85 protein-coding genes (1 of these 85 cut by a window edge) are annotated in these 99,529 nt (G+C 72.5%); 53 read left to right on the plus strand and 32 right to left on the minus strand.

Translation table 11 applies throughout. The features are described from left to right. On the minus strand, positions 1 to 1,263 hold the 5' portion of the coding sequence (locus tag ACIG87_RS04025) for a class I adenylate-forming enzyme family protein (RefSeq protein WP_396847957.1). It extends 162 nt beyond the left edge of the window; 1,263 of the gene's 1,425 nt are visible here — the first part of the coding sequence; its start codon is at positions 1,261 to 1,263; the stop codon falls past the left edge of the window. Further along, positions 1,253 to 2,797: an NAD(P)-binding domain-containing protein gene (locus ACIG87_RS04030; RefSeq protein WP_396847959.1), complete on the minus strand. Its 1,545-nt coding sequence runs from the start codon at positions 2,795 to 2,797 to the stop codon at positions 1,253 to 1,255. The genes ACIG87_RS04025 and ACIG87_RS04030 overlap by 11 nt, the downstream gene beginning before the upstream one ends. A gap of 63 nt (positions 2,798 to 2,860) precedes the next feature. Here ACIG87_RS04030 and hutH point away from each other — a divergent pair, with 63 nt between their 5' ends. From hutH to ACIG87_RS04085, 11 genes are all read left to right on the plus strand, one after another. Next, complete coding sequence (gene hutH, locus ACIG87_RS04035; protein WP_396847960.1) at positions 2,861 to 4,378, plus strand: histidine ammonia-lyase; 1,518 nt, start codon at positions 2,861 to 2,863, stop codon at positions 4,376 to 4,378. Further along, complete coding sequence (locus ACIG87_RS04040) at positions 4,368 to 5,930, plus strand: NAD(P)-binding domain-containing protein (RefSeq protein WP_396847962.1); 1,563 nt, start codon at positions 4,368 to 4,370, stop codon at positions 5,928 to 5,930. Before hutH ends, ACIG87_RS04040 begins: the two co-directional genes overlap by 11 nt. A 1-nt stretch (position 5,931) precedes the next feature. Further along, positions 5,932 to 6,993: an alpha-hydroxy acid oxidase gene (locus ACIG87_RS04045; protein WP_396847963.1), complete on the plus strand. Its 1,062-nt coding sequence runs from the start codon at positions 5,932 to 5,934 to the stop codon at positions 6,991 to 6,993. After that, positions 6,990 to 8,240 (plus strand): cytochrome P450, encoded by a 1,251-nt coding sequence (locus ACIG87_RS04050; protein WP_396847965.1) that lies wholly within the window; start codon positions 6,990 to 6,992, stop codon positions 8,238 to 8,240. Before ACIG87_RS04045 ends, ACIG87_RS04050 begins: the two co-directional genes overlap by 4 nt. Continuing rightward, on the plus strand, positions 8,237 to 9,505 hold the full coding sequence (locus tag ACIG87_RS04055) for a cation:proton antiporter (RefSeq protein WP_396847967.1): 1,269 nt from the start codon (positions 8,237 to 8,239) through the stop codon (positions 9,503 to 9,505). Before ACIG87_RS04050 ends, ACIG87_RS04055 begins: the two co-directional genes overlap by 4 nt. Positions 9,506 to 9,577: 72 nt before the next feature. Beyond that, positions 9,578 to 10,225 carry a response regulator transcription factor gene (locus ACIG87_RS04060; RefSeq protein WP_396847969.1) on the plus strand — a complete coding sequence of 216 codons (648 nt, stop codon included), beginning with the start codon at positions 9,578 to 9,580 and terminating at the stop codon, positions 10,223 to 10,225. Then, positions 10,225 to 11,505, plus strand: a complete 1,281-nt coding sequence (locus ACIG87_RS04065; protein ID WP_396847971.1) for a sensor histidine kinase — start codon at positions 10,225 to 10,227, stop codon at positions 11,503 to 11,505. Before ACIG87_RS04060 ends, ACIG87_RS04065 begins: the two co-directional genes overlap by 1 nt. Before the next feature lie 221 nt (positions 11,506 to 11,726). Then, a complete protein-coding gene (locus tag ACIG87_RS04070) occupies positions 11,727 to 12,134 on the plus strand; it encodes a YciI family protein (RefSeq protein ID WP_396847973.1) in 408 nt (135 codons plus the stop codon). A 4-nt stretch (positions 12,135 to 12,138) separates the two neighbouring features. Next, a complete protein-coding gene (locus tag ACIG87_RS04075; protein WP_396847975.1) occupies positions 12,139 to 13,284 on the plus strand; it encodes an RNA polymerase sigma factor in 1,146 nt (381 codons plus the stop codon). Positions 13,285 to 13,379: 95 nt separating this feature from the next. Next, positions 13,380 to 14,600, plus strand: a complete 1,221-nt coding sequence (locus ACIG87_RS04080) for an MFS transporter (RefSeq protein ID WP_396847977.1) — start codon at positions 13,380 to 13,382, stop codon at positions 14,598 to 14,600. A 358-nt stretch (positions 14,601 to 14,958) separates the two neighbouring features. Beyond that, entirely contained in the window at positions 14,959 to 16,029 is a 1,071-nt protein-coding gene (locus ACIG87_RS04085) for a TauD/TfdA family dioxygenase (RefSeq protein ID WP_396847979.1), read from the plus strand. A gap of 244 nt (positions 16,030 to 16,273) precedes the next feature. Here the strand turns inward: ACIG87_RS04085 and ACIG87_RS04090 are convergent, their stop codons facing one another. Together ACIG87_RS04090 and ACIG87_RS04095 are read right to left on the minus strand one after the other, a co-directional pair. After that, positions 16,274 to 18,535 (minus strand): cytochrome P450, encoded by a 2,262-nt coding sequence (locus ACIG87_RS04090; RefSeq protein WP_396847981.1) that lies wholly within the window; start codon positions 18,533 to 18,535, stop codon positions 16,274 to 16,276. A gap of 203 nt (positions 18,536 to 18,738) precedes the next feature. Beyond that, positions 18,739 to 19,821, minus strand: a complete 1,083-nt coding sequence (locus ACIG87_RS04095; RefSeq protein ID WP_396847983.1) for an NAD(P)-dependent alcohol dehydrogenase — start codon at positions 19,819 to 19,821, stop codon at positions 18,739 to 18,741. Between the two features lie 72 nt (positions 19,822 to 19,893). Here ACIG87_RS04095 and ACIG87_RS04100 point away from each other — a divergent pair, with 72 nt between their 5' ends. From ACIG87_RS04100 to ACIG87_RS04150, 11 genes are all read left to right on the plus strand, one after another. Beyond that, positions 19,894 to 21,363 (plus strand): aldehyde dehydrogenase family protein, encoded by a 1,470-nt coding sequence (locus ACIG87_RS04100; protein ID WP_396847984.1) that lies wholly within the window; start codon positions 19,894 to 19,896, stop codon positions 21,361 to 21,363. Further along, positions 21,360 to 22,601 (plus strand): PucR family transcriptional regulator, encoded by a 1,242-nt coding sequence (locus ACIG87_RS04105; protein WP_396847986.1) that lies wholly within the window; start codon positions 21,360 to 21,362, stop codon positions 22,599 to 22,601. The genes ACIG87_RS04100 and ACIG87_RS04105 overlap by 4 nt, the downstream gene beginning before the upstream one ends. 182 nt (positions 22,602 to 22,783) lie before the next feature. Beyond that, the gene (locus ACIG87_RS04110) at positions 22,784 to 23,800 is read left to right on the plus strand and encodes an alcohol dehydrogenase catalytic domain-containing protein (RefSeq protein ID WP_396847987.1); all 1,017 of its coding nucleotides are present in this window, start codon (positions 22,784 to 22,786) and stop codon (positions 23,798 to 23,800) included. Then, positions 23,797 to 25,257 carry an amidohydrolase family protein gene (locus tag ACIG87_RS04115; RefSeq protein ID WP_396847988.1) on the plus strand — a complete coding sequence of 487 codons (1,461 nt, stop codon included), beginning with the start codon at positions 23,797 to 23,799 and terminating at the stop codon, positions 25,255 to 25,257. The genes ACIG87_RS04110 and ACIG87_RS04115 overlap by 4 nt, the downstream gene beginning before the upstream one ends. Before the next feature lie 17 nt (positions 25,258 to 25,274). Continuing rightward, positions 25,275 to 26,345, plus strand: a complete 1,071-nt coding sequence (locus ACIG87_RS04120) for a BMP family ABC transporter substrate-binding protein (RefSeq protein WP_396847990.1) — start codon at positions 25,275 to 25,277, stop codon at positions 26,343 to 26,345. A 36-nt stretch (positions 26,346 to 26,381) separates the two neighbouring features. Then, the gene (locus tag ACIG87_RS04125; RefSeq protein ID WP_396847992.1) at positions 26,382 to 27,980 is read left to right on the plus strand and encodes an ABC transporter ATP-binding protein; all 1,599 of its coding nucleotides are present in this window, start codon (positions 26,382 to 26,384) and stop codon (positions 27,978 to 27,980) included. Beyond that, complete coding sequence (locus ACIG87_RS04130; RefSeq protein WP_396847994.1) at positions 27,980 to 29,272, plus strand: ABC transporter permease; 1,293 nt, start codon at positions 27,980 to 27,982, stop codon at positions 29,270 to 29,272. The genes ACIG87_RS04125 and ACIG87_RS04130 overlap by 1 nt, the downstream gene beginning before the upstream one ends. Next, positions 29,269 to 30,183, plus strand: coding sequence for an ABC transporter permease (locus ACIG87_RS04135; RefSeq protein WP_396847996.1), 915 nt, complete (start codon positions 29,269 to 29,271; stop codon positions 30,181 to 30,183). The genes ACIG87_RS04130 and ACIG87_RS04135 overlap by 4 nt, the downstream gene beginning before the upstream one ends. Before the next feature lie 274 nt (positions 30,184 to 30,457). Continuing rightward, positions 30,458 to 31,357: an alpha/beta fold hydrolase gene (locus ACIG87_RS04140; RefSeq protein ID WP_396847998.1), complete on the plus strand. Its 900-nt coding sequence runs from the start codon at positions 30,458 to 30,460 to the stop codon at positions 31,355 to 31,357. A 4-nt stretch (positions 31,358 to 31,361) separates the two neighbouring features. Then, positions 31,362 to 32,621, plus strand: a complete 1,260-nt coding sequence (locus ACIG87_RS04145) for a sensor histidine kinase (RefSeq protein ID WP_396848000.1) — start codon at positions 31,362 to 31,364, stop codon at positions 32,619 to 32,621. An 11-nt stretch (positions 32,622 to 32,632) separates the two neighbouring features. After that, positions 32,633 to 33,223 carry a response regulator gene (locus ACIG87_RS04150; RefSeq protein ID WP_396848001.1) on the plus strand — a complete coding sequence of 197 codons (591 nt, stop codon included), beginning with the start codon at positions 32,633 to 32,635 and terminating at the stop codon, positions 33,221 to 33,223. 61 nt (positions 33,224 to 33,284) lie between these two features. Here ACIG87_RS04150 and ACIG87_RS04155 read toward each other — a convergent pair whose 3' ends face one another. After that, positions 33,285 to 34,088: an ABC transporter ATP-binding protein gene (locus ACIG87_RS04155; RefSeq protein ID WP_396848003.1), complete on the minus strand. Its 804-nt coding sequence runs from the start codon at positions 34,086 to 34,088 to the stop codon at positions 33,285 to 33,287. Beyond that, a complete protein-coding gene (locus tag ACIG87_RS04160) occupies positions 34,085 to 35,320 on the minus strand; it encodes an MFS transporter (protein ID WP_396848004.1) in 1,236 nt (411 codons plus the stop codon). The genes ACIG87_RS04155 and ACIG87_RS04160 overlap by 4 nt, the downstream gene beginning before the upstream one ends. Before the next feature lie 232 nt (positions 35,321 to 35,552). On the opposite strand from ACIG87_RS04160, the gene ACIG87_RS04165 reads away from it, so the two are divergent. Further along, entirely contained in the window at positions 35,553 to 36,221 is a 669-nt protein-coding gene (locus ACIG87_RS04165; RefSeq protein WP_396848006.1) for a FadR/GntR family transcriptional regulator, read from the plus strand. A 187-nt stretch (positions 36,222 to 36,408) separates the two neighbouring features. Here the strand turns inward: ACIG87_RS04165 and ACIG87_RS04170 are convergent, their stop codons facing one another. After that, a complete protein-coding gene (locus tag ACIG87_RS04170) occupies positions 36,409 to 37,437 on the minus strand; it encodes an aldo/keto reductase (protein ID WP_396848008.1) in 1,029 nt (342 codons plus the stop codon). A 186-nt stretch (positions 37,438 to 37,623) separates the two neighbouring features. On the opposite strand from ACIG87_RS04170, the gene ACIG87_RS04175 reads away from it, so the two are divergent. The 3 genes from ACIG87_RS04175 to ACIG87_RS04185 all read left to right on the plus strand — a co-directional run bounded on the left by ACIG87_RS04175 (position 37,624) and on the right by ACIG87_RS04185 (position 39,379). Beyond that, positions 37,624 to 38,073: a VOC family protein gene (locus ACIG87_RS04175; RefSeq protein ID WP_396848010.1), complete on the plus strand. Its 450-nt coding sequence runs from the start codon at positions 37,624 to 37,626 to the stop codon at positions 38,071 to 38,073. Continuing rightward, positions 38,061 to 38,513, plus strand: coding sequence for a nuclear transport factor 2 family protein (locus ACIG87_RS04180; protein ID WP_396848012.1), 453 nt, complete (start codon positions 38,061 to 38,063; stop codon positions 38,511 to 38,513). The genes ACIG87_RS04175 and ACIG87_RS04180 overlap by 13 nt, the downstream gene beginning before the upstream one ends. An 89-nt stretch (positions 38,514 to 38,602) precedes the next feature. Then, a complete protein-coding gene (locus ACIG87_RS04185; RefSeq protein WP_396848014.1) occupies positions 38,603 to 39,379 on the plus strand; it encodes an IclR family transcriptional regulator in 777 nt (258 codons plus the stop codon). 97 nt (positions 39,380 to 39,476) lie between these two features. On the opposite strand, the gene ACIG87_RS04190 is transcribed toward ACIG87_RS04185, so the two are convergent. Then, complete coding sequence (locus ACIG87_RS04190; RefSeq protein ID WP_396848016.1) at positions 39,477 to 40,286, minus strand: IclR family transcriptional regulator; 810 nt, start codon at positions 40,284 to 40,286, stop codon at positions 39,477 to 39,479. Between the two features lie 49 nt (positions 40,287 to 40,335). After that, positions 40,336 to 41,670: a hypothetical protein gene (locus ACIG87_RS04195; protein ID WP_396848018.1), complete on the minus strand. Its 1,335-nt coding sequence runs from the start codon at positions 41,668 to 41,670 to the stop codon at positions 40,336 to 40,338. Between the two features lie 211 nt (positions 41,671 to 41,881). Between ACIG87_RS04195 and fdxA the strand changes: the two genes are divergently transcribed. Genes fdxA through ACIG87_RS04230 form a run of 7 tightly spaced genes read left to right on the plus strand, consistent with a single transcriptional unit; the run spans position 41,882 to position 47,416 of the window. Continuing rightward, entirely contained in the window at positions 41,882 to 42,193 is a 312-nt protein-coding gene (gene fdxA / locus ACIG87_RS04200) for a ferredoxin (protein ID WP_396848020.1), read from the plus strand. Continuing rightward, complete coding sequence (locus ACIG87_RS04205; RefSeq protein WP_396848021.1) at positions 42,193 to 43,173, plus strand: NAD(P)/FAD-dependent oxidoreductase; 981 nt, start codon at positions 42,193 to 42,195, stop codon at positions 43,171 to 43,173. The genes fdxA and ACIG87_RS04205 overlap by 1 nt, the downstream gene beginning before the upstream one ends. Next, the gene (locus tag ACIG87_RS04210) at positions 43,170 to 44,102 is read left to right on the plus strand and encodes a fumarylacetoacetate hydrolase family protein (RefSeq protein WP_396848023.1); all 933 of its coding nucleotides are present in this window, start codon (positions 43,170 to 43,172) and stop codon (positions 44,100 to 44,102) included. Before ACIG87_RS04205 ends, ACIG87_RS04210 begins: the two co-directional genes overlap by 4 nt. Next, positions 44,099 to 45,268, plus strand: a complete 1,170-nt coding sequence (locus ACIG87_RS04215) for a hypothetical protein (RefSeq protein WP_396848025.1) — start codon at positions 44,099 to 44,101, stop codon at positions 45,266 to 45,268. Before ACIG87_RS04210 ends, ACIG87_RS04215 begins: the two co-directional genes overlap by 4 nt. A 7-nt stretch (positions 45,269 to 45,275) precedes the next feature. Further along, entirely contained in the window at positions 45,276 to 46,076 is an 801-nt protein-coding gene (locus ACIG87_RS04220) for an HpcH/HpaI aldolase/citrate lyase family protein (protein ID WP_396848027.1), read from the plus strand. 25 nt (positions 46,077 to 46,101) lie between these two features. Then, positions 46,102 to 46,476, plus strand: coding sequence for an AraC family ligand binding domain-containing protein (locus ACIG87_RS04225; protein WP_396848029.1), 375 nt, complete (start codon positions 46,102 to 46,104; stop codon positions 46,474 to 46,476). 7 nt (positions 46,477 to 46,483) lie between these two features. Beyond that, a complete protein-coding gene (locus tag ACIG87_RS04230) occupies positions 46,484 to 47,416 on the plus strand; it encodes a ribokinase (RefSeq protein ID WP_396848030.1) in 933 nt (310 codons plus the stop codon). 269 nt (positions 47,417 to 47,685) lie between these two features. Here the strand turns inward: ACIG87_RS04230 and ACIG87_RS04235 are convergent, their stop codons facing one another. Continuing rightward, on the minus strand, positions 47,686 to 48,795 hold the full coding sequence (locus ACIG87_RS04235; RefSeq protein ID WP_396848031.1) for an acetamidase/formamidase family protein: 1,110 nt from the start codon (positions 48,793 to 48,795) through the stop codon (positions 47,686 to 47,688). A 310-nt stretch (positions 48,796 to 49,105) separates the two neighbouring features. Between ACIG87_RS04235 and ACIG87_RS04240 the strand changes: the two genes are divergently transcribed. Genes ACIG87_RS04240 through ACIG87_RS04255 form a run of 4 tightly spaced genes read left to right on the plus strand, consistent with a single transcriptional unit; the run spans position 49,106 to position 52,248 of the window. Then, positions 49,106 to 50,485, plus strand: a complete 1,380-nt coding sequence (locus tag ACIG87_RS04240; protein ID WP_396848033.1) for an SRPBCC family protein — start codon at positions 49,106 to 49,108, stop codon at positions 50,483 to 50,485. Between the two features lie 44 nt (positions 50,486 to 50,529). Next, the gene (locus tag ACIG87_RS04245; protein ID WP_396848035.1) at positions 50,530 to 51,018 is read left to right on the plus strand and encodes an aromatic-ring-hydroxylating dioxygenase subunit beta; all 489 of its coding nucleotides are present in this window, start codon (positions 50,530 to 50,532) and stop codon (positions 51,016 to 51,018) included. Between the two features lie 10 nt (positions 51,019 to 51,028). Then, the gene (locus ACIG87_RS04250) at positions 51,029 to 51,358 is read left to right on the plus strand and encodes a Dabb family protein (RefSeq protein ID WP_396848036.1); all 330 of its coding nucleotides are present in this window, start codon (positions 51,029 to 51,031) and stop codon (positions 51,356 to 51,358) included. Further along, positions 51,355 to 52,248, plus strand: a complete 894-nt coding sequence (locus ACIG87_RS04255; RefSeq protein WP_396848038.1) for a VOC family protein — start codon at positions 51,355 to 51,357, stop codon at positions 52,246 to 52,248. Before ACIG87_RS04250 ends, ACIG87_RS04255 begins: the two co-directional genes overlap by 4 nt. 76 nt (positions 52,249 to 52,324) lie before the next feature. Here the strand turns inward: ACIG87_RS04255 and ACIG87_RS04260 are convergent, their stop codons facing one another. Continuing rightward, on the minus strand, positions 52,325 to 53,104 hold the full coding sequence (locus ACIG87_RS04260; RefSeq protein WP_396848040.1) for a helix-turn-helix domain-containing protein: 780 nt from the start codon (positions 53,102 to 53,104) through the stop codon (positions 52,325 to 52,327). Positions 53,105 to 53,445: 341 nt separating this feature from the next. Here ACIG87_RS04260 and ACIG87_RS04265 point away from each other — a divergent pair, with 341 nt between their 5' ends. Both ACIG87_RS04265 and ACIG87_RS04270 read left to right on the plus strand, forming a co-directional pair. Beyond that, complete coding sequence (locus ACIG87_RS04265) at positions 53,446 to 54,261, plus strand: alpha/beta fold hydrolase (protein WP_396848042.1); 816 nt, start codon at positions 53,446 to 53,448, stop codon at positions 54,259 to 54,261. Positions 54,262 to 54,396: 135 nt separating this feature from the next. After that, positions 54,397 to 55,068, plus strand: a complete 672-nt coding sequence (locus ACIG87_RS04270) for a DUF6891 domain-containing protein (RefSeq protein ID WP_396848044.1) — start codon at positions 54,397 to 54,399, stop codon at positions 55,066 to 55,068. 37 nt (positions 55,069 to 55,105) lie between these two features. Here the strand turns inward: ACIG87_RS04270 and ACIG87_RS04275 are convergent, their stop codons facing one another. The 5 genes from ACIG87_RS04275 to ACIG87_RS04295 all read right to left on the minus strand — a co-directional run bounded on the left by ACIG87_RS04275 (position 55,106) and on the right by ACIG87_RS04295 (position 59,623). Continuing rightward, positions 55,106 to 55,408, minus strand: coding sequence for an SRPBCC domain-containing protein (locus ACIG87_RS04275; RefSeq protein WP_396848046.1), 303 nt, complete (start codon positions 55,406 to 55,408; stop codon positions 55,106 to 55,108). After that, complete coding sequence (locus ACIG87_RS04280; RefSeq protein WP_396848048.1) at positions 55,405 to 55,752, minus strand: ArsR/SmtB family transcription factor; 348 nt, start codon at positions 55,750 to 55,752, stop codon at positions 55,405 to 55,407. The genes ACIG87_RS04275 and ACIG87_RS04280 overlap by 4 nt, the downstream gene beginning before the upstream one ends. Before the next feature lie 99 nt (positions 55,753 to 55,851). Next, positions 55,852 to 56,802, minus strand: a complete 951-nt coding sequence (locus ACIG87_RS04285) for a hypothetical protein (protein ID WP_396848050.1) — start codon at positions 56,800 to 56,802, stop codon at positions 55,852 to 55,854. Further along, positions 56,799 to 58,055, minus strand: a complete 1,257-nt coding sequence (locus tag ACIG87_RS04290) for a WxL protein peptidoglycan domain-containing protein (RefSeq protein WP_396848051.1) — start codon at positions 58,053 to 58,055, stop codon at positions 56,799 to 56,801. Before ACIG87_RS04290 ends, ACIG87_RS04285 begins: the two co-directional genes overlap by 4 nt. 68 nt (positions 58,056 to 58,123) lie before the next feature. Beyond that, a complete protein-coding gene (locus ACIG87_RS04295; protein ID WP_396848053.1) occupies positions 58,124 to 59,623 on the minus strand; it encodes an HtaA domain-containing protein in 1,500 nt (499 codons plus the stop codon). 194 nt (positions 59,624 to 59,817) lie between these two features. Between ACIG87_RS04295 and ACIG87_RS04300 the strand changes: the two genes are divergently transcribed. The 7 genes from ACIG87_RS04300 (at position 59,818) to ACIG87_RS04330 (ending at position 65,390) form a co-directional block, all read left to right on the plus strand. Beyond that, positions 59,818 to 60,645: a hypothetical protein gene (locus ACIG87_RS04300; RefSeq protein ID WP_396848055.1), complete on the plus strand. Its 828-nt coding sequence runs from the start codon at positions 59,818 to 59,820 to the stop codon at positions 60,643 to 60,645. Further along, complete coding sequence (locus ACIG87_RS04305) at positions 60,642 to 61,658, plus strand: hemin ABC transporter substrate-binding protein (protein WP_396848057.1); 1,017 nt, start codon at positions 60,642 to 60,644, stop codon at positions 61,656 to 61,658. Before ACIG87_RS04300 ends, ACIG87_RS04305 begins: the two co-directional genes overlap by 4 nt. Then, positions 61,655 to 62,746 (plus strand): FecCD family ABC transporter permease, encoded by a 1,092-nt coding sequence (locus ACIG87_RS04310; RefSeq protein ID WP_396848059.1) that lies wholly within the window; start codon positions 61,655 to 61,657, stop codon positions 62,744 to 62,746. The genes ACIG87_RS04305 and ACIG87_RS04310 overlap by 4 nt, the downstream gene beginning before the upstream one ends. A 43-nt stretch (positions 62,747 to 62,789) precedes the next feature. Further along, complete coding sequence (locus ACIG87_RS04315; protein ID WP_396848061.1) at positions 62,790 to 63,683, plus strand: heme ABC transporter ATP-binding protein; 894 nt, start codon at positions 62,790 to 62,792, stop codon at positions 63,681 to 63,683. Beyond that, the gene (locus ACIG87_RS04320; protein ID WP_396848063.1) at positions 63,684 to 64,361 is read left to right on the plus strand and encodes a heme oxygenase (biliverdin-producing); all 678 of its coding nucleotides are present in this window, start codon (positions 63,684 to 63,686) and stop codon (positions 64,359 to 64,361) included. Continuing rightward, positions 64,358 to 64,666: a DUF2470 domain-containing protein gene (locus tag ACIG87_RS04325; protein WP_396848064.1), complete on the plus strand. Its 309-nt coding sequence runs from the start codon at positions 64,358 to 64,360 to the stop codon at positions 64,664 to 64,666. Before ACIG87_RS04320 ends, ACIG87_RS04325 begins: the two co-directional genes overlap by 4 nt. 313 nt (positions 64,667 to 64,979) lie before the next feature. After that, a complete protein-coding gene (locus ACIG87_RS04330) occupies positions 64,980 to 65,390 on the plus strand; it encodes a hypothetical protein (RefSeq protein ID WP_396848066.1) in 411 nt (136 codons plus the stop codon). A gap of 312 nt (positions 65,391 to 65,702) precedes the next feature. Here the strand turns inward: ACIG87_RS04330 and ACIG87_RS04335 are convergent, their stop codons facing one another. Further along, positions 65,703 to 66,074, minus strand: a complete 372-nt coding sequence (locus ACIG87_RS04335; RefSeq protein WP_396848184.1) for an ArsR/SmtB family transcription factor — start codon at positions 66,072 to 66,074, stop codon at positions 65,703 to 65,705. Between the two features lie 213 nt (positions 66,075 to 66,287). Next, positions 66,288 to 67,577 carry a cellulose binding domain-containing protein gene (locus tag ACIG87_RS04340; RefSeq protein ID WP_396848067.1) on the minus strand — a complete coding sequence of 430 codons (1,290 nt, stop codon included), beginning with the start codon at positions 67,575 to 67,577 and terminating at the stop codon, positions 66,288 to 66,290. Positions 67,578 to 68,030: 453 nt separating this feature from the next. On the opposite strand from ACIG87_RS04340, the gene ACIG87_RS04345 reads away from it, so the two are divergent. Further along, the gene (locus ACIG87_RS04345; RefSeq protein ID WP_396848069.1) at positions 68,031 to 68,942 is read left to right on the plus strand and encodes an SGNH/GDSL hydrolase family protein; all 912 of its coding nucleotides are present in this window, start codon (positions 68,031 to 68,033) and stop codon (positions 68,940 to 68,942) included. Positions 68,943 to 69,071: 129 nt separating this feature from the next. Here the strand turns inward: ACIG87_RS04345 and ACIG87_RS04350 are convergent, their stop codons facing one another. Then, the gene (locus tag ACIG87_RS04350; RefSeq protein ID WP_396848071.1) at positions 69,072 to 70,736 is read right to left on the minus strand and encodes a cellulose binding domain-containing protein; all 1,665 of its coding nucleotides are present in this window, start codon (positions 70,734 to 70,736) and stop codon (positions 69,072 to 69,074) included. A gap of 94 nt (positions 70,737 to 70,830) precedes the next feature. Further along, a complete protein-coding gene (locus ACIG87_RS04355) occupies positions 70,831 to 73,677 on the minus strand; it encodes a glycosyl hydrolase family 95 catalytic domain-containing protein (protein WP_396848073.1) in 2,847 nt (948 codons plus the stop codon). Between the two features lie 624 nt (positions 73,678 to 74,301). Here ACIG87_RS04355 and ACIG87_RS04360 point away from each other — a divergent pair. From ACIG87_RS04360 to ACIG87_RS04385, 6 genes are all read left to right on the plus strand, one after another. After that, a complete protein-coding gene (locus ACIG87_RS04360; protein ID WP_396848075.1) occupies positions 74,302 to 75,864 on the plus strand; it encodes a glycoside hydrolase family 43 protein in 1,563 nt (520 codons plus the stop codon). A 45-nt stretch (positions 75,865 to 75,909) separates the two neighbouring features. Continuing rightward, complete coding sequence (locus ACIG87_RS04365) at positions 75,910 to 76,950, plus strand: LacI family DNA-binding transcriptional regulator (protein WP_396848077.1); 1,041 nt, start codon at positions 75,910 to 75,912, stop codon at positions 76,948 to 76,950. Between the two features lie 94 nt (positions 76,951 to 77,044). After that, positions 77,045 to 77,473 (plus strand): Fur family transcriptional regulator, encoded by a 429-nt coding sequence (locus tag ACIG87_RS04370; RefSeq protein ID WP_396848078.1) that lies wholly within the window; start codon positions 77,045 to 77,047, stop codon positions 77,471 to 77,473. A 23-nt stretch (positions 77,474 to 77,496) separates the two neighbouring features. Next, entirely contained in the window at positions 77,497 to 79,773 is a 2,277-nt protein-coding gene (katG, locus tag ACIG87_RS04375; protein WP_396848080.1) for a catalase/peroxidase HPI, read from the plus strand. Positions 79,774 to 79,901: 128 nt separating this feature from the next. After that, the gene (locus ACIG87_RS04380; RefSeq protein WP_396848082.1) at positions 79,902 to 80,522 is read left to right on the plus strand and encodes a TetR family transcriptional regulator; all 621 of its coding nucleotides are present in this window, start codon (positions 79,902 to 79,904) and stop codon (positions 80,520 to 80,522) included. Between the two features lie 118 nt (positions 80,523 to 80,640). Next, positions 80,641 to 82,212 carry an FAD-dependent monooxygenase gene (locus ACIG87_RS04385; protein ID WP_396848084.1) on the plus strand — a complete coding sequence of 524 codons (1,572 nt, stop codon included), beginning with the start codon at positions 80,641 to 80,643 and terminating at the stop codon, positions 82,210 to 82,212. Between the two features lie 70 nt (positions 82,213 to 82,282). Here ACIG87_RS04385 and cysN read toward each other — a convergent pair whose 3' ends face one another. The 12 genes from cysN to ACIG87_RS04445 all read right to left on the minus strand — a co-directional run. Further along, positions 82,283 to 83,587, minus strand: coding sequence for a sulfate adenylyltransferase subunit CysN (gene cysN / locus ACIG87_RS04390; RefSeq protein WP_396848085.1), 1,305 nt, complete (start codon positions 83,585 to 83,587; stop codon positions 82,283 to 82,285). Further along, positions 83,587 to 84,501: a sulfate adenylyltransferase subunit CysD gene (gene cysD / locus ACIG87_RS04395; protein ID WP_396848087.1), complete on the minus strand. Its 915-nt coding sequence runs from the start codon at positions 84,499 to 84,501 to the stop codon at positions 83,587 to 83,589. Before cysD ends, cysN begins: the two co-directional genes overlap by 1 nt. After that, positions 84,498 to 85,364, minus strand: a complete 867-nt coding sequence (locus tag ACIG87_RS04400; protein ID WP_396848089.1) for a 3'(2'),5'-bisphosphate nucleotidase CysQ — start codon at positions 85,362 to 85,364, stop codon at positions 84,498 to 84,500. The genes cysD and ACIG87_RS04400 overlap by 4 nt, the downstream gene beginning before the upstream one ends. A gap of 61 nt (positions 85,365 to 85,425) precedes the next feature. After that, positions 85,426 to 86,253 (minus strand): ABC transporter permease, encoded by an 828-nt coding sequence (locus ACIG87_RS04405; protein ID WP_396848091.1) that lies wholly within the window; start codon positions 86,251 to 86,253, stop codon positions 85,426 to 85,428. Then, a complete protein-coding gene (locus ACIG87_RS04410; protein ID WP_396848092.1) occupies positions 86,250 to 87,422 on the minus strand; it encodes an ABC transporter ATP-binding protein in 1,173 nt (390 codons plus the stop codon). The genes ACIG87_RS04405 and ACIG87_RS04410 overlap by 4 nt, the downstream gene beginning before the upstream one ends. A 69-nt stretch (positions 87,423 to 87,491) precedes the next feature. Then, a complete protein-coding gene (locus tag ACIG87_RS04415) occupies positions 87,492 to 88,322 on the minus strand; it encodes an alpha/beta hydrolase family esterase (protein ID WP_396848094.1) in 831 nt (276 codons plus the stop codon). A gap of 442 nt (positions 88,323 to 88,764) precedes the next feature. Beyond that, positions 88,765 to 90,585, minus strand: a complete 1,821-nt coding sequence (locus tag ACIG87_RS04420) for a hypothetical protein (RefSeq protein WP_396848185.1) — start codon at positions 90,583 to 90,585, stop codon at positions 88,765 to 88,767. Positions 90,586 to 90,671: 86 nt separating this feature from the next. Further along, positions 90,672 to 91,634 carry a sulfotransferase domain-containing protein gene (locus ACIG87_RS04425; RefSeq protein WP_396848095.1) on the minus strand — a complete coding sequence of 321 codons (963 nt, stop codon included), beginning with the start codon at positions 91,632 to 91,634 and terminating at the stop codon, positions 90,672 to 90,674. 26 nt (positions 91,635 to 91,660) lie between these two features. Next, complete coding sequence (locus tag ACIG87_RS04430; protein ID WP_396848187.1) at positions 91,661 to 92,482, minus strand: alpha/beta fold hydrolase; 822 nt, start codon at positions 92,480 to 92,482, stop codon at positions 91,661 to 91,663. A 2-nt stretch (positions 92,483 to 92,484) separates the two neighbouring features. Beyond that, complete coding sequence (locus ACIG87_RS04435; RefSeq protein WP_396848096.1) at positions 92,485 to 92,793, minus strand: acyl carrier protein; 309 nt, start codon at positions 92,791 to 92,793, stop codon at positions 92,485 to 92,487. Between the two features lie 59 nt (positions 92,794 to 92,852). Then, positions 92,853 to 97,847, minus strand: coding sequence for a beta-ketoacyl synthase N-terminal-like domain-containing protein (locus ACIG87_RS04440; RefSeq protein WP_396848098.1), 4,995 nt, complete (start codon positions 97,845 to 97,847; stop codon positions 92,853 to 92,855). Between the two features lie 52 nt (positions 97,848 to 97,899). Then, a partial coding sequence (locus ACIG87_RS04445) for an SDR family NAD(P)-dependent oxidoreductase (RefSeq protein WP_396848100.1) occupies positions 97,900 to 99,529 on the minus strand: 1,630 nt, incomplete at its 5' end.

Here is a 99,529-nt window from a genome sequence, read left to right on the forward strand (position 1 = left end):
CGCGTGCACCGCCTCCCCGGTGACGTCGTCGGGCCGGCTGACGACGTACGCCTCGGCGACGGAGGGGTCGGTGGCGAGCACCCGTTCGATCGGGCCGGCGTACACCAGGTTGGCGTTGACGATGATGACGTCCCGGGCCCGGCCGAGCAGGTGCAGGTAGCCGTCGTCGTCCCGCCGGGCCAGGTCGCGGGTGCGGACCCAGCCGTCGACGAACACGTCGGCGGTCTCGGCCGGGTCCGCCCAGTAGGCGGTGGCCTGCGCCGGGGTCCGGACGAAGAGCTCACCCTCGGTCGCGGGGCGGCCGTCGGCGTCCCGGATCGACAGGTCGATCACGGCGGGTGGCCGGCCGACCGAGGCGAGGGTGGCCGGGGACGCCAGCAGCTCGGCCGGCGTCACCATCGCGATCATGCCGGTCTCGGTCTGGCCGTAGCCGTGGAAGACCACCGGGCCGAGCACGTCGAGCGCCTCGGCGAGCCGGCCCACCGTGAGCGGCGAGCCGGACACCACGAGGGCCCGCAGGCTGCTCAGGTCGGCCGGGTCGGTGCGCTGGTCGCGGACGAGTTGGTGCAGCTTGCCGACGGTGATCACACTCGCGGTCGCCCGGTGCCGGGCGATCATGCCGGGAAATCCCGGGGGACGGGCGGCGACCAGGGTGCCGCCCGCGGCCAGGGTGAGGATGCCGTACTCCAGCATCACCTGGCTGCTCAGGGAACCGAAGACCAGATAGCGCTGCAGGCGGGACGCGAGGTCGGCGATCGCGGGCGGCCACCGGTCCGGGTACGGCGCCCACGCCGCGCTCATCGCCGCGTACGTCTGGGCGCAGCCCTTGGGTCGGCCGGTGCTGCCGCTGGTCCAGGTGAGCCGGGCGATGTCGCCCGGCCGGCCGGCGGCGACCAGCGGGGCGTCGTCGTCGGGGGTGTCCACCAGGTCGGCGAGGTGGGCGTCGTCGACGAGCAGCGCGTCGTCGCCGCCCAGGAGTTGGGCCAGCTGCGCCGGGGGCAGGTCGGCGCGGATCCCGGAGACCCGGGCGCCGACGGCGAACGCCGCGATGATCGCGGCGAACGCCTCCGGGGTGACGCCGAGCCGCAATGCCAGCCCGGTGCCCGGTCCGACACCGGCGGCGCGCAGCCCGGCGGCGACGCGACGCACCAGCGCCGACATCCCGCCCGCGGTGACCACCCGGTCGCCGTCCTCGAAGACCGGCCGGTCACCGCCGGTGGCGAGCAGGCGCAGGACGGGCTGCGGCCAGACCTCAGCCGGCATCGGACAGGACGCCCTTGACGAAGACCGCGAGGGGCTGGTGGTGCACGTCGGGGAGATCCCAGTGGTTCTCCAGGTTCTCCGCGAGGTGGTGCACGGCGACGACCCGGCCGCCCCGGTGGGCCCGTACGACCGGGTGCAGGTAGCTGGCGTCGTGGGCGTGTTCGGCGTCGTTCTCGGCGATCCGGGGGATGGTGACGTCGAAGGGATCGACCTGGTCGTGGTCCGGTCCGTACTCCAGGGTGGTCACGAAGGCGAACGGCTCGGGCCCCAGGCCGCCGTCGTGCAGGTAGGCGACCGGCACCTCCTCGTGGTAGAGCGCGGTGCCGCCGGAGACGGTCACGACATCGCCGAGGACGCCGAACTGCTGCCACAGCGCCGAGGTCCGGTTGATCCGGGCGATGATCGCGTCGGTGATCGCCTCCGGGGTGCTGTCGAGCGCCCTGGCCGGCCACGGTTCGTCGTGGTGCCGGGCGTTGAGCATCCGGTGCAGGGCGCGTGCGCCGTACCGGAAGCCGTGGATGAACCCGTTGGTGGAGCGCTTGAAGTCGCGCTGCTGGGTGAGGGTGCCGGCGAAGTACAGGCCGGGCACGTTCACCGACTCGAAGGCGGAGGTCTGCTCGGGGAAGCGGTCGTCGATGACCAGCCGGGGTCGGGCCGACGGGTCGAAGATGCTCGCGTCGAACCGGAAGCCGGTGCAGAGGACGACCCGGTCGTAGTCGAGCTGCCGGATCGACTCGCTGGTCCGGGCGTACCGGAAGTCGACCCGGTAGCCGCCGTCGTCGCGCCGTGCGATCCGTTCGACGGTGCCGTCGAGCACCGCGTTCTGCGACTTGAGCTGGTAGGTGTCCAGGAAGTTGTTGTTCACCGCGCGCAGGTGCCCGACGTAGTGCGTCTGCCAGGCCAGCCTGATCGAGTGCGGGCCGGCGACGTGGATGACCGCGGCGGTCGCGACGAGGGCGTCGGCGGTCTCGAAGGCCGAGTTGCCCTTGCCGACGATGAGGACACGTTGGTTGGTGAAGTCGCCCGGGTCCACGCTGACGGTGTCGTAGCGTTCGGCGAGCGCAGCGCCCTCGATCGGCGGGACGTACAGCTGGGAGACGCCGGTGGCGACGATGACCCGGCGGGCGGTCAGGGTGTCGTCCCCGGTCTCGACGGTGAACAGCTCGCCGTCGCGCGCGATCCGGGTGACCCGGGTGTCGTACCTGACCCGTAGGCCCTCGGCGAAGGCGGCGAGGTAGCGCACCAGGTCGTCAGCGTCCGGGAAGTAGCGTCGGCTGAAGTTCCGGAACAACAGGGCCGGATCGTCGGTGAGCAGCGAGTTCCAGTCGGCGCGCAGGTTGAACTCCGGATCGTCGGAACCGGTCCAGACCTTGTTGATGGAGATCAGCTGCCGGTGCCGGGGATAGCGGGTGAAGAACGTGCCCGGTGCCGATCCGGCCTCCAGCACCAGATGGTCGCGACCGTCGCGCTGCAGCAGAGCGGCGAGCTGGAGCCCCGCCGGTCCGGCGCCGATGACCAGGTAGTCGAGCGTCATGCGGCGCACCGTATCGGCCCGATCTCAACGCGTTCTGAGAACTCGTCTCTAGGGTCCGGTCGCATGACGACAGAGGTAGATCTCGCGGCCCCGCTGCGGATCGCCGACCTGAGCGCCGCCCGCGACCCGGTCCGGGTCGTGGTCGGACCGGAGGTCCGCGATCGGGTCACCAACACCCGCACCTTCCTGTCCGAGGTGCTCGGCGAGGACCGCGCGGTGTACGGCAGCACCACCGGGTTCGGCGCCCTCGTCGGGTACGCGGGCCGGGCCGACCTGCGCGACCAGGCCGACAACACGCTCGCCCACCTCGGCGCGGGCCACGGCCCGGACCTCGCCCCCGAGGTCGTCCGCGCGACCGTGCTGATCCGGGCCTGGTCCCTGGCCCGGGGCGCTTCGGGGGTGTCCCCACACGTCATCGACGCGCTGGCGGCGATGCTCGCGACCACCTTCGTCCCCGCGGTGCCGAGGCTGGGCTCGGTCGGCGCGAGCGGTGACCTGATTCCGCTGGCCGCGGTGGCCCAGGCGCTGCGCGGCCGCGGGCACGCCTACCTGGACGGGGTACGCCTGCCGGCGGCCGAGGCACTGGAGAAGGCGGGTCTCGCACCGTTGCCGTTGGACGGTCGGGATGCCCTCGCCCTGGTCAACGGCACGTCGCTGACCACCGCGGCGACGGCGCTCGCATTGTCGGCCGTCCGCGCCGCGCACCGGGCGGTCCAGGTGCTCACCTGCCTGCTCGCCGACCTGCTCGGCTGTGATCCGCAGTTCCTCGATGCCCGGCTGCTGCGGGCGTACGGCCATCCGGGTGCGATCGACGTGGGCGCGGGGATGCGACGGGTCAGCGCCGGACTGGTCCCGTCCGGGAAACGCCCGTTGCAGGAGCCGTACAGCATCCGGTGCACGCCACAACTGCTCGGCGCGGCCGAGGACGCGCTGCGTCACGTCGATGCCGTCGTCGCCGCCGACCTCGGCAGCGTCAGCGACAACCCGCTGTTCTTTCCCGACGAGGATCTCGTCGTGCACGGCGGCAACTTCTTCGGTCAGCCGGCCGCGTTCGCCGCCGACCTGCTGACGATGGTCGTGGCGCAGGTCGGCAACCTCGCCGAACGTCAACTCGACCTGCTCGTCGACCCGTACCGCAACGGCGGCCTGCCGCCGATGCTGGCCGCCGGCCCGGGGCAGCAGCACGGGCTCCAGGGCGTGCAGTTGGCCTCGACGGCGCTGATCGCCGAGATCCGCCGGGACGCCGTGCCGGCGAGCCTGCAGAGCCTGCCGACCAACCTGCACAACCAGGACGTCATCCCGCTCGGCACCCAGGCCGCCCTGCGGGCCTGGGACCAGGCGCGACTGCTGCGCCTGATCGTCGGGTCGCTCGCGCTGGGGTTGCGTCAGGCCGCGTACGTGGGCGCGCGGACGCCGACCGCACCCCGCTGCGGCGAGGCGCTGGCGGCGCTGGTCGCGGCGATACCTCCGGTCGACCCGGACCGGCCGTTGGACGGCGACGTCCGCCGGGCCGCCGACGTGGTGGACGGACTCGAACTCCTGCTGACTTCTCTCGCTGAGGATGGCCGTCGTGACGCTTGACTATCTGATCATCGGGGCCGGGCCCGCCGGCCTGCAACTGGCCGCGCTGTTGGAGGCCGACGGCAGGCGCGACTACCTGGTGTTGGAGGGCGCGGACATCCCGGGCGCGTTCTTCGCCAGCTACCCCCGGCACCGGCAGTTGATCTCCATCAACAAGCCGCACACCGGCTCGGACGACCCGGAGCTGAACCTGCGGCTGGACTGGAACTCGTTGCTCAGCGACGACCCGGCGCTGCGGTTCACCACGTACACCGAACGGTACTTCCCGGATGCGGAGGTGATGGTCCGCTACCTGGCCGACTTCGCCACCCGGACCGGGGTGAAGGTGCGGTACGACGCCAGGGTGACCTCGGTGTCCAAGGTGGATGGCGTCTTCGAGGTGCGCGCCGGTGAGACCTTCCGGGCCCGGCGGCTGATCGTCGCCACCGGTGTGTCCCGGCCCTACCTTCCGGAGATCCCGGGCCTGGAGCTGGCCGAACAGTACGCGGACATGTCCGTCGATCCGCGCGACTACCTCGACCAGCGGGTGCTGATCATCGGCAAGGGCAACTCCGCGTTCGAGACCGCGGACAACCTGATGGAGACCACCACCCTGATCCACCTCGCCGGGCCGAGCTCGATCCGGATGGCCTGGCGCACCCACTACGTCGGGCACCTGCGCGCGGTGAACAACAACTTCCTGGACACCTACCAGTTGAAGTCGGCCAACGCCATCCTGGACGGCACCGTCCGACGCATCACGCGCGACGCCGACGGCTACACGGTGACCTTCGCGTTCTCCCGGGCCGACGAGGTCACCAAGGAGCTCCGGTACGACCGGGTGCTCGCCTGCACCGGGTTCGCCTTCGACTCGTCGATCTTCGACGACTCCTGCCGGCCGGCGCTCGCGATCAGGGACCGCTTCCCGGCCCAGACACCCGGGTGGGAGTCGGTGAACGTGCCCGACCTGTTCTTCGCCGGCACCATCACCCAGGAACGGGACTTCAAACGCTCGACCAGCGGCTTCATCCACGGCTTCCGGTACGGCGTACGGGCCCTGCACAGGATCCTCGAATGCCGGTACGGGGAGACGCCGTGGCCGGCGGAGAAGCTGGACGCGAACCCGGCGGCCATCGCCGACGCCATCGTCGCCCGGGTCAACCGCACCTCCGCCCTCTGGCAGCAGTTCGGTGTGCTCGGTGACGTGATCACCGTCGACGGGCCCGACGCGCGCTACCACGACGAGGTGCCGGTCGAGTACTTCACGCAGACCGGCCTGCGGACCGCCGACCACGACTACGGGCACGCCTTCGTCGTCACGTTGGAGTACGGCCCCGAGCACGACCAGGTGGATCCGTTCGACATCACGGTCAGCCGGGTGGCGCAGGACGTCGTCGGCCAGGCCCACGATGCCGCCTACCTGCATCCGGTCGTCCGTCACCACCGGGCGGGGCAGGTCGTCGCCACCCACCATCTGGCGGAGAACCTGGAGAACCGGTGGGACCGCACGGAGGTCCACGTGGCGCCGCTGGCCGCGTTCCTCGACCGCTGCCTGCGTCGTGTCGAGGACTGACGTGCCGGCCTCCGTCGAGACGGGGCTCAACCTGGCCGACGTGGCCGCCGCTGCCCGGCGTCGCCTGGACCCGGTGCACTGGGACTTCTTCGCGGGCGGGGCCGGCGACGAACGTACCCTGCGGGCCAACGAGGCGGCCTTCGCCCGGCGCTGGCTGCGGCCCCGGGTGCTGCGCGGGACCGGTGAGCGGGACCTGCGGCTCTCGCTGTTCGGCACGCCGGTCTCGATGCCGGTGCTGATCGCGCCGACCGCGTTCCACCGGCTGGCCCACCCCGACGGTGAGGTGGCCACCGCCCGCGCCGCCGCCGACGCCGGCACGATCATGGTGGTCAGCATGGCGGCCACCCGACCGGTCGAGGAGATCGCCGCGGCCGGCGGGCCGCTCTGGTTCCAGCTCTACCCGCATGCGGACGTCGGGTTCACCACGACCGTGGTACGGCGGGCCGTGGCCGCCGGCTGTCGGGCCCTGGTCGTCACGGTCGACTCGCCCGTGTTCGGTCGGCGCGAGCGTGACCTGCGGCACGGTTTCGTCGACCTGCCGCCTGGCATGGTCTGCGAGAACATGCGCGACGCCAACGGCCGGGTCCGGGACATCGAGATGAACGCCGGGCTGGGCTGGGAGCTGATCTCCGTGCTGCGCGGGCTCACCTCGTTGCCGATCCTGCTCAAGGGGGTGCTGCACCCGGCCGACGCCAGGCTGGCCGTCGAGCACGGGGTGGACGGCGTGCTGGTCTCCAACCACGGGGGGCGGCAGCTCGACGGGGTGCTCGCCACCCTGGACGCGCTGCCCGCCATCGTGGCCGCCGTCGGCGGGCGGCTGCCGGTGCTGGTCGACGGTGGCCTGCGCCGGGGGACGGACGTGCTGGTGGCGTTGGCCCTCGGCGCGACCGCCGTGCTGGTCGGCCGCCCGGTGCTCTGGGGGCTGGCGGTGGGCGGCGCGGCCGGGGTGCGGCACGTGCTCGACCTGCTGCGCGCCGACCTCGACCGGGCGCTGGCGCTGGTCGGTGCCGCGCGGCCGGCAGAACTCAGCACCGACCTGGTCACGACGGCGGCACCGGGGTGAGCGGGCCGGTCGTGGTGATCGCCCTGGTCGTGCTCGGCGTGGGCTGGACCCTCCCGCGGTGGCTGCCCCCGGCGGTGGTGCGGCTGCGGCAGTGGGTCTTCGCCCGGGTCAACGGCGGGGAGGGCATCCCGGTGCCGGGCCCCCTCGTCGGCGTCGAGCACTTCGAGCGGGTGTACGCGGATCCGGCGGCCGACGGGCGCAGTCGGGGCGCCGGCCTGTCCGACCTGTTCTGGTACTGGCTGTCGCCGGGCCCGCACATGCACCAGGAGCACCTGGAGCCCGGTGAGCGCTACCGGACGGTGGCCGGGGTGACCCGGCGGGTGCTCGCGGTGCGCCACCAGCGTTCGGACGCGCTGGCGACCTCGGCCACCCGGCGGGTGCTCGACGAGGCGTGTCCGCCGGGCGCGCGGGCGATGATCGTCGCCAACGCCGCCGACGTGGCCGCCGCGCTGAAGTGCACCGGCCTGCGGCACCTGCGGCGGCGCGACCCGCTGACCGGGTACCTGCGTGGGCGGATCGAGGCGGGGACCTGCCCGGTGACGTTGCCGCCGCCGTTCACCGCCCAGGAGACGGCCTGGTACCTGCACGGCGCGTTCTTCACCACCGCGGTCGTGCAGATGTCCGAGGCGATGGCGCATGTGCTGCTGGCGCTGGCCACCCATCCCGAACTGCAGCGGGGCCTCGACGACGACGACGCGCTGGACCGGGTGATCGACGAGACGCTGCGGCTGCATCCGCTCTTCGGCATCGCCCATCGGATCACGTCCGCGCCGATCGTGCTGCCCACCGGGGTGGCGCTGCCCACCGGGTCGGTGCTGCTCTTCAACTACCTGGCATTCCAGCGCAGCGGGCCGGCCGCCGACGACCGGTTCGACCCGGACCGGTGGCTGACGCTCCCGCGGCGGGACGCCCGCTTCATCCCGTTCGGCGTCACCGCGAACCGGGCCTGTCCGGCCCGCGGGGTCGCGCCGGTGATGATGCGCGCCGCGACCCGTGAGGTCCTGCGCCGGTACGCCCTGGCGTCCTCGGCCGCACACAGCCGGTCGCTGCCCAGCCGTGGCCCGGCGTACCTGACCCCGCCCGGAGTGACCGGCCCGGGGTGGGCGCGGCTGGCCGCGATGCGGTGCGGGGATCGCTGGGCCGACGTGGGCCGCAGCGTCCGGCAACTCGTGTTCGGTACCTGGATGGTCGTCGATGCCCGGCGACAACGGTTGTGTACCCACTACTACGAGGAGGTTGTCCGGTGACCCCGACACAGCTGGCGCCACGGTTCTTCATCGCGGTCGCGGTGATCCTGCTCTTCTGCAAAGGGGTGGCCTGGCTGCTCGGCAAGGTGGGCCAGCCTGCCGTGGTCAGCGAGATGCTGGCCGGCGTGCTGCTCGGTCCGTCGCTGCTCGGGCTCCTCCTGCCGGACGTGAAGGACGCCCTGTTCCCGACCTCCCTGCTCCCGGTCCTCTACGTGGTGGGCCAGGTCGGCCTGGTGCTGTTCATGTTCCAGGCCGGGTACGCGTTCGGCGCCCACCGGGTCACCGGTCTCGCCGGCACCGCGGGGGTGGTCTCGCTGGCCGGGGTCGCGGCGCCGCTGATGCTGGGTGTGCTCCTGGTGCTGGTGACCGCGGGCGCCGTGCCGATCAGGGCCGCCGGGACGTCGCTCGGGGTGTCGGCCGCGTTCGTCGGCGTCGCGCTCGCCATCACCGCCTTCCCGATGCTGGCCCGGATCATCACCGAACGCGGCCATGCCGGAACCCGGCACGGCACGCTGGCGTTGGCCAGCGGTGCGATCGACGACATGGTCGCCTGGATCATGCTCGCCGTCGTGCTGGCCTTCGCCTCGGGCCGGGCCGGGCCGGCGGTCGTCACCGCCGGTGGCGCGATCCTCTTCGCGCTGGTGCTCTGGTTCGTCGGGCGTCGGGTGACCACCGCGCTGATGACCAGCGGTGGTCTCAACGACGGTGCCCGGGTGCTCGGCACGGTGGCCCTGCTCTTCCTGGTCGCCTGGTACACCGACGAGATCGGGCTGTACGCGGTCTTCGGCGCGTTCGCCATCGGCGTGGTCATGCCCCGGACCGGGAACACCGACAAGGTGGTGGAAACCCTCACCCCGATCGCCGCGACGGTCTTCCTGCCGTTGTTCTTCACGTACTCGGGGCTCCGTACGGAATTCGGGCTGCTCGGCAGCCCACCGGTGCTGCTCTTCGCGGTGGCCTGCGTGACGGCGGCGATCGTCGGCAAGTTCGGCGCCTGCTGGGCGGCGGCCAGGTTCCGGGGCGAGTCGCAGGGCGTCTCGCTGCGGGTGGGCGCGCTGATGAACGCCCGCGGTCTCATGCAGCTCATCGCGCTCAACGTCGGGCTGGAGGCGGGCATCGTGAACCCGTCGCTGTTCACCGTGCTGGTGCTGGTGGCGCTGGTCACCACGATGATGACGACGCCGTTGTTGAGCTGGATCGAGCGGCGGGAGGCGAGGACGTCTGCCACTGCTGCCCGCCCGGCGGCCCTCACGCCGATGAAATGACAAAGACAAGTATCACTATTTAGCCGCACTCTGTGCGAGTGTTGACGCATGCGCGGGGGAGGACCTAACCGGTTGCTGTTGGTCGAGGACGACGACGAACTGGCGGGCCTACTCACCGAGGCACTGAGCTGCGAGGGCTTCGTCGTCGACCGGGCCGCCGACGGCCAGCGTGGTCTGCACCTCGGGCTGACCCGTAGCTACGACGTGATGGTCATCGATCGCATACTGCCGGCCCTGGACGGACTCGACCTGGTCATCCGGCTACGCTCGCGGGAGATCCCGGCCCGAGCGCTGCTGCTCACCGCGCTCGGCACGGTCGGTGACCGGGTAGCCGGGCTGGACGCGGGCGCCGACGACTATCTGATCAAACCCTTCGACCTGGACGAACTGAGCGCCCGGGTGCGGGCGCTGTGCCGGCGTGGCAACGAGGCCACAGCCGTCCTGCGCATCGGCTCCGGGCTGCTCGACCTGACGTCACGCGACGCCGTGCTGGCCGACGGCGCGCGGGTGGCGCTGTCCGCCCGCGAGATCGAGCTGCTGCGGGCGCTGGCGGCTCGGCCGAACACCGTGCACTCGCGGGCCGAGCTGCGCCGCAAGGTCTTCGACGAGGCCGCGGCGGCCTCGATCGTGGACACCTACGTCTACTACCTCCGGCGCAAGCTGGGCCGTGCGGTGGTGCGCACCGTGCACGGGGTGGGCTACCGGCTCGGGGCGCTGTGATGGAGCTGGCGGAGCGGGCCATCGTCCGTCGGACTCGGCTGCGGATCGGCCTGCTGGTCGGGTTGTCCATCGGCACCCTGCTGCTGTCGACCGGCGGCATCTCGTACGCCGTCCTGGTCGGCAGGCAGGAGGAACAGATCCACCGCGAGTTGGCGTGGGGCATCAACCACAGCGTCATCGCCGGCCCGCCCGCCTGTAGTTGGATCTTCCGGTACGACGGCAGCACGGTGGACACCGGCAGCACCCCGCCGCCGCCCGGCTTCCCGTTGGCCGACGCGCTGGCGGCCGTGGCGGCCACCCGGAGCACCGAGGTCACCACCGTCGCCCGGAACGGGACGACGTACCACGTGCGCACCGAGGCCCGTGGTGACGGGGTGGTCGTCCAGGCGGTGTTCGACGCGCGTATCCAGCTGTCCGACCGCCGGCATCTGCTGCTCGCGTTCAGCCTCACGGCGGCGGTCGGGCTGGTCATCGCCGTGCTGACCGGCGCGTTGGTCGGCCGGCGGGCCGTCGCGCCGCTCACCGAGGCGCTGACCCGTCAGCGCCGGTTCATCGTGGACGCCAGCCACGAGCTGCGTACGCCGATCGCCCAGGTGCACATCCGCGCCCAGCTGATGGCCCGCCGGGCGCGTGCCGGCGGGAGCGCCGCGAACGTGGACGACCTGGAGCGGCTGATCGGCACCACCCGGCGACTCGGCGAGATCGTGGACGACCTGCTGCTCTCGGCCCAGCTCGCTGCCGCTCCCGCCGACCGTCGGCCGTACCCGCCGGTCGACCTCACCTCGCTCATCGGGGCGACGGTCGCCGCCGAGGCGGAACGCGCCGCCGAACGCCAGGTCACCCTCGCGGTGGACCTGCCCAGCGATCCACTGCCGGTGCCGGGGGTCGAGTCGGCGCTGCGCCGGGTCGTCGGCGAACTGCTCGCGAACGCACTCGCCCACACGCCTGCCGAGGGGCGGATCGACGTGTCGCTTCGGGCCGGCGGCGACTACGCCGAGCTCGTGGTCGCGGACACCGGGGACGGGTTCGACCAGGTGGACGCGCGGCGCATCTTCGACCGGTTCCACCGTGGCGCGGGCTCCGGGGACCACCGCTTCGGATTGGGACTGGCCCTGTTGCAGGAGGTCGTCACGAGCCACCGGGGCACGATCGAGGCCGAGGGCCGCCCGCACCGGGGAGCGGTCTTCACGGTGCGTCTTCCCGTGACCCGACCGTCCCGGATGACGGAGCGGGCCTCGGGGATTCGACGCCTGCGGGCGCGGCAGCTGGTGGGACGGTGAGGCGCGAGGGAGCCGTCGAGGTGGCCCGCGACACGCCGGACGTGCCGACCTCGTCGGCACCGGGCTCGAGGTCGGCGTCAGGGCCAGCGTCGGGGTCGGGGTCGGCGTCGGGGTCGGCGTCGAGAAAGTTCGGCCGGCGATGTCGAGAACGTGGGACTGGCATCGTCCCCGGGGTGAAGGCGGCCAGAATGGGGGCCGCACCGGCACCGAGGAGAAACCCCATGGCGAAGTACCTGCTGCTCAAGCACTACCGGGGCGCACCGACCCCGGTGAACGACGTACCCATGGACCGGTGGACGCCGGAGGAGATCTCGGCGCACATGCGGTACATGCACGACTTCGCGGCCCGGCTCGAAGGCACCGGGGAGTTCGTCGACGCCCAGGCGCTCGCCCCCGAGGGGACCTTCGTCCGGTACGACGGCGAGGGTCGTCCACCGGTCACCGATGGTCCCTTCGCCGAGACCAAGGATCTCGTCGCCGGCTGGATGGTGATCGACGTGGACAGCCACGCGCGTGCCGTCGAGTTGGCCGGGGAGCTGTCGGCTGCCCCGGGGGCGGGCGGGAGGCCGATCCACGAGTGGCTCGAGCTGCGCCCGTTCCTGACCTCGCCGCCCACCGTCACGGAGTGACCTGATGGACGGGGACCTGTTGCGCAGCCTCACGCCGGGGGTGCTCGGGGTCCTCGTCCGCCGCGGAGCGGACTTCGCGGCGGCCGAGGACGCCGTGCAGGACGCGCTGGTCCAGGCCCTGCGTGGCTGGCCGGCCGACCCACCCCGGGATCCGTCGGGCTGGCTGGTCACCGTGGCCTGGCACCGGTTCCTCGACGCGAGTCGGGCGGACACCGCCCGCCGCCGACGGGAGGACCGCGTCGTCGAGGAACCGGCGCCCGGCGTCGTGCCCGCGGTGGACGACACGCTCCAGCTCTACTTCCTGTGCGCCCACCCGTCGCTGACCCCGTCGTCGGCGGTCGCGCTCACCCTGCGCGCCGTCGGTGGGTTGACCACCCGTCAGATCGCCCAGGCGTACCTGGTGCCCGAGACGACCATGGCGCAGCGCATCAGCCGGGCCAAGCGCGCCGTCTCGGGCGTGCGGTTCGACCAGCCCGGCGATCTCGCCACCGTGCTGCGGGTGCTGTACCTGGTCTTCAACGAGGGCTACTGCGGCGACGTCGACCTCGCCGCCGAGGCCATCCGGCTCACCCGGCAGCTCGCGGCGGCGATCGACCACCCCGAGGTGGCCGGGTTGCTCGCCCTGATGTTGCTCCACCACGCCCGGCGCGCTGCCCGGACCGCGCCCGACGGCAGCCTGGTGCCGCTCGCGGCGCAGGACCGGGGCCGGTGGGACACCTCCCTGATCGCCGAGGGCGTACGGATCCTGCAGGCGGCCCTCGCCCGCGACCGGCTGGGCGAGTTCCAGGCCCAGGCCGCCATCGCGGCACTGCACGCCGACGCGCCCACCGCCGGGGAGACCGACTGGGTGCAGATCGTCGACTGGTACGACGAACTCGCCCGGCTGACCGACAGTCCGGTCGTCCGGCTCAACCGCGCGGTGGCCGTCGGCGAGGCCGACGGACCACGCGCCGGCCTGGCGGCCCTCGCGGCGCTGGACACCGCGCTGCCCCGCCACACCGCGGTGGCGGCGTACCTGCACGAGCGCGCCGGTGACCCGGTGACGGCGGCCCGGCTGTACGCCGAGGCGGCCCGGCGGGCCGCCAACCTCGCCGAACGCGATCATCTGATCCGCCAGGCCGCCCGACTCCACAGCCGCCGGTGCCCCTGATGCCCGGCTTCCGCATCCCGAGGACGCGCGGCAGTAGGCGCGGACAGCTGCGGAAAAGCGTCGATGCTGACCGGGAGAGAACGGCGGAGCCGGGCGTGGCCGCCCTGCCCCGGGCGATCGGGGCCCTGATCGCGCTCGCCATCTCGGCCTTCTGCTACGTCGCCATGGAGACGTTGCCGGTCGGCATCCTTCCCCTTGTCGCCACCGACCTGGACGTGTCCGTGTCGCACGCCGGGCTGCTTGTCACCGGCTACGCGATCACCGTCGCGATCGTCTCGCTACCGCTGACCTACGTCACCCAACGGGTGCCACGTCGCCGGCTGCTGGCCGTCCTGTTGGGCGTGCTGGTCGTCGCCACGGTGGTCTCGGCCGCCGCGCGCGACTACCAGGTGTTGCTCGGGACGCGCGTGGTGGTCGCGCTGACCCAGGCGTTGTTCTGGGCCGTGGTGGCGCCCACCGCCGCCGGCATGTTCCCGGTCCGGGTACGCGGAAGGGTCACCTCCGTCGTGTTCGCCGGGGCCTCGCTCGGGCCGATGCTCGGCGTGCCCGCCGGAGTCTGGCTCGGACAGCAACTGGGTTGGCGTGCGGCGTTCCTGGCCCTGGCCGGCCTGGCGCTGGCCGCGTTCGTGGCGATCGTGGCCCTGATGCCCCCGGTGCCGGTGGGTGCGTCCCCCGCGTCCACCGGCACCGCCCCGGACGCCCGCCGGTACGCGATCGTCGTGGTCGCCACCGCGCTGTCGGTGGGTGGCCTGTTCACGGCGTTCACCTACACCGCTGTGTTCCTGACCGACGTCTCCGGGTTCGCCCCCGGTGCCATCGGTCTGTTGCTGCTGATCCGGGGCCTGGCGGATGTCGTCGGCATCACCGCCGGCGGGATCGCGAGCGACCGCAACCAGCGGGCGGCGATGGTGGCACCGGTGCGGTTGCTGGTGACCGCCCTGCTCGGGATGTTCCTGCTGGCCGAGTCGAGGGTGGCGACCGGGGTGCTGCTGGCCGTCTCCGGGTTCGCCATGGGCGCGCTCACGCCCGCGCTGCAGAACCGGGTACTCGAGGTGGCCCCGGGAAGTTCCGACCTGGCGGCGGCCGGCAACTCCGCCGCCTTCAACGTCGGCATCGCCGCAGGATCCCTGCTCGGTGCGGTGATCCTGCCTCCGTTCGGGGTGCGCAGCACGGCGTCGGTGGGCGGTCTGTTGGCGGCGGGGGCGCTCGTCGTCCTGCTGGCCGAACCGTTGTTCGCCGCCGGCAGGTCGACGCGTGGCGTCGGGGCGTCGGGGACGGCCCATGCCGGCGGGACCGAGCGGTTGGTGGGCAGGTGACCGCGCAGCCTGCGGTTCGGATTGCGAGATGGCGTCTCTATTGACGTCTGCGGGTGGGGGTGGCTAACCTGGAGCGATCATCGCCAGCCGCAGGAGAACGCCATGATCCGAGTTCCGCAAGGCTCTGGATTGTTGGTGCGCGGTTACGAGGAGCCGTTGCGGGTCCACCCGCCACGGGAGGGCATGCGCCCCGGGACCGCCGCCGGGGATCCGCAGACCCCGTTCTGATGGATCGGCCCGCCGTGCCCCGATCGGGACACGGCGATCGCCTTCGTCGTTGATCAGCCCGGTGAGCGGCATCGCCCGCGCCGGGTCGCCGACCCGTTCCCAGCAGAACCGAACCTCGGAGCGCATCATCATGACCACCGCAATTGATCTCGCACCCATCTCCGGCCCCGCCGCCTGGCGCGGTGACGAGCTGCACAGCTCGACCGAATGGGTGTACCAGCTCAGCGACGCCGAACTCGCCGAGCTGGAGACCGTCGGACGCCGGTTCCTCGCCGACGACCCCGACCTGCGTACCGTGACCGCCGCCGACTACCCCCTGCCGGCCTGCGCCGGGCTGAACGAGGAGTGCGCCCGCCAGCTCGACTCCGGACGCGGGTTCATCCTGGTCCGCGGCCTGCGCACGGAGGAGTACGGCGACACCCTCGCCGGTGCGATCTTCTACCTGATGGGGCTGCACCTCGGCGTGCCGATGGGGCAGAACCAGATGGGTGACGTGCTCGACCACGTCATCGCCACCTCCAACAAGACCCTCGACGACCCGTCGGCCCTGCCCTCGCGGGTACGGGACCGGCTGCCGTTCCACTCCGACAGCTCCGACGTCGTGGCGCTGATGTGCCTGCGGGCGGCCAAGGCCGGCGGGGCGAGCAGCCTGGTCAGCGGCACCACCATCTACAACGAGATCCTGCGTCGCCGGCCGGATCTGGCCCCGCTGCTGTTCGAGCCGTGGCACTGGGACTGGTACAAGCAGGATCACGAGGCCCCGGCGAAGACCTACACCTCGCCGATCTGCAGCTACGTCGACGGCGTGTTCAGCACCTACGCCGGCAGCTCGATGATCTTTTCTGCGCAGGACTACCCGGAGGTGCCCCGGCTCACCGACGCGCAGATCGAACTGCTGCACCTGTACGACGAGGTCTCCCAGGAGGCCGGCCTGGCCCTCGACATGGACTTCCAGCCCGGCGACGTGCAGTGGCTGCTGAACTACGCGGCCCTGCACTCGCGTACCGGCTACGTCGACTTCCCGGAGCCGGAGCGCCGTCGTCACCTGCTGCGCCTCTGGCTCAAGCGGGACGTCGGTCGGCCGCTGGTCGACGGCTTCGGCAAGCACGTGGTGACCGACCGTGGCGCGGAGGTCCTCGCGCCGGGCGGCCGGTTCCGCATCGCCGAGGCGGTCGAGCCGAACTTCGAGTGGGGCAACTGACACCACCGACTGAGTACTGACGGCCCGTAGCGCCCCACCGCCGTGGCGCTACGGGCCGTCGGCTGTCCGGTGGCGTTACCGAAGGCCGTCGGGGGCGCGGGCGGGCGGCTACGGGCGTCGGCTGCCCGGATGGCTAACAGCCGGTCAGCGGTGTGAACGATGTCGAGCCGCCGGTCCGACCCCGCGGAACGGGAGGTCGGACCGGCGGCTCGGTCGGGTGGTGGCCCGCCGCCGCCGGCGTGGCCTACAGGTCCAGCACCAGCCGGTCGGAGCTGCACCGGCCCACGCAGATCATCATGCTGCGGCCGGCCGCGCGCTCCTCGTCGGTCAGCAGCGAGTCGCGGTGCTCCGGCGTCCCGGCCAGCACCCGGGTCTCGCACGCACCGCAGTAGCCCTTCTCGCAGTCGTACGTCAGGCCGGGCACCACCTCGCGCAGCACGTCGATCATGCGGCGCTCCCTCGGCACCCGCAGGGTCGCCCCGGTACGCGCCAGGTGGACCTCGAACTCGGTGTTCGCCGCCGGGTCGAACGCGACCTCCAGGTCGTCACCGGCGGTGAAGCGCTCGACGTGCAACTGTCCCGACCGGCCCGCCTCGGCGCAGGCCCGTTCCAGCGCGTCGATCATGCCGGTCGGCCCGCAGCCGTAGACGGCGGTGTCCGTCCCGGTGGAGTCGAGCAGCGCCCGCAGGTCGGGCAGTCCGGCCTCGTCCTGGGGCAGCAGGGTGGCCCGCTCCCCGGCCAGGGCGAGCACCTCGTCGGCGAAGGCCATCGAGGCACGGGTACGCCCGCCGTACACCAGCCGGAACGGTACGCCCCGGCGGTCGGCCTCGCGGGCCATGGCCAGGATCGGGGTGATCCCGATGCCGCCGGCGAGGAACAGGTAGCCGGGGGCGTCGACGAGCGGGAAGTGGTTGCGGGGGCCGCGCACGGTCAGGGTGACGCCGGCGCGGGCGAGCGCGTGCAGCTCCACCGAGCCGCCCCGGCCGGCGGGCTCGCGCAGCGCCGCGATCCGGTAGTGCCGGGTGTCGTCCGGGTCGCCGCACAGGGAGTACTGCCGGACCCGTCCGGACGGCAGTCGCACCTCCAGGTGCGCGCCCGGCGTCCAGGGCGGCAGTGGCGCGCCGGCCGGGTCGGCGAGGTGCACCTCCAGCACCTCGGTGGCGGCGGTGGCGGCGACCGCCATGACCAGGTCCCGGTCGCCGGTCAGGCTGGCGGCGGGCCGGGCCCCCGCCGCGTCGGCGTCGCGACGGGGGCCCGGAGTGAAGACGGCCGGGATGGCGTCCCAGCCGCTCTGGTTGCCCCGGGTGGGGTAGGCGACGAGGCCCTCCTCCACCACCCGGAAGTCGGGCAGTCGGGTGAGTACCTGGGTGATCATCTCGCGGAACATCAGCCGGGCCAGGTGGGCGCCGGCACAGCGGTGGCTGCCGATGCCGAAGCTGAGGTGCCGGGCGGCGTCGCGGTCCAACCGGAGCTGCTCGGGATCGGGGAAGACCACCGGGTCGTGGTTCGCCGCGACCCAGGGGATCAGGACCCGTTCGCCGGCCGACACCGGGCAGCCGCCGACCTCGACGTCGGCGCGGACGGTACGGGCCATCGACTGCGACGGGGCGAAGACCCGCAGGAACTCGTCGGTGGCGGTGTGCAGCAGGTCGGGGGAGTCGATCAGGCGCTGCCGGTCCTCCGGGTGGCGGCTCAGGTGCACCAGCGTGGAACCGGTCAGCGAGGTGGTGGTGTCCACCCCGCCGGCGATCAGCAGCCCGATGACGGAGACCAGCTCGTCGGCGTCGAACAGCTCGCCGTCGGGGCGGCGCTGGGCGGCCAGGTAGCTCACGGCGTCGCCGGTCGGCTCGGCGCGGCGTTCGACGATCAGCTCCCGGATCCGCCGGTCGAGGTACGCCAGGCCAGCGGCCCCGCGTACGGCGCGCTCGCTGCCGGGCAGCGCGGCGAAGATGTCGTGGATCGGGCCGGCCAGCTTGGCCCAGTCGGATTCGGGGAAGCCCAGCCAGTCGAGGGTGACGGCGGCCGGCAGCGGGTTGGTCAGGTCGCGGACGAAGTCCACCGACCCCTCGGCGATGAAGGCGTCCACGACGCGGGTGGTGTGTCGGGCGACCATCGGGGCCAGTTCGGCCACCGCGTCCTGGGTGAGCAGCGGGTTGATCAGGTCGCGGTAGCCGGTGGCGGCCGGTGGGTCCAGCTCGATCGGGTACTGCTCCAGGCCGGGGCCGCGGGGGATGACGATGGCGGTGCCGTCGCCGCCGGCGGTGGCCCGTGCGGAGGAGAAGGTGTCGTCGTCGCGGGCGATCCGGACCACGTCGGAATACCGGGTGGTGTAGACGAACCCACCGTGCGCGTCGGTGCGACCGACCGGGCAGGTCTGCCGGAACTCCCGGTAGTAGCCCACCGGGTCGGCGTTGCACTCGGCCGAGTGGTGGTCGAAGGGCGCGACGGGCCGGGGTCCGGTCGCGGTCTGCGATGCGGCCGGGGCGGTGCGCTGCTGTTCGGTCATGGGGACGTGCTCCACAGGTGCGGGACGCTGCGCGGTGTTGCCCAGCCGCGCCACTGGGTTCTGACGCCAAGCGTAATGTCGCTCACATTGCGAGACAATGTTTCGCGATGAGATGCAGTTTTGTCGATGTCGGCCGTCTGACCCGGGTCGGCAGGGTCAGTCCGGTCAGAAGGTCTGTCCCCGGGTCGGAAGGTCGGTCCGGGTCAGAAGGTGAGGACGGCCTTGCCGACCTCGCCGGACCGGATCGCCGCCACCGCCTCGTTGATCTGTGCGAACGGGAACCGGGTGATCAGGCGGTCCACCGGGAAGTTGCCGGCGGCGTACAGGTCCAGCAGCTTCGGCAGGAAGACCTGCGGCAGGCTGCTGCCGCCGATGATGCCGGTGACGCTGCGACCGTTGAGGATGCTGCGCCACTCGAAACTCATCTGCTCGCTCGGGCCGATCCCGACCACACCGCACCGGCCGAGCGGGCCGAGCGACTCGACCGCGAGCCGCAGCACGTCCTCCCGGCCGGTGGTGTCGATCGCGACGTCGAAGCCGTGCGGGGCGATGGCGGTCAGCAGTTCGCGCGGGTCGCCGTCGGTGGAGTGCACCCCGTGGGTCGCGCCGAGCAGCCGGGCGGTGTCGAGCTTGGCGGCGTTGACGTCGACCGCCGCGACGACGGCGCAGCCGGCCGCCCGCGCGGCCAGGATCGCCGCGACGCCGACCGCGCCGGCGCCGAAGACGACAAGCGCGGAGCCGACCTCCGGGCGCAGCACGTTGAGCACCGCGCCGGCCCCGGTGCCGAAGCCGCAACCGAACGGGCCGACCACGCCCAGGTCGATCTCCTTGCTGATCGGCACCACCGCGCGGGCCGGGGCGACCACGTGACTGGCGAACGACGACTGGCCCAGGAAGTGCCCGTTGACCGGTTGCCCGGCGCGGGACAGCGCCGAGCTGCCGTCCGGTCGCCGGCCGGTGAAGTTGACCGCGTCGAACTGGCGGCAGTAGGCGGGGTTTCCGCCCCGGCAGAGCGGGCAGTCGCCGCAGGAGGTGAAGCTCATCGCGACGTGGTCGCCGGGGGCGATGCCGCTGACCCGCGCGCCGACCTGCTCGACCACCCCGCTGCCCTCGTGGCCGAGGACCGCCGGGGTCGGGAAGAAGTTGGCGAACTCCAGGTCGGTGGCGCAGATTCCGACGCTGTGTACCCGGACCAGCACCTCGTCCGGCCCCGGCTCGGCAAGGTCGATCTGCTGGAGGGTGAACGGCGCTCCCGCGCTCTCCAGCACCGCCGCTGTGATCCGCACGTGCCCTCCCATTGACTCACAAAGCGAGATTGCATCTTGACATGCGAAACGTGAAGGGTCAAGGATCCCCACATGGCTGACCTGGACATTCCCTCCGCCCGCCAGCTGATCGACGGCGAGTGGACCGCCGCCGCCGACGGCGGTGAGCTACCGGTGCTCGATCCCGCCACCCGGCAGACCATCCAGTCGGTGGCCCGCGCCCGCGCCCTCGACGTCGACCACGCCGTCGCCGCGGCCCGCCGCGCGGCTCCCGGCTGGGCGGCGACCTCACCCAGCGAGCGCGGTGCGATCCTGCGCCGCTGGGCCGACCTGATCGGCGCGCACGTCGAACAGCTCGCCGAGCACGAGGCTCGTGACGTGGGCAAACCCCGCTCCGGCGGGCGACTCAACATGTACATCGCGCAGGGCATCGTCGACTACTTCGCCGGTGCCGCGGACAAGCTCACCGGGGTCACCCTGCCCACCCGTACGCCGGACTACTTCGGCTACACCCGTCCCGAGCCGTACGGGGTCTGCGCGGTGATCATCCCGTGGAACGTGCCCGCCGTGCTCACCGCGGCCAACGTCGCCCCGGCGCTGGCCGCCGGCAACACGGTGGTGCTGAAGCCGTCCGAGATCGCGCCGCTGTCGCCGTTCGCGTTGGCCGAGCTGGCCCGTCGGGCCGGCCTGCCGCCGGGCGTGCTCAACGTGGTCACCGGGCTCGGCCCGGAGGCCGGCGTGGCGCTCACCGGGCACCCCGGCATCGACCACATCAGCTTCGTCGGCTCGACGGTGACCGGCCGGGCCGTCATGCGCGCCGCCGCGCAACACCTGGTCCCGGTCAAGCTGGAGCTGGGCGGCAAGTCCCCGAACGTGGTCTTCGCCGACGCCGACCTGGACGTGGCGGTCCCGGCGATCATCGCCTCGATCACCGAGAACGCGGGGCAGAACTGCTACGCCGGTTCCCGGCTGCTGGTCGAGGAGTCGATCCGGGCGCAGGTGGTCGAGCGGGTCGCCGCCGGCATGGCGGCGGTCCGGACCGGCCCCTGGGACCAGGACCTGGACATGGGGCCGCTGGTCAGTCAGGCCCAGTACGAGCGGGTCCGGGGCTTCCTGGCCGAGGCCCCCGCCGCCGGCGCCCGGCTGGTCACCGGTGGTGAGCCGGCCACCGCCCGGTTCGACGACGGCTGGTACGTCGCCCCCACGGTCTTCGACGGAGTCGACTCCACCATGCGGCTCGCCCGCGAGGAGGTCTTCGGCCCGGTGCTGGCGGTGCAGGGCTTCCGGGGCGTCGACGAGGCGGTGGCCCTGATGAACGGCACCGACTTCGGGCTGCTGGCCTGCATCTGGACCAGTGACGTGTCCCGGGCGCTGCGGGTGGCCGGGCAGGCCCGCGCCGGGCAGGTGGCGGTGAACCAGTTCCACGACGCCGGGGTGATCGGCTTTCCGTTCAACATGCAGAAGGAGAGCGGTTTCAGTCGGGGTGGCGGTTACGCGGCGCTGCGCGAGTACACCCAGGAGAAGGCCGTCGCGGTCCGGCTGCTCGACCGACCGTCGGCGTGAGCCGACCGGGTGAGCTGGCGGCGGCGCGACCACGGCTGACCGTCGCCGCCGCGCCGTCGCCGGCCGCGTTCGCCCAGTGGCTCGCCGAACTCGCGTTCGGCGGCGCCGGCTGGCCGGAGCTGCTGGCCGCCGTGGCCGAGCGCACCGGGGCGGCCTGTCGGCTGGTCGCCGAGACGGGTGAGCTGCTCGCCGCCAGCGACGGCACGGGCGGCCGTCGGCACGACGCCGCGCCGGACGAGGTGCGCCGCGCCCTGGCCGCCTGCCGGGCCGGCGGCGCGGGGCCACCGGGGGCCGCGCCGGCCCCGGTCCGCTGTGCCGACGGGTGGACCGGTCGGGCGGTGGCGGTCGGCGCGGGGCCCCGGCGGCTCGGCGCGCTCCTGCTGGCCGAGCCGGTCTCGGCCGGGCAGGTGGAGCTGGCGGTGGCCGCGACCACCGCGCTGCTGATCGAGGCGGTACGGCACGAGTCGCCGCCGCCCGCCGTGCGGGACGCCGCGACGGTGCTGCGGGCCCTGCGGGACGGCCTCGGTGACCCCGCCGAGGTGGCCCCTGATGCCGTCCCCCAGGCCGGGGAGGTCGACCTGCTCCGGGCGGGGGCGGCCCACGGCTGGCGGCTGGACCAGCCGCACGCCGTCGCCGGGATCGCGTACACCGGGGCGCAGCATCGGCGCTGGGTGTCCGCGCTGAGCTGGCTGGACCGGCCGGTGCTGGCGGAGGGGCGGCTGGCCTGGACCCTGCTGCACGGTGACGTGGAGCGCGAGGTGACCCGGCTACGGGTCCGGTTGGACCAGATCGTGGGGGTCGGGCAGGTGCGGGTGGTCGCCGGGCCGCTGGTGAGCGGGCCGGCCCGGACGGCGGCCTCGTTCCGTGACGCGGACCGGCTGCTGCGGCTGTTGCTCCAGACGTCGGACGAGCGGCGCGAGCTACCGTTCGGGCAGGCCGGGTTGGCGCAGGTCCTGCTGGCCGTGCCGGACGAGCGGCTGCGCTGGTTCGTCCAGCGGCACCTGGGGCCGATCGTCCACCGCGACGATCTGCTGCGCACCCTGGACTGCTGGTTGGCGACCGGGGGCAGCAGGCAGGCCGTCAGCGAGCGGCTGCACCTGCACCGCAACTCGGTGGGCTACCGGGTGGGGTTGATCAAGCGGTTGTTGGGGGTCGACCCGCTCGACCCGCAGACGGTGGCGGTGCTGCGTACGGCGCTCGCCGCCCGGGAGTTGCTGGCCGCGTCCGAAGCCGGTTGATCCCCTGGTCGGCGTCCTGTGAGGGCGCTGACCGCCCAGCTTCGTTAACCGTTCCGCCTCTTTTGCGGCAAGCCGTTGACACGCCGCCGCCCCGCAGGCAGAGTACGTCGCTAAGCAACGAGAATCACAATGCAAGACGCCATATTGACTGGTAGACCATGGGGGAGGTTGCGGTGCGAGCGATGGTCCAGACCGATTTCGGGGGATCCGAGGTGCTGCGCCTGCGTCACCTGCCCGACCCCGAGCCGGGTGCGGCCGAGGTGGTCATCCGGGTGCACACCGCCGCACTGAACCGGCTCGACCTGCTCCAGCGGCGCGGGGCCGTCCTGCTCCCCGGCTTCCAACTGCCCCACGTCGCCGGCATGGACGTCGCCGGCCAGGTCACCGCCGTCGGGCCGCAGGTCACCACGGTACGCCCCGGCGACCGGGTGCTGGTCGACCCGACCATCGGCTGCGGAACCTGCCCCACCTGCAAGAACGGTCAAGCAGGCCACTGTGCCGCGCTGGCCGTGGTCGGTGGCAACCGCCCCGGCGGGTTCGCCGAGTACGTCGCCGTCCCGGCCACCGTGGTGCACCGGGTGCCCGCACACGTAGACCTGACCGACGCCGCCGCGCTGCCCACCGCCTGGAGCCTCGCCTGGCACGCCGTGCACCGCGTCGGGGCGGTCCGCCCCGGGGAGTGGATGCTGGTACAGGCCGGCACGAGCGCGGTCAGCATCGCCGCCATCCAACTGGCCCGCCGGGCCGGCGCGCGGGTGATCGCGGTGGCCCGTACCGAGGCCAAGCGGGCCGTCGCCGCCGACCTCGGCGCCGACGTGCTCGACCTCGACGACCGGACCGTCGACGAGGTGCGGGACCGCACCGACGGCCACGGCGTCGACCTGGTCGTCGACCACGTCGGCACCGCCACCTGGCCCACCTCCCTGGCCAGCCTGCGCACCGGCGGGCGCATCGTGCTGCTCGGCAACACCACCGGCGACCAGGTGAAGTTCTCCCTCTCCGACGTCTACCGGCGTGGGCTGCGGCTGCTCGGCGCCGGGGCGTACACCCCGGCCGACTTCGCCGACATGCTCGACGCCTACTTCACCGGGGGACTGCGGGTGATCCGGGCGGCCGAGTACCCGCTGGCCGAACTGCCCGAGGCGTATGCCCGGCAGGAGTCCGGCGACCTCATCGGCAAGATTCTCGTACGGCCATGACCACCACCCCGGCGGCGGGCACCGCCGACTCCCGCCCGGCGGACCTGCTGATCGTCGACGCCGACATCGTCACCATGGCGTCCGACCGCGCGGTGGTCTCCGGGGGCGCGATCGCCGTCGTCGACGGCCGGATCGCCGCGATCGGTCCGGCGGCGACGCTGCGCGCGGCGTACCCGGGCAGCCCGGAACTCGACGCCGCCGGCTGCCTCGTCGTCCCCGGCCTGGTCAACGCCCACCAGCACACCACCGCCGACCCGCTGGTCCGCAGCAGCATCCCCGACGACGTCCCGGCCCGGCAGGCCATCTTCGACTGGATCGTGCCGCTGCACGGCGCGGTCACCGGCGAGGACGACGAGCTGTCGGCCACCCTCACCGCGGTCGAGTCACTCAGCTACGGGGTCACCACCCTGCTGGAACCCGGCACGGTCGCCCACCCGCTGCGGGTCGCCCACGGGCTGCGCGCCGCCGGCATCCGGGCCCGGGTCGGCGGCTGGGGCTGGGACACCCCCGAAGCGCCGTACGCCATGCCGGCCGCCGACACCCTCGCCGCCCAGGCCGACACCGTCGCCGCCCTCGCCGGCGACCCGCTGGTCACCGGCTGGATCACCCTGGTCGGTCACGACCTGGTCAGCGACGACCTGTTCACCGGCGCGGCGGAGCTGGCCGACCGGCTCGACGTACCCATGACCTGGCACCTGTCGCCCGGCCCGGAGGACCCCGCGGCCTACGCCGCCGCCGGCCGGGCCCGGCCGGTGCGGCACCTGCACGACCTCGGCGTGCTCGGCCCCCGCCTGCTGCTCGGTCACGCGGTGTGGCTCGACGACGCCGAACTCGCCGCCCTCGCCGAGACCGGCACGGCGGTCGCCTCCTGCCCCGGCGCCTACCTGCGGCTCGGTCAGGGCTTCAGCCGGGCCGGCCGGCATACCGAGCTGTACCGGGCCGGTGGGCGGCTCGCGCTGGGCTGCGACTCGCACAACGCCGGGGACACCCCGGACCTGTGGCGGGCCGCCCGGCTCTTCGCCGGCCTGGAACGGGACCGGGGCATCCCCGACCCGCTGCGCGCCGACGAGATCTTCGCCCTGGCCACCATCGACGGCGCCGCCGCCGTCGGGCTGGCGGCGCTCACCGGCTCGGTCGAGGTCGGCAAGGCCGCCGACCTGGTCGTGCTGGACACCCGGACCGTCCCCTGGACCCCGCGCGGTGACCTGCCCACCCAGCTGGTCTGGGGTGCGGCCGGGCACACCGTCCGGGACGTCCTGGTCGACGGCCGGATGGTGGTCCGTGACCGGCGGATCACCACGGTCGACGTCGACGCCCTGCGCGAGGAGGCCACCCATCGTCGGGTCGCCCTGCTGCGCCGGGCCGGCATCGACATCCCCCATCGCTGGCCCACCGTGCCGGCGACCGAGTACTGCGCGCGTCGGACCGTGCCGGACGGCGCACTGCCCCCACTGTGAAGGGAAGCACCATGACAATGAGGATTGGACGGGGTCCGGCGGCGCTGCTCGCCGGGGCTCTGGGATTCGCCCTGGTCGGCTGTGCCAGCAACGACGCGACCGCGCCGTCGGCGGCGGGTTCGGCCAGCAGCGGGACGCCCGCCGGGCAGCCCGACGCCAACGGCGACGGCAAGGTGATGATCGGGGTGCTCAGCCCCGGTGACATCAACGACAACGGCTACTACGAGAGCTTCGTGGTCGGCGCGGAGAAGTTCGCCACCGAGAAGGGTTGGCAGGTCATAAAGCGCGGCAACGTGCCGCCGACCGAGGCGCTCAGCGCCGCTCGGGCGCTGTGCCAGCAGGGCGTGGACATGGTGGCGCTGGGCGCCTCCGAGCTCAAGGACGCCATCCCCGCGTCGGAGGAGCCGGTCTGCGCCAATACCTCCTGGTACGTCCCATCGTCGGAGAACATCCAGCAGAGCCCTCGGGTGACGCTCTCCAGCGACGACCCCAACCAGAGCATGCTCGCCGCCGGGTACGCCACCGGGCTGGTCATGCAGCAGAAGAACGCCACCAAGGCCGGCTTCGTCACCGGCATGGAGGCCGACTTCTCGGTCAACGCCGCCAAGGCGTACAAGGCGGGCATCCGGATGGTGGTGCCGAACGCCACCCTGGTGACCACCTACACCGGTGACTTCAACGACTCGGCGAAGGCCCGGGAGGCCGTCCAGGCGCAGATCAGCCAGGGCGTGAAGGTGATCTACCCGTACCTGGGCGGAGCCACCGACGCCGCCGCGAAGCTGGCCAACACCGGCGGCGCACTCACCCTGACCCCGGGCACCGACCGGTGCGACTCGACCGACCCGCGCTTCGACATCTCGGTCATCTTCGACCCGGGTGCCTACTTCGCCGCCGCGCTGGAGCTGTTCGCCAAGGGCGAGATGACCCTCGGCACCACCAAGAAGTGGCAGCTCGGCGTCGACCCGTACCCGGCCGTCAAGATCTGCAACGCGACGCCGGAGCAGACCCAGAAGATGGACGCCTTCGTCGCCGACGTGGCCAGCGGCAAGACCGACACCGCCGCGACGGTCGCCAAGCTCGGCTCCTGATTTCGCTGCCCGACGACCAACGAGGTGGAACGGACTGTGGACGTTGACGACCAGCTGACGCCGGCTCTCACCCTGCGTGGGGTCAGCAAGCGCTACGGTCCGGTTGTCGCCTGCGACGCCGTGGATCTCGCCGTACGGCCTGGCGAGATCCACGGTCTCCTCGGCGAGAACGGGGCCGGAAAGTCGACCCTGATGAAGATCCTGCTCGGGCTGGTGCACCGGGACGCCGGCACCATCACGCGTGGCACCGAACCGGTCGAGATCGACAGTCCGCAGGTCGCGGCCGACCTCGGCCTGGGCATGGTGCACCAGCACTTCAGTCTGATCGAACCGCTCACCGTCTGGGAGAACGTCATCCTCGGCGACACCGGGCGGATCGACCGGGCGGTGGCCTGCGCCCAGGTCGAGGAGGTGTCCCGACGCTACGGACTGCCCATCGACCCGCAGGCCCGGGTCGACCGGCTCTCGGCCGGGGAACGGCAACGCGTCGAGCTGATCAAGTGCCTGCGGCGTGACCCGTCCGTGCTGATCCTGGACGAGCCGACCTCGGTGCTCACCCAGGCCGAGTCGGCGGAGCTGTTCACCGTGCTGCGCCGGGTGGTGCAGGCGGAGCGGCGTGCGGTCATCCTGATCAGTCACAAGCTCGCGGAGATCATGGCGGCCACCGACCGGGTGACCGTGCTGCGGCGGGGCGCGGTGGCCTTCCACGGCGCGACGGCGGACACCACCGCCCAGTTGCTGGCCCGGCAGATGGTCGGCCGGGAGGTGTCGTTGCAGGCCGAGAGCGCGGCCCTGGGCCTGCTGCCGGTCGAGCGTCCCACGCCGGTGGTGGGTGCCGGGAACGCCCCGGCCGACGTCACCACGGCGGGGGGGAACCCGTCCCCGGAGGGGCACCCGCCGGCCCTGCGGCTGCGCGAGGTGACCCTGCTCATCGGCGGCCTGCCCGTGCTGGACCGGCTCAGCCTCGACGTGGCGCCCGGCGAGATCGTCGGCCTGTACGGGGTCGAGGGCAACGGCCAGGCCACCATCGGCGAGCTGCTGTCCGGGCTGCTCGTCCCCGACTCCGGCGCGGTCGAGGTCGCCGGCCGGCCGGTCGACCTCGACCGGCCCGGCGCGCTGCACGCGGCCGGTCTCGGCATCGTCCCCGAGGACCGGCACCGCTCCGGGGTGGTGCTGGACATGAGCGTGGCGGAGAACCTCGTCATGAAGTCCCTCGCCGGGGTCACCACGCGCGGCGTGCTCAGCCGGCGGCGGATGCACCGGATCGCCCACCGGCGGATGGCCGAGTTCAACATCGTGGCGCCCTCGCCGGACACCCCGCTGCGCAGCCTCTCCGGCGGCAACCAGCAGCGGGTGGTGCTGGCCCGGGAGTTGTCCGCCGGCCCCCGGGCGCTGGTCGCCGCCCAGCCCACCCACGGGCTGGACGTCGGCGCGATCGAAGACATGTACCTGCGGTTGCGGCAGGCCGCCGCGGAAGGGGTGGCGGTGTTGCTGATCTCCACTGAACTGGAGGAGGTGATGGCCCTGGCCAACCGGATCGCGGTGATCTCCTCCGGCCGGATCGTCGGGGTGCTCCCCACCGCCGAGGCCACCGCCGAGCGGCTCGGCATGCTGGTGGGCGGGGTGAGTCACTGATGACCACCACCGGCATCGACGCCACCGGCCGGCAGCTGCTGCGCCGGCTCAACCCCGGGCCCGGCGGCTGGCAGGTCGGCCTCGCCACCGTCGCCACGGTGGCCGTCGCGCTCGGCCTGTCCGCCCTGCTGATCGCGGTCACCGGCGGCTCACCGACCGCCTCCACCAAGGCGCTCTACCAGGGCAGCATGGCCACCCCGGCGGCGTGGACCACCTCCCTGCTGTACGTCGCGCCGCTGCTGCTGGTCGCGGTCGGGGCCTGCGTCAGCGCCCGCTCCGGCTTCTTCAACATCGGCCAGGAGGGGCAGGTGCTGATCGGCGCGCTCGCCGGCGCGTGGGTCGGCCTGCGGCTGGCCGTACCCGGCCCGCTGCTGATCGTCCTGGTGCTGCTCGCCTCGGTCGTCGGAGCCGGCGCCTGGGCCGGGCTCAGCGCCCTGATGTACCGGTTCCGGGGAGTCAACGTCGTGGTGAGCACGATGTTGATGACCTTCCTGGCCCAGCAGCTCATCTCGTTCGCGGTGAACACCCCGTGGCTGCTCCAGGAGTCCCGGCTGGGCCGGGGCACGCTCTCCCCCCAGTCCAACCCGGTGCCGGAGAACGCCCGGCTCACCTCCCTCGGCGACTACCCGAACCTCCAGCTCAACGGCGGTCTGGTCCTGGCCGTCCTGGTGGCGGTCGTGCTGAGCCTGGTGATGGCCCGTACCCGCTGGGGTTTCCGGTTGAAGATGGTCGGTCTCAACCCGGCGGCGGCCCGGCACGCGGGCGTCCGGGTCGGCGCCCTCGGCGGCATCGCGCTGGCGATCTCCGGGGCGCTGGCCGGTCTGGCCGGTGCGCTGCTGCTGACCAGCCCGGTCGGCACCAACCGGTTGCAGCCGGGGATGTCGCTCAACATCGGTTGGGACGGCCTGCTGGTCGCCCTGGTCGCCCGGAACAACCCGCTGCTGGCCATCCCGGTGGCGGTGCTGTTCGGCGTGCTCCGGGCCGGAGGTAGCTTCCTGGCCGCCACCGGAGTGCCGTCGTTCCTGGTCGACGTGGTCAAGGCGCTGCTGGTGCTGGCCTTCGTGGCGCCCCCGGTGGTGATCGGCATGCTGCGCCGGCGGCGGCTGACCGACCAGCCGGCGGCCACCCCGCCGACGCCGACGGACCCGGCCGCCGGGCCGCTTCCGGCTGACCCGGCTGCCGAGCCGGTGGCCCCGGTGCCCGGCCCTCGGACCGGCACTCCGCATCCGGCGGGCCCCGGTGACGCCGGGACCGCCAGCAACCAGGACGCCATGGAAGGCAGGTTGGCATGAGCGCCGCCGACAACATCGCCACCATCCTCTCCAGCGGGGCCCGGCTCACCGTGCCCCTGGCCTTCGCCGCCTGCGGGGAGTACGTCGCGCAGCGCGCCGGCACCCTGAACATCTCCGTCGAGGCGATGATGCTCGGGGCCGCCTTCGGGTCGGTCGCGGTCGCCAGCGCCACCGGCAGCGCCACCATCGGCCTGGTCGCCGGCGCGCTGGTCGGGGTGGCGGTGGCGTTCGTACACGGCATCCTGTCGCACCGGGTGCAGATCAACACCTTCGTCGTCGGCCTGGTCCTCAACGCCCTGGTGCTGGGTCTGACCAGCTACCTGATCACGGTCAGCACCTTCACCGGGCACCAGGTCTGGCAGGTCGACGTCCCCGTGCTGCGGGACATCCCGATCGTCGGCCCGATGCTGTTCGTCCAACGCTGGCCGGTGTACCTGCTGCTGGTGCTGGTCCCACTGACCTGGTGGCTGGTGGAACGCAGCCGGTGGGGGCTGGAGTTGCGGGCGGTGGGGGAGAACCCGCAGGCCGCCGACGTGAGCGGGATCGAGGTCAACCGGCGGCGTCGACAAGCGCTGCTCTGGTGCGGGCTGCTCGCCGGGCTCGGCGGGGCGTACCTGGCGGTCGGCGAGGTCGGGTCGTTCAACCAGAACATGACCGCCGGGCGGGGCTACCTGGTCATCGCGGCGGTGATCTTCGGGGCCTGGCGGCTCGGCCGTACCCTGATCGGCTGTGTCGTCTTCGGCCTGGCCGACGCGATGCGGCTGGCGCTGCCGGCCCTCGGGATCACCATGAACTCGCAGTTGCTGATCGCCGCGCCGTACCTGCTGGCCCTGCTGGCGATGCTGGTGTTCGCCACCGGGCACCGCGAACCACGGGCCCTGGCCCAGCCGTTCCAACGCGGCACCACCTGACGCAAGACGGTTCGACTGGCAGCGCAAGAGGCCATCTCCCGGTCCCGGGGAGTGGCCTCTTGCGCTGTCGGCAGTCCGGGAACGCTGCCCTCCGCCCTCGCCGAATCGTGACATTCTGTCACGGTCGCCCGTGACGGCAGGACACTTCCGCAGTGCCTCGCGCGCTTGATTGGCTGGTCGTGCATCACCGGAGCGATCCGGATGCTCCGCCGATCCGAAATGAGAAGCCATGCGAAAGCCCGTGAGAGTCGCTCTCACCACCATCGGTGTCCTGGTGGCGATTCCGGTGCTCCTGCTCGTGACGACCTCCGTGGTGAACGTGGTGGCGACGAAGTCGGAAGCCTCCTCGATCACGCGGTACGGGCAGCTCGTACCCGTCGACGGCAAGCAGATGAACGTGGTGGTCAGTGGCGAGGGCGACGAGACCGTCGTGCTCCTGCCCGGCCTCGGCACCGCGGCTCCCGCGCTCGATTTCCAGCCGCTGATCACGGCGCTCCAGAGCAGTTATCGCGTCGTTGCGGTCGAGCCGTTCGGCACCGGTCTGAGCGATTCCACCGACACCGAGCGCACCGCCGCGAACATCACGCGGGAGGTGCATGAGGCGCTCCAGTACCTCGGCGTCGATCGCTACGTGCTGATGGGTCATTCGATCGCCGGAATCTACGCCCTGACCTACAGCGCCGCCTACGCCGACGACCTGATCGCCTTCGTCGGGATCGACAGCAGCGTCCCCGACCAGCCCGGCTGGGACGATCCGATCCCGACCGGGACGATCGTCGCTCTCCGCAAGCTCGGGATCACCCGCGCGCTCGCCGCGCTCGCCGACGACCCCTACGCGGGCCTGCCCTACGACGAGCAGACCAAGGAACAGATGAAGCTGCTCGACACGAAGAACACAGCGGCTCCGACGATGGTGAACGAGATGGAGCATGTCCCGTCGAACTTCGCCGCGGTCAGCGGGAAGACGTTCCCGAAGAAGCTGCCGGTCCTGCTCTTCGTGGCGTCGAACGACACCGACGTGACGGGTTGGGTCGCGCTCCACGAGAAGCAGGCCGCGAGCGTCGACACCGGGAAGGTCGTCGTCGTCGAGGGCGACCACTACCTGCACCACACCCTGTCGAAGGAGATCGCGCAGGAGACCACGACATTCCTGACGGCGCTGTCGCTACGCTGACCTGGTGGCGGACACCGGGCAGCTTGCGCCGAGGGTGACCGCGGATCTCAAGGCGATGCGCCTTCTCACGATGGTCTCGCTGTGGCTGGGAATACTCGTCGCCGGCTCCGTGCAGTTGCTGCTCGGGGTCGACGCGGCCGTCGGCCCACGGGTGATCCCCCTCGTGATCGTGACCATCGCCGCCGTCCTCACCGGGCTTGCCACGATTCCCCTGTTGCTCCGTGGTTCCGGCGACGCTGCGCCGAACCATCCGCTCGTCCTCGCTCTGCTCGCGCAGTCGGGCGCGGTGTGGGTGCTGGCCGTGATTCCACCCTTCGCGGGTTGGGGCTGGGCCTTCACGCTCGCGATGGCGGGCGGAGTGCTCACCTGCCTCGTCCGTGGCTGGTGGAAGGCGGTGGTGATCCTCGGGTCGTACGCCGCGATCGGTCTGGGCGGCCTCGTCGGCGTGCTGACCTCGTCGCGTCCCGCCGTCGTGCCGTCGTCCGCCGGCACCGGTGTCGATGCCGTCGTGATCGGCACCCTCGCGCTGTTCACGCTCATGCCGCTGAGTGCGGTCTGGGTGCTGCAGGTGGTGTGGCGACTGGAACACGCACGTCAGCTTGCCGCCGAGCTGGCGGTGGCGAGGGAGCGGCTGCGATTCGCCACCGACCTGCATGACATCCAGGGCCACAACCTGCAGGTGATCGCGTTGAAGAGTGAACTGGCGGAGCGGCTCCTGCCCGATCAGCCCGAGCGGGCGGGACGGGAGATCGCCGAAGTCCACCGGATCGCGCAGGTGGCCCTCGACGACACCCATGCCGTGGTGAACGACTACCGCACCGTCACGGTGGCGGTGGAGGCGCGCAACGCGGCGGCCGTGCTGCGCTCCGCCGGTATCCGATGTGCGGTGCACATCGAGACGCCGGGCATGCCCACCGCCCTCGGCGCGGTGTTCGCTGTCGCGATCAGGGAGGCGGTGACAAACGTGCTCCGGCACAGCAGGGCGACCGAAGCCACGATGGAACTCGTCCTCGCCGCGGCGGAGTATCGGCTGACCGTCACCAACAACGCCGCGGGCGCGCTGCGTCGGGACGGCACGGGCCTGACCGGCCTCGCTCAACGCGTCGCGGCCCACGGCGGGACGGTCGAGACCACGCGCGAGGACGACACCTTCATGCTGGTCGTCCGGGCCCCCACGACGGGCGTCGGGCGGCCGGAGCAGACGGAGTCCGACGCTGCTGGGCAAGGGTCGACCTTCCCGAGGAAGCGGAGAGGGGCCCGTTGATGCTCCGTATCGTGATCGCCGACGACGAGGAGCTCATCCGCGGCGCGCTCGTCGCGTTGCTCTCTCTCGAGCCCGACATCGAGGTCGTCGCGGACGTCGCCGACGGCGAGGCCGCGGTTGCGGCGGCTGTCGCCCATCGACCCGACCTGATCCTGCTCGACCTCAAGATGCCCGAACTCGACGGGGTCGACGCCGCCCGGCGACTGCTGCGTCTCGTCGCGACGCAGGTCGTCATCGTCACCCGGCATGCCCGACCGGGAACGTTGAAGCGTGCGCTGGCGGCCCGGGTGCACGGCTTCGTGCCGAAGTCCACCCCTGCGTCGGAGCTCGCCAAGATCATCCGATCGGTCGCTTCGGGTGAGCGCTACATCGATGCGCGCCTCGCCACGTCGGCACTCACGGAGGAGGAGAGCCCACTCACGCCTCGGGAGATCGACGTCCTGAGACTGACTCGGGATGGCCTACCCACCAGGAACATCGCGAAGCAGCTCGGCCTGGCGCACGGCACCGTCCGCAACCACATCTCGTCGGCGATGGCGAAACTGCACGCCGAGTCGAGAAACTCGGCCGCCGCCACCGCATGGGAGCGAGGGTGGATCTGACCTGCCAGCGCTCCGTCTGCCCACCACCGCCAACGAGCCGGCGTCGTCCGTTCGACGGAACCTACCCCGGCGGGGTCGATCGAGTCCGGATGGCGCGAGCCTGCCATCGTCGGTCGCGATGCTCGATCTGGATCGGGTGGTCGAAACTCTCGGTGACCAGTTCGGTCGTCAGCACGTCGCGCGCGGCTCCGGCGGCCAGCACCCGGCCCTCTTTGATGAGCAGCGCATGGGTGGTCGTCTCCGGGAGTTCCTCAAGGTGATGCGTGACCAGCACGGTGGCCAGTCCCGGCTGTGAACGGTGCAGGCGGTCGACGGTCTCAAGGAACTGTTCCCTGGCCGCGACGTCCAGGCCCGTCGAGGGTTCATCGAGTAGCAGCAGCCGTGGATCGGTGATGAGCGCCCTGGCGATGAGGGCTCTGCCGCGTTCTCCCTGCGACATCGTCGGCCAGGTCGCACCCTCCAGTGCCCGGAGACCGAGCACGTCCATGAGATGGTCGGCGCGTTCGCGCACTTCGACTGTGGGTTCCCAGCGGGGCATGAGTTCGGTCGTGCCCGTTGCGCCAGTGAGGACGACCTGTCGCACGGTGAGCGCCGAGCGCAACGGGTGACGAGGATTGACATGCCCGATGGACTCGCGCAGCTTGCGTACTTCCACCCGGCCGAGTCGGTGCCCGAGCACGTGTACGGTGCCACGGGTGGGGTGCTTCTCGGCGCCGCACATGCTCAGGACCGTGCTCTTTCCCGCCCCGTTCGGTCCGATCAGTGCCCAGTGCTCACCGGCCAGAACGGTGAGGTTGACGTCGGTGAGGATCTGGCGCGAGTCACGGACGAAGTCGACGTTTCTCATGCGCAGAATCTCGGTCATGCGCGTGCTCTCTCCCGGGTGTCGGCGCCATCCGGATCCGCGACCACCTCGTGGTGCTCGACAGCGCGCTCTGTGAGGACGAACGACAGGGCGAAGCCTACGGCGATCAACGCGGCCATCATGACGAACACCGTCCGGACGTTGGCGTGGTCGGCGATCCTGCCCAGCAGTGGGCTGACGACGCCGCCCAGCGAGAGCGTCAGACCGAGTGTGACGCCCGAGGCGACGCCGATCCGGTTGGGCAGGTAGGAGTGGGCCAGGGTGATCTGCGCGGCGAACGGGATGAACAAACTCAACCCGAGCGCCGCGGTCGCGACGATCACGACTACGGGGGTCGCGGCGAGGACGATCGCCACCGTGGACAACGCGGCCAGCAGGTAGCCGGTGCGGACGATCCGCAGCCGGCCGAACCGGTCGGCCAACCAGCCACCGGTCAGTGTGCCGACTGCTCCTGCTGCGGGGAAGAGCGACAGCGCGACAGAGGCGAACTCCGGGGAGGTGTCGAAGCGTTCGATGGAGTACAGCGACACGAACGTCGACGTTCCGACGTAGGCGATCGACCACATCGCCAACACCAGCGTCAACGAGCCGAACGCCCGCCAGTCGTCGCTGACCTTCGCCCGGGTCGCGGTCTCCTGCGCAGGGGTTCCGGCGCTGCTGTCGCGGGCGAACAGGTGCCGCCACGACACCGCGACGTAGACGAAGCCGAGCACGATGGCGGGGATCACCAGCAACGCGGTGCCGTTCAGCCCGAGCCAGCCGACGGCGAGGATCACCGCCGATGGTGCGAGGGCGACGCCGACGTTCCCACCGACGGAGAACAGGCTCATCGCACCACTGGTGCCGCCACCGGTTTCACGGGCTTCCATCGTCGCGGCAGGATGGTACGCGGCCACGCCGACCCCGGAGATGGCGATCACGATCCAGACCGCCGGGTACGAGTCCGACACGAGCCCACTGAGCGCAACTCCGATGCCTGCGGTCAGCAGTCCGACCAGACTCATCCAGCGCATCCCGAACCTGTCGCTGAGGTGTCCGAACATCGGCTGGGCGACGCTCGACAACGCGGTTGCCGCGAGGGTGATCCCGGCGACGGCCGCGTAGGTGTAGTCGGCGTGGAGGACGAAGAACGGCAGCAGGGCCGCCACCGCACCGGTGTAGAAGTCGTTGGCGGCGTGGGTCGCCGTCAGCGCCCACAGGCCCGCCCGGTTCCGGGCCGGGGATGTGGTCATGCTCATGGGGTTCCTTCCGACAGGCACTGCGCACCCCAGGCCCACGGACCGGATGGCATGGTGAGCCGGGAGGTTCGTGGCGGTGGAGGCGGAGGGGAGAAGACCGGTAGCGAGGAGCGCTCCGCAGCAGGGGCACCGGTCCGGCTAAGCCCTGCTGCGGCAGCGAAGGAGTCTCCCAATCACGGGGTAGAGCATACACAACTCCTCAGACAAGCAGAGAAGTGAGGCAAGGATGGCGCAGATCAGGCGGGCACCGCTCGCAGACCAGGCGGCCGAAGCTCTCCTCGTGCGCATCCGCGCAGGTGAGTGGCCCCTGGGAGCGAAGCTGCCCGGCGAGACGACGCTCGGGCCGCAGTTGGGTGTCGGTCGCTCGACCGTGCGCGAAGCGATCCGGCAACTCGCGGGCAGGGGCGTCCTGGAGTCGCGACAGGGGGCGGGAGTGTTCGTCACGGCGCTCGACGTCACCGAGGACTGGGATGCCGTGCTGCGGCGGGCCGGGATCATCTCCGTGATCGAGGCGCGTATCGCCATCGAGGCAGAGGCCGCCGCCCACGCCGCAGAACGGCGCACCCCCCAGGCGCTACGTGCTGTCCGCCGTGCGCTGGCCGAACGCCAGGATCAGCGCGGCAGCACCGAGGAGCAGGTGGATGCCGACATGCGTCTGCATCGCGCGATCGTCGCTGCCGCCGACAACCCCGTCCTCCTCGAACTCTTCGACACGTTCGTACCGAGGCTGCGCCAGGCAATGGTCGACATGCTCCGCATCGGTCGAAACCTCGCCGAAGAGCAAGACCACGCGGCCCACGCCGACCTCGTGGAAGCGATAGCGGCCCGAGACGCCGCAGCCGCCCACCGGCTCAGCCGCACCCATCTGGCATCCCTCAAAGACGCCCTGAAATAGGCGAGAAATCCACCGCTGCCCACGGTGGAGCCGGCTGAGGGTCGTCCCCTGCGGAGGGGGAGAGATCCTGGCGGGTTCCGGGCGTAGAAGAGCCGGCCTCCTGCGGGGCGAGCGCCAGGTCGTCCTCACCCCGTGGGGGCGGACCGACCTGGCCGTCGCAGCAGGTCCGGCGTGGCGAACTCGATCCTCATCCCCGTCGGCGCAGGGCCGGGTCGGTCAGCGAAGGCGGCTGGTAGCCGACGTCGGCCGGGTTCACGTCGTGGCCCGGCCGGACCAGCGCGTCGATCCGGTCCAGCACGTCGGCCGGCAGTCCGGCCAGCTCACCGGCGGGCAGTTGGCTGCGCAGCTGCGCCAGGGTGCGCGGGCCGATGATGGCGCTGGTGACCGCCGGGTGGCTCAGTACGAAGCCGAGCGCCAGCTCGATCAGCGTCACGCCGCTCTCGGCAGCCAGCGCGGCCAGGTCGTCGACCAGGGTGAGCTTGCGGTCCCGGGCGGCGGCGTCGCGGAAGTCGAAGTGGTCACCGTTGCGCCCGGCACGGGAGTCCGCCGGTACGGCCGTCGACCGGTACTTGCCGGTCAACCAACCGCCGTTGAGCGGGCTGAACACCAGCACGCCGAGTCGGTACCGGGCGCTGGTCGGCAGGGCCGCGGCCTCGGCGCCCCGGGTCAGGATCGAGTAGCCCAGCTGCTCGGTGGTGAAGCGTTCCCGCTGCCGGCGTTCGGCCACCCACTGCGCCTCGACGAGTTGCTCGGCGGGGAAGGCGGAGGTGCCGATCATGCGGACCTTGCCCTCCCGGACCAGGTCGGACAATGCCCCGAGGGTCTCGTCGACGTCGGTGAGCGGATCGGGCCGGTGCACCTGGTAGATGTCGATCCAGTCGGTGCCCAGCCGGCGCAGGCTGCCCTCCACCGCCTGCCTGATCCAGCGTCGGGAGTTGCCCCGCCGGTTGTGCTCGGCGCCCATCGGCTCGTGGAACTTGGTGGCCACCACCACGTCGTCGCGTCGACCGCGCAGCGCCCGGCCGAGGATCTCCTCGGACTCGCCGTGCGCGTACACGTCGGCGGTGTCGACCAGGTTGACCCCGGCGTCGAGTGCCTCGGCGACGATCCGGTGGCACTCCTGCTCGTCGGTGTTGCCCCAGGCACCGAACATCATGGTGCCCAGACAGAGGGTGCTCACCTCGACCCCGGTCCCGCCCAGCCTGCGGTACTGCATGATCCGATCGACCTCCCGTACGTGGTGTGCCCCCACGCTGGCACGCCGACCGGCCGTCGGCACCGTCCCGCCGCGTCGAACCCGGCCCGGCGGCTTTGTGTCCCCGGCACATCGACCCGGCCGACGAACAGTGAATAAGCTGGTGAACGCGATAGTGACGGACATTTCGGTACGGTGGAGGTAACAGTGGCGAGCGGCCTGACCCAAGCCCGGTGGACGCATGTGGCGCTGCCCACCGGCGACCTCGACAAGGCGATCTCCTTCTACACCGCGCTCACCCCGCTGGTGGTGGTGGAGCGGTTCGCCGACGCCGACGGGGAGAGCGTCTGGCTCTCCAACGACAAGCAGGCCGACACCCCGTTCGTGCTGGTGCTGGTCTCGTTCAACAAGGACAAGGGCGGCCAGCTCGGCCTGCTGCACCCGTTCGCGCACATCGGCATCGAGGTGCCGCGTCGGGCCGACGTCGACGAGATCGCCGAGCGGGCCCGGGAGCTGGGCTGCCTGCACTGGGAGCCGCGGGACATGCCGCCGCCGGTCGGCTACATCTGCGCGCTGAAGGACCCGGACGGCAACGTCATCGAGATCTCCCACGACCAGCAGGTCTTCGACACCGTGCGGCGACGGTGGGGGAGCTGACCGCAGCGTCGACCCGTGCCGCCGTGCGGCGTTACCTGGCGGCGTTGAACGCCCACGACGCCGATGCCGTCGCCGGCTGTGTCAGCGACGACTTCGTCAACGAGCACACCGCCGCCCTCGGGCGGACGGTGGTCGGCCGGGCCGGTTACCGGGCCCGGCTCGACGGCTTCCTGGCCGAGTTCGTCGACCTGCGCTACGAGGTGGAGGAGCTGCTCGTCGACGGCGACCGGGCGGCGGTGGCGTACCGGATGTCGTTCCGGCTCGCCTCGGCCGGTCGGGCGCCGGTGCGGATACGCGGAATGTTCCGGTTCCGGGTCGACTCCGAGGGCCTGATCGCCCACCGGGTCGACTACTGGGACAGCGCCGAGGTCCACCGTCAGCTCGCCGACGCCTCCGGTCCGCCGCCTGTCCCCGGTCCGGGGGCGGGCGGCCCGGCGTAGACCGACCGAGGGGTGTCCGTGTCGAGCCGCGTGGCCCGTGCTCGGTAGAGTTCGCCTCCGGTGGACGGCGGCGAGTGCGAGGTGACGCGGTGGCGGGCGGAGTCAACGCGGTGGCGGGCGGAGTCGACGAGCCGACCGGTGACGCGCCGGCGATCCAGACCGTGCAGCGGGCCGCCACCATCCTGCAGGCGTTCTCCGTCGAGCGGCCCCGGCTCACCCTGGCCGAGTTGACCGCCGATCTGCACATCAGCCGGGCCACCGCGCACCGGTACGCCCGCGCGCTGCGGGCGGCGAACCTGCTGCGGTTCGACGTGGCCACCGCCACCTACACGCTGGGTCCGCAGATCCTGGCGATGGAGGCCGCCGCCCGCGCGGCGTTGCCCATCGTCACCGCCGCCGAGCCCTACCTGGACCGGCTCACCCGGGTGACCAACCAGACCTCGGTGCTCAGCGTGTGGAACGGCGAGTCGCCGACTGTGGTCCGTTGCATGGACAACACCAGCGGTGACGTACGGCTGAGCGTGCGTACCGGCTCGCCGTTGGATCTGCTCCGTTCGGCGCAGGGCCGGGTGTTCTGCGCCTTCCTGCCACCGGCCGAGTCGCCCGTGGTGGCCCGTCAGCTGCGACTGTCGGCGGGGTTGCGCGCGGTGGTCGAGCAGGTCCGCCGGGACGGTTTCGCGGTGAACTCCCCGGAGGATTTCGGGGTACGGGTGCTGGCCGCGCCGGTGTTCGAACGGACCCAGGTGGTGGCCGCGTTGGCGGTGCTGGGCACCAGCACGGCGTTGTCCGGTGCGGTGGAGGTCGCCGCGGCGGACAGCCTGCGGCAGGTGGCGCGGGAGCTGTCCGAGGGGCTCGGCGCGGGCTGACGGCGGGGCTCCGCCTGGGCCGGGCGGGACGGTTCGGCCCTACGGCGGCCGGCGTGGACCGGCCGCCGCCACGGAGCTGTCAGCCCACTCCGGCCGGTCAGCGACTGCCGTTGCTGCTGGCCGGCGGGTGGTGGCCGTTGCCGCCGCTGCCCAGTTCGGCGGTGATCACCGCGGCGACGCGTTGCAGGGCGACGGCGAGCGGGCTGTCGGTGCCCTCGGGCACCGAGGTGGTGGTGCCGACGATGGCCATGGCGGCGATCAGGGTGCTGCCCCGGAAGATCGGCGCGGCGATGCTGCGGACCCCGTTGACCGAGGGCGTGTTGGCGGAGATGCCGGTACGCCGGATCTTGTCGATCTCCCGGCGCAGCTCGGCGGAGGCCGCGATCTCGTCGGCCAGCCCGGGGACGTCGGATTCGGGGAGGAATGCGCAGAACACCCGGCCCTGGGCGGACTCGGTGCGGGACAGCCGGGAGCCGGTGCGCACGCTGACCCGGATGACCCGGTCGGTGTTGTCGTCGGCGCGGACGACCACGGCGGTGTCGCCGTCCCAGACGCTGAGCACCACGGTCTCGTCGATTTCGCGGACCAGCTGCTGCATGCGCGGTCCGGCGATGCTGATCACCGGCATCGCCGCGCGGGCGGCGGCGGAGAGGGTCAGGATCTGTGGTCCGAGCGAGTAGAGTCCCTCCCGCTCGTCGTAGCGCAGCAGGTTGCTCTCCCGCAGCGCCTTGGTGTAGCGGTGCGCGGTGGCCTTGCTGGTGCCGAGGCTGGCGGTGAGTTCGTTGAGGCTCAGGCGCGGGCGTGCCGCGGTGAACGCGTTGAGGATGACCGCCGCGCGCTGCACGGTCTGGATCGCCGGGGAGCTGGGATCAGCGCTCTTCACCGGCGAAGGGGCATCGTCCGCCATCTACATTCCTTTGTGCGCAAAGTGAGACAGTATCATGGCATATGACACGTCAGTCTGTCGATGCCCGCTGGTGCCGCAGGGCGATGTCGGCGTACAACCGGGCGAATCGCACCAGTTCCGCCACCGCGTACCGGTCCCGTCGGGGGTCGGCCGGGTCGGGCGGTAGCGCCGGGGGGCCCAGCCGGACGGTGGGTACGCCCCGGCCGCGCAGCAGCACCCCGTCGGTCGATCCGGTCCACCCGCGTAGCGGCGACGCCGGCTCTCCGTACGCGGCCCGCCAGGCGGCGTGGGCGTGCCGGCAGATCGGGGCGTCCGCCGGGGTGGCGGCGGCCGGATGGGCCGGACGTCCGGCCACGGCCAGCCCGCAGCCGTCCAGCGGGGTGTGCCGCAACCGCCGCACCAGCGTCGCGCGCAGCGTGTCGGTGATCTGTGTGGGATCGTCACCGGGCGCCGTCACCAGGTACAGGTGGAAGTCCACCGCTCCGGGCAGCAGGTCGGGCTTGCCCGGTTGGCCGGCGCGCACCGCCCCGATGCCCACCTCCGCGCCGACCTGGGCGTCCGGGTCGGCCCGTCGGGCCAGGTGTGCGCGGCGGAACTCCTCCAGCGCGTCGACGATCACGCCGAGGTGCGCGAGCAGGCCGCCGGGGGGTGTGGCGGTGTCGCGGAACAGCGTCGGGTGGAATCGGCTGGACAGCCGTACCTGCAGGAACATCGCCCCGGGTTCGGCGGTGAGGATTCCGGGCGGGCTGGTCTTGGCCACGATCGCGGCGGCCGGCAGCGGCCGGTCGCGCAGGTGGTGGGCCGCCCCGCCGATGGTGCGGGTCGGTGCGGTGCCGTCGTCCGGCCCGGCGGCGGGATCGTCGCGGTGGGTGCCGGCGGCGGCGAGGAGCAGGGTCAGCCGGTGCGGCCGGCCGGCGGCCCGGCAGGCGTCGGCCGCGGCGGCGTAGCCGACCAGGGCGGCGGCGGCTGCCGCCCGCGCCACCCCGAGGCCGAAACCGCTGACCACGTCCCCGGCCGGACCGGGTCGCGCCAGCGCGGGGGCGGGGGTGTGCAGGCCGGTGATCGGGTCGTCGAAGTCGGCCGCCCCGGTCAGTGAGGTGTCCAGGTGTGAGTAGATCAGCAGTTCGGGGCGTTCGCCGAGGGTGGCGGCGCTCACCAGGTTCGCGCTGTCCGGCGTCGCCGCCGTGGGGTCGAGCGGGTCGACCCGCCAGGGCAGTTCCGGCCAGCGGTCGGCGGCCCAGTCGGCGACCCGGTGCGCGGTGGCCCGCTCCCGGCCGTACGGGCTCGGTTGCGCGGCGAGCGCCGCCAGGGCGTCCAGGAGGGTCGCCTCGTCGATCGCCTGCTCGGTGGCCTGGCGGAGCGTCGCCGGTACCTCGTCGTCCATCCGCGTCCTCTCGCCAGCGTGACTTCATTCAAGATGACGTCTCGTATGTTGACATACTCCGGGCCAGGTCTCTAGCGTGGCCTGACATCAACGACATCGCCCCGCATCCGGCGACGTCGCGGAACGGCCCCCTGCGCCGCATCGGCAACGCCCGGCAGAGAGCACCGCGTCGCACCGGATACGGCTGGCCGACCAGACCGCAGGAGGACCGATGACCTACGTGGTCACCGACGAATGTGTGGACGTACAGGATCGGTCCTGCGTCGAGGAATGCCCGGTGGACTGCATCTACGAGGGCGACCGGATGATGTACATCAACCCCGACGAGTGCGTCGACTGCGGGCGCTGCGAACCGGTCTGCCCGGTCACCTCGATCTTCCACCTGGACGACCTGCCGGCGGACCGGGCCCGGTTCGGGCCGATCAACGCCGAGTTCTTCACCGAGATCGGCACCCCGGGCGGCGCCCGCAAGATCGGCCGGGTCGGCCACGACCACCCGGCCGTCGTGGAAAGCGCCACCTGATGGCCGAGCGGCACGAGGTCGACCTCGCGATCATCGGCGCCGGCCCGGCCGGCCTGTACGCCACCTACTACGCCGGTTTCCGGGGGATGAGCGTGGCGGTGATCGACTCGCTGCCCGAACCCGGCGGGCAGATCGCCGCCCTCTACCCGGAGAAGGCCATCTACGACATCGCCGGCCTGCCCGCCGTCCGGGGCCAGGAACTCGTCGACGCCCTGCTCACCCAGGCCGCCACCGCCAAGCCGACGTTCCTGCTCGGGGAGAGCGCCGTCGAGCTGACCTGTGCCGAGGACCACGTGCTGATCGGCACCGACGCCGGCACCCAGGTCCGGGCGGCGGCGGTGTTGCTGACCGCCGGCATCGGCACCTTCACCCCCCGCGAACTACCGGTCGGCAACGATCATCTCGGCCGTGGCCTGCGCTACTTCGTACCCCGGCTGGAGGAGCTGGCCGGGCAGGAGGTCGTCGTGGTCGGCGGCGGCGACTCCGCCGTCGACTGGGCGCTGGCGCTGGAGCCGTACGCCCGCAGCGTCACCCTGGTGCACCGCCGGCCGCAGTTCCGCGCCCACGAACGCAGCGTCACCCAGTTGCACGACTCGACCGTGCGGGTGCTCACCCCGTACGAGGTCTGCGGGATCGACGGCGAGCAGACGGTCAGCGCGGTGCAGATCGCCGAGGTGCGCGGCGACGGCCGCGAGACGCTGCCCGCCCAGGCGGTGGTGGCCGCGCTCGGCTTCATCGCCGACCTCAGCGCGATGGAACGGTGGGGGCTGGAGATGCGCCGCCGCTACGTCGCCGTGGACCGGTCGATGCGTACCAACCTGCCCCGGGTCTTCGCCGCCGGCGACATCACCGACTACGACGGCAAGGTGCGGTTGATCTCGGTCGGCTTCGGTGAGGCCGCCGCCGCCGTCAACAACCTGGCGCCGCTGGTCAACCCGGCGCTCGGCACCGTTCCCGGGCACTCCTCGGACGCGGCATGACCACCCCGACGCCCACCGACGCGCACCTGGTCGCCACCCGGTACGGGCTGGGCCGGGTCACCGGCGACGACGTCGAACTGCTCGACCTGCCGTACCCGGACGTGGCGACCCTGCTGCGCGCCGGCCTGGGGTTCGCCCCGGCCCGCGAGGCCCGGGTCCGTCGTCGGCTGCCGCTGGCGACGCTCGTCGGCGACCTGCGCCCGCCGTTGGCCGGCACCCGCGCGGTGTGGGGGGTGGGGCTGAACTACCACTGCAAGGCCCGCAATACCGGGCGGGCGCTGCCCAGCCAACCGGTGCTCTACCTCAAGTCGCCCAGCGCCGGCTCCGGCCCGGGGGACACCGTGCCGCTGCCCGACGCGGTCAGCCAGCCCGACTACGAGGGCGAGGTCGCCCTGGTCGTCGGCGCGCGGATGCACCACACGCCGGCCGAGCGGGTCTGGGCGCACCTCGCCGCCGTCTCGGCGGCCAACGACCTGACCGCCCGCGACGTGATGACCGCCTCGGGCAACCCCACGCTGGCCAAGAGCTTCCCCGGCTTCGGTGCCCTGGGCGCCTCCGTGCTCGGCCTGGGCGCGGTCGCCGACCGCGACGCCATCGGGGTACGGACCACCGTCAACGGCGAGCTGCGCCAGCAGGCCAGCACCGCCGAGCTGATCTTCCCGGTGCCCGACCTGCTCGCCTGGATCTCCCGGTACGTGGTGTTGGAGCCCGGCGACGTGGTGCTCACCGGCACCCCGACCGGCACCGGCCAGGACCGGGGCTGCTTCCTGCGCCCCGGCGACCTGGTGGAGGTCACCGTCGCCGGGGTGCTGCCCCTGCGTACCCGGTTCCGTGCCGAGAGCCCGGACCACCCCGCGCCGACCGCCGTCAGCGCGACCGCCGTCAGCGCGTCGACCAACTCGCTTCGCACAGAGAGCCCGATGTCATGAGTGAGAATTCCGACCGATACGACCTGGTGCTGGCCGGAGGCCAGGTGTTCGACGGCGAGACCGGCGGCAGTCGGATCGCCGACGTCGCGGTGACCGGCGACCGGGTGGCCCGGATCGCGCCCGGACTCGCCGCCGACGCCGCGCAGGTGGTCGACTGCTCCGGCCGGTACGTGCTGCCCGGTCTGGTCGAGGCGCACACCCACATCTTCGCCGAGGTCTCCAAGGTCGGCGCCCCGCCGGACGAGGCGCACCTGCACCGGGGCGTCGTCGCGGCCTGCGACGCCGGCACGGTCGGCGCGTCCACCTTCGCCGCGTTCGAGCGGTACGTCGCCGAGCCGGCCCGGATGCGGCTGGTGAACTTCCTCAACGTCTCGGTCCTCGGCCTGATCGACTTCCGGTTCGGTGAACTGATGAACCCGGGCACGCTGGTCCCCGAGGACGCCCTGGCGGTGGCCGAGGCGAACCCGCACCGGGTGCGCGGCTTCAAGATCCGGCTCTCCGAGGACGTCGTCGGGCTGGAGTGGCGTCCGCTGCTCAAGCGGTCCCTGGCGCTCGCCGCCGAGGCCGGCCTGCCGCTGATGATCCACATCGGGGAGACCCCGGAGCCGCTGCCGGTGATCCTGCCCCTGCTGCGCCCCGGCGACATCGTGGCGCACTGTTACACCGGCAAGCCGTACGGCATCCTCAACGACGGCACGGTGCTGCCCGAGGTGCGCGCCGCCCGGGAGCGCGGGGTGCTGTTCGAGTCCGCCCACGGCAAGAGCAACCTCAGCTTCGCCGTCGCCCGGCCGGCGATCGCGCAGGGCTTCCTGCCCGACGTGGTCACCTCCGACACCAGCGCCCGCAACTGGCGTGGCCCGGTCTTCGACCTGGTCACCAGCATGGCCAAGCTGCGCGCGATGGGGATGACCCTGGAGCAGCTCGTGCCCCGGGTGACGTCCGCGCCGGCCCGGCTGCTCGGCCTGGACGCCGAGGGCTACGGCACCCTGGTCGAGGGCGGCCCGGCCCACGTGACCGTGCTGGCCGACGCCGAGGAGGCCGTGCTGCCCGACGCCGCCGGCAACCAGGTCACCGCGCCTCGACTGGATCCGAGCCTGGTGCTGCTCGCCGGCGAGCAGGTGCCGACCGTGCCGTGGCGCGGGCTCCCCGCAGCCGCCGGGGCGTGAACCGCTGATGTCCGCCGCCGATCCGCCGCCGCCCACCGGCGTGCACCTGGCCCGCGACCGACTGCGGGCAGCGCTGCGCGCCGGCGGGCAGCTCGTCGGCACCTTCGTCAAGCTGCCCGGCGTCGACGTGATCGCCCTGGCCGCCCAGGCCGGCCTCGACTTCGTCGTGATCGACCTGGAACACTCCGGCCTGGACGAGCGCACCGCGGCCGACCAGCTCCGGCTCGCCGCACTGTCCGGCCTGCCGGCGCTGGTCCGGGTGCCGGCCGTGGACCCCGGCCAGGTCAACCGGCTGCTGGAGGCGGGGGCCGTCGGGGTGCAGCTGTCCACCGTACGCTGCCGGGCCGACGTCGAGGCGCTGCGCGCGGCCAGCCGGTACGCCCCGCACGGGCGGCGCAGCATCAGCCTGGCCCACCCGTCGGCCGGGTACGGCGTCGACGGTCTCGACCGGTACCTGGCGGCGGAGGCCGCCCACCCGCCCGTACTGGTCGCCCAGATCGAGACGGCGACCACCGACGACCCGCTGCCCGACCTGCTGGCCGGGGTGGACGTCGGCTTCGTCGGCACCACCGACCTGGCGGTCAGCCTGGGTCTGTCGCGCACCGACGATCCGGGGCCGCTGCTGCGGCGTACCGGTGACATCGCCGACGCGGCCCGCGCGACCGGGACCGACCTCGGCGGCTGGGTGCCCGAGCGCTCCGCCGAGGCGCTGGGCCGCTGCGGCCTGACCGACGCCCGTTACCTCGTCGTCGGCTCGGACCTGCACCTGCTCGGCACCGGCCTGCGCCGCCTCGCCGGACCCGTCTGACCTGCCTGAGAAGGGAAGCGTTCACATGCTCAACCCGCAGCTCTACCACACCCCGGTGAACTGGGACGACATCCCGGCCACCGAGGTACGCCCCGGGGTACGCCGCAAGGTGTACGCCACCGACGAGGTCATGTTCGCCTGGCACGAACTCAGCGTCGGGATGGACCTCAACCCGCACCACCACGACGACTTCGACCAGTTGGTGCTGATCCTCGGCGGCCGGTGCAACTACTACGTCGACGGCGTGCCGCACCCGCTGGGACCGGGTTCGCTGCTGCTGGTGCCGCGCGGCGCGGAGCACTACATCGAACCGACCGAGGGCCCGTGCATCAACGTGGACGTCTTCGCCCCGCCCCGGGCGGACTTCCTGCCGCACGCCTGGCTTCCCGGTAAGGACTGATCCCACGATGACCGACATCGTCGTGGTGGGCAGCCTCAACGTGGACGTGGTGGTGCCGCTGCACGAGCTGCCCGCCCCCGGCCAGACCGTGCTCGGTGCCGCCGACCACCGGCGGGCCGGCGGCGGCAAGGGCGCCAACCAGGCGGTCGCCGCCGCCCGGCTGGGTCGCCGGGTGGCGATGGTCGGCGCGGTCGGCGCCGACGCCGACGGCGACTGGCTGCTCGGGCTGCTCGCCGCCGAGGGGGTGGCCACCGACGCGGTGCTCCGCGCCCCCCGGCCGACCGGGCAGGCGATCGTGCTGGTCACGGCCGACGGCGACAGCACCATCGCGGTGAGTTCGGGGGCCAACATGTGGCTCGCGCCCGCGCATCTCGCACCGCTGCGTGACCTGCTCGGGTCGGCGCGGGCGGTGCTTCTCCAACAGGAGGTCGACGCCGCGGTGGTGGCCGAGGCGGTACGGGTGGCGGCGGGCCTGGTGGTGCTCAATCCGGCCCCCGCCCGCCCGGTCGACCCGGCGACCCTGGCCCGGGTGGACGTGCTGGTGCCGAACCGGGGTGAGCTGGCCGCCCTGGCCGGCGGCCCGGTTCCGGACGGGTCGGCGGCGACCGAGGGGTCGGCCGGGACCTCCGGGATCGACGGGTTGGCCGCGATGGCGCGCTCGCTCGGTACCCGGGGACCGGTGGTGGTCACCCTCGGTGGCGACGGCGCGCTGGTGGTGACCACCGACCGGCAATGGCTGGTGCCGGCGGAGCGGGTCGACGCGGTGGACGCCACCGGCGCCGGGGACACCTTCTGCGCAGCCCTGGCCGACGCGTTGCTCGACGGCGCGGCGATCGACGAGGCCGCCCGCTGGGCGAGCCGGGCGGCGGCGGTGACGGTCACCCGACCGGGGGCGATGGCCGCCGCGCCGCGTCGTGCCGAGGTGGCCGCCGCCGCCTGACGACCTCCCCACCTGTCCGAGGGCCCCGGCCCGTCGGGCTGGCCTCCCGCCGTGGTCCCGGCCGCGTCGGCAGGCCGCCATCCTGCCGCCCGTCGTGCTCTCCGGTGGCGACGGAGCGGCCCGGCTTCGGCCGGCTGCGCACGCTGCCCCCGGCCCGTCCCGGTCGGGGGCAGCGGCGTGGCGGCGGGTGGGGCGACCTTCCTCAGGTGCGGCCCTCAGGTGCGGCCCGAGCCCCGGCGAGCAGTGGGCCGGGGAGCGCAGCCGGCCGCTCAGAAGTGGGCCGGGAAGTCGGCCTTGCGGATCAGGCAGTGGATGCCCTTCACCCCGTCGACGACCTGGCTGACCTCGAAGTCGGCGGCGGCGCTCAGGTAGGCCAGGGCGGTCTGCGGTGGCATGCCCTGGGTGTGGACGAGGAAGTCGACGGCGGCGCGGACGGCCCGGCGCATCGCCTCGTCGAGGTCGCCGTGCAGGCCGACCGGCAGCCAGTGGGTGTCGGTCTCGCCGAACGGCCCGTCGATGGCGCCGAGCAGGAGGCCCGCCTGCGACCGGGGGATCACCGACAGCCGCAGGGTGGCCCGCAGGGGCGCCTCCAGGGCGGTCAGCGCCACCTCGCCGTCGCCCTGCGCGTAGTGCGGGTCGCCGGTGTAGAAGCCCGCCCCGGGCAGCTGCACCGGCAGGTGGAGGGCCGAGCCGATCTGCAGCTCGTTGATGTCGAGGTTGCCGCCGAAGGGGCCGGGTGGCACCGAGTGGACCGGCTCGTCGGTGTCCACGGCGACGCCCATCAGGCCGAGGAAGGGGGCGAGGGGGAAGCGGGCCGCCCGACCGTCGCCGTACGGCAGCGTCCCGAGGAGCCGGCCGCCGCTGCTGACCACCTCGGTGAAGTGGCAGACGTTGCCGTACTCCCGGGGGCCGTCGCCGTCCGGGCCGGTGTCGGCCGGGGTGAGCGGGTACTCGCCGGGCAGCGCGCCGTAACCGTGCCGGCTGCTGATGAAGCCGTACGGGGCGCGGATGAGCAGTTCGACGACCTCGACCCGGAGCACGTCGCCGGGCTCGGCCCCGGCGACGGCGATCGGCCCGGTGACCACGTGCGGGCCGTCGGCGTCGTAGTCGTGGATGACGTCCGAGGCGGCCAGGTCACGGGCGTCGGTGAGCACCTGGTCGGTGGGGACGTCGAACTGCTTGAGGTAGCCCACGGGGTCGCGGCCCTGGTCCTCCAGGATGCCCTCGTGACTGAGGGTGTCGATGGTCACGGTCTCACCGGAGCCGATCCGCAGCACGGGTTCGTGTCGCCGGTTCGGCAGCCGGCCCCACAGGCAGGTGTCCGGGGTGCTCGGCAGGTAGTGGGTTCCACCGATCGGGCCATGGTGCGGCTGGAGCATGACATCCTCCGGGAGGGGTGACACCGGCTGGCGGTGCGACGGGTCGGCGCGGCCCGGTGCGGGTGGCCGGCGGCCGGCGACGGGGTGCGCGGGCCGCGTCCGAGGGCCGGTGATCGCGGTCAGGCGGATCGGCCGAGCCGAGTCGGATGTGGGGCATCGTGGCCGGTGAATCGGCCGGCGCGTGTTGCGTCCGTATTAACAGCGAGTAACTCGGTGCCGGAGTCTGCCCTGCTCTTGACAGGTACCCTGGCCGGATAGCAGCATCGTGTAGCGAGATGCTGTCTCGCATGACGTAGAAGGCGGTGAGGTGATGGCGCAGCAGACGCCGGTACGTCCGCTCGGTGCAACCGGTGACGGCGCGATGATCGACGAGGACTGGGAGGCGCTGCGTTTCCGCGTGCACCGCTCGGCGTACCGCGATCCGGAGGTCTTCTCCAGCGAGATCGCCCGGATCTGGAATCACACCTGGCTCTATCTCGGTCACGAGACCGAGATCCCGAAGGCGGGCGACTTCAAGACCCGGACCCTCGGCGGGCGACCGCTGATCTTCTGCCGGGACGCCGACGGCCAGGTGCGGGTCTTCTTCAACGCCTGCACCCACCGGGGCACCGTGCTGTGCCGGCACAGCGAGGGCAACACCAAGTTCTTCCAGTGCTTCTATCACGCCTGGGCGTTCAGCAACGCCGGTGACCTGGCGGCGCTGCCCGGTGACGACGCCTACCCCGACGACCCGGGCTTCCGGGCCTCGATGGCGTTGCGGCAGGTGCCCCGGCTCCAGATCCACGAGGGCTTCGTCTTCATCGCCTTCGACCCGGACGTGCCCGACCTGCTGACCCACCTCGGGCCGGCGGCGCACTACATGTCGCTGACCGCGAAGATCGGCGAGCACGGCATGACCACCCTGCCGGGCGTGCAGCTCTACAGCGTCAAGGGCAACTGGAAACTGGCCGTCGAGAACGCCATGGACGGCTACCACTTCGCCCCCACCCACAACACGTTCGTCGGGTACCTGCGCGAGACCGGCTTCGCCGTCACCGACGACGACCAGTACGCCTACGACCTCGGCGGCGGCCACGGGCTGCTCGTCCTCACCGGGCACAACGGCCGGATCGGGATGGTCTGGGAACCCCGTTTCGGCGACGAGGAGAAGGAGCGCACCGTCACCAAGCGCCGCGAGTTGGAGGCCCGCCTCGGCCCCGACCTCGCCGCCGAGGTGGCCGACGCCAGCCGCATCCTCTTCGTCTTCCCCAACCTGCTGCTGTTCGACCTGGAGGCGCTGACCATCCGGCAGCTCGAACCGGTCGCCGCCGACCGCACCGACGTGCGGGCCTGGCAGTTCGTCGAGGTCGGTGAGCCGGAGTCGGTCCGCGCGCTGCGGATCAAGACGATGGTCAGCTTCGTCGGACCGGGCGGCCTGGCCACCCCCGACGACATCGAGGCGTACGAGGCGGTGCAGCGCGGCATCGTGGCGACCGCCGACGCGGCCGACCCCGCGCACGACTGGAGCGACATGTCCCGGGGGATGGCCAACGAGAAGCAGGGCAACCAGGGCCGCTCGATCGACGAGGGCGCGATGCGCAGCTTCTGGCGACGCTGGGCCGAGGTGGTGGGGGCGACCACCAGCGTGGCCGGCGACCCACCGGCCGGCACGCCGGCCGCCGGACCCGCCTCGGGCGGTGCGGGGAAGTGAGCGCGATGTCATCGACGATCGGTAGTCGCAGGGGAGTGGTCAGTGTGGGATCGCGCGAGGTGACCCGGGCCGAGGTGGAGGACTTCCTCTACCGGGAGGCCCAACTGCTCGACGAGTGGCGGCTCGACGAGTGGCTCACCCTCATCGAGCCGGGCGGCCGGCTGGAGGTGCCGACCACCGACTGGGCCGGCTGGGACGCCACCACCGCCGGGTACTTCGTCGCCGACGACTACGAGCTGATCCAGGCCCGGGTCAAGCGGCTCAAGAGCCGTAAGGCGCACGCGGAGAACCCGCACTCGCGTACCCACCGGATGATCTCCAACGTGCTGCTGCTGGAGGCCGGCGCGGAGACCGTCTGGATCAGCGCCAACTTCCTCATCCACCGCTACCGCGACGGCGGCGCCTACACCTACGTCGGCCGGTACGAGCACGTGCTCAAGGTCGACCCGGACGGGCTGCGGTTCCGGCTGCGGCGGGCCGTCCCGGTGATGGAGTCGATGGACCCCGGCGCCCGACTCAGCTTCATCCTGTGAGCCGGCTGCCATGATCACCCACATCCTGGTCTTCCGGTTCCGCGACGATCTGCCGCCCGGCGCGGCCGAGTCGGTCCTGGCCGAGCTGGAGACCTTCCCGAGCCGGTACCCCGCGATGCGCAACTGGCGCAGCGGGGTCAACGTCAGCACCCGGGACACCAGCATGACCCACGGCTTCGTCGTGGAGTTCCCCACCGAGCAGGACCTGCTCGACTACCTGCACAGCGACTCGCACGAGCGGTTCGTCCGGGAGCGCTGGCGTCCGGTCGTCGAGCGTCAGGCCATCGTCAGTCTCCCCACCGCCGGGGACGCCCAGCCCATCGAGAGGGGTCACAGATGACCACCGAGGCCACCGCCCGCCGTCGTGGGCCGTACGGCATGGAGTACGCCCGGATCGAGGTGCCCGACCTGGCCGCCTCCATCGAGTTCCTCCAGTACCACGTCGGGCTGCAACTGGAACAGCACGACGACGAGTACGCCTTCCTGCGCGCCGACCTCGAGCACCACAGCATCGAACTGATCGCCGCACCGCACCGGACCGAGTCCTGGACCACCGCGGTCGGGTTCAGTGTCGAGAACGACGCCGTCCTCGACGACCTCCGCGAGCGGGTGACCGCCGCCGGGCACGAGGTGCTCGAGCTGGCCGACCGGGTCAAGGGCCTGGTCCAGCGGGGCTTCGCCGTCCGCGACCCCAACGGTCTGATCGTCGAGCTGTTCACCGAGTTCCAGGAGTACGCCGAGCCGCCGCTGATCGAGCTGCGCCCGCTGGACCTGGTGCACCCCTTCCTGGCCACCGACAAGTACGACGAGACCCTGGACTTCTACACGAAGGTGCTCGGCTTCCTGCCGTCGGACCACGTCGGCGACGTCACGGTCTTCCTGCGCAGCGAGGACCGTTACCACCACAGCCTGGCGATCCAGCGCAACAACGAGTTCTACGTCGCGCACCTGTGCTTCATGATGAAGAGCTTCGACCACGTGATGCGCGGCCGGGCGCGGGCCCAGTACAAGCAGGTGCCGATCGCCTCCGACCTGGTCAACCACTCGGCGTCGACGTCGATCGCCTTCTACATGCACGACACCCGCCACGGGCCGCGCTACGAGCTGTGCGACCGGCACCGGGTGTTCACCCCCGAGGAACACGAGACCCACCGGGCCCGCCGGATGGCGGTGGACCCCCGCAACATCGACGTGTGGCGTCCAGCCGCGGACGACTGGGCGCGCTTCTGACCCGTCCGACCGTGGGCCGGTGGGTGCTGTCGTACGCACCGAGCCGGTAGGGCGTGCTGAAGGCGGGGCGGCCCGGTCAGGGGGCCACCCCGCCTTCGGCGGCGTCGCCACCCGGCTCCGCTCGGGTGGGCTGCGCCGGGGTCGTTCCGGGGCCGCCGCGGAGGGCTTCGCGGGCCTGTTCGGCGGCACGGGTGATGCTCTCGCTGATGAAGCCGAGGAACCGGGCGACGTTCTCCAGGCGGTCGGCGGCGGGGGTGTGCGGGCCGAGGAGGGTGACGCCCTGGCGGGCGACGTCGACGAGTTGGTCGTTGGCGCGGGCGCTGGCGATCGTCGCCTGGTAGAAGAGGTCGTCGTCGACGAGGTAGCGCTCGCGGCGGCCTTCGTCGCGTTCGCGGCGGACGAGGCTCTGGCTCTCCAGGAAGCTGATCGCCTTGGAGATGGACGCCGGGCTGACCTGGAGGCGCTGGGCGAGCTGGGCCGCGGTGAGGCTGCCCGCGTCGGTGACGAACAGGCAGGTCAGCACCCGGGCCGCCATCGTTGCCAGGCCCGATTTCATGAGCACGGTGGTGAGTGTCTCCTCGTACTCGGCCATGGCCTCGGCGTCGCGCCCGTGCGGCTGGGGGGCCCGCTCGACGGCTCGGGCGGAGGTGGCCCCGCGTCGGCGGGCGCGGTGTTCGGCGGCGCGGTGGGCCAGGTCGGCGCGGTAGGCGGTGGGGCCGCCGTTGCGCATCACCTCGCGGGTGACTGTCGAGGTCGGACGGCCGAGGCGGCGGGCGATCGCGGCGTAGGGCTGGCTGTCGGCCAGGCCCAGCGAGATCTGTTGGCGCTCCTGTTGGTTGAGTCTGCCTCCCGGCACAGCGATCTCCTCGTGTTCCTCCGCGGGGCCACTGACCTCCCCAGCGTAGCGATGACGTGGTCTTCATTTCAATGATCATGCCGATGTGTTGCTTTACTCTCTACCTTGATGCAATGAACTATGTCATCTGAGCTGGGAACTCCCTTCTTTCATGCAACGTCATGGTTGCCGGTTGATGGAAAGCAACGTAGCGTTTCGGGTGTCGAGAAATAGAGCGGGCGGCAGTGGGCGGCCCGTCCCGCCGCGATCGGCCGGCCGATCGGTCGGCGGCGGTGTCGTCGTGCCCGGCGGCACCGGGGGCCGGGCGACGTGCCACGAGACACCCGATCAGGAGGAAGCACATGACCAGGAACAGCGTGCACTCGCCCGGTTCGACGTGGACCGGCATGGTGCCGGTCGACGACGCGGCCCTGGCCGTCACCGACACCGGAGGCCCCGGTGTTCCGGTGGTCTACCTCAACGGCCAGTTCGCCACCCAGGGGTACTGGCGGCGGGTCGTCGCCGAGTTGGGGACGGGGTGGCGGCACCTCACCTACGACGAGCGGGCGCGCGGCAGGTCGACACGTTCGGCGGACTACTCCTTCGAGGCGGCCGTCCGGGACGTCGACGCCGTCCTCGCGGCCCGGGAGGTCGACCGGGCGGTCGTGGTGGGCTGGTCCTACGGTGCGGTCGTCGCGGCGCACTGGGCCAACCGGAACCCGGGCCGTACCGTGGGCGCGGTCCTGGTCGACGGCGCGTTCCCCCACGACTGGCTCGACGACGCCATGGAGCAACGGATCCGGAAGCTGTTCAAGCGGCTCGGCTGGTTCACGCCGTTGCTGCGTCCGACCGGCCTGACCCCGCGAATGACCGCCGCCCAGCAGGCGGAGAGCAACATCGAGCTCGGCAGGCTCTCCCGCGAGCGTGCGCTGGGTCCGGTGCTGGACGCCATCACCGTCCCGGTGCGGTATGTGGTCGCCTCGGGCACGTCCTTCGGCAGTCGCAGCGACGAGCAGGAACGCATCCGCGCCGGCCTCGGTGCGGTGACGTCCCGCAATCCGCACATCCGGCTCGGCGCGAAGGTCGACAGCAACCACGGCGCGATCCTCAAGAAGGACTTCCGGGCGGTGGCCACGGCCGTGCGTGAGGTCGCCGCCCTCGACCGTCCGAAGGGGTGAGGCCAGGAGCACCGGCGGTGATGACCACCGTCATCACCGGCTGGCTCGACGGCGGCCGGGGCGCGCGGGGACCATCGCCCCCGTGGCTCGGCCGGCGCGCTCGGATTGTCACAGGCTCGTGTGAGGATCGTCGCCGTGACCGGATGGATCTACAACGAGCGCCCCGAGGGCGTCACATTCCTGACCGAGCGGGTCGTGGCGTCGGGCCGTGACGAGATCGAGAGCGAGATCTGGGACTGGGTCGTGCGCGGCGAGACCGACGCCGACGATTTCCTGGACTACCTCGACGGCGAGGAGTGCCACGGTGCCACCGAGGACGACCTCCGGGCAGCGTACGAGAGGGCGTTGGCCGCCCGGCGGGAGCAGCAGCGCGGGTGGGGCGAGGTGCGGAGCAATCTCAGCCGCGCCTTCGACGAGCTGACCGAGCTTGGCGTCCTGGCCAGGGCGAACTTCACCTGCTGCGGCACGTGCGCGGCTGCGGAGATCGACGACGAGCGGGATGACTCCCGACACTGGCACGGCTACCTCTGGTACCACCAGCAGGACACCGAGTCGCTGCTGACGAGCGAGGACGGCGAGGTCTACCTCGGCTACGGCGTCTATCCCTCGCCGGAGTTCGACGAGGTCGCCTACGCCGCGCTCTCGGAGGCCGAACGGCAGGCCCGTTACCAGGCCGACCTGGAACTGCTGATGGACGAGGTCGCCTTCCCGGTGCTCCGCCGGCACGGCATGCGGGTGGAGTGGAACCGCGACCAGGCCCTGCGGGTTCGGGTGACCGGGGCCCAGTGGTACGCGCCGCTGACCTAGGCCCCGCTGGGTCGGGTGGGTCATGGCCTTCTCCGTTTCAGGCGGGCTGGCGCAGGCCGGTGACGGGTTCGTCGAAGACGAGTTCGTGCGGTGCGGTGACGCGCACGTAGACGAACCGGAGTCGGCGGGTCCGGCCGTCCGGCGCGCGGGTGTCGAGCGTGAACTCTCCACCGGGGCGTAGGTCGATGGCGACGGATCCGGCCGGCACGGTGGCGTGCGAGCCGCCCCAGAAGGCAGCGATGCTCGCCGGTGAGGTGAAGGCGGCCCAGACCCGTTCGGGTGACGCGGCGAGGTGCCGCTCGGCGATCAGTTCGTCGCCGTGCAGCTCCGTGCCGGTCACTGCGCCGCTCCGTCGCCGGTGAGGTGCTGTTCGAGGGCGTCGAGCCGGTCGTTCCAGGTGCGACGCTGCTCGTCGATCCAGGTGCCGAGCAGCGCGAGCTGGTCGACCCTGAGCCGGCAGGGCCGTCTGGTGCCCTCGCGTCGCTGCTCGACCAGGCCGCACCGCCGCAGCACCCCGACGTGGTGCGAGATCGCCTGCGGGGTCAGGTCGAATGGTTCGGCGAGCTGCCCCACCGTGGCGTCACTCCGGGCGAGCCGGGTCACCAGGGCGCGACGGACGGGGTCACCGAGAGCGGCGAAGGCCGAGTCGAGGTCCGGGCCGGGGGAGGCGGGTGAGGACGGCATGGCTCCACCGTAATGCAAATGATGCTTTGCGCAAGCGATGTTTTGCATGCGTGTAGACGTACCGGCCCGCCGGGTGGCATGTCCGCGTCGGTGCCGGCGTCACGATTCCGGTGACCGCTGTTCGCCGTGCCGCGCCGGGTGGGACCGTTGCCCGGTCCCGGTTGCGGATCGACGACCGGCCGACCGCCGCGCCGGCCGGCCGAGCAGCAGCAGCGCCGTGAGGATGGCCGCTGCCACCGGCAGTCCCCAGGGCCGCCGGGCGGCCTGCACGGTGAACGCGAGCGGACGGCCGGGCACCGCTATCCGACCCTCCACCTCGTACCGGCCGAACGGGGCCGCGCCGGTCGACACCCGGACCTGGTAGTCCCGGGTCTGTCCGGCGGGGATGGTGCCCAGCGTCGGGGCGGCGACGATGGTCCGCGCCTGTCCGGGAGGTCCGACGGTCAGCTGGAACGGTGGGTCGGTCACCTCCTCGGAGCCGGGATTGTGCAGGGTGATCCGTACCGTGAGTTCGCCAGGGAGGCCGAACCACCCGCGCGGCCCGGACCGGTCGTCGGCGACCAACGCCACCAGGGTCAGCTCGGCCGGGACGTCCGGCGCGACGGTCGGCGCGGTCACCCCGGCCAGCGTCAGGTCGGCGGCGGCGGCGACCGTGCCGGTCGGCGTCCGGACCCGCAGCACACAGGGACAGGCCACCGGCGGTGCGGCCAACCGCACCGGCAGGGTGGCCCGCCCGGACGGCGGCACCTGGCCGTGGGTGGCGGCACCGGCCGCGCAGTCGAGCGCGCCGCGTCGGGCGGCGTTGCCACACACCTCGGCCTGCACGGTGCCGGCCGGCCAACCGTCGAGGCCGACCAGCACCCGTTGCCCGACCCGCAGCGCCCCGACGGGCAGGGTGACACCGGGCCCGTCGGCCGGGGAGGTGAGCCCGGGTCCGTCGTCCGGGGCGGCGCTGGCGGGTCCGCCACCCGGGGCCGGGGCCGCCTCGGGGGCCGGCAGCAGGATGACGGCCAGGGCCAGCAGGGCGACGGCACGGACCTGCCCGGTCATGAGGCGTCCGTGGGTCCGGCGCCGGGGCGGGGGTGGGCGTGAGGGGCCGATCCGGCGGCTTCGCCGGAGGGCGCAGTGCTCCCGGGCGCGGTGGTCCCGGGCTCGGCGGTGGAGGGCTCGGTGGTGGAGGGCTCGGCGGTCGGGGGTGCGGTGGTGGAGCCGTCGATCCGGATCCGATCGGCCGGCCGACCACCGGCGAGGGTGCCGCCGGGTGCCGGCGCGGTGGGCGGGCCTGCGGCGGTGGGCCGGCGACGCCACCACCGTAGCCCGGCCCAGCCGGCCGCGACGGCGAGCAGCGCCAGCAACAGCCAGGGTGGGGCCCACACCCCGGCGGTGCGGACCACCGGCGGCAGCGCGGTGTCCGTGGTGGTCGCCGCGATGTCCACCTCGGCGGTCAGCCGCAACAGCGGGGGTACGCCGGTGATCCGCTCGGTGACGGTGAAGGTGGCCCCGGGGAGCAGTTCGGGCAGGTCGGTGGGGGAGGTGCGGGCCTGTTCCCCGCCGAAGGGGCCCTCGACGGTCACCGTGCCGCTGCCGCCGACCCGGACGTTGCCGTCGTTGCGCAGTCGGTAGCGGACCACCAGGTCGCCACCGCCGAACGGGTTGACCGGGTTGTCGTACGAGACGTCGACCGACTCGACGGTGACGGCGGGCCGGACCGGGCCGGTGACCCGCAGGTAGACCCGGGCGGCCAGCCGCTGGTCGACCAGGACCCGCTGCCCATCGGCGGTGGTCCGAACCCGGGCGATGGCGCCGATCACCCCGCCGGTGTGATCGCCCGGGGTGGCGTTGGCCGGCACGGCGAGGCGGAACGGGATGTCGACCCGTTTGCCCGGCGGCACCGTCCACGCCCGTCGGTCGACGCTGATCCAGGAGCCCACGTCGGTGGCCCGCTGGTCCGCCGGCAGCAGGGCGAACGCGCCGTCGGTGGAGGTGTACGCGTCGGTGCCGTACACGTCGAAGGTGAGCGGGCGGTCGCCGAGGTTGGTGATGCCGACGTGGTCGGTCATGGTGCTGCCCGGGGCCAGGTCGTAGATGAAGTAGTTGCGTCCGGTCGGCCCCTTGGCGCTGGACGGCTGGACGGCCCAGCGCGCCGCGCCGGTCTCCCCGGCGTTTCCGCCGCTCTGCCCGGAACTGCCGGCCCCGGGCGGCGGGGTGGGCGCGGCGTGGACCGGCACGGGCGGGAGCGTCACCGCGAGCAGCGCGGTGGCGAGGGCGACGCTGGTCCGGGACAGGGCGGTACGCAGGGACATGCCGGGCTCCGGGGTGGTCGGGCCGGTGGGACGGGCGGTCAGGCCCGTCCCACCGGTGTGGTGCCGAATCAGGAGAGGGTGAGCGTCAGGATCGCGGTGTAGTCGCCCGCCAGGGCGGACGCCGGAACCCCGAGGTTGAGCTGGGCACCGCAGGTGAAGGTGCCGTTGCTCGCGCCGGTGGCCGAGGTGCACAGCGCACGCGCCGTGCCCAGGCCGGCCCCGGGCGCGGCGGTCGCGCCCGGGGTGACCACGCCGGGGGTGCCGGCGAGGCCGTCGGTGCCGACGGCGGCGTTCGGCACCCAGCCGAGGTTGTCCGCGGCGATGGTGCCGCCACCGGCCGAGGCGAAGTCGGAGACCTGCCCGACCAGGCTCCAGCCGGCGTTGGTGCCGCGCAGGTCGGCCACCGTGGCGGTGTTCAGCGCCCCGGTGGTGACCTGCCCGTTGCTGACCGCCGGCAGGGCGACCGTGGCACCGGCCACACCGAGGGTCAGCGCGCCACCGGTGACGGTGGCGGTGATCTGCTGGTCGGTGTCGCCGCCGCCGGCCGGAGCGCGGGTGAACGTCACCGGGGTGAAGGTGTCCTGGCTGCGGTCGGCCGCGCCGCGAGCGGCGAAGGTGATCACATAGCACTGGACCTTCGTGCAGTCGACCTGCGCGCCGTTGCGGTCGGTGTAGACCGCGCTGATCGGCAGGGTGGTGCGGAACGTGCCGTCGGCGTGGAGCCGGTCGCGGGCCTCCGTCGGCTCGTTGGTCTTGCTCACCCACTTGGTGACCTGGAGGACACCGGAGTTCGTCCAGTGCTCGTCGACCTTCGGGCCGAAGGAGACGTAGATCCCCGCCGCCGAGTTGGCCTCCGGGTCGAAGCCGCTGCCCTCGACCGTGATGGTCGCCCCGGCCGGGTCCACCCCGGTGGACGGGGTGACGCCGACCGCCGGGCCGGCCGGCTCGCCGCCACCGGTGGAGAAGGTGAACGACAGCGGGTCGAGCGCGGTGCCGGCGGCGTAGAAGCCGTTGAACGCCGAGGCGCCCTCGGCGGTCATCGTCGCCGCCAGGTTGGTCGCGGTCACCGTGCCGCCGTTGCCACCGGGGTTGCCGTCGGTGACGGCGATGGTGGCGATGGTGGCCTGCCGGACCGAGACCGGGTCGGTCGCCGTCGTGACGAGGTCGACGTCCGCCTTCAGGGCGGCGGTGTCGCCGGTCACGACGACCGTCGGGTTGGCCAGCGAGATGGTGAAGAAGTGCGCCGGGTACGAGAAGACGACCTTCCCGCCGTACTCGGCGTCGATGGCGCCTGTGGTGGCGTCGTACGTGCCGCCCTTCACGGGGAAGGTGAAGGTGCCGTCGCTGTTGATGCTGGCACCGTTGCTTGCCGCGATCGGTGGGCTGCCGTTACCGGAGTTCATGTAGGCGCGGAATGACGCCTTGAAACCCCAGGTCAGGCTGCCGGTGCTGAGGTCTGCCCCGGCGGCCTGGGCGGGGCCGGCACCGATGAGTGCGGCCGACGCGCCGAGCAGCGCGACCGCCGCCCATCGCAACGACCGCCACCGACCGGTTCTGGATCTGACCATGCTGTTCCCTTCTCACGCCCAATACGGACAGTGGTTGAGGTTAGGCAAACCTAACTAGCGCGGCACAGTGGGCGGCGGGTCGAAGATCTTGACCCGAAGAACCCCTTGTGAACAGCGGATCAGTCGCTTAGGTTAGGCAAACCTTAGTAACGGTCGGTGTGTCAGCCGGCCCGATCCGTCATGTGGGGAGCCTGATGCGAGCACTGCGTCGCGCCGTCCTGGCCGCAGCCCTGATCACTCTCGGTGTCGCCGTCGCGCCGGTGCCTGCCCACGCCGGCACCGGCCGTGGCACCGGGGGTCAGACCCTCACCGTCACCCCCAGCAGCGGGGTGGCCCGCGCCGGGGCGAAGGTCACCGTCTCCGGCACCGGTTACGACATCACCAAGGGCATCTACGTCGCCTTCTGCGTGGACAACGGCGCCGGCGTCGCGCCCACCCCGTGCGGCGGCGGGGCCGACACCACCGGCAGCACCGGCGCCTCGCACTGGATCTCGTCCAACCCACCCTCCTACGGGGAGGGACTGGCCGTGCCGTACGGCACGGGCGGATCGTTCCGGGTCACCCTCACCGTCGGCACCCGCATCGGTGACGTGGACTGCGCGGTCCGCCGGTGCGTGGTGGCCTCCCGGGCCGACCACACCCGCACCGCCGACCGCTCCCAGGACGTCCGGGTGCCGATCACCTTCGCCGCCGTGGCCACCCCGGCCCGTACCAGCGCCGCCCCGGCGACCACCGCTGCCGGCGCGGGCACCACCGGCACCCGGACCACCCCACCGGCAGCCGCCACGACCGGCGCGGCCACCGCCGCGCCCGCCGGCAGCGCGGCACCGGCCGCCGCCGGCACCGCCGGTGCCGTCGGGGCAGCCGCCGCCGGCACCGACGACCCGGCCGGTCAGGTCACCCGGGTCAGCGCCGCCTCCGACACCGGCCGCTGGTGGCTCGCCGCACTGGTCCTCCCCCTGCTCGGGGTGGCGCTGCTCGCCGGGCTGCGCCGTCGCCGTCGACGCCGGGCCACGTCGTGACCCGGCGTGCGCTGCTGCCCGTCCTGCTGCTGCTCGCCGGTGCCCTGGTCGGTTGCACCGGTCCGGCGGCCGAGGCACGGTCGACCTCGCCGACCTCCTGCGGTCCGGTCACCGCCACCCTGCCCGACACCGACGTCGCCCCACTGGAGCCGGCACCGACCCCGGCCCTGCCGGTCACCGTCACCTCCGCCGACGGCGTCGCCACCACGGTCACCGACGCCGCGCGCATCCTGCCGGTCAACCTCTACGGCTCGATCGCCGAGATCGTGTTCAGCCTCGGGCTCGGCGGCAACGTCGTCGGCCGGGACACCTCCACCACCTTCCCGGCCGCCGCGCACCTGCCCGTGGTCACCCCGGCCGGGCACGACCTGTCCGCCGAGGCGGTGCTCGCCCTCGCCCCCACGGTGATCCTCGCCGACGACAGCATCGGTCCAGCCGAGACGCTGCGCCAACTGCGCGCCGCCGGCATCCCCGTGGTCCTGGTCGCCGCCGAACAGACCCTCGATGCCGTCCCCGCGCACGTACGGGCCATCGCGGCGGCGCTCGGTGTCGGCGCGGCCGGCGAGCAACTCGTCACCCGGCTCGGGCAGGAGATCGCCGCCGCCCGCGACGGCGTACCCGACGGCACGGCACCCCGCGTCGCCTTCCTCTACCTGCGCGGCACCGCCGGGGTCTACCTGATCGGCGGGCGGGGCGCCGGCTCCGACTCGATGATCGAGGCGGCCGGGGGAGTGGACGCCGGCAGCGCGATCGGCCTGGCCAAGTTCCGCCCACTGACCAGTGAGGGCCTGATCAACGCGGCCCCGGACGTGATCCTGGTGATGAGCGGCGGGCTGGAGTCCGTCGGCGGCGTCGACGGCCTGCTCAAGCTGCCCGGGGTGGGGCAGACCCCGGCCGGGGCCGCCCGCCGGGTCGTCGACATGGACGACGGCGTCCTGCTCACCTTCGGCACCCGCTCCGGGCAGGTCGTACGGGCGCTGGCCGACGCGCTGCACTGCCGGAGCCGGACATGACCGCCACCGGCACCCGGCCGACCACCGTGGACTCCGCACCCGAGCGTCCCCACCGGACGCGACGCGGGCCGCTGCTGCTCACCGGGCTCACCGCCGGACTGCTGCTGGTCGCCCTGATCGCCGCCGGCCGGGGACAGGTGGCCGTCGCCCCGGCAGAGGTGCTCGGCTCGGTGCTGCACCGCCTCGGCCTGGACCTCGGTCCCCGGCCCGCAGCCCCGCACGGCGAGAGCGCGCTGTGGCTGGTTCGCTTCCCCCGGGTCGCGCTCGCCGCCGTGGTCGGCGCTGCGCTCGGCTGCGCCGGCGCGGTGATGCAGGGCGTCTTCGGCAATCCGCTGGCCGAGCCGGGCGTCATCGGCGTCTCCGCGGGCGCGGCGGTCGGCGCGGCGCTGGCCATCGTCACCGGCGTCACCGTCCTCGGCGGCTGGACGGTGCCCGCCGCCGCGTTCGCCGGTGGCCTCGCCACCACCTGGCTGGTCTACGCTTTGGCCCGCTCCGGCGGTCGGACCGAGGTGGTCACCCTGGTGCTCACCGGCGTCGCGGTCAACGCCGTCGCCGGGGCCGCCATCGGGCTGCTGATGTTCGTCGCCGACGAGTCGGGCGTGCAGGCCATCACCTTCTGGAACCTCGGCAGCCTGGCCCAGGCGAACTGGTCGGCGGTCTCGTTGGCCGCTCCCTGCCTCGCGGTCGGGTTGCTCGCCACCCTCGCCGACGCCCGTCGACTCGACCTGCTCGCCCTGGGCGAGCGGTCCGCCCGGCATCTCGGGGTCGACGTGGAACGGCTGCGGCTCCGGATGATCGTGGTCACCGCGCTGCTCGGTGCGGCGGCGGTCGCCTTCACCGGCATCATCAGCTTCATCGGCCTGGTCGTGCCCCACCTGGTCCGGATGGTCGCCGGCCCCGGGCACCGGTTGCTGCTGCCGGCCAGCGCCCTCGGCGGTGCGATCGTGGTCGTCGTCGCCGACCTCGCCGCCCGGACCGTCGTCGACTACCAGGAACTGCCGTTGGGGGTGCTGTCCGCGGTCGTCGGCGGCCCCGCCTTCTTCTGGCTGCTGCGCCGAACCCGGGACCGTGCGGGAGGCTGGGCATGAGCGGGTGCGGGGAGTCGTCGCGCTCGCGCGGTGGGGGGCTGTGGTGAGCGTACGGGAACGCCGGCGACGAGCCCGGCTGAGTCTGCTCGGCCGCCGGGTGGCGCCCCGGATACCGGTGCCGACCTCGCCGGGCAGCATCCGGGCCCAGGTCACCGGGGTCCGGGTCGAACGTGCCGGTCGACCGGTGCTCGACCAGGTCGACCTCGCCATCCGCGCCGGTGAACTGCATGCCCTGGTCGGTCCGAACGGCGCCGGTAAGTCCACTCTGCTGGCCGCGGTCAGCGGTGACCTGCCGCTCGCCGCCGGGGCCGTCGAGGTCGACGGTCGTCCGCTGGCCGAGTGGTCGGCCGTGGAGTTGGCGCTGCGCCGGGCGGTGCTGACCCAGCGCAGCGCCCTGAGCTTCCCGTTCGCGGTGGTCGAGGTGGTCCGGATGGGGCGTGCGCCCTGGGCCGGTCGACCCGAGGAGGCCCACGACGACGCGATCGTCGCCGAGACCATGCGACACTGCGACGTGATCCGGTTCGCCGCCCGGTCGTTGCCGTCGCTCTCCGGCGGCGAGCAGGCCCGTGTGGCGCTGGCCCGGGTGCTGGCCCAGCGGGCCGGGGTGCTGCTGCTCGACGAGCCGACCGCCGCCCTCGACCTGCACCACCAGGAGTTGGTCATGCGGATCGCCCGGGACCGTGCCGACGCCGGGGACGCCGTCGTGGTGGTGCTGCACGACCTCGCCCTGGCCGGGGCGTACGCGGACCGGATCACCCTGCTCGCCGACGGGCGGGTCAGGGCCGCCGGCACACCCGCCACGGTGCTGACCGCACCCCTGCTCAGCGAGGTCTACCGGCACGACATCGAGGTCGTGCCGCACCCGCGTACCCGCCTGCCGTTGGTCGTGCCCCGCCGTCGGGGCCCGGCCCACCGCACCGCCGTCCCGGAGGAATAGATGAGCACACCACCCATGCCGTTCTCGGCCCGGCTGCGGGCCGCCACCCAGGGGGCCCACACCGCCGCCGAGAGCCAGCGCTACGTCACGGCGCTGGTCGCCGGGGAACTGGACATCGCCGGCTACCTCGACCTGGTGGTGCAGCACCACGCCGTGTACCAGGCGTTGGAGTCGGCCGCCGAGGCGATGCGCGACGACCCGATCGCCGGCGGTTTCGTCGACGACGCGCTGACCCGGCTGCCCGCGCTGGAGGCGGACCTGGCCCACCTGGTCGGGCCGGACCGGGCGCTACGGGCCGTGCCGCACCCGGCGACGGTGGCCTACGCCGACCGGATCCGGGCCGTCTGCGGCACCTCCCCGGTGCGCTTCATCGCCCACCACTACACCCGCTACCTGGGTGATCTCTCCGGAGGGTTGCACATCGGACGGGCGGTGGCCCGGCGGTACGGGCTCAGCGGGCAGTCCGGGACGGCCTTCTATGTCTTCGACCGGATCGCCCGGCCGAAGGCGTACAAGGAGGCGTACCGGGCGCGGTTGGACGCCCTGCCGCTGAACGCGGCGGACGAGGCGGCGCTGCTCGACGAGGTGCTGGTGGCGTACCGGCACAACACCGCGGTCTTCTCGGCCCTGGCCCGGCACGTGTCGAGCGGCCCCGGCGTCACGGAGGCGGTGGCGTGACCGGGCAACCGTTCGACGCGGACACCGTCCGGGCGGTCAGCCGGCACATGAACGACGACCACGCCGACGATTCGCTGCTGATCTGCCGTACTCTCGGCGGCTGCCCGGACGCCAGCCGGGCGCGGGTGACCGGGCTGGACGCCGACGGCATGGACTTCGCCGTCACGCTCGACGACATCGAGGTGCCGGTGCGGCTCCCGTTCGCCCACCGGCTCACCGAGCGCGCCGAGATCCGCCGGGAGGTGGTCCGGATGTACGAGCAGGCGTGCGCGGCGCTCGGCGTACCGCCGCGCCGCGCCGGCTGAGGACCCGCCACCCCGGTGGTACGGCGCTGCCGGGAACGGCCGCGAGAGCGAGCGGGGCGGAGGCGGCTCAGGCCCGGGTCAGGTGCGCCGGCAGCGGAACGTGACGCCCCGGAGACCGGCCCGTGCCTCACCGGCGCGTGCGGGGCAGGAGGGCCACCGTGCCGATGCGTCGACCTCCCGCCCGCCGGTCGGTGGCGAGAGTCCGGCTGGTCGGCCCTCGTCCGGGCCGGTCCCACCGCCTACGCTCGCTCTCGCGCCGGAGCGGACCGGGTGGTCGGGGCCGGCCTCCCGCCGTGGCCGAAGGCGCGGACGTATGCCGGGCGGGAGGATGAACATGGTGGTCGCGGGTGGTCCGCAGGGCGTGGTGACGGTGCCGGTGGGCCCGCGCCGTGGTGGGGTGGCGGCCACCATCGGCGCTGTCGTGGCGGTGCTGCTCCTGGTCGTGCTCGCCCTGGCGGTGGCGCTGGTCGGGATGTTCCTGCCGATGGCGGCCGACGCCTGCGGCACCGAGGGCACCGAGGGTCTGCTGATCTGTGGGGCGTTCGGCCAGCTGGTGGTGCTGGGCGCTCCCTCCGGCGGCGCCGTGCTCGGGGTACTGCTCGCCCTCGCCGGCTTCCTGCCGTTCCCGCTGCGGCACCGGCGTGCCCTCTTCATCGGCGTCGGCTACCTGGTGGTGCTCGGTGGGCTGGGGTTGGGCTTCCTGGTCGCCTTCAGCGGCTGGTGACAGCCCGCGCCCGGCCCGGCCCGTCGTGACCACCCCCGGCAGGCGGTCACCTCGAGCGGTGCGGCCTTGGCGCTCCTGGTCAGGGCGACCCGCTGGTATCCGGGGGACGCGTTGCCGCGCTCGAGTGGCGCACCCGTGGGCGCTGGGAACCGGTGGCTGGTTCCTTGGCCAGTTGACGCAGCGGCAGGCGTGGCCGAGGGTCGGTGCCCCCTCGACCACCGTGCCGCGCCTGGCTGCCCGTACCCCGGGTCGCCCGGCCCGCAGGCTCGTCGTTCGATCAGCCTGGTCCGGCGGACTGCCGTCGTTCTCCGCTCAACGGGCCTTCTTCGTCGCCCGCTTGCGGGGCGGTGTCAACAGGTCGGCGATCGCGGCGATCGCGGACGGCACGGTGCGGTAGTACGCCCAGACCCCACGCTTCTCGCGCTCGATGAGACCGGCCTCGGTGAGGATCCGAAGGTGATGACTCACCGTCGGCTGGGACAGGCCGAGCGGCGCGGTGAGGTCGGTGACGGACGCCTCGCCCTCCGGAGCGGACTGGATGAGGCTGAGCAGCCGCAGGCGGGCCGGATCGGCGAAGGCCTTCAGCACTCCCGCGAGCCGTTCCGCGTCGGCGCGTTTGATCGGCTCACCGGCAAGCGGCGAGATGACAGGCGTATTGGTTTTCGCAGCTCCCACGTCCGCCATCATTGCAGCAAGAGTCGCGACAGGTCGGTGGATCGGGAGTCGACCACGACGAATTCGCGGATCGGGTGACGGCCGGTGTTCGTCGGCCCACCCCGTCGAGGAGACGGTCGACGGCCCGGGGCCGGTGCGGAGGAGAGTCGATTCCTCCGCACCGGCCCCGGGGCGGCCCGCTTGGTGGTTCCTCGTCGCGTAGCCGCTGTGCCTGCGACCCGGTCAGCGGGCGGTGCAGGTGGGAGTCATCCCGGACCCGCTGCCGTTGCCCTGGAAACCGAATTCGGTGACCTGGCCGGGGGTGAGCTGGCCGTTGTAGCTGACGTTGGTGAAGCGCACCGTCCCCGTGCTGCCACTGGCGGTGGCGTTCCAGGTGTTGGTGACGCTGGCCCCGCCGGGCAGGGTCGCGCTGACGGTCCAACCGGTGGTGCCGGAGGAACCGGCGGTGACACGTACGGTGGCGGTGAAGCCACCGGTCCACTGGTTCAGCGACACCGTGGCGGTACAACCGCTACCGCCTGCTGGGGGCGTGGTCGGGCTCGCGGGTGGGGTCGTCGGTGGTGTGGTGGTGGGGGGTGTGGTGGTGTCGAACTGGGTGAAGAAGTTCCAGACGATGGGTCGGGTCCAGGATTTCTCGCCGGGTGCGTAGACGTCGGCGGTGCCGTCGACGGCGTTGGGTGCGTGTCCGCCGTCGAAGGGGGCCCAGGCGACGGGGTATCCGGTGCGGCAGCCGGTGTAGTAGGTGATGGTGTGGGTGAGGCTGCCTTGGGTTGGTTCTGGTGGGTTTTGTGGGGTGCAGCCGTTGTTGCGGACGAAGGTGTCGCGGAGTTGGCGTCCGGTGGTGATGGGGAGGACGGTGTCGCGGAGGCCGTGGATGCCGATGTAGGCGATGGGTTGGGTGCCGCCGTTGCAGCCGCTGAGTTGTCCGCCGGAGTAGACGGCGACGGCGCGGAAGGTGGTGGCGCGGGCGCAGGCGATGGCGTAGCTCATGCCGCCGCCGTAGCTGAAGCCCATGGCGAAGCGTTGGGTGGTGTCGACGCAGAGGTCGTTCTCGATCTGCTTCATGATGTCGTCGACGAGGGTGAGGTCGCGGTTGTTGGTGTTGGCCCAGCCGTTGCTGATGCCTTGGGGGGCGATGAAGATGGCGGTGTTGTTGGCGAGTGCGCGGATGCCGTAGTAGGACCAGGGGTATCCGCTGGTGCCGCCGGAGTCGACGTCGTTGGCGGTGCCGCCGTTCCAGTGGAAGGCGAAGATGAGGCGGTAGGAGTGGTTGCGGTCGTAGTTGTCAGGGATCCGCAGGATGTAGGTGCGGTTCTGGCCGCCGCTTTGGATCGTGCGGGTGCCGCTGGTCAGCGTCGGTGCCTTGCCGCATCCGGCGGTGTTGGCGAGAGGGCTGGTGTCCTTCGCGTAGGCGGCCGGGCTGGCCCCGGCGGTGATCGTGGTGCCGCCTGTCGCGAGGGCGAGTGCTGCTACTCCCGCGACAGCGCCGGCTAGGAGGCGGTGTCTCGTCATCGGGAAGCTCCTTGGGGGATCGGGATGGGGTGCCGGTGCACGGGATCGACCCGCGCGAGGGGATGAGAGCGGCGGCCACCGGCACGGCGGCGGTGGCCCCGCGCCGCGCACCGGAGGGCTCTGGCGAGTCCGGGGCCCTCGACTCGCGGGTCCGTGACGGTGCCGCCACTCTTGACGGTTCACCGCCGGTCCGCCGCGGTCGCCCGGACAGTCGATCGTCTCATTGACGGTTATAAACGTAATCCGTATGACGTATGATGTCAACAAGGGGCGGTGGTCGGTGGAGTTGGTCGTCGGCCCGACGCCCCTGATCGTCTGATGGGCGCGGGTCGGGACTGACCCATGCGCCCACCTCAGGCCCTTGTTAAGTGAGGGGCATCTATATTGACGTCGGCCTTCCGGGGCGGCAGGATCGCGGCACCACCACCCCCGTGATCCCCTCTGGGAGGCGTCATGCCCCGTCCCCGCCTACCGCTCCTGCAGGCAGCCGCCCGGACGGCCGCGCTCGTCGCGGCCACCGCCGGTGTGCTGTTCACCGCCGCCGTACCCGCCAGCGCCGCCGTCCCCACCAGCGCCGCCGTCCCCACCGGACGCTACGTCGCGCTCGGCGACTCGTACACCGCCGGTCCGCTGATCCCCACCCAGGTCGACCTGAACTGCCTGCGATCCAACCGCAACTACCCCTCGCTGGTCGCCACGTCCGTCGGCTCGTCGACGTTCGCCGACGTGAGTTGTTCCGGGGCCACCACGGAGGACATCCTCTACGGCGGCAGCGGCTCGGTGGGCGGTGCGTTGCCGCCGCAGCTCAGCGCGGTCACCTCGAACACGGCGCTGGTGACGGTGCAGATCGGCGGCAACGACATCGGCTTCTCCAGCATCATCAGCGACTGCGCGAAGGCGAGCCTCAGCAGCCCGCTCGGATCGCCGTGCAAGAACATCTACACCGCCGGTGGCACCGACCAGTTGCAGGCCAGGGTCACCGCCACCGCGCCGAAGGTGACCGCGGTGCTTCAGGCGGTCCGCCAGGCGGCGCCGGGCGCGCGGATCGTGGTGCTCGGCTACCCGGCGATCGTGCCCGACACCGGCTACGGCTGCTGGCCGGTGGTCCCGATCTCCTACCAGGACGTGCCGTACCTGCGTGGTGTGGCGAAGTCGCTGAACGCGATGCTGGCCAGCACCGCCGCTGCGAACGGCGCCAGCTACGCGGACGTCTACACCCCGTCGATCGGGCGCGACGCGTGCAAGGGCAGCGGCACCCGGTGGGTCGAGGGTCTGGTGCCCGAGAACCCGGCGGCTCCCTTCCACCCGAACGCCCGGGGCGAGCAGGGCATGGCCGACGCCCTGCTGAGCTCGCTGAACCGCTGACCGCTGCTTACCCGGTCGAGCCGGTTCGGCGGATCTCCCGACCCGGCGGGCCCCCGGTCATGAGATGTCGCGTCCCGGTGTCGGGGCCGACGTCATGACCGGGGGTCCTGCCGTTCGGGGTGTCCCCGGTCAGGCCACGCCGCACTCCTGGCCGTTGAGGGCGAACGCGGTCGGCTTGGCGTTGCTGCCGGACCAACTGGAGATGAATCCGAAGTTCGCGCTACCGCCGGGGCTGATGGTGCCGTTCCAGCCGGCGTTCGTGGCGGTGACCTGGGTGCCGCTCTGGGTGTAGGTGGCACCCCACGCCTGGTTCAGCTGCTGGCCGTTGGCGAAGGACCACCGCAGGCTCCAGCCGTTGATCGCCGTGGTGCCGGTGTTGCGTACCGTCACCTCGGCCTGGAACCCGTCCGGCCACTGACTGCTGATCGCGTACGTGACCTGGCAGGGACCGGCCGACGGGGGCGTGGTGGTCGGCGGGGGAGTGGTGGTCGGCGTGGGAGTGGGAGTCTGCGGGGTGGTGGTCGGCGTGGGAGTGGGGGTGCCGGTCGCACCGCTGACCCGGTAGACGACGGTGCCGTGGCCCGGCACGCTGGCCGAGATGGCGCCGGAGGTGGTGCTGGTCGTGTTGCTCCACGCGTCGCGCAGGGTGAACGAACTGCCCGACAGCCCGATCGCGGACGCGGTCGTGCTGATCGTGGTGGCGGCCGTCCCCTGGTTGAACAGGGCGACCGCGACGTCGCCGTTGGACAGCCGCTTGGCGAGCACCCGGCGGGTGCCGTCGAAGGAGACCTGGCTGGCCTGGAGGCCGAGCGCGTCCTGGCTGATGCCGATGAGGTTGGCGTTCTTCAGGATCGTCTGGGTGGCCGCGTTCATGTTGCGCAGGTCGTTGCCGGCGATCAGCGGCGAGGCCAGGACGGCCCAGAGCGCGAAGTGGCTGCGCATCTCGGTGTCGGTCATCCCGCCGCGACCGACCTCCATCATGTCCATGTCGTTGAACGCGCCGGGCCTGGCCCGCGCGGCGAGCGGCACGGTGACGTCGACGATGTTCTGGATGCCCATCGGGTAGCCGTTGGTCTGGCCGCTGTTCCAGGTGTTGGTGATGTCCTCGGTGGTGCGCCACATGTTCGACACGTCGCCCCAGTCGCGCTGCGGGCCGGTCTTGGCGTGGATGCTGTTCGAGTTGATGCTCAGCACGATGGGTCGACCGGTCGCGGCCAGGCCGTCGCGCATCTTGGCGAAGGTGCGCACCTGGTCGTCGATCGTGCCGCTCGGCGAGCACCAGTCGTACTTGAGGTAGTCGACGCCCCAGGCGGCGAACTGGCGGGCGTCCTGGGCTTCGCGCCCCTGGGAGCCGGTGGCGCCGGGATAGCTGCCGAAGTACTGCGCACAGGTCTTGTCCAGGGGCGCCTGGTAGATGCCGAACTTCAACCCCCGGGCGTGGATGTAGTCACCGAGCGCCTTCATGCCCGAGGGGAAGCGGCTCGGATCACCCTGGAGGTTTCCGGCGGAGTCGCGGTTCGGGTTCATCCAGCAGTCGTCGACGACGATGTACTGGTAGCCGACGTCCCGCATACCGGAGCTGACCATCGTGTCGGTCATCTGCCGGATGAGCGTTTCGTTGATGTTGCAGCCGAAGGTGTTCCAGCTGTTCCAGCCCATCGGTGGGGTGCGGCCCACGCCGTTGTCGAGCGCCAGCGCCGCGGACGTCCGCAGCACGACCGTCGACCCTGCCACCACCAGCAGTCCGGCTGCGAGCACGGTCAGTATTCGGCGTCTGCGAGCTAGTTGTCTCATGTTGCTTCCACCCATTCCACAGAGGTGACGTCGGGAGCGCCGGGGGCGGGGACGCGCCTTGACCGGCCGGGGGCAGCGGCGCGTGCCCACGCGGTCAGGTCGTGGTGCAGGTGATGTTCGTCGGGGGGTTGTTGGCGCCGTTCACCGTGCCGATGAAGCCGAAGGTGGTGGAGCCGCCGGCGGGCAGCGATCCGTTGTAGTCGACGTTCTTCACCGTCACGTTGGCACCGCTCTGGGTGTGCGATCCGCTCCAGATCTGGCTGATGACCTGCCCGTTGGGGAACGTCCAGGACACCGTCCAACCCCGGATCGGCGTCGCACCGGCGGTCACGGTGACCTCGCCCTGGAAGCCACCCGACCAGGAGCTCGTCACCGCGTACGTCGCCCGCGCGCCCGACGGTGCGGGAGGGCTGGTGGTCGGAGGCGGCGTCGGCGTGCTCGTCGGCGTCGTTGTGGGCGTGGGCGTGGGCGTGGGGGTGGCCGTGGGCGTGGGGGTCAGGGTCGGTGACGGGGTCACGCCGGGCCGGGCGGCCCGGTAGGTGTGACCGGCGCGGGCGGAGAGCTGGACGACGTCCGTCTCCGGCCGGGTGGTGGCCGGCGTGCTGCCGTCGGTGACGTCGACGAGGGTGAAGCTGCCGGTGAACAGCCGGGACCGCATGCGGAGCGTGCCGTCGCGGTCGGCGCGGATGCCGATCTCGTCGGTCTGGCCGTTGGTCCAGGCCAGGCCGACGGTGTACCCGCCCCGGCCGCGTAGGCCGGCGACCTGCCCGGTGGGCCAGGCGCTCGGCAGCGCGGGCAACAGGTGCAGCTCGCCGGTGTGGCTGTGCAGCAGCATCTCGGCGATGCCGGAGGTGGCGCCGAAGTTGCCGTCGATCTGGAACGGCGGGTGCAGGTCGAACATGTTCGGCGCGAGCCGGTCGGTGCGTACCAGGTCCTTGAGGAGCTTGTGGGCGCGGGTGGCGTCCTCCAGTCGGGCCCAGTAGTTGATCTTCCAGGCGAGGGACCAGCCGGTCCCGTCGTCGCCCCGCAGTTCCAGGGTCTTGCGGGCGGCCTCGTACAGCGCCGGGGTGCCGCGCTTGGTGATCTGGTTGCTCGGGTGCAGGCCGTAGAGGTGGGAGACGTGCCGGTGGGTCCGTTCGGTCTCGACCCAGTCGGCGAGCCATTCCTGGACGTTGCCCCGGGAGCCGACCCGGGTCGGGGGCAGCCGGTCCTTGGCGGTGCGGACCTGGGACCGGAAGGTGGTGTCGACGCCGAGGGTCTCACTGGCGCGGGCGGCGGCGTCGAACAGGTCCCGCAGGATCTGGTTGTCCATCGTCGGGCCCGCGCAGACGCTGGCGTTCGCGTGGTGCGGCAGCTCCGGCGAGTTCGAGGGGTTCGTCACCAGGTAGCCGAGCGTCGGATGGGCGACCAGGGTGTCGAGGAAGAACTGGGCGGCGCCCTTGAGAGCCGGGTAGTTGGCCTGCAGGAAACCCAGGTCGCCGGTGAACTGGTAGTGGTCCCAGATGAGGGTGCCCAACCAGGCGCCACCGGTCTGCCACATGCCCCACAGCGCCCCGTCGACGACCGAGGCGCCCCGCCACGCGTCCGTGTTGTGGTGGGTGACCCAACCGCCGGCGCCGTACTGCGCCTGGGCGACCCGCGCGCCGGTCACCGTGAGGTCCTTGACCATGTCGAAGACCGGCAGGAAGCACTCAGCGAGGTTCGTCGTGTCGGCCGGCCAGTAGTTCATCGGCAGGTTGGCGTTGATCGTGTACTTCGAGTCCCAGGACGGTGCCAGCGAGTCGTTCCAGATGCCCTGGAGGTTCGCCGGCTGGGTGCCCGGTCGCGAGGAGGAGATCAGCAGGTACCGGCCGAACTGGAACAGCAACGCGGAGAACTGCGGATCGTTGCTGCTCGCGTGCTGGGCGATCCGTACGTCGGTCGGCTGGTCGGCTGCGGCCGTACGCCCCAGGTCGATGCTCACCCGGTTGAACAGCGCCTGGTAGTCGGCGAGATGGCGGCTGCGCAGCTGGTCGATGGCCACGCTCTTGGCGGCGTTGAGCCGGTTGCGGGCGATGCCCTGGTAGTCGCCGTTGACGGTGCGGTAGTTGACGTAGCTGGAACCGATCGAGACGAGCACCGTCACGCTCGTGGCGCCGGACACCCGCAGGGTGCCGCCGGAGCTGCTGACCGTGCCACCGGTCACGGCGGCATTGGCCAGGGCGAGAAACCGCACCGAGCCGTTGACACCCTCCATGTTGCCGGAGATGCCGTCGAGCCCGATGGTGGCCGCGTCCGGACTCGACACGGTGGTCCGCTGCGGGCTGTCGAAGGTGGCGGAGAAGGTGATCGAGTTGGCCCGGTCGGCGGTCAACCGGACCACGATCACCTGGTCGGCCGCGCTGGCGAACACCTCCCGCTGGTGCCGTACGCCGTTGAGCAGGTAGGTCGTGGTGACCGTGGCGGTCGTCAGGTCGAGCGTCCGCCGGTACTGGGTCGCCCCGTTGGCGGAGCCGAAGGCGAGCCGGAGGTTGCCCACGGTCTGGTAGGCGAGCTGGCCACCCGGGGTGCCCATCATGGTCTGGTTGATCAGGTCCTGCGCCGAGGTCCACTGGTCGGCGAAGACCCGCCGCCGGATTTCCGCCAGGTTGGCCGCGCCCCGGGTGTTGGCCGAGTCGTACGGGCCACCGGCCCAGACGGTGTCCTCGTTGAGCTGCAGCACGTCGGTGTCGAGGTTGCCGAACACCATCGCGCCGAGCCGCCCGTTGCCGATCGGCAACGCGCGGAGCCAGTCGGTGCCCGCGGGCTCGTCGTACCACAGGGCCAGATCGTTGGCGGCCAGCACCTGCGGTGGCGCCACCGAGCCGGCACGGGCGGTGGCGGTCCAGGCGACCGGCAGCAGCGCGGCGCCGGCCCCCACCGCACCGGCCTTGATGACGTTCCTTCGGGTCACTTCAGACATGATCTCTTCGGCCTCTCTCGGTCAGGACGTGCCGCGGAAGGTGGCGTCCTGCCCGGTCGCTCGGGTTCGAGCTCGCGCTGAGCGGGTCGATCCGCTGACGCCTCGCGGTGGATGGACTGGTCGGAAGGGGTGGGCTGCCTGGGCGAGCCGGCGCGAGGGCAGGGTGCGTGGATCGCCGCGGTGAATCCCGCGCCGAGCGGAACACGCGCTGCCATCGGGCCGTGTCGGCGTCGCTATCGGTGTCAGTGGCGAACCACCGCTGTTAGCGTTAACAGGTGCGGCCCCTCGCACCTCGGCGTCCACTGTCGGGATGTGCGATGGCGCGTCGAGCTCCCGGCGGCGTGCCATCTCGCCTGATATGGACTCTCGTGGATGCGGGCGGGTCCGTCAAGATATGACGGGGATGTTTCGCGAATGCTCTTCGTGGGACCGCGATCCGCCGGCGTCTCCCGCGCGACCGTCTCGGTGGGGCCCGGCGATCGGGCCCTTGAACCCGGAGGCGGTCTTCCGTAGCATCCGAAACCCGAAATGTTATCGCGAACATTCCCGGGTCACGGTGCTGGTCAGCCACGGGCGGTCGGCCGGGCCGCCCGTGGTCGACGACCGCCATGGAGGTAGCCCCCCGTGTCCGTAGGCTCGTTCTACCGCAACCCGGTCGTCCCCGGCTTCTACCCCGACCCGAGCGTCTGCCGGGTCGGCGAGGACTACTACCTGGTCTGCTCCAGCTTCGAGTACTTCCCGGGCGTACCTCTGCTGCACAGCCGCGACCTGGTCAACTGGCGGCAGATCGGCAACGTCCTCGACCGCCCGAGCCAGCTGGAACTCCCCCCGGACACCGAGGCGTCCCGCGGCATCTTCGCGCCGACCCTGCGCCATCACGACGGTCGGTTCTGGATGATCACCACCAACGTCAGCCTGGGCCGACACCTCATCGTCACCGCACCGGAGCCCACCGGCCCGTGGTCCGAGCCGGTCTACCTCGACCTGCCGCACGTCGACCCGTCGCTGGCCTGGGACGACGACGGCACCTGTTGGCTGACCACCTCGGGGGTGGACGCCTACCGGATCGACCCGGACCGGGGTCAGGTGCTGGAGGGTCCGATTCCGCTGTGGTCGGGCACCGGCGGCCAGTACCCCGAGGCGCCGCACCTCTACCGGATCGACGGCTGGTGGTACCTGCTGCTCTCCGAGGGCGGCACGCACACCGGCCACGCCGTCTCCGTGGCCCGGTCGCGCAGCCTGCGCGGCCCGTTCGAGCCCGCACCGGCCAACCCGATCCTGACCCACCGCAGCAGCGACCTCCCCGTGCAGGCCACCGGGCACGCCGACCTGGTCCAGGCCGTCGACGGCAGTTGGTGGCTGGTCCTGCTCGGCATCCGGGCCAAGGGCCAGTGGCCGCCCTACCACGTCCTCGGCCGCGAGACCTTCCTCGTGCCGGTGCGCTGGGTCGACGGCTGGCCGGTCGTCGACCCGGTCCAGGAGGTCACCGCCGCCCCCGCCGGCAGTGCCCCGGCCGGTGCCGCCCCGGCCGACCCGGGCACGTACCGCGACGACTTCGACGCGACCGTCCTGGCCCCCGACTGGATCTCGCCGCGCTGCCGGCCCGACGCGGTCTGGTCGCTGACCACCCGGCCCGGCTGGCTCACCCTGCACGCTGCGGGGACGACCCTCGACCTCGTCGGCGCGACGATCGTGGCGCTGCGGCAGCGGCACCACGACTGCCGGGTCAGCGCACGCGTGGACCCGGCCGGCGGCACCGCCGGGCTCACCATCCGGATCGACGAGGCGCACCACTACGACCTGGAGGTCCGGGCCGGCACCGTCCGGGTCGTCGGCCGGGCCGGACCGTTCCGGCAGGTCTTCGCCACGCTGGCCGTACCCGATGGTCCGCTCGTCCTGACGATCGCCACCCGCACCCACGACCTCCACCCGCCGACCGTGACCTCCGCCGCCGACCTGGTGGCCGGGAACGCACCCCGAGGGGTACGCGCCGCCGCCTGCGACATGATCACGTTCGAGGTGGAGGACTCCGACGGCCGTACCGTGCTGGCCGACCTCGACGGGCGCTACCTGTCCACCGAGGTCGCCGCCGGCTTCACCGGCCGGGTCATCGGCATGTACGTCACCGAGGGCAGCGCCGCGTTCGACTGGTTCGCGTACCGCCCGGCGGAGCATCCGGCAGGCTGAGTGCGTGCCCGGCCACGGTGCGGGGTGCACCGTAGACTTCCCTTCGTGATCGAGGAAGGTCAGCGCCGTCGCCCCCGCAAGCCTCGGCGCGGTGACCTGCCCATCGCCACGATCGCCGAACTCGCCGGGGTGTCCCCGCCCACGGTGTCCAAGGTTCTCAACGGCCGCCGTGGCGTGGGTGAGCAGACCCGGCAGCGGGTGGAGGCGCTGCTCCGCGACCACGGCTACCGCCGGCGACCGGCCAGCAGCGTGGCCCCCTGCATCGAGGTGGTCTTCCACCAGATGCTGTCCTCGATCGCCATGCCGATCCTGCGCGGTGTCCAGGAGGTCGCCGGCCCGCGGGACCACACGGTCGGCTTCACCGACGTGCACCGTCGCCTGCTGGCGGGGCAGCCCTGGGCGGAGTCGCTGCTGCTGCGCCAGCCGGCCGCCGTCATCACGGTGTTCTCCCTGGTGACGGCCGAGGACGGCGCGAGGTTCGCCGCCGCCGGGATACCGCTCGTCGCGGTCGATCCGATCGGCGACCTGTTTCCCGTCCCCGCCGTCGGGTCGAGCAACTGGAGTGGCGCCCTGTCCGCCACCCGCCATCTTCTCGACCTGGGCCACCGGCGGATCGGAGTGCTCACCGGGCCGGTCAAGGACCTGTCGGCGCGGGCCCGCCGGGACGGCTTCCGCGCCGCGTTGGACTACGCCGGTGTGCCGTTCGACGAGCGCCTCGAGCGCCGTGGGGTCCTCACCTTCGAAGACGGCCAGCGCCTCGGTGCCGAGCTGCTCGTCCGGCCCGAGCCGCCCACCGCCGTCGTCTGCGGCAACGACCTCCAGGCGCTTGGCGTCTACGCGGCGGCGCGCGAGGCCGACCTCCGGATTCCCGACGACCTCAGCGTCGTCGGTTTCGACGACGTGGACGAGGCGGCCTGGCTGGCGCCGCCACTGACCACGGTGCGGCAGCCGTTCGGTGAGATCGGCGCCACCGCCGCGCGCCTCGCGCTGACGCTGGCCGACGGCCATCCGCTCGCCCAGGACCGGTACGAGCTCGGCACCTCGCTCGTGGTGCGGGGCAGCACCGCGCCGCCCCGCTCCCGGTGACGCCGACCACTCCGGTGCGCCGTTCGCGAAGATGTGCGCCGCCACGCCGGGGCTAAACTTGATTTGTTCCAAAAGACCGGACTATGGTCGTGCCATGACGGCCGACCTCGAGGCACAGTTGCGGGCGGTTTCGCTGCGCGTGACGCGGCCCCGACTGGCCGTGCTCGCCGCGCTGCGCGACCACCCGCACGTCGACACGGACACGGTGATCGCGCTGGTGCGGGCGGACCTCCCCACGGTCTCCCACCAGGCGGTGTACGACGTGCTGCGGGCGCTCACCGACGCCGGTCTGGTGCGGCGCATCCAGCCGGGCCGGTCGACCGCCCGCTACGAGTCGCGGGTGGGGGACAACCACCATCACGTCGTGTGCCGCTCCTGCGGCGCGATCGCCGACGTCGACTGCGCCGTCGGCCACGTTCCCTGTCTCACCGCCTCCGATGATCACGGGTTCGTGGTCGACGAGGCGGAGGTCGTCTACTGGGGCACCTGCCCCGACTGTGCGACCGACCGCACCTCCCAGTGATCCACCAGTTCGGAAGGAAGTACATGAGCGACACCCAGGACAACGCCCCGGCCAGCGCGCAGGGCGTGGACCAGAAGGCGGCGGCCGGCTGTCCGGTCGCGCACGACTCGGTGACCGCGCAGGGTAGTGAGAGCGAGAACCCGGCGATCGACTCGCCGACGCCGAAGACCGGAGGGCGTCCGCGTACCAACCGGGACTGGTGGCCCAACCAGCTCGACCTGTCGGTCCTGCACGCCCACTCGGCCAAGGGCAACCCGCTGGGGGAGGACTTCAGCTACGCCAGGGAGTTCGCCAAGCTCGACGTCGAGGCCCTCAAGCGGGACATCACCACGGTCCTCACCAGCTCGCAGGACTGGTGGCCGGCCGACTTCGGCCACTACGGCGGCCTGATGATCCGGATGAGCTGGCACGCCGCCGGCACCTACCGCATCGAGGACGGTCGTGGTGGCGCCGGTGACGGCGGGCAGCGTTTCGCGCCGCTGAACAGCTGGCCGGACAACGCCAACCTGGACAAGGCCCGCCGGTTGCTCTGGCCGGTGAAGCAGAAGTACGGCCAGCAGATCTCCTGGGCCGACCTGCTCGTGCTGGCCGGCAACGTCGCCCTGGAGTCGATGGGCTTCAAGACCTTCGGCTTCGGCTTCGGCCGGCAGGACGTGTGGGAGCCCGAGGAGATCTTCTGGGGTCCGGAGGACACCTGGCTCGGCGACGAGCGCTACGCCTCCGAGAAGGAGATGGCGGCCGGTGTCGGGGCGACCGAGATGGGCCTCATCTACGTCAACCCGGAGGGCCCCCGCGGCAACGCGGACCCGGCCGCGGCGGCGCACTTCATCCGGGAGACCTTCCGCCGGATGGCGATGAACGACGAGGAGACCGTCGCCCTCATCGCCGGCGGCCACACCTTCGGCAAGACCCACGGCGCCGGCATCGCCGACGACCACGTCGGCCCCGAGCCCGAGGGCGCCCCGCTGGAGGCGCAGGGCCTGGGCTGGCTGAGCACCCACGGCAGCGGCAAGGGTGGGGACACGATCACCAGTGGTCTCGAGGTGACGTGGACCGACCGGCCGACGCAGTGGAGCAACCGCTTCTTCGAGATCCTCTTCGGCTACGAGTGGGAGCTGACCACCAGCCCCGGCGGTGCGAAGCAGTGGGTCGCCAAGGACGCCGAGGCGATCATCCCGGACGCCCACGACCCGGCGAAGAAGCACAAGCCGACGATGCTCACCACCGACCTGTCGCTGCGCGTGGACCCGGCGTACGAGAAGATCTCGCGCCGCTTCCTGGAGAACCCGGACGAGTTCGCGTTGGCGTTCGCCAAGGCCTGGTACAAGCTCCTGCACCGTGACATGGGTCCGGTCAGCCGCTTCCTCGGGCCGTGGGTCGCCGAGCCCCAGCTGTGGCAGGACCCGGTGCCGGCCGTCGACCACGAGCTGGTGGGGGACGCCGACGTCGCCGTCCTCAAGGCGAAGGTGCTCCAGTCCGGCCTGACGACCGCGCAGCTGGTCTCCACCGCCTGGGCCTCCGCCGCGACCTTCCGGCACACCGACAAGCGTGGCGGCGCCAACGGCGCCCGGATCCGGCTCGAGCCGCAGCGCAACTGGGAGGTCAACCAGCCCGAGCAGCTCGCGACGGTCCTGGCGACCCTGGAGGAGATCCAGCGGGAGTTCAACGCCGCCGGTGGCGCGAAGATCTCGCTCGCGGACCTGATCGTGCTGGCCGGCTCGGCCGCCGTCGAGAAGGCGGCCCGCGACGCGGGTGTCGAGGTGACCGTGCCGTTCCGGCCGGGCCGCACCGACGCCAGCCAGGAGCAGACCGACGTCGAGTCCTTCGCGGTCATGGAGCCGCGTGCCGACGGGTTCCGCAACTACCTTCGTCCCGGTGAGAAGACCCAGCCGGAGGTCCTGCTCATCGACCGGGCGTACATGCTCAACCTGACCGCGCCGGAGATGACGGTCCTCGTCGGTGGTCTGCGGGCCCTCGGGAACAACGTCGGCGGTACGTCGCACGGCGTGCTCACCGACCGGCCCGGCGTGCTCACCAACGACTTCTTCGCCAACCTGCTCTCGCCGGGCACCCGGTGGAAGGCGTCGGAGTCCACCGAGCACGTCTACGAGATCCGGGACCTGGCCACCGACGAGGTGAAGTGGACCGCCACCGCGGTCGACCTCGTCTTCGGCTCCAACTCCCAGCTGCGGGCCCTCGCCGAGGTCTACGCCAGCCAGGATGCGGGCGACAAGTTCGTGACCGACTTCGTGGCGGCCTGGACCAAGGTCATGGAACTCGACCGCTTCGACGTCTCCTGACCCGACCTCCCCACGACGAGCCCCGGCCGAGCACTGATCGGCCGGGGCTCGTCCGTCTCCGGCGGGAAGGGAAAATACTGCGCGGCGGGTAAAATTGCGTGTCGCGCATTATTTGCTATGCTCTCCCCATGGGCGGGCTGCGCGAACGCAAGAAGGCCGAGACCAGGGCGGCGCTGAGCTGGGCGGCCATCCGTCTGACCGTGGCGCGAGGCTTCGACAACGTGCTGGTGGACGACATCGCCCAAGCCGTGGGCGTGTCCCCGCGCACGTTCAACAACTACTTCTCCAGCAAGGCCGAGGCGATCGCCTCGCGGCACCTCGACCGCAGTCTGCGGACGGCGCAGGCCCTGCGCCTGCGGCCGGCCGACGAACCGCTGTGGACGGCGCTGATCGAAGCGGTGCTGGCCCAGTTCGCGCCCGGCCCGGAGGTCGAGCAGTCACCGCCGGGTGCGCACGCCGAGTGGGTGGACGGGCTCCGGGTGATGCTGGCCGAGCCGGCGTTGCAGGGCGAGATGCTGCGCGCGGGTGCCGTCGCCGAGGCCGAGTTGGCCGCGGCCGTCGCCGAGCGCACCGGCACCGACCTCCGGCGTGACCTGTATCCACACCTGGTCGCCGCCAGCGTGAGCGCTGCCGTCAACGCGGCGATGCGGCACTTCGTCCGCGCTGACCCGCCGATACCGATCGAACGGTTGCTTCCCGACGCGCTGGCCCAACTCGCCGCCGGCCTACCGGCCCCCACCCCGCGCTGAACCCGCCCCCGCACCTCCCGCCGCACCCATCAGCGCTCCGCTGAGGCGCTCCACCCCTCCCCACGGCCTGTCGCCATGTCGATGGGCGGGGCGACCGTACCCGTTGAAGGGATCTTTCATGATCGATGTCGTCATCGTCGGTGCCGGCCCGAACGGCCTCATGCTCGCCGCCGAGCTGGCCCTGGCCGGGGTCCGACCGGTCGTGTGTGAACGGCTGTCGGCACCCACCACCGAGCAGCGCGCCAACGGGCTGGTCGGCCAGGTGGTCCGGATGCTCGACCGGCGCGGCCTGTACCAGCGTCTCGGCGACGACCCGGGCCCGCCGCAGCCGGAGCCCGGCTTCGTCTTCGGCGCGCTGCCGCTGGACCTGCGGGCGGTGGCGGACAACCCGCTCCACCTGCTCCAGGTGCCGCAGCGTCAGCTGGCCCGGGTGCTCGCCGAACGGGCCGCCGAACTGGGTGTGCAGGTACGCCGCGGGTGCGAGGTGACCGGCCTGACCCAGGGCGCGGACGCCGTACGGGTCGAACTCTCCGACGGTACGACCCTGAGCTGCCGGTACCTCGTCGGCGCGGACGGCGGACACAGCGTCGTACGCCGGCTGGCCGGGATCGGCTTCCCCGGTGTGTCCACCGATCGCACGGTCTCCCGGACCGCCCAGGTCAGCCTGCCGGAGGACCTGGTCGACCCGGAGACCGGTGGCCTCGTGGTGCCCGGGTACGGCACCATCGCGCCGTTCCGGCACACCCGCACCGAGCACGGGCTGATCGCGTGGGCGCCGTTCGCCGGCCGCCCGTCGACCCTCACCACGATCGAATGGCCCGACTCGACGCGGTTCGACGGCCCGCTGACCCTCGCTGAGATGCGGGCCAGCGTCGCCCGGGTGCTCGGTGCCGACATACCGCTCGGCCCACCGGCCGGAGCCGGGCCGCACCTGCTGCGCCGCCTGGTCGGGGGCAACACCCGACTCGCCGAGCGGTACCGCACCGGTCGGGTGCTGCTGCTCGGCGACGCCGCCCACGTGCACTCCGCGATCGGCGGGCCCGGACTCAACCTCGGCCTCCAGGACGCGGTGAACCTCGGCTGGAAGCTGGCCGCGCAGGTGCACGGCTGGGCCCCGGAGGGGATGCTGGACTCGTACGAGACGGAACGTCAGCCGGTGGCCCGACGGGTGACCATGTCGACCCAGGCCCAGTCGGCGCTGATCTCCCCGGGCAGCGAGATCACCGCGCTGCGGGTGCTCCTCGGTGAACTGCTCGCCCGACCGGAGAACGCCGCCCACGTCGCCGCCCTGCTGGCCGGCGCGGACACCCACTACGAGATGGGGGGACCGGGCGGACCGCTGGTCGGGCGCTGGGCACCCGATCTGGTGCTGCACACCGACGCCGGCCCGGTACGGCTGGCCGAGCTGGCCCGACCGGCCCGTGCGCTGCTGCTCGACCCCACCGGCACTCTCGGCCCGGTGGCCGAGCCGTGGCGGGACCGGGCCGACGTGGTCACCGGAAAGGTCGACCTCGGCACCGGGCGGGCCGATGCGGCCGGCGGGCAGCGGGACGGCGGCGGGACGACCGCGCTGCTGCTGCGCCCGGACTGCTACGTGGCCTGGCAGTCCACCGTGGACGGGTCGGACGAGGACTGGTTGCGGGCCGCTCTCACCCGCTGGTTCGGTCGGCCCCGGCCCGACCGACCATGACGGTCGGCCCCGTGCGGCGGAGGTCGGTGGGTCCGACCTCCGCCGCAGGCCAGCGGGTCGTGGTGCGGAGTCAGTCCCGCTGCACGACCATTCCGGCGCCGACGGTGCGGTTGGTGGTCTCGTCGATGATGACGAAGCCGCCGGTGGTGCGGTTGCGGTGGTAGTCGTCCACCAGCAACGGCACGGTGGTGCGCAACCGGACCCGCCCGATCTCGTTGAGGTCGAGTTGGGTGGTGGCCTCGTCGCGGTGCAGGGTGTTGACGTCGAGGCGGTAGTGCAGGTCACGGACGATCGCCCGCGCCGACCGGGTGGTGTGCTTGATGGCGTATCTGCCGCCGACCTGGAGCGGACGGGTCTCGTCCATCCAGCAGACCATCGCCTCGATGTCCTGGGTCGTGGTCGGGGCGTTGTGCGGTCGGCAGATCATGTCGCCCCGGGAGACGTCGATCTCGTCCGCCAGACGGACGGTGACCGACATCGGGGGGAACGCCTCGTCCACCGGGCCGTCGGCGGTGTCGATCGAGGCGATCCGGCTGGTGAAGCCGGACGGCAGCACCATCACCTCGTCGCCGGGCTTGAGCACGCCGGAGGCGACCTGACCGGCGTAGCCCCGGTAGTCGGTGACGGTGGTCGACTGCGGGCGGATGACGTACTGCACCGGGAACCGCACGTCGACCAGGTTCCGGTCCGAGGCGATGTGCACGTGTTCCAGGTGGTGCAGCAGCGACGGCCCCTCGTACCACGGCATGTTCTCCGACCGGGCGGCGATGTTGTCACCCTGCAGCGCCGACACCGGCACCACGGCCAGGTCGGGCACGTCGAGCTTCGCCGCGAATGCGGTGAACTCGTCGGCGATCTGCTCGAAGACCTCCTGGGAGAAGTCGACCAGGTCCATCTTGTTGACGCACAACACCAGGTGCGGCACCCGCAGCAACGAGCACAGGAACGCGTGCCGCCGCGACTGCTCCACCAGGCCCTTGCGGGCGTCCACGAGCACCAGGGTGAGGTCCGCCGTGGACGCGCCGGTGACCATGTTCCGGGTGTACTGGGTGTGCCCGGGGGTGTCGGCGATGATGAACTTCCGCCGTGGCGTGGCGAAGTACCGGTACGCCACATCGATGGTGATGCCCTGCTCCCGCTCCGCCCGCAGGCCGTCGGTCAGCAGCGCCAGGTTGGTGTACTCGTCACCCCGGGCCGCGCTGACCGCCTCCACCGCGGCGAGCTGGTCGGTGAACAACGACTTCGTGTCGTACAGCAGCCGACCGATCAGGGTCGACTTACCGTCGTCCACGCTGCCGGCGGTGGCGAACCGGAGCAGGTCCATCGGTCGGGCCTCGGCCGGGGAACCCGCCGGTGCCAGCATGTCGGTGCTCATCAGAAGTAGCCCTCTCGCTTGCGGTCCTCCATGGCGGCCTCGCTGACCCGGTCGTCGCCCCGGGTCGCGCCCCGCTCGGTGATCCGCGTCGCGGCCACCTCCTCGATCACCTTCTCCACCGTGTCTGCATCCGAGCGCACCGCCGCCGTGCACGAGGCGTCCCCCACCGTGCGGTACCGCACCCGGGCGGTGAAGGGTTCCTCGCCCGGCCGGGGGTGGAAGAACTCGTTGACGGCGTAGAACATGCCGTCGCGTTCGATCACCTCACGGTCGTGGGCGTAGTAGATCGACGGCAGCGGGATCTGCTCCCGGGCGATGTAGTGCCAGATATCGAGTTCGGTCCAGTTCGACAGCGGGAACACCCGGATCGACTCGCCCGGATGGTGCCGGCCGTTGTACAGCGACCACAGCTCCGGCCGCTGGTTCTTCGGATCCCACTGCCCGAACTCGTCGCGGAAGCTGAACACCCGCTCCTTGGCCCGCGCCTTCTCCTCGTCCCGCCGCGCCCCACCGAACAACGCGTCGAACCGGTGCTTCTCCACCGCGTCCAACAACACCGGCGTCTGGATACGGTTGCGCATCCCGTCGGCCGACTCGTGGACCAGGCCCCGGGTCAGCGCCTCCGGAACGCTCGCCACGATCAGGTGCAGGTTCAGCTCGGTCACCCGACCATCCCGGTAGTCCAGCACCTCGGGGAAGTTGTGCCCGGTGTCGACGTGCATCACCGGGAACGGGATACCGGCCGGGGCGAACGCCTTCTGCGCCAACCGGAGCATCACGATGGAGTCCTTGCCGCCGGAGAAGAGCAACACCGGCCGCTCCATCTCGGCGACCACCTCACGCATCACGAAGATGCTCTCCGCCTCCAACTCGTCGAGCTGGGAGACCTGGTACGCAGCCGATCCGCTGCTCATCGGGGGTCCTTTCCGGGGTGGGGAGCGGGGGAGCCGGCCGGGATCGCCGTGCCGGCCAGTTGTCGTCGCAGGGCGGTGAGCAGCGGCGCGGCCAACTCGCCTCGACAGACCAGCAGATCCGGCAGCCGGGGGTCCGCCTCGTTGTACGTCAGCGGGGTGCCGTCGATGCGGGACGCGTGCAACCCGGCCGCCGTGGCCACCGCCACTGGCGCTGCCGAGTCCCACTCGTACTGGCCGCCCGCGTGGATGTACGCGTCGACCTCGCCGGTCACCACCGCGGCGATCTTCGCCCCCGCCGAGCCCATCGGCACCAGCTCGGCACCGACCTCGTCGGCCAGCTCGGCCAGGAAGGCCGGGGGACGGCTGCGGCTGGCCGCCAACCGGATCACCGCGCCGGGTGGTGTCGGCGCGGCCGGCGGTGGGGTCGGGGCGTCGGTCGCCAGCACCCGGTGCTGCGCCGGCAGGCCGACCGCCCCGGCCACCAGCCCGTGCGGCGTCGTCGCGTCGCGCGCCCAGAGCGCCACGTGCACCGCCCAGTCGGACCGCCCCTGTTCGGAGAACTCCCGGGTGCCGTCCAACGGGTCGACGATCCACACCCGGTCGGCGGTCCGCCGGGACACCCCCTCGCTGGTGTCGACCAGCCGGGAGTCCTTGTCCTCCTCGGACAGCACGGCGTCGGCCGGCCGCCACCGCGCCAGTTCGGCCCGGAGGAAGTCGTGGGCCGCCCGGTCGCCGGCGTCCTTCAGCGCGGCGGGATCGGCGTGCCCGTGCGTGGCGCGTACCCGGAGCAGCAGCTCACCGGCGCTGGCGGCGAGCCGGCGGGCGAGCGCCGCGTCGGATTCGGCGATGGTGGGGTCTGCCATGGCAACTCCTCGACCTGTCGGATGCGGGTGCGGTACGGGGTCGGTGCCGGGACGTGGCCGCTCACTGGATCGCCCGGCGGCCGAAGCAGCGGACGCTGACCCAGGTCAGCACGACGGCCACTCCGGTCAGCACGGTCAGGCACACCCACGCCGGCAGGTGCGGTACGCCGGGCAGCAGTGCCCCCCGCACCCCCTCCGAGACGTAGGTCATCGGGTTGAGCGCGGTGACCGCCTGGTACCAGGGCACCGACGACAGCCGTGGCCACGGGTAGTGGATGCACCCGGTCCAGATGATCGGGGTGAGGATCACCGAGAAGGTGACGTTGATCCGCTGCACCGGCAGGGTGGTGGCCAGGCTCATCCCGATCGCCCCGCCGATCCAGGCCCCGAGCAGTGCCACCACGAACGCCAGCGGCAGCCCCGCCGGCCGCCACGGCGCGGAGCCGACCATCAGCGCCCCGAGCGGGTAGATCAGCACGGCCGCGAGCAGTCCCCGGATGGTGGCGATCACCAGCTTGCCGATCGCGACGTACCCGGTCGGCAGCGGCGCCATCAGCCGATCCTCGATCTCCATGGTGAAGCCGAACTCCTTCACCAACGGCAGGGCCACGCTCTGCAACGCGGTGGTGAGGGCGGCCAGCGCGATGATGCCCGGCAGGAACACGTCGGCGAAGCCGCGGCCCACCAGACCCTGGCTGCCGAGCACGGTGTTGAAGACGAAGAGCATGAACAGCGGGGTCAGCCCGACCTGCACCAGGATGATCCAGAGTTCCCGGCCGGTGACCATCAGGTCGCGGCGCAGCACGGCGGCGAAGACCCGGCCGGTCCCGGGGCGGGGGCGCGGGTGGGGTGTCGCGCGCAGCGGGGTCGGGGTGTCGAGAGCGGTCACCGCGGTTGCCTTCCGGTGAGTTCGATGAAGACGTCCTCCAGGCTGGGCTCGCCGATGTCGACCGCGTTGATCGCCGCCGACCGGGCGGCGAGCACGGTCACCGCCGGGCTGAGCAGCGCGGCGGGGTCGGTGGCCAGGTGCAGGCGGACACGCAACCGGCCGTGCCCGCCGCCGTTGCCCGCCGCGCCGCCCCGCCCGAGCAGGCCCGCGCCGGCCAGGGCGGCCAGCCTGCCGGCACCCGGCCGCCCACCACCGGCCCCGGCGGCGAGCGCGGCCAGCATTCCGGCGCCACCCGCCCCGACACCGGCCAGCCCGGCCCCGCCGCCGGGTCGCCACCCGGCCGGGCCGGCCGGAGCCGCCAACCGCTCCGCCTTGCGTACGCCGGTCAGCTCGCCGAGGGCGGCGCAGAGCGCGTCCGGGTCGTCCCCGGGGGCCGGGGTGACCGTGAGGTCGAGCAGCGCGTCACCGGCCAGGCCCCGGACCAGGCTGGACGGGGTGTCGACGGTGAGCAGCCGGCCGTGGTCGACGATGCCGACCCGGTCGACCACCCGGGCCGCCTCGTTCATCGCGTGGGTGGTCAGCACGATGGCGACCCCGCGCTCGCCCAGTTGCCGGAGCTGACTCCAGATCAGCAGGCGGGTCTGCGGGTCGAGCGCGTTGGTCGGCTCGTCGAGGAAGAGCACCGCCGGCTCGTGGGCCAGCGCACGGGCGATCATCAACCGCTGCGCCATCCCACCCGAGTACGCCTCGATCCGCCGGTCGGCGCGCTCGGTGAGGCCGAACCGTTCCAGCAGCTCCTCGGCGCGGGCCTGCGCTTCCCGGCGTCGTACCCCGTGGTACGTGGCGTGGTAGACGAGGTTCTGCCGAGGGGTCAGGGCCCGGTCCAGGTTGTTGTGCTGAGGCACCACGGCCAGTTGGGCGCGGGCGGCAGCCGGGTCGCGGCCCACGTCGATCCCGCCGACCAGGGCCCGGCCGCCGGTGGCCCGCAACCGGGTGGTCAGGATGCCGACGGTGGTGGACTTGCCGGCCCCGTTCGGCCCGAACAGCCCGAAGATCTCGCCCGGCGCGACGGCGAACGACAGCCCGTCCACCGCGTTGGTGTCGGTGCGGGGATAGCGCTTGACGAGATCGTGGACCTCGACCACGGCCGGCCCGTCTCTGCTGGGCATCTCAACTCCTGTTCTGGGGTGCGGATACCGCCGCCCGCGCGGGGTGTCGACGGCGGGCGGCGGTGACGGTCAGCCGCCGGTGGGCTTGGGATGTGCGGCGAAGAACCGCCAGATGGTGTCGGTGGCGTTCAGCGCGGTGGAGGGGGGATCGAGGTTGAGCAGCTTCTCCGCGCGGGCCGGGTTGGGTCGGCCGCCGGGCCACTGGTGGCCCGCGTCGGCGATGGTGATCAGCTCGACGGCGCGTCCCTGGGCGCAGGTCGCCGTCGACCGGGTGACCGGCCCGTCGGTGGTCACCTTCGGCGCGGCGCAGGAGTCCACGGTCCGCCACCGGGCGGCCAGCTCGGGGGTGGGCGGGCCGTCGATCTTCACCGGGTTGCGGCCGGTGCCGTCGTTGTCCCGGCGGCCGGGACCGCCGCCGTACGGCATGGTCTGGTCCTGCTGGCCGTGGACGTGCAGCACCGACACCGGCTTCGGGTCGGGGCACTGCCCGGTCAGGGTGCTCGCCACCGCGCCGATCGCGGCGAAGGTGGTGGTGTCGCAGACCAGCCGGTACGCCAGCAGCCCACCGTTGGAGATCCCGGTGACGTAGCGGCGGGCCGGGTCGACCGGCAGGTCCTTTCCGAGGGTGGCGACCAGTTCGGTGATGAAGGCGACGTCGTCGACGCCCTCCCGGGCGGGCGCACCGCAGCACTGCGGTCCGACGGCCCAGGCCCGGTTCAGCCCGTCGGGGAACACCACCACGAAGCCGTCCCGGTCGGCCTGGCCGGTCCAGCCGTACGCCTGCTCGGCCTGCTCGCCGGTGCCGGCCGCGCCGTGCAGCATCACCACCAGGGGGACCGGCGTGGCGAGGTCGACCGAGGCGGGTCGGTACAGCCGGTAGGTGCGCTTCCGCCCGTCCACGGTGATGGTGTGCGTGGAGCTGCCGACGGGGACGTCGGCTGCCGGCCGTGCGTTGCCGGAGGGCGAGGCGCTGGCGGCCGGTCCGGACCCGTCGTCGGTGGGTCCGGCGTCCTGGCGGCCGAGACTGCACCCGGTGGGAGCGATCAGGGCGACGAGCAGCGCGAGCGTCCCCGCGAGGCGGGTTCCCGACCGGCCCGACCGGCGGAGACCCCGCCCGACGTCGGGACGAAAAACGGTAAAAGGCATCATATCTATACTTTCGCCCGGGAATGTTCGAGCAACGTCAGGGACGCGCCAGGATTCGGCAAAGGGCACGGGCCGTCCGCGATCGCCCCTGCCTCGCGGCCGGGAAGCGAGAACCACGCCGGGGGAGCGAGAACCGCGGTCGGGAGCGGGGGCACCGGCCCGGCGACGACGCTGTCACCGGGCCGGCCCCCGGACCTCAGTAGCCCCGGAGCCGGATCAGTTCCCAGCCACCCTCGGGGACGTCGTCGCTCGGGTTGGTCCGCAGGTTCATCGGGTTCGCCATCCCCAGGTAGAGGGTCGGACCGTCGGCGACGATGTTGCGGATGCCGTAGTTCAGGTAGTTGCCCAGCCCGGTGTTGTTGACCGTGGTCGCCGCCTTCGTCGGCGAGCTGAACACGTAGAGGTCACCGCCGTACACCGCCTCCGGCAGGGCATTGGCCTGCACGCCGGCCGCGTCCAACGGCGCCTCGGCCAACTCCTTGGCCAGCTTTGGCGACAGGCCCAGCTCGGCGGCGGTCTCCTTGCCCAGCTCCTTGGCCAGGTAGCTCCAGTCCATCGTGCCGACGTACAGCTTCCCGGCGGTCACCACCATCTTCCAGGTGTAGTTGTTGTACGGGTTGCCGAAACCGGCCGGGCCGAACTTCGGCGTCAGGTGCGTCGACTGCAACGCCCAGGCCCCCGCTCCGCCGTTGGCCGCCGGGTCGAACGCGGGCAGCTCGGTCGAGCCGTAGAGCAGGTCGATCTTCTGGAAGTTGGAGCCGAAGTTGCGGCCCCGGTAGATGCTGATCGACCGCTGGGTGTTCTGGATCGTGGCCTGGGCCGCCGCCTCGTCCGCCGGCGGGTACGTCGTCATGTGCAGGGTGGTCGCCTTCATCGGCACGTGCATGGTGCCCCAGTAGAGGAAGCCGCCGTAGGAGGCCAGGCCGCCCAGGGCGTAGGCGCGGGCCACCACCGGGTCCGGTTCGTAGGCGGACACGTTCCACACCTGCTGCCAGCCGTCGGCGTCCTCGGGGTTGAGCCCCGGAGCGCCCGACGACAGCGGTGGGCTCATCCAGACCGCGGCGATGCTCGTCGGCACGGCGGCGGAACCGGCCGTCGGGCCGGCCAGCTCGTCGTCCGAGCCCGGCCAGGTGGTGACGAAGACCCGGCCCTGGTGCACGGTGAGATCGGCGGCCTGCGCCGGCAGGTTCGCCACCACCGTGAACGCGAACGGGTCGGACTTGCTGCCCGTCCAGCGCAGCACGTTGCCGCGCTCACCGCCGTTCGCGCCGACCCCCACCCCGGCGTACAGCGCGTCACCGGCCACCGTGAAGTGGCGGATGTTGCCGTACATGGGGAAGTTGCGCGACCCCAGGAAGGCGCCGCTGTCGGTGTCGAACGCGAACAGGTTGACGCTGGTGCCCAGCGCCGGGCCACCCAGCAGCGCCACCCCGCCGAAGTTGCCGGCCGCCCGGATGCCGGCCGTGGACTGCAACCGGTTGGCGTCCTCGGTGGAGGCCGACTTCACCAGATCGGTCTTCTCGGTCAGCTTGTTGGCCCGGGTGTCGTAGGTGTAGATGCGTGGCTGGCGGTGGTCGCCGAGGATGGCCGGCAACTGCGGGTTGCGCTTGGCGACCTGGCTCTCGCCGTACTCGCAGACCCAGTCGTCGTTGACCGTCGGAGTGCTGTTGCGCAGGGCCCGTCCGCTGGTCAGACAGTTGACGTTCGCTCCGGTGCCGAACCACAGCATCTTGCCGGCCCGGGTCATCCCCCACAGGTACGACTGGTTGACCTTCGCCTGTCCGGTGGCGCACGGCGGTCCGGCCGGGTAGGGCTGCCCGATCCCGGCGAAACACTCGTCCGGCTGGGCCTTGGCGAGCAGCTGCGGGCTGCTCTGGTGCGCGCCGGCCGCGCTGGCCGCGTCGGCGGCGTCGAGCGGCGCGCTGAGCGCCGCCGAGGGAATCACCAACACCGACCCGAGTCCGAGTACGGCGACGACGGCCGACAACCGCCGCGTGGAGATCCGGAGTGGATTCACCAACTGTCTCTCTTTCCGAAGGAAGGGGGACACCCGTCCCGGTCCGGTGACCGGACCGAGGCGGGCAGGGACAAACAGGGAACCGGTCAGACGGCGGCGGGCAGCTTCCGGGGCGCCGGGGCGACGACCCGCGACGCGACCTGCTCGGCCCACCCGGACGGGTCGGGGAAGTCCAGGAAGCGGCCGAGGCCGGTCAGCTCCCCGACCGGGTCGGCGACCAGCTCCTCGTAGGACATCCGGAGCAGGTGCTCCGGGGGCACGTCCCTGAGCGCCTGGTCGGCCTGGCTGCTCATGAAGGCGCACAACCCGAGGTAGCGGCGCAGATCCTGACCGCGCTCCCGCAGCGCGTCGGCGGTCAGCCGGTCCGGGAGGTACCGCTCCAGGTCCTCCGGCACCGACTGGTCCGGGCCGACCCGGAACGGGTCCAGACCACACCGGCCGAGGAACTCCACCCGCAGTTGGATGAGCTGGAAGGACGAGTGCCGGCTCATCGACCGGGCGGTGTCCTCCCAGTTGCGGGTCAGGTAGACGACCTTGCAGTCCGGAAAGCCCCGCAGCAGGTACGGCGCCACGTGGCTGGAGCCGCCGGAGCGTTCCACCCAACGGGTCTTGCCGGTCAGCACGGCGAGCAGGTCCAGGAAGTCGTGGTGGTGCTGGGCCACCGTCTGGGTGCGGAACTCCGGCACCCGCTCGGCGAGCTGGTCGAACAGCGCGTCCGGGTCGGCGGTGAGCTTCGACAGGGTGATCGCCAGGATGCGGGGCAGCTCGGTCAGCCGGTCGGCCCACCGGCCCGTCTGCGGGTACCGGACCTCCTTCGGCGGCAACCCGATGCGGAACAGGGTGGCCAGCTCCGCCTTGGGGCTGGCCAGCACCGCCCAGTACTCGGGTCCGGTGAGCACCTCGGCGCTGCGCGCCCACGGCGCCACCGACATGAAGAACTCCTGGGCCGACAGGGTGTCCGGCTCCTCGTGGATCAGGTCGGACAGCAGCGTGGAGCCGCACCGACCGTTGCTGATGATGATCGAACGGCCGGTGATCGGCGTGTCCATCGGAAGACCTCCTGGGTGTCGCGTCGTCATGCGGTGGTGGGTTGGGCCAGGTCGAGCGAGCAGTCCTCGGCGAGCCAGGCGAAGACGAGCCGGCGTACCTCCTCCGGCCGGTCGATCAGCACCGTGTGCTTCTGGTCGGGCAGGACCACGACCCGGGTCTGCGGCAGCAGCCCGCGTACCGCCGGGGCCAGCTCCACCACCGCCGAGTCGCCGCCGTAGAGGCAGAGCACCGGACATCCGATCGCGGCCAGCGCCTCGGTCGCCGGCAGCGGACTCGCCGGCAGCTCCTCCGCCAGGCTGGTGTCGGTGAGCATCCGATGCGTCTCGGCGGCCCGCTGGGCGGCGATCCGCCCCCGCCGGGCCCCGATCTCGGTGACCGCTCCGGTGCGGGGCAGCCGGGCGGCGACGCGGGCGAGTCGCTCGCGTACCCGTCGCATCCACTCCGGGATCGGCGGCGCGGACTCGATGGTGACGATGCCGGCCACCCGGTCGGGGTGCCGGGCGGCGAAGCCGAACGCGATGGTCCCGCCGAACGAGTTGCCCAGCAGCAGCAGCGGACCGGTGACGTCCAGGTCGGCCAGCAGCGCCGCCAGGTCGTCGACGAAGTCGTCCAGGGCGTACCCGGTGGTGGGGCGCTCGCTGCGCCCGTGGCCGCGCAGGTCGTACAGGACGGTCGGGAAACCGGCCCGGGACAGCGGCTCGGCCAGGGTGAAGTACCAGCTCGCCATGGTGTCCGAGGCCATCCCGTGGATCAGCACGGCGGTCGGTGGCCCGGTCCGGCCGTCGGTGGCCGGACCGGGGGGATCGAGCCGCTGCGTGTGCAGGGTGATCCCGTTCGCCCGGACCATGGTCACCGGCTGCCTGCCCCGATCTCGTCGGCCTTCTCCACCGAACTGGCGATGTGCGTGACGAGCTGCCCGACCTTCAGCTCCCGGACGGTCTCCAGGTCCAGCTTGGCCACGAAGTGGGCGAAGTTGACCGTGTCGCCGTAGCGGGACTGGAGCCGGCCGGCGAGCGCGACGACGTCGATGCTCTCCATTCCCAGGTCGTCCGAGAACGTGGTGTCCATCGTGACCACCTGGTCGTCCGCGAAGTCACCCAGTACGGCGTCGATCATCTCGGTGAGTTCGGCGAGGATGGTGTCCTGGGCCGCAGGCATGGTCGTTGCTCCTTCTGCTGATCGGATGGAATGGGCCGCGGTGCGGACCGGGTGCCGGGTCACGGCCGGGACACCCCGGGCGGGGTGGCCGGCTCCGGCTCCGGCCCCCAGGTCCAGGCGACGACGTACCGGCGGGTCGGCAGATCCTCGGGATTCGTCACGTCCCGGTGGCCGACCCGGTACGCCCGCCCGCCGATTTGGACGGTCAGGCCGGTCTCGGTGGCGGAGTACACCCGGAACCGGCGCGGGGTGCCGTCCAGCCCGGTGCCCTCGGCCTTGGCGACCGCCTCCTTGGCGGCCCAGAACCGGGTGAACCACAACCGCCGGGCCGCGACGTCCGTGCCGGCCAGCGACGCCAGCAGGGTCATCTCGGCGGCGGTGAGGGCGAAGGTGAACGTGCTCTCCGGGTGGTCGGTGACCTCCGCGACGTCGATGCCGACGCCGGGACCGCCGGTCGTCGCGCCGGGTGCCCGCCGACGGGCGATCGCCACCCCGATCTCCGCGCAGTGCGCCAGGGAGACGTCGCAGTCACCGAGGCCACGGCCGGGCCGCCCGCGTACCCACGGCCGGCCGTCCGGATCGTTGCCGACGGTCAACTCGATCGGGTAGATGTCGGTGTGGCCGTCCTCCCACAGCCGGGCCCGCACCGCGTCCTTCGCCGCGATCCGGCCCAGCATCCACTGCTTGCGGGTCTTCGCCGGGTGCCGCTCGTACTCCGCGTACGCCGCGCCGCCGAGGATGCCCCGGGCGGCCATGCCCCGGGTGACCAGGTCGGTCCAGCAGTCGAACGCCATCGTCCAGCCCTCGGGCTGCAACAGCGACATCGGGTGCCGCTCGGGGAACCGTTCCGCCACTCTCGCCTGCGGGTGGCTGTCGAACCGCCGGTCGACCGCCCCCTCGATCTCCGACCACACCCGCCCCTGGTAGCTGAGCTGGGTGTCGGCGACGAGCTTGCCGTCGTCGACGACGCGCACCCGGGCCACGCACTCGAACGCCCGGCCGGCGGGCGGGGGCGGCCCGTAGAACCGCACCTGGCCGAGCCCCACCGGCAGGGCCACCGTCCGGAACGGCTGGGTGGTGATCAGCCAGTTGCCGATGAGCTGGAGCGCGTTGTCCAACAGCGCCCCGGGTGGCACCGGGGCGGTGACCACGCCCCGGACGTGCATGTCGCCGAGCGCGTGGACCTCGGTCACGCCCTGGAACTGCGGGCCGTGGAACATCAACCGCTCCGCGTACATCTCGGCGGCGCCGAGGGTGGGCGGCCGTTCGGTGGCCGGGTCGTGGGTCCAGACCGGCGGCGGCGTCGGGTACCCGGCACCGACCTCGATGGTCGCCCGGGCGTACCCGCCGAAGGCGACCGCGTACCGGTTCGGGCCGGCCGCCCGGACCACGATCTCGACGTCGGTGGCCGGTTCGGCGATCAGCCACTTGTTGAACTTGGCGTCGTGCACCGCCACCACGGGGAGGCCGGGCACCAACTGCTCCACCGCCTCCATCATGTGGGCGACCAGCGCGGTCGCCGGTACCACCGGCCACCGGTCCTCCGGGTCGGGCCAGTCGTCGGGCTGCACGAAGAAGCAGTGGTCCAGCAGGTACGGCATGGTCTCCAGGGAGATCCGCCGAGTGATCCGGCCGATCTCCGCCCCGGCGACGGTCCCCGGGCGGGCCGGGGTCGCCGGCGGCCTCCCGACGGGTGCGACGGGCGGCCTCCCGACGGGCGCGGCGGAGGTCTTTCCGACCGGGGCGGCGGGTGGTGCGGGTCGGGTCGGCGTCGCCGTGCCGTTGCCGCCGGTCGTGGCCAGGAGGTGCACCGAGCCCTGCGTGGTCTCCCGCAGCAACGCGGCGAGTTCGGCCGCCGCGCTGGACCCGCCGGCGAGCCGGTGCAGCGCGTCCAGCGCGCTGGCCGGCTCACCAGGTGGCGCGGCGACGGCGGCGGGGGCCTCGCCGCCCCGCCCACCGGGCTGTCCGACCGTCCGCGCGGCCGGGGCCGGCGTCGCGGCGGCCGGTCGGGCGGTGGGCGTCTGCACGGCGGCCGGTCGGGCGACAGTTGTCGGCATGGTGGCCGGTCGGGCGGTGGGCGGCTGCACCGCCGCCGGTCGGGCGACCGATGGCGCGGCGGCGACCGGCGTCGGTGCCGTCGGTCGGACCGGTGCGCCGACCTGGCCGGGTGCGGCGACCACCGGCCCGGCGCCGCCGTTCCCGGTGACCGGCGTCGGCCTTGGCAGCGCCCCGCTCGCCGACGCGGTCACCCCGAGCAGGCCGGCCGCGTCCGCGCCGAGACGGACCAGCGGCCCGCCGAGGTCGAGCTTCATCCGGGGCCCGCGGCGGCCGATGCTGCCGCTGGGCTTCGCCGGGCCGTCGGTGCCGGCCGCCGCCGAGGTACGGCCGCCGACGGCCGCCGCCGCCGAGGTACGGCCGCCGGTGGCCAGGGCCCGCAGATCCGGCGTTGCCCCCTCCACCCACAGTGCGGTGGCGACCCGGCGCAGCTGGTTCAGCCCGCTGCGGTGCGCGGTGTTCACCGGCATCGCGAGGTGGTCGCGTCCGCGCAGGTTGTCGCCGATCAGCGAGGCGAGCTGCCCCGCGCCGACCTGGAGGAACACCCGGAACCCGGCGTCGTACATCGCCTCGACGGTCTGCCGGAACCAGACCGGCTCCATCATGTGCCGGACGAAGATCCGGTTGACCTCCTCCTCGTCGGCGGGGAACGGCGCGTGCAGGGTGGCCGACCACACCGGCATCCGGGTCGGGTGCACCTCCCACCGGCCCAGGGCGGCGCCGATCGAGGTGAGCCCGTCGGCGAAGGCGGGAGTGTGGAACGCCGACCGGAACGGCAGCTTCTGGCACAGGATGTTGCGGGTGCGCAGCGCCTCGACGAGCTGGTCGACCTGCTCCTCCGGCCCGTTGACCACCGACTGTGCCGGGGCGTTGTCGTGCGAGAGGACCACGCCGGGGTAGTCGCCGAGCAGCGGTGTGACCTGGTCCGCGCCGGCTCCGACGGCCGCGAAGACGTACCCGGAGACCTCCACCGAGTCGGCGTTGAACAGGTCCAGGAACTCGTCCATCGCGGCGGTGCTGATCTGGCCGCTGACGGCGGCGGCGGTCCACTCGCCGATGCTGTGCCCGGCCACCGCGTCGGGACGTACCCTGATCCGGGCGAGGGCCTCGTCGAGCAGCTTGCCCACCTCGATCAGGCCGGCGCCGTGCCGGCCCAGGTCGGCGGCGGACCACTCGCGGTCCGGCAGGCCGAAGTGGGCGGCCAGGTCGGTGGTACGCGGGGAGAACTCCGCCTCCAGGCCGGGGAAGACGAATGCGAGCTTGCCCGCCCCCGCACCGAGCAGTGGTCGGGGACTGAACCAGATGTCCCGGCCGCCTCGCCACGCCTGCCCCCGGGCCACCGTCTTGCGAGCCACCGCCAGCAGTTTGTCGGTCGGGTTGACGATGCCCAGCCGGGTCGGCTCGGGCGAGTCGCCGCCGGAGCGACCGGCCAGCTCGACGCCGAGCCGACGTACCTCGTGGTCGTCGCGGGCCAGCAGCTCGGCGAGCCCGGCCGGGTCCGGAGCGGCCAACCAGAGCACCTGGTCCGGCTCGTCGACCACGGCCCGGCCGGCGGCCGGGGCGGTCAGCGCGACCACCGGCTCGCCCGCCGAGACGGGTGCCTGCTCGATGATCAGGTGGGCGTTGATCCCGCCGAACCCGAAGGCGTTGACCCCGGCCCGGCGCGGGCCGTCGCTCTCCCACGGCTGGGCGGTGGCGATCGGGGCGAACCGGGTCGCCGCCATCTCGGCCCGGGGCGTCTCGCAGTGCAGAGTGGGCGGGAGCACCCCCCGGTGGACCGCGAGCGCGGCCTTGATCAGGCCGGCCACCCCGGCGGCCGGCATGGTGTGCCCGATCATCGACTTCACCGAGCCGATCACCGGGCGGGGACCACCGGTGTACGGGCCGAACACCTCGGCCACCGTGGTCAGCTCGGCGGCGTCCCCGGTCGGGGTGCCGGTGCCGTGCGCCTCCAGCAGGCCCAGCGCGTCCGGGGCGGTCGGGTCCAGCCCGGCCGACTCCCAGGCCCGCTTGATCGCCAGCACCTGACCGGAGACCGCCGGGTTGAACATGCTCGCCGACTTGCCGTCGCTGGACACCCCGCTGCCCCGGATCACCGCGTAGACCCGGTCACCGTCGCGGACCGCGTCGGCGTAGCGCTTGAGCACCACCACGCCGGTGCCCTCGCCGATCAGCAACCCGTCGGCGGCAGCGTCGAACGGCCGGATCTCGCCCTGCCGGGACAGCGCCCGGAGCTGGTTGAACACCGACCAGAAACTGATGTCGTGCACGTGGTGCACGCCACCGGCGAGCACCGCGTCCAGCCGGCCGTTGACCAGCTCGGTGATGCCCTGGTCCACCGCGATCAGCGACGAGGCGCAGGCCGCGTCGATGGTGTACGCCGGGCCGCGCAGGTCGAGCCGGTTGGCCACCCGGGACGCGGCCAGGTTCGGCACCAGACCGATCGTCCCCTCCGGCTGGTACGGCCCGAGCCGCTCGTCGAACTTCTTGCGCAGCAGCTCCAACCGGGCCGGGTCGACGTCCGGGATCAGCTCCCGCAGGATGCTGACGACCTGGCTGGACATCCGCACCCGCTGGGCGTAGCGGGCCTGGGCGGGGCTGAGGATGCCACCCCGGCCGAGGATGACGCCGATCCGGTCGCGGGCCGGGAGCCGGTCCCCGCCGCCCGCGTCGTCGATCGCCGCGGCGGCCACCTCCAGCGTGATCAGCTGGTCCGGCTCGATGTCGCCGACGGAGGCCGGCATCACCCCGAAACGCAGCGGCTCGAAGGTGGCGAACTCGTCGACGAATCCGCCGCGCCGGCAGTACATCCGGTCGGCCCGGTGGGACTGCTCCGGGTCGTAGAACTCCTCGTCCCAGCGGTGCGCGGGGACGTCGGTGATCGCGTCGACCCCGCCGATCAGGTTGCGCCAGTAGCTTTCCAGGTCACCGGCCGAGGGCATCAGGGCGGCCATCCCGACGATCGCGATCTGGCCGGGCGCAGCGGCGCCGTTGTTCATCGGTTCCTCCGACGGGTGGGGCGGGTGGGGGCGGGACGACACATCGACGCCCTCACCACCCGGAGGCGGTGTAGACGACCGAGGTGACCGACGAGTCGGCCCAGGCCAGCTCGCGCAGCAGGGCCAGCGCGCCCTCCTCCGGGTCGATCAGGCCGATGCCGCGTCGGGCGTACTCCCGGCTCAGTTCGGCGGTGACCATGCCGCCGTGGCCCGCGCCCGGGGCCCACGGCCCCCAGTGGACGGTCACGCAGCGCACCCCGGTCCGGGCCGCGTACCGGGTGCCGATGGAGTCCAGGGCGTCGTTGGCCGCCGCGTAGTCGGCCTGCCCCCGGTTGCCGTAGGCGGCGGCGATGCTGCCGAAGAAGACCAGGAACCGCGGCGGGGTGGGCAGCGCGTCGAGGCCGGCCAGCAGGCCGCGTGCCCCGTCGACCTTGGTGTCGAAGACCCGGGTGAACGACGCCGGATCCTTCTCGGCGATCAGCTTGTCCTCGATGATCCCGGCGGCGTAGACCACGCCGTCGAGGCGGCCGTGCTCGGCGTGGATCTCGGCCAGCAACTGCCGGGTCGCCGCAGCGTCCCGGACGTCCAGGGTGTGGTAGCGGACCTCACCGCCCAGCTCGGTCAGCTCGGCGATGGTCGCGGTCACCTCCCGGGCCGCCAGGATGCGCTGCGCGGTCCGGGCGATCTCGGCCGGCGCGGCCGGCCCGCGCCGGGCCAGCACACCGACCAGCGCGGCCCGGTCACCGGCGGCTGCCAGCTCCGGGTCCTCCGGGCCGGACGGCAACGGGGTACGGCCGACCAGCTCGATGCGGCACCCGCTGGCCGAGGCGAGCGCCCGGGCGAACCACGGGGTGATGCCCCGAGCCCCACCGATCAGCACCACCACCGAGTCACGTTCCAGGCCGATCGCGGCGGCCTCGGACACCCCGTCGCCGGCCGGACCGGCGCCACCGGCGGCCAGCGCGCCCAGCTCGACCGGGACCAGGTCGGCGACGTACCGGTCGTCGCCGCGCCGGGTGACCACCGGGGCGTCGGAGGCGGTGAGCAGCTCGTCGAGGAGTTGCCGGGCGAGGACCTCCGGCGTCGCCGCCGGGTCCACCGCCACGAAGCGGGCGGTCAGCCCCGGGTACTCGCGGGCGATCGTGCGGAACAGGCCGGGCATGCCGTCGGCGGCTCCGGTGACGTCCTGCGCCCCGGCGGCGAGCAGCCAGCGCGGCCCGGCGGCCAGGGCCCGCTGCAACAGCGGGAACACGTCGGGCAGCAGCGGCTCGTCGAGGTTGGTCAGCCCGTCGAGCACCAGCACCCCGTCGAAACCCTGGTCGGCCTGCTCACTGTCGAGCACCCCCAGTTGGCCGCCGGCACCGTACGCGCCGAGCAACTCGGCCAGGTACGCCCCGACCGGGCCGCCCCCGGTGATCAGGAAGCGCAGACCGGTGAGCACGGTCGACGGGTCGATCCGCTGCCCGGCCTGGACGCTCTCCAGGGCGATCAACCGCTTCGGCGCGATCCCCACCCCGACCTCGGCGGGCGCGGACGCGGGCCCGGCGGTGACGGCGGCCGGTGGGGCGATGGTCGCCGTCACGGTGACCGTGGCGTTCATCTTCTGGTCGAGCCAGGTGACCATGGCGCGGACGGTGCGGGCCTTGACGAGGTCTTCGAGTTCGCTTTCGTCGCCTTCGACG

Origin of the sequence: Micromonospora sp. NPDC051925, from assembly GCF_044548625.1 — a bacterium.
Classification (GTDB): Bacteria; Actinomycetota; Actinomycetes; order Mycobacteriales; family Micromonosporaceae; genus Micromonospora.

Excerpts from the sequence above, each read along its gene's own strand:
- ACIG87_RS04220 (WP_396848027.1), top strand. The coding sequence starts at position 45,276 with ATGTCCGCCGCCGATCCGCCGCCGCCCACCGGCGTGCACCTGGCCCGC.
- ACIG87_RS04355 (WP_396848073.1), bottom strand. The coding sequence starts at position 73,677 with ATGTCTGAAGTGACCCGAAGGAACGTCATCAAGGCCGGTGCGGTGGGG.
- ACIG87_RS04225 (WP_396848029.1), top strand. The coding sequence starts at position 46,102 with ATGCTCAACCCGCAGCTCTACCACACCCCGGTGAACTGGGACGACATC.
- cysN (WP_396848085.1), bottom strand. The coding sequence starts at position 83,587 with ATGAGCACCGACATGCTGGCACCGGCGGGTTCCCCGGCCGAGGCCCGA.
- ACIG87_RS04335 (WP_396848184.1), bottom strand. The coding sequence starts at position 66,074 with ATGGCGGACGTGGGAGCTGCGAAAACCAATACGCCTGTCATCTCGCCG.
- ACIG87_RS04160 (WP_396848004.1), bottom strand. The coding sequence starts at position 35,320 with ATGACCACATCCCCGGCCCGGAACCGGGCGGGCCTGTGGGCGCTGACG.
- ACIG87_RS04115 (WP_396847988.1), top strand. The coding sequence starts at position 23,797 with ATGACCACCACCCCGGCGGCGGGCACCGCCGACTCCCGCCCGGCGGAC.
- cysD (WP_396848087.1), bottom strand. The coding sequence starts at position 84,501 with ATGAGCAGCGGATCGGCTGCGTACCAGGTCTCCCAGCTCGACGAGTTG.
- ACIG87_RS04320 (WP_396848063.1), top strand. The coding sequence starts at position 63,684 with ATGAGCACACCACCCATGCCGTTCTCGGCCCGGCTGCGGGCCGCCACC.
- hutH (WP_396847960.1), top strand. The coding sequence starts at position 2,861 with ATGACGACAGAGGTAGATCTCGCGGCCCCGCTGCGGATCGCCGACCTG.
- ACIG87_RS04345 (WP_396848069.1), top strand. The coding sequence starts at position 68,031 with ATGCCCCGTCCCCGCCTACCGCTCCTGCAGGCAGCCGCCCGGACGGCC.
- ACIG87_RS04210 (WP_396848023.1), top strand. The coding sequence starts at position 43,170 with ATGACCACCCCGACGCCCACCGACGCGCACCTGGTCGCCACCCGGTAC.
- ACIG87_RS04090 (WP_396847981.1), bottom strand. The coding sequence starts at position 18,535 with ATGACCGAACAGCAGCGCACCGCCCCGGCCGCATCGCAGACCGCGACC.
- ACIG87_RS04370 (WP_396848078.1), top strand. The coding sequence starts at position 77,045 with ATGACGGCCGACCTCGAGGCACAGTTGCGGGCGGTTTCGCTGCGCGTG.
- ACIG87_RS04155 (WP_396848003.1), bottom strand. The coding sequence starts at position 34,088 with ATGACCGAGATTCTGCGCATGAGAAACGTCGACTTCGTCCGTGACTCG.
- ACIG87_RS04425 (WP_396848095.1), bottom strand. The coding sequence starts at position 91,634 with ATGGACACGCCGATCACCGGCCGTTCGATCATCATCAGCAACGGTCGG.
- ACIG87_RS04295 (WP_396848053.1), bottom strand. The coding sequence starts at position 59,623 with ATGGTCAGATCCAGAACCGGTCGGTGGCGGTCGTTGCGATGGGCGGCG.
- ACIG87_RS04085 (WP_396847979.1), top strand. The coding sequence starts at position 14,959 with ATGACCACCGCAATTGATCTCGCACCCATCTCCGGCCCCGCCGCCTGG.
- ACIG87_RS04030 (WP_396847959.1), bottom strand. The coding sequence starts at position 2,797 with ATGACGCTCGACTACCTGGTCATCGGCGCCGGACCGGCGGGGCTCCAG.
- katG (WP_396848080.1), top strand. The coding sequence starts at position 77,497 with ATGAGCGACACCCAGGACAACGCCCCGGCCAGCGCGCAGGGCGTGGAC.
- ACIG87_RS04205 (WP_396848021.1), top strand. The coding sequence starts at position 42,193 with ATGGCCGAGCGGCACGAGGTCGACCTCGCGATCATCGGCGCCGGCCCG.
- ACIG87_RS04350 (WP_396848071.1), bottom strand. The coding sequence starts at position 70,736 with ATGAGACAACTAGCTCGCAGACGCCGAATACTGACCGTGCTCGCAGCC.
- ACIG87_RS04120 (WP_396847990.1), top strand. The coding sequence starts at position 25,275 with ATGAGGATTGGACGGGGTCCGGCGGCGCTGCTCGCCGGGGCTCTGGGA.
- ACIG87_RS04190 (WP_396848016.1), bottom strand. The coding sequence starts at position 40,286 with ATGGCGGACGATGCCCCTTCGCCGGTGAAGAGCGCTGATCCCAGCTCC.
- ACIG87_RS04255 (WP_396848038.1), top strand. The coding sequence starts at position 51,355 with ATGACCACCGAGGCCACCGCCCGCCGTCGTGGGCCGTACGGCATGGAG.
- ACIG87_RS04440 (WP_396848098.1), bottom strand. The coding sequence starts at position 97,847 with ATGAACAACGGCGCCGCTGCGCCCGGCCAGATCGCGATCGTCGGGATG.
- ACIG87_RS04075 (WP_396847975.1), top strand. The coding sequence starts at position 12,139 with ATGGACGGGGACCTGTTGCGCAGCCTCACGCCGGGGGTGCTCGGGGTC.
- ACIG87_RS04170 (WP_396848008.1), bottom strand. The coding sequence starts at position 37,437 with ATGCAGTACCGCAGGCTGGGCGGGACCGGGGTCGAGGTGAGCACCCTC.
- ACIG87_RS04435 (WP_396848096.1), bottom strand. The coding sequence starts at position 92,793 with ATGCCTGCGGCCCAGGACACCATCCTCGCCGAACTCACCGAGATGATC.
- ACIG87_RS04195 (WP_396848018.1), bottom strand. The coding sequence starts at position 41,670 with ATGGACGACGAGGTACCGGCGACGCTCCGCCAGGCCACCGAGCAGGCG.
- ACIG87_RS04285 (WP_396848050.1), bottom strand. The coding sequence starts at position 56,802 with ATGACCGGGCAGGTCCGTGCCGTCGCCCTGCTGGCCCTGGCCGTCATC.
- ACIG87_RS04265 (WP_396848042.1), top strand. The coding sequence starts at position 53,446 with ATGACCAGGAACAGCGTGCACTCGCCCGGTTCGACGTGGACCGGCATG.
- ACIG87_RS04300 (WP_396848055.1), top strand. The coding sequence starts at position 59,818 with ATGCGAGCACTGCGTCGCGCCGTCCTGGCCGCAGCCCTGATCACTCTC.
- ACIG87_RS04410 (WP_396848092.1), bottom strand. The coding sequence starts at position 87,422 with ATGCCCAGCAGAGACGGGCCGGCCGTGGTCGAGGTCCACGATCTCGTC.
- ACIG87_RS04430 (WP_396848187.1), bottom strand. The coding sequence starts at position 92,482 with ATGGTCCGGGCGAACGGGATCACCCTGCACACGCAGCGGCTCGATCCC.
- ACIG87_RS04130 (WP_396847994.1), top strand. The coding sequence starts at position 27,980 with ATGACCACCACCGGCATCGACGCCACCGGCCGGCAGCTGCTGCGCCGG.
- ACIG87_RS04135 (WP_396847996.1), top strand. The coding sequence starts at position 29,269 with ATGAGCGCCGCCGACAACATCGCCACCATCCTCTCCAGCGGGGCCCGG.
- ACIG87_RS04340 (WP_396848067.1), bottom strand. The coding sequence starts at position 67,577 with ATGACGAGACACCGCCTCCTAGCCGGCGCTGTCGCGGGAGTAGCAGCA.
- ACIG87_RS04100 (WP_396847984.1), top strand. The coding sequence starts at position 19,894 with ATGGCTGACCTGGACATTCCCTCCGCCCGCCAGCTGATCGACGGCGAG.
- ACIG87_RS04240 (WP_396848033.1), top strand. The coding sequence starts at position 49,106 with ATGGCGCAGCAGACGCCGGTACGTCCGCTCGGTGCAACCGGTGACGGC.
- ACIG87_RS04215 (WP_396848025.1), top strand. The coding sequence starts at position 44,099 with ATGAGTGAGAATTCCGACCGATACGACCTGGTGCTGGCCGGAGGCCAG.
- ACIG87_RS04250 (WP_396848036.1), top strand. The coding sequence starts at position 51,029 with ATGATCACCCACATCCTGGTCTTCCGGTTCCGCGACGATCTGCCGCCC.
- ACIG87_RS04235 (WP_396848031.1), bottom strand. The coding sequence starts at position 48,795 with ATGCTCCAGCCGCACCATGGCCCGATCGGTGGAACCCACTACCTGCCG.
- ACIG87_RS04400 (WP_396848089.1), bottom strand. The coding sequence starts at position 85,364 with ATGGCAGACCCCACCATCGCCGAATCCGACGCGGCGCTCGCCCGCCGG.
- ACIG87_RS04230 (WP_396848030.1), top strand. The coding sequence starts at position 46,484 with ATGACCGACATCGTCGTGGTGGGCAGCCTCAACGTGGACGTGGTGGTG.
- ACIG87_RS04110 (WP_396847987.1), top strand. The coding sequence starts at position 22,784 with ATGGTCCAGACCGATTTCGGGGGATCCGAGGTGCTGCGCCTGCGTCAC.
- ACIG87_RS04280 (WP_396848048.1), bottom strand. The coding sequence starts at position 55,752 with ATGCCGTCCTCACCCGCCTCCCCCGGCCCGGACCTCGACTCGGCCTTC.
- ACIG87_RS04385 (WP_396848084.1), top strand. The coding sequence starts at position 80,641 with ATGATCGATGTCGTCATCGTCGGTGCCGGCCCGAACGGCCTCATGCTC.
- ACIG87_RS04065 (WP_396847971.1), top strand. The coding sequence starts at position 10,225 with ATGGAGCTGGCGGAGCGGGCCATCGTCCGTCGGACTCGGCTGCGGATC.
- ACIG87_RS04290 (WP_396848051.1), bottom strand. The coding sequence starts at position 58,055 with ATGTCCCTGCGTACCGCCCTGTCCCGGACCAGCGTCGCCCTCGCCACC.
- ACIG87_RS04310 (WP_396848059.1), top strand. The coding sequence starts at position 61,655 with ATGACCGCCACCGGCACCCGGCCGACCACCGTGGACTCCGCACCCGAG.
- ACIG87_RS04070 (WP_396847973.1), top strand. The coding sequence starts at position 11,727 with ATGGCGAAGTACCTGCTGCTCAAGCACTACCGGGGCGCACCGACCCCG.
- ACIG87_RS04330 (WP_396848066.1), top strand. The coding sequence starts at position 64,980 with ATGCCGGGCGGGAGGATGAACATGGTGGTCGCGGGTGGTCCGCAGGGC.
- ACIG87_RS04380 (WP_396848082.1), top strand. The coding sequence starts at position 79,902 with ATGGGCGGGCTGCGCGAACGCAAGAAGGCCGAGACCAGGGCGGCGCTG.
- fdxA (WP_396848020.1), top strand. The coding sequence starts at position 41,882 with ATGACCTACGTGGTCACCGACGAATGTGTGGACGTACAGGATCGGTCC.
- ACIG87_RS04165 (WP_396848006.1), top strand. The coding sequence starts at position 35,553 with ATGGCGCAGATCAGGCGGGCACCGCTCGCAGACCAGGCGGCCGAAGCT.